The organism is Gemmata algarum (genome assembly GCF_034097035.1).
Lineage (GTDB): Bacteria > Planctomycetota > Planctomycetia > Gemmatales > Gemmataceae > Gemmata > Gemmata algarum.
This window is the reverse complement of record NZ_JAXBLV010000178.1, coordinates 1-115,343: the sequence shown is the minus strand read 5'-3', so window position 1 is coordinate 115,343 and position 115,343 is coordinate 1. Positions and strand designations below refer to the sequence as shown.

The 115,343-nt window shown below is 66.3% G+C and carries 95 protein-coding genes, 4 tRNA genes and 2 pseudogenes (1 of these 101 running past the window's edge); 39 read left to right on the top strand and 62 right to left on the bottom strand.

Annotated elements, in window-relative coordinates:
• Positions 1-942, bottom strand: partial view of an amidohydrolase family protein gene (locus R5W23_RS14940; protein WP_320686979.1) — the 5' portion only. The gene continues 3,144 nt to the left of window position 1, outside the view; the window shows 942 of its 4,086 coding nt (coding positions 1-942); the start codon lies at positions 940-942; its stop codon lies beyond the left edge, outside the window.
• A 203-nt stretch (positions 943-1,145) separates the two neighbouring features.
• Between R5W23_RS14940 and R5W23_RS14935 the strand changes: the two genes are divergently transcribed.
• Entirely contained in the window at positions 1,146-2,210 is a 1,065-nt protein-coding gene (locus tag R5W23_RS14935) for a basic secretory protein-like protein (protein WP_320686978.1), read from the top strand.
• Between the two features lie 1,129 nt (positions 2,211-3,339).
• On the opposite strand, the gene carB is transcribed toward R5W23_RS14935, so the two are convergent.
• A complete protein-coding gene (gene carB, locus R5W23_RS14930; protein WP_261184571.1) occupies positions 3,340-6,654 on the bottom strand; it encodes a carbamoyl-phosphate synthase large subunit in 3,315 nt (1,104 codons plus the stop codon).
• A 292-nt stretch (positions 6,655-6,946) separates the two neighbouring features.
• Here carB and R5W23_RS14925 point away from each other — a divergent pair, with 292 nt between their 5' ends.
• The 7 genes from R5W23_RS14925 to R5W23_RS14895 all read left to right on the top strand — a co-directional run bounded on the left by R5W23_RS14925 (position 6,947) and on the right by R5W23_RS14895 (position 14,370).
• Positions 6,947-7,792: a hypothetical protein gene (locus tag R5W23_RS14925; RefSeq protein WP_320686977.1), complete on the top strand. Its 846-nt coding sequence runs from the start codon at positions 6,947-6,949 to the stop codon at positions 7,790-7,792.
• 177 nt (positions 7,793-7,969) lie between these two features.
• Positions 7,970-8,302, top strand: coding sequence for a nucleotide pyrophosphohydrolase (locus R5W23_RS14920; RefSeq protein ID WP_261186680.1), 333 nt, complete (start codon positions 7,970-7,972; stop codon positions 8,300-8,302).
• A 925-nt stretch (positions 8,303-9,227) separates the two neighbouring features.
• Positions 9,228-10,598, top strand: coding sequence for a hypothetical protein (locus tag R5W23_RS14915; RefSeq protein ID WP_320686976.1), 1,371 nt, complete (start codon positions 9,228-9,230; stop codon positions 10,596-10,598).
• Positions 10,599-10,757: 159 nt separating this feature from the next.
• Positions 10,758-11,324: a ribosomal protein S18-alanine N-acetyltransferase gene (rimI, locus tag R5W23_RS14910; RefSeq protein ID WP_261186682.1), complete on the top strand. Its 567-nt coding sequence runs from the start codon at positions 10,758-10,760 to the stop codon at positions 11,322-11,324.
• Positions 11,325-11,412: 88 nt separating this feature from the next.
• Positions 11,413-12,918 carry a hypothetical protein gene (locus R5W23_RS14905; protein WP_320686975.1) on the top strand — a complete coding sequence of 502 codons (1,506 nt, stop codon included), beginning with the start codon at positions 11,413-11,415 and terminating at the stop codon, positions 12,916-12,918.
• A gap of 97 nt (positions 12,919-13,015) precedes the next feature.
• A complete protein-coding gene (gene cmk, locus R5W23_RS14900) occupies positions 13,016-13,702 on the top strand; it encodes a (d)CMP kinase (RefSeq protein WP_320686974.1) in 687 nt (228 codons plus the stop codon).
• Positions 13,702-14,370 (top strand): lysophospholipid acyltransferase family protein, encoded by a 669-nt coding sequence (locus R5W23_RS14895; protein ID WP_261186685.1) that lies wholly within the window; start codon positions 13,702-13,704, stop codon positions 14,368-14,370. The genes cmk and R5W23_RS14895 overlap by 1 nt, the downstream gene beginning before the upstream one ends.
• Before the next feature lie 22 nt (positions 14,371-14,392).
• Here R5W23_RS14895 and R5W23_RS14890 read toward each other — a convergent pair whose 3' ends face one another.
• Positions 14,393-16,318: a WD40 repeat domain-containing protein gene (locus R5W23_RS14890; RefSeq protein WP_320686973.1), complete on the bottom strand. Its 1,926-nt coding sequence runs from the start codon at positions 16,316-16,318 to the stop codon at positions 14,393-14,395.
• 690 nt (positions 16,319-17,008) lie between these two features.
• Positions 17,009-17,770, bottom strand: coding sequence for a sugar phosphate isomerase/epimerase family protein (locus R5W23_RS14885; RefSeq protein WP_320686972.1), 762 nt, complete (start codon positions 17,768-17,770; stop codon positions 17,009-17,011).
• Between the two features lie 238 nt (positions 17,771-18,008).
• Between R5W23_RS14885 and R5W23_RS14880 the strand changes: the two genes are divergently transcribed.
• Both R5W23_RS14880 and ispD read left to right on the top strand, forming a co-directional pair.
• Complete coding sequence (locus R5W23_RS14880) at positions 18,009-18,329, top strand: hypothetical protein (RefSeq protein WP_010050354.1); 321 nt, start codon at positions 18,009-18,011, stop codon at positions 18,327-18,329.
• Positions 18,330-18,698: 369 nt separating this feature from the next.
• Positions 18,699-19,448: a 2-C-methyl-D-erythritol 4-phosphate cytidylyltransferase gene (ispD, locus tag R5W23_RS14875; protein WP_320686971.1), complete on the top strand. Its 750-nt coding sequence runs from the start codon at positions 18,699-18,701 to the stop codon at positions 19,446-19,448.
• 20 nt (positions 19,449-19,468) lie between these two features.
• On the opposite strand, the gene R5W23_RS14870 is transcribed toward ispD, so the two are convergent.
• On the bottom strand, positions 19,469-20,170 hold the full coding sequence (locus tag R5W23_RS14870; RefSeq protein ID WP_320686970.1) for a DUF2293 domain-containing protein: 702 nt from the start codon (positions 20,168-20,170) through the stop codon (positions 19,469-19,471).
• Positions 20,171-20,853: 683 nt separating this feature from the next.
• On the opposite strand from R5W23_RS14870, the gene R5W23_RS14865 reads away from it, so the two are divergent.
• The 5 genes from R5W23_RS14865 to R5W23_RS14845 all read left to right on the top strand — a co-directional run bounded on the left by R5W23_RS14865 (position 20,854) and on the right by R5W23_RS14845 (position 24,288).
• Positions 20,854-22,023, top strand: coding sequence for a patatin-like phospholipase family protein (locus R5W23_RS14865; RefSeq protein WP_320686969.1), 1,170 nt, complete (start codon positions 20,854-20,856; stop codon positions 22,021-22,023).
• Between the two features lie 182 nt (positions 22,024-22,205).
• The gene (locus tag R5W23_RS14860) at positions 22,206-22,553 is read left to right on the top strand and encodes a hypothetical protein (protein ID WP_320686968.1); all 348 of its coding nucleotides are present in this window, start codon (positions 22,206-22,208) and stop codon (positions 22,551-22,553) included.
• A 22-nt stretch (positions 22,554-22,575) separates the two neighbouring features.
• Positions 22,576-23,487 (top strand): hypothetical protein, encoded by a 912-nt coding sequence (locus R5W23_RS14855; protein ID WP_320686967.1) that lies wholly within the window; start codon positions 22,576-22,578, stop codon positions 23,485-23,487.
• Positions 23,488-23,495: 8 nt separating this feature from the next.
• Entirely contained in the window at positions 23,496-23,795 is a 300-nt protein-coding gene (locus R5W23_RS14850) for a hypothetical protein (protein WP_320686966.1), read from the top strand.
• 46 nt (positions 23,796-23,841) lie between these two features.
• On the top strand, positions 23,842-24,288 hold the full coding sequence (locus R5W23_RS14845; protein WP_320686965.1) for a hypothetical protein: 447 nt from the start codon (positions 23,842-23,844) through the stop codon (positions 24,286-24,288).
• A gap of 77 nt (positions 24,289-24,365) precedes the next feature.
• On the opposite strand, the gene R5W23_RS14840 is transcribed toward R5W23_RS14845, so the two are convergent.
• The 6 genes from R5W23_RS14840 to R5W23_RS14815 form a co-directional block, all read right to left on the bottom strand.
• The gene (locus R5W23_RS14840) at positions 24,366-24,773 is read right to left on the bottom strand and encodes a (2Fe-2S) ferredoxin domain-containing protein (RefSeq protein ID WP_320686964.1); all 408 of its coding nucleotides are present in this window, start codon (positions 24,771-24,773) and stop codon (positions 24,366-24,368) included.
• Positions 24,774-24,796: 23 nt separating this feature from the next.
• Positions 24,797-27,802, bottom strand: coding sequence for a calcium-translocating P-type ATPase, PMCA-type (locus tag R5W23_RS14835; RefSeq protein ID WP_320686963.1), 3,006 nt, complete (start codon positions 27,800-27,802; stop codon positions 24,797-24,799).
• Positions 27,803-27,907: 105 nt separating this feature from the next.
• The gene (frr, locus tag R5W23_RS14830) at positions 27,908-28,468 is read right to left on the bottom strand and encodes a ribosome recycling factor (protein ID WP_261186697.1); all 561 of its coding nucleotides are present in this window, start codon (positions 28,466-28,468) and stop codon (positions 27,908-27,910) included.
• Positions 28,469-28,634: 166 nt separating this feature from the next.
• Positions 28,635-29,375 (bottom strand): UMP kinase, encoded by a 741-nt coding sequence (gene pyrH, locus R5W23_RS14825; protein WP_261186698.1) that lies wholly within the window; start codon positions 29,373-29,375, stop codon positions 28,635-28,637.
• Positions 29,376-29,459: 84 nt separating this feature from the next.
• On the bottom strand, positions 29,460-30,203 hold the full coding sequence (locus tag R5W23_RS14820; RefSeq protein ID WP_320686962.1) for an MJ0042-type zinc finger domain-containing protein: 744 nt from the start codon (positions 30,201-30,203) through the stop codon (positions 29,460-29,462).
• A gap of 141 nt (positions 30,204-30,344) precedes the next feature.
• Positions 30,345-32,060, bottom strand: coding sequence for an FAD-dependent oxidoreductase (locus R5W23_RS14815; RefSeq protein WP_320686961.1), 1,716 nt, complete (start codon positions 32,058-32,060; stop codon positions 30,345-30,347).
• Positions 32,061-32,217: 157 nt separating this feature from the next.
• On the opposite strand from R5W23_RS14815, the gene R5W23_RS14810 reads away from it, so the two are divergent.
• Positions 32,218-33,174 carry a hypothetical protein gene (locus tag R5W23_RS14810; protein ID WP_320686960.1) on the top strand — a complete coding sequence of 319 codons (957 nt, stop codon included), beginning with the start codon at positions 32,218-32,220 and terminating at the stop codon, positions 33,172-33,174.
• Positions 33,175-33,243: 69 nt separating this feature from the next.
• On the opposite strand, the gene R5W23_RS14805 is transcribed toward R5W23_RS14810, so the two are convergent.
• Both R5W23_RS14805 and R5W23_RS14800 read right to left on the bottom strand, forming a co-directional pair.
• Positions 33,244-33,819 (bottom strand): helix-turn-helix domain-containing protein, encoded by a 576-nt coding sequence (locus R5W23_RS14805; RefSeq protein WP_010049263.1) that lies wholly within the window; start codon positions 33,817-33,819, stop codon positions 33,244-33,246.
• 636 nt (positions 33,820-34,455) lie between these two features.
• On the bottom strand, positions 34,456-34,926 hold the full coding sequence (locus R5W23_RS14800) for a GNAT family N-acetyltransferase (protein ID WP_320686959.1): 471 nt from the start codon (positions 34,924-34,926) through the stop codon (positions 34,456-34,458).
• A gap of 81 nt (positions 34,927-35,007) precedes the next feature.
• Here R5W23_RS14800 and R5W23_RS14795 point away from each other — a divergent pair, with 81 nt between their 5' ends.
• Both R5W23_RS14795 and R5W23_RS14790 read left to right on the top strand, forming a co-directional pair.
• On the top strand, positions 35,008-35,505 hold the full coding sequence (locus tag R5W23_RS14795; RefSeq protein ID WP_320686958.1) for a hypothetical protein: 498 nt from the start codon (positions 35,008-35,010) through the stop codon (positions 35,503-35,505).
• A 49-nt stretch (positions 35,506-35,554) separates the two neighbouring features.
• A complete protein-coding gene (locus R5W23_RS14790) occupies positions 35,555-36,169 on the top strand; it encodes a hypothetical protein (RefSeq protein ID WP_320686957.1) in 615 nt (204 codons plus the stop codon).
• A gap of 20 nt (positions 36,170-36,189) precedes the next feature.
• Here the strand turns inward: R5W23_RS14790 and R5W23_RS14785 are convergent, their stop codons facing one another.
• The 4 genes from R5W23_RS14785 to R5W23_RS14770 form a co-directional block, all read right to left on the bottom strand.
• A complete protein-coding gene (locus R5W23_RS14785; RefSeq protein WP_320686956.1) occupies positions 36,190-36,795 on the bottom strand; it encodes a flavin reductase family protein in 606 nt (201 codons plus the stop codon).
• 187 nt (positions 36,796-36,982) lie between these two features.
• The gene (locus tag R5W23_RS14780; RefSeq protein WP_320686955.1) at positions 36,983-38,149 is read right to left on the bottom strand and encodes a homogentisate 1,2-dioxygenase; all 1,167 of its coding nucleotides are present in this window, start codon (positions 38,147-38,149) and stop codon (positions 36,983-36,985) included.
• A gap of 221 nt (positions 38,150-38,370) precedes the next feature.
• Entirely contained in the window at positions 38,371-38,586 is a 216-nt protein-coding gene (locus tag R5W23_RS14775; protein ID WP_320686954.1) for a hypothetical protein, read from the bottom strand.
• Positions 38,583-39,296: a fumarylacetoacetate hydrolase family protein gene (locus R5W23_RS14770; protein ID WP_320686953.1), complete on the bottom strand. Its 714-nt coding sequence runs from the start codon at positions 39,294-39,296 to the stop codon at positions 38,583-38,585. The genes R5W23_RS14775 and R5W23_RS14770 overlap by 4 nt, the downstream gene beginning before the upstream one ends.
• Before the next feature lie 306 nt (positions 39,297-39,602).
• Between R5W23_RS14770 and R5W23_RS14765 the strand changes: the two genes are divergently transcribed.
• Positions 39,603-40,535: a sulfurtransferase gene (locus R5W23_RS14765; protein WP_320686952.1), complete on the top strand. Its 933-nt coding sequence runs from the start codon at positions 39,603-39,605 to the stop codon at positions 40,533-40,535.
• A gap of 6 nt (positions 40,536-40,541) precedes the next feature.
• Positions 40,542-41,510, top strand: a complete 969-nt coding sequence (locus R5W23_RS14760; protein WP_320686951.1) for an inorganic phosphate transporter — start codon at positions 40,542-40,544, stop codon at positions 41,508-41,510.
• A gap of 312 nt (positions 41,511-41,822) precedes the next feature.
• On the opposite strand, the gene hppD is transcribed toward R5W23_RS14760, so the two are convergent.
• A complete protein-coding gene (gene hppD, locus R5W23_RS14755; RefSeq protein ID WP_320686950.1) occupies positions 41,823-42,923 on the bottom strand; it encodes a 4-hydroxyphenylpyruvate dioxygenase in 1,101 nt (366 codons plus the stop codon).
• Between the two features lie 71 nt (positions 42,924-42,994).
• On the bottom strand, positions 42,995-43,894 hold the full coding sequence (locus R5W23_RS14750; protein WP_320686949.1) for a hypothetical protein: 900 nt from the start codon (positions 43,892-43,894) through the stop codon (positions 42,995-42,997).
• A gap of 123 nt (positions 43,895-44,017) precedes the next feature.
• Between R5W23_RS14750 and R5W23_RS14745 the strand changes: the two genes are divergently transcribed.
• The 5 genes from R5W23_RS14745 to R5W23_RS14725 all read left to right on the top strand — a co-directional run bounded on the left by R5W23_RS14745 (position 44,018) and on the right by R5W23_RS14725 (position 49,855).
• On the top strand, positions 44,018-45,016 hold the full coding sequence (locus tag R5W23_RS14745; RefSeq protein ID WP_320686948.1) for an NADPH:quinone reductase: 999 nt from the start codon (positions 44,018-44,020) through the stop codon (positions 45,014-45,016).
• Positions 45,017-45,134: 118 nt separating this feature from the next.
• Entirely contained in the window at positions 45,135-46,256 is a 1,122-nt protein-coding gene (locus R5W23_RS14740; protein ID WP_320686947.1) for a hypothetical protein, read from the top strand.
• A gap of 283 nt (positions 46,257-46,539) precedes the next feature.
• On the top strand, positions 46,540-47,535 hold the full coding sequence (gmd, locus tag R5W23_RS14735; protein WP_261186716.1) for a GDP-mannose 4,6-dehydratase: 996 nt from the start codon (positions 46,540-46,542) through the stop codon (positions 47,533-47,535).
• A gap of 90 nt (positions 47,536-47,625) precedes the next feature.
• Positions 47,626-48,594 carry a GDP-mannose 4,6-dehydratase gene (locus R5W23_RS14730; RefSeq protein ID WP_320686946.1) on the top strand — a complete coding sequence of 323 codons (969 nt, stop codon included), beginning with the start codon at positions 47,626-47,628 and terminating at the stop codon, positions 48,592-48,594.
• 151 nt (positions 48,595-48,745) lie between these two features.
• The gene (locus tag R5W23_RS14725) at positions 48,746-49,855 is read left to right on the top strand and encodes an HD domain-containing protein (protein ID WP_320686945.1); all 1,110 of its coding nucleotides are present in this window, start codon (positions 48,746-48,748) and stop codon (positions 49,853-49,855) included.
• A 117-nt stretch (positions 49,856-49,972) separates the two neighbouring features.
• On the opposite strand, the gene R5W23_RS14720 is transcribed toward R5W23_RS14725, so the two are convergent.
• Complete coding sequence (locus R5W23_RS14720; RefSeq protein WP_320686944.1) at positions 49,973-51,259, bottom strand: PQQ-binding-like beta-propeller repeat protein; 1,287 nt, start codon at positions 51,257-51,259, stop codon at positions 49,973-49,975.
• 512 nt (positions 51,260-51,771) lie between these two features.
• Between R5W23_RS14720 and R5W23_RS14715 the strand changes: the two genes are divergently transcribed.
• Positions 51,772-52,209 carry an acyl-CoA thioesterase gene (locus R5W23_RS14715; RefSeq protein ID WP_320686943.1) on the top strand — a complete coding sequence of 146 codons (438 nt, stop codon included), beginning with the start codon at positions 51,772-51,774 and terminating at the stop codon, positions 52,207-52,209.
• A 57-nt stretch (positions 52,210-52,266) separates the two neighbouring features.
• On the opposite strand, the gene R5W23_RS14710 is transcribed toward R5W23_RS14715, so the two are convergent.
• Together R5W23_RS14710 and R5W23_RS14705 are read right to left on the bottom strand one after the other, a co-directional pair.
• A complete protein-coding gene (locus R5W23_RS14710) occupies positions 52,267-52,647 on the bottom strand; it encodes a hypothetical protein (RefSeq protein WP_320686942.1) in 381 nt (126 codons plus the stop codon).
• Between the two features lie 98 nt (positions 52,648-52,745).
• Entirely contained in the window at positions 52,746-53,444 is a 699-nt protein-coding gene (locus R5W23_RS14705; RefSeq protein ID WP_320686941.1) for a hypothetical protein, read from the bottom strand.
• 192 nt (positions 53,445-53,636) lie between these two features.
• Between R5W23_RS14705 and R5W23_RS14700 the strand changes: the two genes are divergently transcribed.
• Positions 53,637-53,711: transfer RNA gene (locus tag R5W23_RS14700), tRNA-Met, on the top strand.
• 348 nt (positions 53,712-54,059) lie between these two features.
• Here R5W23_RS14700 and R5W23_RS14695 read toward each other — a convergent pair.
• The 4 genes from R5W23_RS14695 to R5W23_RS14680 all read right to left on the bottom strand — a co-directional run bounded on the left by R5W23_RS14695 (position 54,060) and on the right by R5W23_RS14680 (position 62,438).
• Positions 54,060-54,917, bottom strand: coding sequence for a hypothetical protein (locus tag R5W23_RS14695; RefSeq protein ID WP_320686940.1), 858 nt, complete (start codon positions 54,915-54,917; stop codon positions 54,060-54,062).
• Positions 54,918-54,934: 17 nt separating this feature from the next.
• Positions 54,935-55,594 (bottom strand): hypothetical protein, encoded by a 660-nt coding sequence (locus tag R5W23_RS14690; protein WP_320686939.1) that lies wholly within the window; start codon positions 55,592-55,594, stop codon positions 54,935-54,937.
• A gap of 138 nt (positions 55,595-55,732) precedes the next feature.
• Positions 55,733-61,819: an Ig-like domain-containing protein gene (locus tag R5W23_RS14685; protein WP_320686938.1), complete on the bottom strand. Its 6,087-nt coding sequence runs from the start codon at positions 61,817-61,819 to the stop codon at positions 55,733-55,735.
• A 157-nt stretch (positions 61,820-61,976) separates the two neighbouring features.
• Positions 61,977-62,438: a hypothetical protein gene (locus tag R5W23_RS14680; RefSeq protein WP_320686937.1), complete on the bottom strand. Its 462-nt coding sequence runs from the start codon at positions 62,436-62,438 to the stop codon at positions 61,977-61,979.
• 522 nt (positions 62,439-62,960) lie between these two features.
• Here R5W23_RS14680 and R5W23_RS14675 point away from each other — a divergent pair.
• A complete protein-coding gene (locus tag R5W23_RS14675) occupies positions 62,961-64,226 on the top strand; it encodes a radical SAM/SPASM domain-containing protein (protein ID WP_261186727.1) in 1,266 nt (421 codons plus the stop codon).
• 64 nt (positions 64,227-64,290) lie between these two features.
• Here R5W23_RS14675 and R5W23_RS14670 read toward each other — a convergent pair whose 3' ends face one another.
• The 4 genes from R5W23_RS14670 to R5W23_RS14655 form a co-directional block, all read right to left on the bottom strand.
• Complete coding sequence (locus R5W23_RS14670) at positions 64,291-66,747, bottom strand: hybrid sensor histidine kinase/response regulator (RefSeq protein ID WP_320686936.1); 2,457 nt, start codon at positions 66,745-66,747, stop codon at positions 64,291-64,293.
• 82 nt (positions 66,748-66,829) lie between these two features.
• Positions 66,830-67,297, bottom strand: coding sequence for a response regulator (locus tag R5W23_RS14665; RefSeq protein ID WP_320686935.1), 468 nt, complete (start codon positions 67,295-67,297; stop codon positions 66,830-66,832).
• Positions 67,291-69,537, bottom strand: coding sequence for an ATP-binding protein (locus R5W23_RS14660; RefSeq protein ID WP_320686934.1), 2,247 nt, complete (start codon positions 69,535-69,537; stop codon positions 67,291-67,293). The genes R5W23_RS14665 and R5W23_RS14660 overlap by 7 nt, the downstream gene beginning before the upstream one ends.
• A complete protein-coding gene (locus tag R5W23_RS14655; protein ID WP_320686933.1) occupies positions 69,534-70,103 on the bottom strand; it encodes a biliverdin-producing heme oxygenase in 570 nt (189 codons plus the stop codon). The genes R5W23_RS14660 and R5W23_RS14655 overlap by 4 nt, the downstream gene beginning before the upstream one ends.
• Before the next feature lie 291 nt (positions 70,104-70,394).
• On the opposite strand from R5W23_RS14655, the gene R5W23_RS14650 reads away from it, so the two are divergent.
• From R5W23_RS14650 to R5W23_RS14640, 3 genes are read left to right on the top strand one after another with little or no spacing between them, the layout of a single operon-like run.
• Positions 70,395-73,988 carry a PAS domain-containing sensor histidine kinase gene (locus R5W23_RS14650; protein WP_320686932.1) on the top strand — a complete coding sequence of 1,198 codons (3,594 nt, stop codon included), beginning with the start codon at positions 70,395-70,397 and terminating at the stop codon, positions 73,986-73,988.
• Positions 73,981-74,430, top strand: coding sequence for a response regulator (locus R5W23_RS14645; RefSeq protein ID WP_261186733.1), 450 nt, complete (start codon positions 73,981-73,983; stop codon positions 74,428-74,430). Before R5W23_RS14650 ends, R5W23_RS14645 begins: the two co-directional genes overlap by 8 nt.
• Positions 74,427-76,406: an ATP-binding response regulator gene (locus tag R5W23_RS14640; RefSeq protein ID WP_320686931.1), complete on the top strand. Its 1,980-nt coding sequence runs from the start codon at positions 74,427-74,429 to the stop codon at positions 76,404-76,406. The genes R5W23_RS14645 and R5W23_RS14640 overlap by 4 nt, the downstream gene beginning before the upstream one ends.
• Before the next feature lie 73 nt (positions 76,407-76,479).
• Here R5W23_RS14640 and R5W23_RS14635 read toward each other — a convergent pair whose 3' ends face one another.
• On the bottom strand, positions 76,480-76,641 hold the full coding sequence (locus tag R5W23_RS14635; RefSeq protein ID WP_320686930.1) for a hypothetical protein: 162 nt from the start codon (positions 76,639-76,641) through the stop codon (positions 76,480-76,482).
• Positions 76,642-76,902: 261 nt separating this feature from the next.
• Here R5W23_RS14635 and R5W23_RS14630 point away from each other — a divergent pair, with 261 nt between their 5' ends.
• The 3 genes from R5W23_RS14630 to R5W23_RS14620 all read left to right on the top strand — a co-directional run bounded on the left by R5W23_RS14630 (position 76,903) and on the right by R5W23_RS14620 (position 82,152).
• A complete protein-coding gene (locus tag R5W23_RS14630) occupies positions 76,903-77,373 on the top strand; it encodes a YceK/YidQ family lipoprotein (protein WP_320686929.1) in 471 nt (156 codons plus the stop codon).
• A gap of 726 nt (positions 77,374-78,099) precedes the next feature.
• Entirely contained in the window at positions 78,100-79,257 is a 1,158-nt protein-coding gene (locus tag R5W23_RS14625; RefSeq protein ID WP_320686928.1) for an alpha-hydroxy acid oxidase, read from the top strand.
• Between the two features lie 684 nt (positions 79,258-79,941).
• The gene (locus R5W23_RS14620; protein ID WP_320686927.1) at positions 79,942-82,152 is read left to right on the top strand and encodes an FG-GAP-like repeat-containing protein; all 2,211 of its coding nucleotides are present in this window, start codon (positions 79,942-79,944) and stop codon (positions 82,150-82,152) included.
• Positions 82,153-82,506: 354 nt separating this feature from the next.
• On the opposite strand, the gene rpsU is transcribed toward R5W23_RS14620, so the two are convergent.
• The 5 genes from rpsU to R5W23_RS14600 form a co-directional block, all read right to left on the bottom strand.
• Positions 82,507-82,899: a 30S ribosomal protein S21 gene (gene rpsU / locus R5W23_RS32665; RefSeq protein WP_407936130.1), complete on the bottom strand. Its 393-nt coding sequence runs from the start codon at positions 82,897-82,899 to the stop codon at positions 82,507-82,509.
• Between the two features lie 64 nt (positions 82,900-82,963).
• The gene (locus tag R5W23_RS14615; protein ID WP_320686926.1) at positions 82,964-83,563 is read right to left on the bottom strand and encodes a hypothetical protein; all 600 of its coding nucleotides are present in this window, start codon (positions 83,561-83,563) and stop codon (positions 82,964-82,966) included.
• Between the two features lie 118 nt (positions 83,564-83,681).
• Positions 83,682-84,194 carry a hypothetical protein gene (locus R5W23_RS14610; RefSeq protein ID WP_320686925.1) on the bottom strand — a complete coding sequence of 171 codons (513 nt, stop codon included), beginning with the start codon at positions 84,192-84,194 and terminating at the stop codon, positions 83,682-83,684.
• 366 nt (positions 84,195-84,560) lie between these two features.
• Positions 84,561-84,632: transfer RNA gene (locus R5W23_RS14605), tRNA-Cys, on the bottom strand.
• 60 nt (positions 84,633-84,692) lie between these two features.
• The gene (locus R5W23_RS14600; protein WP_320686924.1) at positions 84,693-85,436 is read right to left on the bottom strand and encodes an RraA family protein; all 744 of its coding nucleotides are present in this window, start codon (positions 85,434-85,436) and stop codon (positions 84,693-84,695) included.
• Positions 85,437-85,595: 159 nt separating this feature from the next.
• On the opposite strand from R5W23_RS14600, the gene R5W23_RS14595 reads away from it, so the two are divergent.
• The gene (locus R5W23_RS14595) at positions 85,596-86,954 is read left to right on the top strand and encodes a DUF1501 domain-containing protein (RefSeq protein WP_320686923.1); all 1,359 of its coding nucleotides are present in this window, start codon (positions 85,596-85,598) and stop codon (positions 86,952-86,954) included.
• A gap of 86 nt (positions 86,955-87,040) precedes the next feature.
• Here R5W23_RS14595 and R5W23_RS14590 read toward each other — a convergent pair whose 3' ends face one another.
• Complete coding sequence (locus R5W23_RS14590) at positions 87,041-87,823, bottom strand: HEAT repeat domain-containing protein (protein WP_320686922.1); 783 nt, start codon at positions 87,821-87,823, stop codon at positions 87,041-87,043.
• A gap of 121 nt (positions 87,824-87,944) precedes the next feature.
• On the opposite strand from R5W23_RS14590, the gene R5W23_RS14585 reads away from it, so the two are divergent.
• Positions 87,945-92,096 (top strand): DUF1592 domain-containing protein, encoded by a 4,152-nt coding sequence (locus R5W23_RS14585; RefSeq protein WP_320686921.1) that lies wholly within the window; start codon positions 87,945-87,947, stop codon positions 92,094-92,096.
• A gap of 262 nt (positions 92,097-92,358) precedes the next feature.
• A complete protein-coding gene (locus tag R5W23_RS14580; protein WP_320686920.1) occupies positions 92,359-93,672 on the top strand; it encodes a DUF1552 domain-containing protein in 1,314 nt (437 codons plus the stop codon).
• Between the two features lie 107 nt (positions 93,673-93,779).
• On the opposite strand, the gene R5W23_RS14575 is transcribed toward R5W23_RS14580, so the two are convergent.
• Complete coding sequence (locus tag R5W23_RS14575) at positions 93,780-95,402, bottom strand: hypothetical protein (RefSeq protein ID WP_320686919.1); 1,623 nt, start codon at positions 95,400-95,402, stop codon at positions 93,780-93,782.
• Between the two features lie 191 nt (positions 95,403-95,593).
• On the opposite strand from R5W23_RS14575, the gene argH reads away from it, so the two are divergent.
• Positions 95,594-96,952: an argininosuccinate lyase gene (gene argH / locus R5W23_RS14570; protein ID WP_320686918.1), complete on the top strand. Its 1,359-nt coding sequence runs from the start codon at positions 95,594-95,596 to the stop codon at positions 96,950-96,952.
• Between the two features lie 968 nt (positions 96,953-97,920).
• Here the strand turns inward: argH and R5W23_RS14565 are convergent.
• From R5W23_RS14565 to R5W23_RS14465, 21 genes are all read right to left on the bottom strand, one after another.
• Positions 97,921-98,505 (bottom strand): hypothetical protein, encoded by a 585-nt coding sequence (locus R5W23_RS14565; protein ID WP_320686917.1) that lies wholly within the window; start codon positions 98,503-98,505, stop codon positions 97,921-97,923.
• Between the two features lie 69 nt (positions 98,506-98,574).
• Complete coding sequence (locus R5W23_RS14560) at positions 98,575-99,096, bottom strand: DUF4240 domain-containing protein (protein WP_320686916.1); 522 nt, start codon at positions 99,094-99,096, stop codon at positions 98,575-98,577.
• A 136-nt stretch (positions 99,097-99,232) separates the two neighbouring features.
• The gene (locus R5W23_RS14555; RefSeq protein WP_320686915.1) at positions 99,233-99,775 is read right to left on the bottom strand and encodes a hypothetical protein; all 543 of its coding nucleotides are present in this window, start codon (positions 99,773-99,775) and stop codon (positions 99,233-99,235) included.
• Between the two features lie 372 nt (positions 99,776-100,147).
• On the bottom strand, positions 100,148-100,627 hold the full coding sequence (locus R5W23_RS14550; RefSeq protein WP_320686914.1) for a hypothetical protein: 480 nt from the start codon (positions 100,625-100,627) through the stop codon (positions 100,148-100,150).
• A 70-nt stretch (positions 100,628-100,697) separates the two neighbouring features.
• Positions 100,698-101,354: an SLOG cluster 4 domain-containing protein gene (locus R5W23_RS14545; protein WP_320686913.1), complete on the bottom strand. Its 657-nt coding sequence runs from the start codon at positions 101,352-101,354 to the stop codon at positions 100,698-100,700.
• Positions 101,355-101,895: 541 nt separating this feature from the next.
• Positions 101,896-102,237 (bottom strand): hypothetical protein, encoded by a 342-nt coding sequence (locus R5W23_RS14540; protein WP_320686912.1) that lies wholly within the window; start codon positions 102,235-102,237, stop codon positions 101,896-101,898.
• Between the two features lie 89 nt (positions 102,238-102,326).
• Complete coding sequence (locus R5W23_RS14535; protein WP_320686911.1) at positions 102,327-102,782, bottom strand: hypothetical protein; 456 nt, start codon at positions 102,780-102,782, stop codon at positions 102,327-102,329.
• Positions 102,783-103,153: 371 nt separating this feature from the next.
• Positions 103,154-103,468 carry a hypothetical protein gene (locus R5W23_RS14530; RefSeq protein ID WP_320686910.1) on the bottom strand — a complete coding sequence of 105 codons (315 nt, stop codon included), beginning with the start codon at positions 103,466-103,468 and terminating at the stop codon, positions 103,154-103,156.
• 115 nt (positions 103,469-103,583) lie between these two features.
• Positions 103,584-104,015: a hypothetical protein gene (locus R5W23_RS14525; protein WP_320686909.1), complete on the bottom strand. Its 432-nt coding sequence runs from the start codon at positions 104,013-104,015 to the stop codon at positions 103,584-103,586.
• Between the two features lie 66 nt (positions 104,016-104,081).
• Positions 104,082-104,552, bottom strand: coding sequence for a hypothetical protein (locus R5W23_RS14520; protein WP_320686908.1), 471 nt, complete (start codon positions 104,550-104,552; stop codon positions 104,082-104,084).
• Positions 104,553-104,706: 154 nt separating this feature from the next.
• Positions 104,707-105,063: a hypothetical protein gene (locus tag R5W23_RS14515; protein WP_320686907.1), complete on the bottom strand. Its 357-nt coding sequence runs from the start codon at positions 105,061-105,063 to the stop codon at positions 104,707-104,709.
• 70 nt (positions 105,064-105,133) lie between these two features.
• Positions 105,134-105,586 (bottom strand): hypothetical protein, encoded by a 453-nt coding sequence (locus tag R5W23_RS14510; protein ID WP_320686906.1) that lies wholly within the window; start codon positions 105,584-105,586, stop codon positions 105,134-105,136.
• A gap of 74 nt (positions 105,587-105,660) precedes the next feature.
• Positions 105,661-106,140, bottom strand: coding sequence for a hypothetical protein (locus R5W23_RS14505; protein ID WP_320686905.1), 480 nt, complete (start codon positions 106,138-106,140; stop codon positions 105,661-105,663).
• Positions 106,141-106,255: 115 nt separating this feature from the next.
• Positions 106,256-106,705 (bottom strand): hypothetical protein, encoded by a 450-nt coding sequence (locus R5W23_RS14500; RefSeq protein ID WP_320686904.1) that lies wholly within the window; start codon positions 106,703-106,705, stop codon positions 106,256-106,258.
• Between the two features lie 868 nt (positions 106,706-107,573).
• Positions 107,574-107,646, bottom strand: a tRNA-Val gene (locus R5W23_RS14495).
• Between the two features lie 9 nt (positions 107,647-107,655).
• Positions 107,656-107,958 (bottom strand): carboxymuconolactone decarboxylase family protein, encoded by a 303-nt coding sequence (locus R5W23_RS14490; protein WP_010037769.1) that lies wholly within the window; start codon positions 107,956-107,958, stop codon positions 107,656-107,658.
• Between the two features lie 14 nt (positions 107,959-107,972).
• Positions 107,973-108,497 carry a Fe-S protein assembly co-chaperone HscB gene (gene hscB / locus R5W23_RS14485; protein ID WP_320686903.1) on the bottom strand — a complete coding sequence of 175 codons (525 nt, stop codon included), beginning with the start codon at positions 108,495-108,497 and terminating at the stop codon, positions 107,973-107,975.
• Between the two features lie 97 nt (positions 108,498-108,594).
• Positions 108,595-109,017, bottom strand: a complete 423-nt coding sequence (locus R5W23_RS14480; RefSeq protein ID WP_261190214.1) for a HesB/IscA family protein — start codon at positions 109,015-109,017, stop codon at positions 108,595-108,597.
• Positions 109,018-109,088: 71 nt separating this feature from the next.
• Positions 109,089-109,523, bottom strand: coding sequence for a Fe-S cluster assembly scaffold IscU (gene iscU / locus R5W23_RS14475; protein WP_010037760.1), 435 nt, complete (start codon positions 109,521-109,523; stop codon positions 109,089-109,091).
• 65 nt (positions 109,524-109,588) lie between these two features.
• The gene (locus R5W23_RS14470; protein ID WP_010037758.1) at positions 109,589-110,806 is read right to left on the bottom strand and encodes an IscS subfamily cysteine desulfurase; all 1,218 of its coding nucleotides are present in this window, start codon (positions 110,804-110,806) and stop codon (positions 109,589-109,591) included.
• Between the two features lie 26 nt (positions 110,807-110,832).
• Positions 110,833-111,342, bottom strand: coding sequence for an RrF2 family transcriptional regulator (locus R5W23_RS14465; RefSeq protein WP_261190216.1), 510 nt, complete (start codon positions 111,340-111,342; stop codon positions 110,833-110,835).
• Between the two features lie 163 nt (positions 111,343-111,505).
• Here R5W23_RS14465 and R5W23_RS14460 point away from each other — a divergent pair, with 163 nt between their 5' ends.
• Positions 111,506-112,351: a glycosyltransferase family 2 protein gene (locus R5W23_RS14460; RefSeq protein WP_320686902.1), complete on the top strand. Its 846-nt coding sequence runs from the start codon at positions 111,506-111,508 to the stop codon at positions 112,349-112,351.
• A gap of 439 nt (positions 112,352-112,790) precedes the next feature.
• On the opposite strand, the pseudogene R5W23_RS14455 reads toward R5W23_RS14460, so the two are convergent.
• The 3 genes and pseudogenes from R5W23_RS14455 to R5W23_RS14445 form a co-directional block, all read right to left on the bottom strand.
• Positions 112,791-113,480 (bottom strand): annotated as a pseudogene (locus R5W23_RS14455) (CCA tRNA nucleotidyltransferase); the annotation flags it as partial.
• Between the two features lie 178 nt (positions 113,481-113,658).
• Positions 113,659-113,796 (bottom strand) — tRNA-OTHER (locus R5W23_RS14450).
• Between the two features lie 232 nt (positions 113,797-114,028).
• A pseudogene (locus tag R5W23_RS14445) lies at positions 114,029-115,343 on the bottom strand (hypothetical protein); the annotation flags it as partial.

Here is a 115,343-nt window from a genome sequence, read left to right as displayed (position 1 = left end):
CGAGGCGAAGTCGAGCCGCAGGACGACCGGCACCTGCTCCTTCGCCAGCCGGTCGGCGACTTTCCACGCGCTGCGCCCGCCGACGATCAGCGGCTTCAGTTTGAACTCGGCTGCGAAGTCGAGCGCGCGGTTGATCTCGTCGGCCGAGTCCGCCTCGAAGGCGACCGGCAGTTGGCCGTCGAGAGCGGGCCACAGGGCTTCCAGGCACGGGTCCGCGGGCGGGCGCTTGCCGGTCTTCCCGCGACTTTCATAAGCGGCCCACTGGCGCTTGAGCCAGCCCGCGTCGAGCATCGTCTGCCGGGCGTGGGCCATCACCCCCATCAGCGACACCGGGTACTCGGCCCCGGCGACCCGTCCGAAGCGGGCGTGCAGTGCCACCGGACCCCGTAGTGTGGCGTCGCGCGGGACCGACCCGCTCAGGCTCACGAGTGCGCTGGTGCCCGAGAGGTACCCGCCGTCGGGCGCCACGAGCTGGGCGGTGAAGCCGACCTTCCGCCACGGCGCCGCCGACTCCTCGTCGAGCTTGAACGCCGTTTGAACCGCGAACTCGGGCGTCAGCCCCTTGCGGTGGTCCGGTTTGGTAGCGACGAGCGGGTCCGCGGCCAGGTCCTCCGGGGCCGGCGGGCCGCCCAGGGAGCGCCGCAGCCCGACATCGTAGCCGCGGGTGGTGGCGGCGTCGATGAACCCCGGGTAAACGGTGAGCCCTTTCCCCTCGATCACGAGCGCGTCCGGCGGGACGGCAACGCCCTCTCCGACCGCAGCGATCAGCCCGTCCCGTATCACGAGTGTGGCTTTGGGGAGCACGGTTCCGGCTTCCGTAACGACCTTTGCGTCACGGATTGCATACGCGGACGGGGCGAGGTCGCTTGGCTTCTGGGCCGCGACTGGTACGAAGGCGGCAGCGGCCAGCGCGCCGAGCAGCGCGAAACGTGCTGTGTTCATCAGTGCATCGCCACAGTAATGGGGCGGAGAGGTTGGGACAGTTGTATCCCGGCGCGGGAGCAGGGGGGAAACAAAATCAGGTGTTTCGGACTGGGGCCGCGGTTGAGAGTTTATGAGGAGCCAATGTGAACGCCGGCCCTCCGCTCTCCGATCCCGCGCCGCGGGAGTACAACACTCCGGCCGCTCCGAACCGAGGTCATTCAATGCGATTGCTGCCTGCGGTGCTTGTTGTTCTTTCGTGCAACCCGGCTATTGCGGCCGAACCCGCCCCCGGGCCGCGCCCGATCCGGCGGGCCGCGGTCGAGTCGTCCCTGCCCTCCGTCGCCGGCCGGATTCGTCAGTTCGCCTTCGACGGTGATGCAACGACCTACTTCGTGTCCGAACGCAACGCGAGCAAAACCGACCACTTCACCATCCGGTTCGATACGCCGGTGAAACTGAAATCCGTGGCCGTGCTGACCGGCCGGCCGAACGGCGACGACGCGCTGGCCGCCGGATCGCTCGAACTCTCCGCCGACGGCACCACGTTCGAGCCCGCCGCGACCTTCGACAAGGGGAAGGCGTCTGCGACTCCCAAAGCGGGGACCGTGCGAGCCATTCGGGTACGCCCGACCGAGGACCTGAAACACCCGCTCGTGGTGCGGGAGATCACGATCGATTCCGACCCGCGGGTGACCACGTTCCGGTACCCGGTCGAGTTCACGATTGACGTGGCGGACGCCCCCGAACTGCGGGAGTGGACCGAGAACGCGGTTCGGGTGTGCGAGCGAGAGTACCCGATGATTTGTGACCTGCTCGCGAGCGACGGGTTCCAACCGCCGACGCAGATCCGGCTCGCGATGAAGGCCAGTTATGACGGTGTGGCGATGGCCGGCGGGAACCGGATTACCGGGTCGGTGAAGTACTTCAAGTCGCACCCGAACGACATCGGCGCGATGGTCCACGAGACGGCCCACTGCGTTCAGAACTACCGGGGCCGTGGGCTGCCGGGGTGGCTGGTGGAGGGCATCGCCGATTACGTGCGGTTCTGGAAATTCGAGCCCGGCACGGCCGGCCGGGTGAACCCGCAACGGGCCGCGTTCGATGCGAGCTACCGCACCACCGCCGCGTTCCTGGCGTACGTCACGAGCCGGTACGACGCGCAACTCGTGACCAAGCTGAACGCCATGCTGCGCGCGGGGCGATACGACGCCGGGGTGTGGAAGACGCTCACCGGCAAGACGGTTGAAGAGCTGAACAAAGAGTGGCGCGAATCGCTCGCCCGCTGATCGGTTTCTCTGTTGGTGTTGGGCGTTGCCGTCCGCGCTGACGTGCCTTTTCGACCCTGAACGATGCGGATTGGTTTGAGACGAGCCGGACGCGCGGCGCACGCGCGTCCGGCTCATTCTCATATGCCTCACCATTTCAACGCGCCACCGAGAGACTTCTAACCGGTCGTCGCTCAAGCGACTCGGATATCCGCGATGCCCCACTGTGGCGCGGTCGGATGCGCCAATCATTTCCCATGTCCGGATGAAACCGTTCGTGCGGAGTTGGCGCGGCGGTCGGCCGCGCCCGCGGTTACCGCAGAGCAAGCCCGTCTGGGTGCAGTCGCATGACCGTTCCAGAGTGAGCGAACTTCCCACCGCTGCCATCAGCCGAGTTGTGGTCGATGGGGCCGGTTTCTGGCCGACGATGAGAAGTCCGTCAGCAACCCCAGCCACGTTCGGTGCCGCCGATGTTGAAACGGTCAGGTTCGAGAACCGTTTCGAGCGGATCGTCGGGCTGCTTCCTGTGGCTCCGATGTTCCTGCCTGCTCCCTTCTGGTGTTTGGGGAGCGATTGAGACATCGGGCAGAAGGTGGCAATGAACATCACCAAGCGAATCGGGAATGTGCGACTTTCCGCAGCCCGGCGCTGTAACGGACGTTACAGCGCCGGGCTGCGGAACCTGATTCGTGATTCAGTTGGTTGTGTCTTTGTCGCACAGGCATTCCTGTCTGTGCGACAAAGACACAAAGACGGACACCCGCAAATGGACTGCGAATGAGTGGGTCAGCGACTGGGCGCTCGCTACCGGTTAACTGGTCACGGACTGGTGGTTCGCTGGCTGGTTGCTACCCACGAATTTCGCCAAAAACTCGGAGTGCGGTTCCTGTGGGAAGTCGGGGTTGTTTTGAGAACGTCCAGCGCACTGCGCCGTAACAGATTGTTGGGATGATTCTTATGGCGAGATCGATCTGGAAGGGTGGTTTTGGTCACTGGAAAGAGATGAGGGCCGCGGTGCCCATTTAGTAGGGGCACCGCGGCGTCGAACTTCCAACGAAGGAAAAACGCGGTGGGGGAATACCCGGTGCGTCACCTATTCAGCCGACGGCGATTCAGCAGACGGGCGGGAAGCGACATCCCCGCCCGGATCTTACTGTGCTGGGAACCGGTCCTGAAGTGCGGTAACCGTCAGTTGCCGCTGCTTCAAGGCCCGACACGCTTCGACGGCCGTTTGGGCGGCCGAAATCGTGGTGATCGCGGTGACGCGGCTGGCCACCGCTTCGGCCCGGATGCGCGATTCGTCGGTGGAGCTGCCGCGGCCGGTCGGTGTGTTGATGATCAGTTGGACGTTGCCGTTTTTCATGTGGTCGAGCAGGTTCGGTCGCCCTTCGGCGATCTTCGGGACGTCCTCCACCGGCACCCCGCGCTCGCGCAGGAACGCCGCCGTGCCGCGTGTGGCGATCACCCGGAACCCCAGCTCCGCGAACCCCCGCGCGATCGGCACCGTGACCTCTTTGTCCCGGTTCGCGACGGAGATGAACACGGTACCGCCTTGGGGCAGCCGCGAACTGGCCGCGAGCTGGGCCTTCGCGAACGCCATAGGCATGGAGTCGTCGATGCCCATGACCTCGCCGGTGGACTTCATTTCCGGTCCCAGGATGATGTCCACGCCCGGGAACTTGTTGAACGGGAACACGCTCTCCTTGATCGAGTAGTGTGTCGGGATGACCTCCTCCTTCACCCCGAGCTCGTCGAGCGTCTTGCCCACCATCACGAGCGCCGCCAGTCGGGCCAGCGGTACGCCCGTGGCCTTCGACACGAACGGGATCGTGCGACTGGCCCGCGGGTTCGCTTCCAGGATGTAGACCTTCGGCGCCTCGGTCGCGGCCGCGCCCGCGCGGATGCCGGCGACCGCGAACTGGATGTTCATCAGCCCTTTAACATGGAGCGCCGCCGCGAGCTTCCGCGTCTGGTCCTTGATCTCGTTGATGACGGCCGCGGGCAGGCTGTACGGCGGGATCACGCACGCCGAGTCGCCGGAGTGGATGCCGGCCTCCTCGATGTGCTGCATCACGCCGCCGATCACCGTGCGCGTGCCGTCGGAGAGGCAGTCGACATCGACCTCGGTGGCGTTCTCCAGGAACTGGTCGATCAGCACCGGGCGGTCCCGCGACAGGTCGGGCTCGACCCGGCGGATGTACGACGTGAGCTCGTCCTCGTTGTAGACGATCTTCATGTCGCGCCCGCCGAGCACGAAGCTCGGGCGCACCAGGATCGGGAACCCGATTTTGCGTGCCACGCGCAGCGCCTGAGCCTCGTCGACCGCGGTGCCGTTGGCCGGCTGAAGCAGGCCCAGCTCGGTGACGAGCTTCGCGAACCGCTCGCGGTTCTCGGCGATGTCGATGCTGTCCACGCTGGTGCCGATGATCGGCACCCCCGCGCTCTGGAGCGGGGTCGCGAGGTTCAGCGGGGTCTGCCCGCCGAACTGCACGATCACGCCCTCGGGCCGCATCCGCTCATGGATGTTGATGACGTCCTCGGGCGTCAGCGGCTCGAAGAACAGGTGGTCGGAGGTGTCGTAGTCGGTGCTCACGGTCTCGGGGTTCGAGTTGACCATGATCACCTCGTACCCGCGGGCGCGGAGCGCGAACGCCGCCTGGCAGCAGCAGTAGTCGAACTCGATCCCCTGGCCGATGCGGTTCGGCCCGCCGCCGAGGATCATGACGCGGGGCTTTCCGGACGAGGGCCGCACCTCGTCCTCCGACTGGCTCGCGGAGCCGGGCGCGCTTTCGGTCCGCACCACCGGGGCTTCGTAGGTGCTGTAGTAGTACGGTGTGTACGCCTCGAATTCGGCGGCGCAGGTGTCCACGCTCTTGAACACGACCGTGACGCCCTGGGACGTGCGGAGCTTCCGCACCTCGGCCTCGGACACCCGCCAAAGGGTCGCCAGTTGCCGGTCGATGAACCCGTGCTGCTTGGCCTTGAGCATCAGCTCCGGGGTGACCGCGTCGAGGGACGGCACGGCGCGCAGCTCGGCCTCCACGTCCACCAGGTCTTGGATCGCGCGGAGGAACCACGGGTCGATTTTGCTCCGCTGGTGGATCTCTTCGACCCCCATGCCCGCGAGGAGCGCGTAGCGGACGTACCAGATGCGGTCCGCGTTCGGGCTGGACAGCTTGATGGTGATCTCTTCGCGCGACGGCGCGTCCGGGGTGCCCCAACGGTCCCGCTTGTCGCACCCCAGCCCGAAGCGCCCCACCTCGAGCCCGCGCAGCGCCTTCTGAAGGGATTCCTTGAAGGTGCGGCCGATCGCCATCGTCTCGCCCACGCTCTTCATCTGCGTGGTCAGCGTGGCGTTCGCTTCCGGGAACTTCTCGAACGCGAACCGGGGCACCTTCGTGACCACGTAATCGATGGTCGGCTCGAAGCAGGCCGGGGTCTCGCGGGTGATGTCGTTCCGCAACTCGTCCAGCGTGTACCCGACGGCGAGCTTGGCCGCGATCTTGGCGATCGGGAACCCGGTCGCCTTCGAGGCCAGCGCGCTGGAGCGGGAGACGCGGGGGTTCATCTCGATGACGATCATTCGCCCGTCGGCCGGGTTGATGGCGAACTGGATGTTGCTCCCGCCGGTCTCCACCCCGATCTCGCGGATGATGTCCTTCGCCTTGTCGCGCATCCGCTGGTACTCCTTGTCGGAGAGCGTCTGCGCGGGCGCGACCGTGATGCTGTCGCCGGTGTGGACCCCCATCGGGTCCAGGTTCTCGATGGAGCAGATGATGACGACGTTGTCGGCCTTGTCGCGCATCACCTCCAGCTCGTACTCCTTCCACCCGATGACCGACTCCTCGACCAGCACCTCCGTGGTGGGCGACAGGGCCAGGCCGTGGGTGATGATGTCGCGGTACTCGTCGCGGTTGTACGCGATGCCGCCGCCGCTGCCGCCCATCGTGAAGCTGGGGCGCAGCACGCACGGCAGCCCGATGTCGTCGAGCGCGCGCATCGCCTCTTCGAGCGTGTGGACGACGACCGACTTCGGCACCGCGACGCCGATCTTGAGTACGGCGTCCTTGAACCGCTGCCGGTCCTCGGCCTTATCGATCACGTCGGCGTTGGCGCCGATCATCTCGACGCCGTACTTCGCGAGGACGCCCTTCTTGAACAGGTCCATCGCGGTGTTGAGCGCGGTCTGGCCGCCGAGCGTGGGGAGCAGGGCGTCGGGCCGTTCGACCGCGATGATCTTCTCGACCACCTCCCAGGTGATCGGCTCGATGTACGTGCGGTCGGCGATCTCGGGGTCTGTCATGATGGTCGCCGGGTTGGAGTTCACCAGGACGACCGTGTAGCCCTCTTCGCGAAGTGCTTTGCAGGCCTGCGTGCCGGAGTAATCGAACTCGCACGCCTGGCCAATGATGATGGGTCCGGAACCGATGAGCAGGATTTTCTTGATGTCTGTGCGTTTCGGCATTGTGGTCGCGTGCGGAGGTTGTTCGGCGCAAACTCCGAATAGCTTATGACCGCGGCTCGGCGGGCCAAGGGCGCGTCGGCAAGAGTGTTTGCGCCGGACGGCGGTCCGGCCAAAATCGGGTCGGTAAGGAATGTGCTATAAGGTGAGAGCGACTGCGACGAAGTTAGTTTACCGCGCTGGCGCGCCGGCCGGACATCGGGCTGTTGTGCTGCCCCTCCCGGACCGCCGAAGAACAGGCGCTCCGCGCGGAGCACGGTGACGAACAACACATCTACCTCGGAGAACCGTTTCGATGCGATCGTTCGCTGTATCGGCCGCGCTGGTCGCGACCCTTTCGCTGTCGGCCGCTGCTGACGACGCGGTCGAGATCAAGCTCCCGGTGCTCAAAGCCGGGGACAAGTTCAAGGTGACCAAGACCGAGAAGACCAAGAGCACCGAGGCGTTCGAGGCGGGCGGGAAGACCAGTGGTAAGGACAAGGACGAGTCCCGGCTCATCGTTTACACCGAGGAGGTGGTGAGGGCCGGGACGGACGGTGAGAAACCGACGAAGGCGGTGCGCGTGTACGAGAAGTATGATGTCACCGCTACAAAGGACGGCGTCCCCCCGCTCAACACGCCCATCACCATCACCAAGAAGGGGAACAAGTTCGAGTTCACTGCCGACAAGCCACTCGGCGAGTTCGCGGCCGCTCTTGGGCGCGAGTTCAACAAGCCGAACGAGCCGTCGACAAAGGACTTCCTCCCCGGAAAGCCGATCAAGCCGGGGGAGTCGTGGAAGATTGATCCCTCTAAGTTCGTCCGGAGTCTCGCAGAAGAGAAACTGAACGTGGACGCCGAGAAATCGGTGATGACCGGGAAACTCCTCAAGACCTATACGAAGGACGGCAAGCTGTTCGGTGTGCTCGAACTGACAGCCGCGTTCCCGCTAAAAGACCTGGGCAAGGAGGCCGTGACGCTGAAGAGCAGCGTGATCAAAATGGCGGTCAACACGGACGTGTGCATCGACGGCACCGACGGTGCGGAGAGCACCAGGTCGGTGCTCGGGTTCGATGTGGTGGCCGAGGCCACGGGCGTCAAGATAACGATCAAGTCCGACGGGGTACTGACCAGCACCAAGGAACGGCTCCCCCGGAAATGACTCCGGGCGGACCGCGGCGTGGCCGCCGGGCGGCACGCGTCCGGATAACTTGCCCAGTTCTGCTTTGCATTTCTGTTGACACCTCTGCCCGCCCCGTTATATCCGCGGGCCGAAGCGGCGACTCATCCGGCGGGGGACACGGCCGGGTGGCCGCACCAGCACACACGAGCCGGTTCAATGCCCGACGCGACCACGCCTGTGGCAGCGCTGAAGGACGCCATTCGCGCGTTCGCGGCGGCCCGCAGGTGGGAACCGTACCACACGCCCAAGAACCTCGCGATGGCGCTGGCCAGTGAGGTCGGGGAGCTGTGCGACATCCTGCGGTGGCTCACGCCCGAGGAGTCGGTGGCGGTGGCTCGCGACCCGGTCCGGCGCGAGTCGTTCGCGGACGAACTGGCCGACATCGCGAACATCGTGTTTCTGCTGAGCGCACACACCGGGATCGACCTGTCCGATGCGGTGGCGGCGAAGATGATCAAGAACGCGGTTAAGTACCCGGCACCGGAGTGACCAGGTGTCAGATACTTCTCCGCCAGCGGCGGCCGATCGGGGGAGATCGGTTCGTCGGCCATGAGACTTGTCCAGCCTGTTCGAGGGGGAGTGGGCCGTGCGTAAACGACCGATTGTCCTCGCGGCCGCTGTCGCGGTCGCGGGGCTCGCCATACTGGGAACGGTGGTCGCGCAGCAGCCCACTGCCACCTACCCGCAGCCGAAGGTGGTGCCCGCCAGCGGCACGCTCCCGGCGCCAACCGTCCGTCCTTACGGTGATTGGACACCGACCACTCCGCAACCTGTCTCTCCGGCTGCGGGGTTGGGTCTTGGTAAACCCACCACTACCAGTAACGCGGCGCGGCCAACGGGCGGCTCGCCCACTGGTTCGTCCGGACAGGTGCCTTCATCCGGGTATCCGGCGAATGCCGCCAATCGCCCGCGGCCGGGTATCGCCGGAGCAGATCCGGTTCGTCCGGCCGGTGGATTTGATGTGCCGGCACCGAGCATGGAGTTCCCAGGTACCGCTCCGCTGGCCGGCACGCCAACCCGGCCGCTTCCGCCGCCGAGCTTGAGCCTCGAGCCAGGCGAAAGTAAGTTCACGACCCCGTCCACTCCTCCAGGCAGCGGCGCGCCTGCGCCGTACGTACCGGTCCCGCCCGCCCCGGCTGGGACGCCGGTGCCCACCGGGGGCGGCTTGCCGCCGGCGGCACCGTCGTTCCCGTCCACCGCACCGAGCACGCCGCCGGCGACTTCCGCGCCGCCGGCGACCAATCCGAAGCCTCTGCCGCCGCTGCCGGTCGGTACCGGGGTAATCGTTCCGACCACTCCGTCGCTTCCGGGCGCAGCGACCGGTCCGGCCGCTGCCCCGACAGTTCCTGCGGTCGCGCTGCCGGCCCGGGTCGCTCAGAGCGTGAGTGTTGAGGCGGTGTGTCCGGATTCGGTCGTGTTCAACACCGAGGCCGAGTATGTGATCGTCGTGCGGAACGCGGGCAACGTGGCCGTTCAGCACGTGCGCGTCGAAGACGAACTCCCGGCCGGGTGCCGGTACGTGAGCAGTAACCCGCCCGCCGAACTGAACGGCGACCGACTCGTGTGGGCACTCGGCGCCCTTGAAGCCAACTCCGACAAACGCCTCGCGGTTCGGGTGAGGCCCACGGAAGAGGGCGAACTTCGCAGCCGTGCGACGGTAACCTTCTCGGCTACGGTGGACGCGAAAACCAAAGTTACCCGCCCCCGGGTCGCGGTCGCGGTGACGTGCCCCGAGGTGGCCCGTGCCGGTGAAGAGCCCGTGTTCAAGATCAAAGTCACCAACAGCGGCACCGGTCCCGCGCAGCAGATGGTGCTCCAGGCGCTGCTGAGCGACGGGCTCGACTTCCGCAACCAGGGTGCGCGGCTCGAAACGAAGCTCGCGAACCTGCCCGCGGGCGAGACGCGCACGGTCGAACTCCCTTTGAATGCGCTTAAAGCGGGTTTGCAGTCGTGCCAGGTGACGGTGACCGCGGACGGCAGCCCGGAGGCGACCGCGAAGGCGTCGGTGAACGTGGTCGAACCGATGCTCCAGGTGGCGCAGGCCGGGCCGGTTAAGTGCCTCGTCCGTGCCGAGCCGAGCTACGAGATCACGCTCTCCAACCCAGGCACCGCGACCACCGATCCGGTTACAGTTCACGCCGTTCTGCCGGACGGGTTCGATTTCCTGCAAGCGTCGGAAGGCGGCGCGTTTAACCCGGCCACGCGGGCGGTCACCTGGAAACTCCAACCGCTGGCTGCTGGCGGTACGAAACTGGTGGGCCTCAAACTGCGGGCGGGGGCCGCGGGCGACGTGATGCTCCGCACGGTCGCGATCGCCGCGCCAGAAGCCCAGCCCAACGGGATCGCTCCGGTTGGTGGCATCCCGGCTCGCGCGGGCCGCGGGCTGGAGGCGAAGGCCGAAACCGCCATTAAGGCCGAAGGCGTCGCCGCTTTGCGGTTCGAGGTGGCGGGCCTCGAGAACCCCGTTGAGGTGGGCAAGGAGGCGGTGTACGAGATCCGCGTCGTAAACCAGGGGACCGGCGCGTGTACCAACGTGCAGGTTATGGCGGCGCTCGCCGACGGGACGACGTACAGTGGGTCCAACGGCCCGACCGCGGGCAAGGCGACGGGGCAAACGCTGGTGTTCGAGCCGATCCCGAGCTTGGCCGTTAAGGGCGAGACGGTGTACCGGGTGCGGGTGCGCGGGAACGCCGCCGGCGAGCAGCGGTTCCGCGTTCAGCTCACCTGCGATCAGGTGCGCAACGCCGTCGTCAAGGAAGAATGCACGCGGTTCTACAAGGAATAGATGCCCGCGCCGTGCGGGTAGACGATGAAACGTGCAGCGTCCGAAAGAGCGCGCTCTGGGCGGAGCAACGGGCTTCTTTCGGCAGATCTCCTCGGTTCGGATTTTCGTCCCACGGCCGTGCGGGGGCACGGTCGTGGGGCTGGGGGAAGGGAGTCCGCAATGAGCATCAGTCGCGCGCTGCGTAAGGACCGGGATAGGGCCGAGTCGGACGAGAACGCGATCCACATCCGGTGGATGATCCGGCGGGACATGCCGGACGTGATGGGGGTGGAACTTGCCAGCTTCGAGTACGCCTGGACCGAAGACGACTTCCTGCGGTGCCTGCGCCAGCGGAACTGTATCGGGATGGTCGCCGAGCGGGGCGATACCGTCACCGGGTTCATGATCTACGAGTTGCACCGCACGCGGCTGCAATTGCTGAACTTCGCTGTCGCGCCGGCGGCCCGGCGCGCCGGCGTGGGCAAGTTGCTGATCGGGAAGCTGATTTACAAGTTGTGCAGCCACCGGCGGCAGAAGCTGACGCTCGCGGTGCGGGAGCGCAACATCGCGGCCCAGATGTTCTTCCGGGCGCACCGGTTCAAAGCGGCGAAGGTGCTGCGCAACTACTACGAGGACAGCGGCGAGGACGCGTACCAGATGGAGTACCGGCCGGAGCCCGAGGAGTGGGCCGAGTTCGGCGGCGAACCGGTGAACCGGGTCGCGATGTACGAAGACAACCAGGGCTAAGGGGACCGCGCGGTCCGGCCGGACGCGCCGCACCGGCCGTACCCGTACAGGGGCACGAACCGCAACGGCACATGGAGGGGGCGCAGCGATGACGACGGAACGCAAGATGTGGTGGCGGAAGGTGGCGCTGGCCTCGGTCGGCGGGACCGTTGCGGTGGGCGGGCTGTTCGGCATCGTCCGTGCAACCTCGCCCGAGCAGACGCAGGTCGCTCCTGCGGTGCCGGTCGCCACAGACACCACCTGGAACCGCGCGGCGGCCCCGAGCCCGGTGCCTCCGTCCGTATCACGGGTGGAACACGCTCCGGTGGCGCCCGGCTCCGTGGTGCCGGCGGGCGCGGCGATATCGGGGCCGCTGCCCGCATTGCCGAGCGTTCCGGTGCCTGCCGCACCTCCGGTACTGCCGCCCGTTCCCTCTGTGCCGTCCGCCATCGAGCCGATTGGTTCCGGCCCTCGCGCGCCCGACGCCGGGCTGCTGAATGCCGACAAAATTCCGTTGCCGCCGGTGCCTTCGATCGAACCGCCAAGCGTGCCCAGCCCCCCGAAGGGGCCGGACCCGAAGCCGGCTGCGCCGCTCGCACCTGCTGAACTGCCTGCGCTACCGGTGCCGTCCGGACCGGTAGAAACGCCCAAGGTGCCTACCAACCCGCCCACCCCAGCGCTGCCGTCGGCCGTTTCGCCATTTCCCGCCGTTGCCCCACCTGCGGGGAACGCCCCCCTTCCTTTACCTACACCGTCACCAGACCCAGCCAAGGCGGTAGTACCGGTTAAACCGGATTCTGACTTGAACCGGTCGAACCCGCAGAATACGCTCAATCCATCGTCCCCGGTTGACCCGCCGGCACCGACCGCGCCGCCGACTGGTCCGGGCGGTCGTGACGTGCCGGCGACAACCGTGGACCGGCCCAAGCCGCCCGAGCCGATGTTCGGGACGACCGAGAAGTTCGTGTTCCCGGCACCGGGTGCGACGGAACCGGGCGCTTCGACACCACGAGACGCAACCATGTTAAACCTCAAGCACGCGGCCGCCGCTGCGATCCTCGGCGGCGCGATCCTGGGCGCCGAACCGGTTCGCGCTGCGCCGGCGCCTCTGGTTCCTGCTGCCCAGGTGCCGTCTGGTGACGACAAAGTCAGCGTCGAACAGCTCAAAACGGATCTCAAGGCCGCCAGCGACAGAATTAAGAAGCTCGAAGAGCAAGTCGAGAAGCTGGAAGCCTTGGTGCTGGGCAAAAAGGACCGTGACGGGAAACGGCTGACAAACAGTCTGGACCGGGGTGCCGTTGCGGATGTCGTGGACCTCAAGGACAAGATCGACCGGCTGGAGAAAGAGCTGAGTACGCTGAAGACGCAAACCGCGCTCAAACCGGCCGTCGTGACGCCCGCGGTGACGCCGAAGGGCATCGTTCGGGTGGTGAACGAGTACCCGGTCGAGATCACGATGCTCATTAACGACCGCACGCACCGGGTCGCGCCGAGCACAAAGGTCGATGTCGAGGTGCCCGCCGGTGATTTCAGCTACCAGCTGCTCCAGTCCGGTGCCGCGGTGACGCGGAGTGTCATCAAGGACAAGGAAACCGTGACACTTCGGATCAAATAACCTACCCGCCAACGCGGACAGCGGAACTCGGCGCGCGGGACCGAAGAGCCACGTACTCTTCGGTCCCGCGCGCCGAGTTCTGTGTTGCGAATTACCTATGATTGTGACCATCGACGGCCCCTCAGGTGTGGGGAAGAGTACGGCCACCCGAGAGCTCGCTGCCCGCTTCGGATTCGAGTACCTCAACACCGGCTCGATGTACCGAGCGGTCGCGCTGGCGATGCACCGGCTCGGCGTGCCCACGAGCGACGAGCGAGCGGTGGGCGCTGCGCTCGCCGGGGTGCGGGTAGAAGTGCCCCTCGGGAGAGTGCTGCTGAACGGGGCGGATGTCTCCGGACTTATCCGCACCCCCGAAGTGAGCCGCGGTGCGAGTGAGGTCGCGGTCCACCGCGCGGTGCGTCTGCTGCTGGTCGCGAGCCAGCGCGCCGCAGCGGTCGGCCGCGACATCGTGTGCGACGGGCGCGACCAGGGGTCGTTCGTGTTTCCGCTTGCAGAGTGTAAGTTCTTTCTTGTTGCCGACGCTCGCGTCCGGGCCGAGCGCCGGGCCGCAGAACTCGCCCGCGACGGCGCGACGGTGAGCGTCGAGGACATCCACCGGGACCAGGAGACGCGCGACCACCGGGACACGCAGCGCGACCTGGGGCCGATGCGCCCGGCCCCGGACGCGGTCGTGGTCGATACAACAACGCTCACAACGGCCGAAGTGGTCGAGCGGTTGGAAAACATTGTTCTTGCGGTCCGGTCGTGTAAACGGCGGCGATCGCCCGAAAGGCTACCCTCCTGATGGCAGACCGCCCGAACTTCGTCGGCCGGCTGTGGTACGACACGGTTTTCTGGTCCTCGTTCACGGCCTTCACGTTCGGTTTCAGCATCCGGCGTCGAGGGTGGAAGAACATGCCGCGCACGGGGCCGGTTCTCGTGCTGGCGAACCACCAGTCGATGTTCGACCCGGTGCTCGTGGGGCTGTCGTCGCGCCGGTACTTGTCCTATCTGGCGCGACACACGCTGTTCGAGCAGCGCGGGCTGGCGCCCGTGATCCGCAGCCTGAACGCGATCCCGATCGACCGGAGCGCGGGTAAGGACGGTATTCAGGCGGTGCTGAACGCCCTCGGCCAGGGGCAGGCGGTGTTGATGTTCCCGGAGGGCGAGCGGACTCACGACGGGAACGTGCATCCGCTCAAACCGGGGGTGTCGTTGCTGATCAAACGGGCCGGTTGCCCCATCGTCCCGGTCGGAATCGCGGGAGCGTTCGACGCGTGGTCGCGGTTCATGACCGTGCCCCGACCGGCCCCTCTCTTTCTGCCGCCCGCCCCGGGTACGCTCGCGATCTCGGTGGGCGAACCGATTAACCCGGCGCGCTACGAAGGCATGAAGCGCGAGGCGATGCTGGATGACCTGCATAAGGCGCTGGCCGCGCAGCACGCGGAGGCCGAACGGGTTAGACGCAAGTGACCGCGCGCTCCGGTAGTCGGGCTCAGCGTTTGGGGAGCACGTTTTGTGTCGCCCCGCGGTTGGTCCCACCCTTGCTCAGGTGCCACACCGTCACGGCTTCTTCAGCCCCTGCCGATGCAATATGATTGCCATCAGGGAAGACGCATAGCCGGGAGATGTCACCGTACCCCGTCGAGAACCGGCGCGCCAGGCGGCGACTTGCCACGTCCCACACTTCGACGCCGCCGGCCGTGCCGCTCGTTCCGATAATCAACAGCCGGCTATCCGTGCTGAACGCGACGTGCTGTGCGAGCCCTTCTTCGCTGTGCCGGTCCGTTTTGAACACCTCGGACCCATCCGCCACGCTGAAGACCGGCACTTGTGCGAGTGAAGCGGCCGTCACGAGCTTTCCGTCCGGGCTGAACGCGATTGTCGCGCGGAGCCCCCGGCCGACGCGGGCTTTCCACACTTCGTCAGCCGGGTTGCCCTTTCCGTTCACGGGCCAGAGCCGCAAGAACCCGTCGCGGCCGAACTGCGCGAGTTTGGTTCCGTCGGGGCTGAACGCCAGTGCCAGAACGGAGTTGGTCACGACCGGCAACCGGGTTCGTTCATCGCCCGTCAGGTCGGCCAGGACGACCGCGCCGGACGAATCGGCCCAAGCGATGCGGCGGCCGTTTGGGGCAACGGCGACAGCTCGCGCATTCGCACTCTTGTCGAAGGCACGTGTGGGCTTTGCCGCGAGCGGTTTTATGGGATCGAATTCGGAGTACGCGACAACGCTCTCCGCGGTCGCGACCAAGAGTGTACTGCCGCCCACCGCCGCTGCGACGGCCGGGCCGGGAAGGACGCCGCACGCCTTCGTCTCCTGGTGGCCGACGCGCCAGAGGAAAGCGGCGTCGTTGGACAGCAGGAACAGCGCCTGACCGTCCGTTGTGCCGATCATGAGCGCCGGGGCCGGGAAGCGGTCGTTCTCGGCGTGGAGCTGTTTCCCGGATGGCAGATCCCAGAGCCGCACCCGCAACCCGCCGTTTCCGGTCGCGACCAGTTTTGAGCCATCGGGTGAAATTGCAACCGACCCTGCGGCGCCACGAATTTTCCCCGCGAACGCCTTCTTCGCTAAATCGTAGATGCCGGCATCGGTGCCGTTGCTCACCGCCAGCCGGTCGTTCGTGAGCCACGCGAGCGGTACGTTCATCTCGGGCACTTCGGTCACCAGCGTGGCTCTGTCGGTGTAGATGCGTACCGTGTCGATGCCGTCGGCGGCTCGCGATCCGACCGCGAGCCGCTTCCCGTCCGGGCTGTAGGACACCCCCCGTACCCGATCTTTCCCAGCAAGGTGAAGCGTTCGCTTTCCGCCGGTGACCAGGTGCGCGGCAACGGTTCCGTCGTGGTTACCGATCGCGATCGCTTTTCCGTCGGGTCTGAACGCGAACACGTCGGTGCCTGTCAGTTCAAGTTTCGGGAGTTCCTGCTCGACTTCGGTGACGACGAGGTTGCCGCTCCCGTCGTTGGTCGCCAGCAGTTTACCGTGAGCACTGAAGGCGAAGCGGCTTGTGCCCGAACACGCGACCGTGCCGCTTTCGCGAAGCGTCGCGGGGTCCAAAAGCCGGATCAGGTGTTCTACCGTATAGTGGACTGCGAGCTGCTTGCCGGAATTCGTGTACTGCAATGCCGACACGCCGTAGCCCGTCTTCTGCGTCATCCGCACCATATCGCCGGTCGCGGTGGACCACACGCGGACCGTTCCGTCTTCACCGCCGGTGACGAACGTCGTGCCGTCAGGCGCGAACGCAACGCAGATCGGCCGTTCGGCGTGCCGGAGGCGCGTTTGGCCGAGGCGCGCGACTGCGCCTTCCGGCAGGCCGGCGCTGGAAGCCGGTTTCGGGGGCGGGGCGGTCGGCGGCTCGCCGATGGCATACGGTGCGATCGCAGACGTTAATAAGACGAACGGGCAGAAGCGGGCGAGCATCATAAGCCCTCGACAAGGCGCCCACGGCGCGGAGCAATGTTGCAGATGAGACGACTTGTTCGCGTCGGCCCTACCGGAAATTCTCCACTATTCGGACGCCGTGGTTAGCCGCCGCACGGCCGGAGCCGGACCGAGAAATGTCCTCGATCGTGTGCTGGTGAACCGCAGTTGGAAGACCGGCACATCCGGTACTGCCGCACCCATTTTTGCTGCAAGGAACTTCTCGAAGTCCGGAGGCGGCGCTTTGGGAACGGACAGGTGCGGTTCTCAGCCGAGCCGCGGCACTCGTTCACGCGAATTGTTGCGTTGTTAAAGCGTTAAACGGAAACGGTTTGCGGCGTCTCAGCCGTGAAGGTGCTAGCGGTCTTGAGCATCGCGAACCCGGGCACGATACATGCGATTCGTTGGTAGCAACACCCCAGCGGTTCGGTAGCGAATTGCCAGTCAGGTGGTAGCACACGTCCAGTCTGAGCCCCATTCGTGACTGCTGTGCGTGGGACCTGTGGTTCGTGTCGCGCGAAACGTTGATGCGTATCGCTGACGCTCGGCGACGTTCTATTTTGCGCAACGTTCTCGTGCGTGGGTGGGCCAATCGTCGAGAAGTTCGCCCAGCACACCGATAACGCCGGAACGTGGCGTCCCGGGTCGCGCACCCAGCGCGGCCCGGGACGCCACGTTCTTGCAACTGCCTCACACCAACGATTCGAGTAGGTACTTGAGCTTCCGTACCTCGGGGACGATCGGGAACGGGCTGTCCGGCATGTCGCGGACATCCACCGTTAGGGCGCGGTCGTAGCGGCAGCGGTCGAGTTGCGTGAGCAGCTTCCCGAACTCCATCTCCCCCTGGCCGATCCGCACCTGGAACTGGTCGATGCCGGTGCCCGTGTCACGCAGCCGCACGTGCCGGACGAACTTCAGCAGGCACTCGTAATCGGAACTCGCGTGCGGACCGGAGTGGTAGTGGCTCGGGTCCAGCGTCAGGGCGAGGCCGGGCACCCGGCGGCACAGTTCTGCCGCCCCCAGCGGGTCGGCGGTCACGGTTTGGGCGTGGGTCTCCACCGACAGGATGACGCCTTCCGCTTCGGCGATCCGGACCCAGTCTTGCAGCCGCGCCACTTCGATGTCGAGGTCGCTCCCCAGCGGCGCCGCCGGGACCGTTAGGAGCGGAACCGTGCAGACGCGTGCAAGGCGGCAGATGGCCTGAAACTCTTTGCGCGCCCCGGCCGTGTCGGTGGTGCTGGTGACGAGGTGGATCGACGCGAGGGGGAGGTTCGTGGCCTTCAGGCGCTGAACGCACCGCCCCAGGTCCGCAAGCACCTCCGCCGGCGTGAGGTGCGGGCCGCCGTCGTGGATCGCCAGGTCGGCTTTCGTGAACCGCATCTCGCGGACGGTGCGGAGGGCATCCTCCAGCGACACCTTGCTGAAGCTGAGCGTCGAGCAGGCAACGTACACGGTGTCTCCTCCCAGCGCGCACGCGGCCGCCGAACCGGCCTCCGGGCGCGCTCCCCCAATCCTTCCGACCGCGCGGCACCGACCCCCGTCGGCACTCACGCGGCTCCCCACCGGGACGGATCGAATAGCAACCGGTCCCGGCGCATGCAAGAAAAAATTAGAAGCGAATTCGGCTTGTTCCCCAGGCCGGCGGCGGCTACCAACCGCGCAGCTTGCGCACTCTCCGAAAGGACCGTTGATGACCCCGTTGCCGCTCGCCGAGTGGACCGTCGCACTTGACCGCATGGACGCCGCGCTGGCGGCCGCGACCCAGGCCATTGAGCGGCGCGACGAGCGGCTCGAACGGGCCGTGGCGCCGTCCGCCGGGGAAGGGGAGTTGCCCGCCCTCGACCGGATCGACGCCCGCCTGGCGGACTGGGAGCCGCGGCTCCGGGCGGCCGAGGAGTTGGTGGCGTCGGTCGAGCGCGAACTGGCCGATCGCGCGACGGCGGCCGGGGCGTGGCGTGCGCTGTTCGCGGACTGGGAGCAACTGCTAAAACGAGGGAGCGTCGCGCCCTGATACATGAACCCGTCTGCGGTGTCGCTTTCTGACGCGCCTCGACCGCTTGGAAGCGGTGACACGTATACCGCCCCCGGGCGGTCGCGGCGCGTCAAGAAATGCGACACGACCACCGGTCACGTGTACGAGAACGGGGGGCGTGTTGAGGCCCGCACGCTTCGGAAGGCCGTTTTTGACAGGATCGACAGGATGAACCGGATGAAGACTGATCAATTTTAAATCCTGTTCATCCTGTCGGTCCTGTCAAAAACAGCCTTCGCATTCCTATCGCGCGTTCGTATCCCGCTCCCGAGCGGTAGCGGCCCGCTAAGAAAGCGGCAATATTACCGGGTACGCGTATGATGTCGGGCGCGTCGGGAGGGAGCAAACGTGTCGCAGTTCGCGGTCATTATTCCGGCGGCGGGTCAGTCGTCGCGGTTCGGCGGGGCCGAGAAGAAGCCGTTCGTCACCCTGGACGGGCGCCCCGTGTGGCTGCGCTCCGCGGAGACGTTCTGGAGCCGCGACGATGTGAGCAAGGTGTACATCGTCGTTGCCCCCGCGGACCGCGACGATTTCCGTGCCCGGTTCGGTCACCACCTCGCGTTTACGAATGCGGAACTGGTCGAAGGCGGTTCGGAGCGTTTCGAGTCGGTCGCGAACGCGCTGGCTCGGGTTCCCGAGAGTGTCCCTCTCGTGGCGGTCCACGACGCGGTTCGCCCGCTCGTCACGCCCGCGCTCATCAACGCCGTGGTGCAGTCCGCGGCCGAGCACGGGGCCGCGATGCTGGCGGTCCCGGTTGCCGACACGCTGAAGCAGGTGGAACCCACAACGAACCGCATCACCGGCACGGTCCCGCGAGCGGGTGTGTGGCAAGCCCAAACCCCGCAGGTGTTCCGGCGGGACTGGCTCGCGGAAGCCTATGCGGCCCGGGGGCGGTTGACCGTTCCCATTACCGATGACGCACAGTTGATTGAAGCGCTGGGGCACGCGGTGGTGGTGGTGCCCGGTTCGCCGCTGAACTTCAAGATCACCACACGGGACGACTTGGAACTCGCGGACGCCGTACTGAAGGCCCGCGCCGCGCGCCGCCGAGAGGACCAGCCGGCGGCGCGCCCGTTCGACGATGAGGGGCAGTGGTAACGTGATGCCCCTTCGGGGCGTCATGCCGCGCCGGCGTCCGGCCGGGGGGCGAGCGCTTTCTGAAGCGGACAGTTCTCGGGCGCGGATTCGCCGCGCCGGTAACGAGTGAGCAACTCCTGCGACCGCCGCGCGAGCATCCGTCGAACTTCCCGGCGCTTGCCCTTCACGCGCGGGATCACCATCGAGTCGTAACCGGTCGTCTGGTGCCGCATCCAGGCGATCACGGCCGCCTCGGCTCGCTGCTCTACGGGAATCCGTTTCGTCCGCGCGACGGTGCCGCTGCCCACCGGTGTGGCGTGCGTGGTGACGGCGAGCGCGAGCCGCTGTGCCAGGTCGGCGTAGGTCGCATGGAACTCAAGGAAGTCGCGTACCGCGGTGGCGAACTCGTCGACGTAAGCCGTTTGCGTCCGCTCGCGCCGGTCGGCGTCGGCCTGGCGCCGCTTGGCGTGCGCCTCGGTTGCGCGTTCCGCTTCCAGGTCGCCGCGGATTTGTTCAACGGTTGCGGCGGGCGCCCACGTGCCGCGCGAGAAGGTTTTGCGCCCGCGCTTCTCGGCAACGGACCAGCTCTCCCCCGCCGCACGTATGCGGCGGGTCAAGGCGGCATCACCGGGCGGAACCAGCACCCAGCCCGCGGGTACCGTGCGGACGGTGCCGTCTGAGGCGCGAACAGTATCGGGCTTCGGTCCCGGGGTGAACGTTAACGCAGTGTTGTCCGTAGGCATGGCCCTCCTATCGGCAGATGGCGGGGCGTCCTTCAACTCCGCTGCGGTGGACGCGCAGGGCCGCAACCTCATCGTAACGAACGGGCAAAGAGTGCCGATTGTTGCCGCCGAGAAAAAATGCAAAGAGGACTTCGCGCGACATTCGGAGGGTGTATTATGCTGTTGGCTCGACGGGTCGCGTGTCCGTGACGCGACAAACTGAAGGCCGAAGGCGTCGCTTGGTCGCGGCGCCTGAGGTGTGGCTTTGTTGAAAGGAGGTGGTCCCGTGCCTAGTGACCATAGTTCGAAGGGCCGGCTGTCTTAACGGCCGCTACGGGTGGACGTAAGCCGGCCGCCCGACCGAACCCCCGAGCGTATCTACTCGGGGGTTCACTTTTTATGCTGCTCGCGCGACTCGGTTGTTTGTGCGAGTTGTGTCGCATTCTCGATTCTGAACGCAATACGTCATTTCGTCACATCTACTGACTCATCACTTTTAACTCGACCGCTCTGACCTAATCATGCCCTGGTAACAAGGTTCAACTTGTCCGCGCGGAGACCGCAGACAAATATCATCCCATTTGCCTGTTGGTAACGTAACGATCAATATTAGCGGATTTCGAGACGCTGGCACGAAACAAGCTGCCAGCGAGTTTTGGGTGTGGCTCACTCCTTCAGGCTTCGTACCGCGGAGCAGAATCTCAATGCCAAAACGGTACCTCATCCTCGCGTGCGACGGCGGGGGCATGCGGGGCTATCTGACCGCCCGGCTGATTCAAGAACTCGATACCGCCCTTGGCGGCGCGCTGCTGCGCTGCGTTGACCTCTTCGCCGGTACCTCGACCGGTGGGTTACTCGCGCTCGGGCTTGCCGCCCGAAAGCCTGAGCACGGAGCGGCGGCGATCAAGGAACTCGTTCGTCTTTACAAGGTTCAGGGGGCCAGCGCCTTCAAATCAGTACGGCCCGAAGAACTGGTGGGCCGGTTGAAACTCGAACTGGGGGTGGCGGGGTTCACGGTGAAAGTGGACCTCGCGGGCGTTCTGGAACAAGGGCTCGACGCCCTTCAGAGCCAGCTCGATGTGAGCCCCAAGGGGCTTAACCGGGAACAACTCGGTGCGTTTCTCGGGGCGCGTTACTCGAACGACGACCCCGGCGCCGGGCTGCAAAAGCTTGTGAAAGCGTTCGTCGGCACGGATACGCGGCTGTCGCTGTTGCCGCGTAACGTGCTGGTCACGACGTTGCGGTTGGACGGCCCCGACGGCTGGCAACCGCTGACGCTGCACAACCTACCCGTCCCGAAAGGCGCTGCCGGTCCGACGCCGGTTGTGGACTCGCACCTGCTCGACGCGGCGATGGCCACGACCGCCGCGCCCACCTACTTCGCCCCGTGGAAGCACACCGAACTCGGGTACTGTGTTGACGGCGGGGTGTTCGCGAACAACCCGGCGGCGCTGGCCCTCTCGGCGGCGCTCGCGGCCCGACACGATTTGCAATCGATCTCGGTGCTGTCGGTCGGAACGGGTGGGGTGCTGAACCGATACCCGATCGACAAACTAAAGGTTCCACCGCCCAACATGGGCATCCTGGCGTGGATGTGGCCGGCGGCCGTGAAGTCGTTCGACACGCCCGAAATGCCGCTCCTCAACGCGATGCTGGACGGCACCGCCGCCGCAGACGAACTGGTTTGCCGCGGGATGCTGGGCAACCGGTACCGCCGGATTCAACCACGGCTGCCGGAGGTCATCGCGATGGATGAGGCCGACGCCCCGGACCGGCTGGAAAAGGTGATCACCGCGTTCACCACCGATCCGCGTGCCCGAGACGAGTGGAAAAAGACGGTGGAATGGGTCCGTGAGCAAATCGAAGAGGCGTAACTGATCCGCCGCCAACCAACCGCTCGTTCGCAAGTCGCGAGTTGCCCTCTCCATTTTCTGCTTGATCATCCAGTCTGATTAACCGGCGAAATGTTAGCTCGCCTACCCGCGGGGAAGACCGTCACCACCCGACTGACGGTTGGCGTGACGGTCGGGGGCTGCACCGCGCTGTCGAGGCGCGCATGAACGGGCGGGCGGCGCTTTTCAGAACGGCGGCGAGAATTGCTTTCAGTTTCGGCACGGTCGAGGCCCTGGGGGCAACGAGCAGAACTGCGGGTGGTGATAAGTTTCTGGGCATATCTACTCGCACGCCGCTGGTGTCGCGGGATCGAGCCTTGCTGATGCGTAGTGCCGGCCGCTTGCTTGTAACACCGCCGTGGGTTTCGGGTGGCATCGCAGCTCGGCACGTCTCGGTGCAGACGAGCGGCTCGGGCACGGAAGTCGAAACGACCGTGCCGTGGGAATTTTTTGAGATTTCCACAGCAATTGCGGACGACGAGCGTACCACCTTCAACCAAGCCACTCGGTAGTTGTTTTCCGAAGGAGACAGCAATGGAGCGCAGGCAGTTCATCAAGCAGGGACTTGCGGGCGGTGCGCTCGCGCTCGGGGCTGGTGGAACGTTGTTCGCGCGCCGTAGCTACGGACGTGATACGCTGTCGAAGGAAATGGTGGACGACGCGATGCCAGCGTTCCAGACCGGGGCGAACAAGGGGCTGAACGCTCTACCCGGCCGTGCCCGCGAGCAAATCTACACGTACTTCCACGGCGTCTGCCTGAACTGCCAAGGGTTCGTCGCACACATCACGTCGAAGGCGTTCGGCGAGCGAATCAGCCGGTGCGGGTCCAAGGCCGAAAAGGAACTCTGTTTCAACGAAGCGTTTGTCACCTACACGGACGCCTCGGCGGACGCAATCCTCCGACAAATCGACATCATCGCAACCGACATCGGCGGCGAACTCGACCACGAGTGGAACACGTACTGTGCGGACCTTTCCGTGAAGTGGAAGACGCGGATCGGCGGTCGCGGCACGGGGTTCTCGGCGGACGAACTGACACAGCGGATGAGCGGTCTCGTGCGGACCGGCTTGGAAGACGCGCTGCAACAGACCTCAGCCAACCACCAGAATACAGCGCTTGGTAACACGATCGGCGCGATTGGCAAGTCGGCGGTCAAGCTGCTGCCGCTGGTCAAACTCGGTAAGGTCGGGGTGGCGATCGCCATTCCGGCGTTTTTCATCCTCGCGGCCAAGCACTGCTGGGACTACTCAATGGCCCGGCTCGACGACCGGCGCGGCGAGTACCAGACGGCGATCACCGACCGCATCTCGAACATGGCCGCCCGCATCGGAACCGAGTTCGAAAAAGATGTCCGTCAGCGCATTACAGACTTGCACACTTGGCAGGAATCATCCATCCGCGAAACGGCCGAGCGGGTGGCACAAGAGAAGATCGGCCTACTTTGAGGTCTCACATGTTCTGGATGATGCGACACCGGACCGCTTTCCTGCTCCTCGTGCTTCTGACCGCGGGGTGCGGCAAGACCGATAGTGCCCCGCAGAAAGTCACTGATACCCGCTCTCCTGCCCAGTACTTCAAGGACGAGCAGGCTGCTACGGTAACCCCGCACGGCCGCATCCGCACGGACACCGTTACCGAACGGAACGGTCGTATTGAGTACTCCTCTGACAACGGCATGAAGTGGAGCGTCGGTTACTCGAAACGGGCAGACGGTACTTACCGGTACGACGCTCCTGAACGGCTTGACAAGTAGCTTCATGACCACCTGCCACCCCGGCCCCGACCCGACGAGGACGACAATGCCGAGTCCAACCACTGCCCGGCCGGCCCAACTCTGTCGGGTCGCCGTGTCCGCACTACTCGTGTCCGCAGTTGTCTCTTCCGGCTGCCAGCCGGCATTCAAAGTCGAGCCGGTCACCATCCGTCTGGAACGGGCGGACCAACTCATTGGGGCCGCGCACCGGCATACAATCTGGATCAACGGCCAGAACGTTGGCATGATCCGCAACGGGGCCACCAACACGTTCTACTTCGTCCCCAAGATCGACGAGAAGAATGCCATCTATATCGAAGCCTACGACCCGTTCGTGAAGAACCCAGTGAGCAACACGGTCATGTTCAACATCGGATCTGGTGGGGAGATGACTGGCACGATGAAATGGGACAAGAACGGGACCGGCCTCGACCTCACGCTTGAGGTGTCAATCGTCAATGAGGGCAAGTACCCTCCTGTCAAAAAGAAGTAGGTCTCATTCGCGATAATCATAAACCGGCTGAGCCCTCGCACCCCTCGCCTCGCTCAGCACGGCCCGCTGTCACGGCTTTAGCCTTGAGCCGGTTCGGGCGTCGGCGGGTTGGGCAGCGGGTTGCGGGCGAAGACCCACTCTTCGATCGGCTTGCCGTCGATGAGGTGCTCCTGAACGAACCGCGGGATGCGGTCGGCGGTCATGTTCCCGTACCACGTTCCCTCGGGGTACACGACAAGGAGCGGCCCGCCGGCGCACACACGCAGGCAACTCACTTTCGTGCGGTAGCACGCGGTCGGACCGGTGGCCAGCGACAGGTTTCGGGTTTTCAGTTCGTCCTTGAGAGCGTCCCACGCCGCCTGCGCGCCGTCCTTGCCGACGGCGCCGCAACAGGCATCGCCCACGCACAACATCACGTGCCGGTGGAACGCGCCGATCAGCAGGTTCTCGGCGATTTTGGCGAGCTTCTCGTTCGATTCCGGCATCGGAAACTCCTCGGAGAGCGGCGCTACGCGCTGGGCCGGTGCCACCGCCGCACGCGCCGCGCGAGTTCTGCGAACAGCAGTACGCTCGACGTGCCGGCCGCCACCGCGAGCCAGTCCAGTACGCCGAGTGGCGCGACGTTGAACACCTTCCCGCCGAACGTCACGATCAGCACCTGCCCCACCACCGTCAGCGCGGCGATGAGCAGGAACTGGCGGTTCGCGAACAGGCCCCGCAGCCCCGATTCGCCCGGGTCGAGCGAGCGACAGTTGATCTGGTTCCACACCTGGAAGAACACGTACACGCTGAAGAACAGTGTGACCTGTCGGAGCGTCAGGCCGGGGAACTCGGAGGCCGCGCCGTCCCCGGCGAACCACCCCCCGTACTGCATCCCCACGAGCATCACGAGCATCACGACCACGAAGAAGCCGGCGGTCGCGAAGATGGTCCCGAGCATCTGCCGCGTCACGATGCTCTCGTCGCGCCGCTTCGGCGGTCGCTGCATCAGGTTCGCACGGGGCGGCTCGCTGCACAGCGCGATGGCCGCGAACGTGTCCATGATGACGTTGATCCACAGCAGTTGCAGCACCGTGAACGGCGGCTTCAGCCCGATCACCGGTCCTAGCAGCGCGATCAGCAGCGCCGACACGTTGATGGTGAGCTGGAACTGGATGAACCGCTGGATGTTCTCGTACAGCGCGCGGCCCCACTGCACCCCGCTCACGATGGTGCTGAAGGCGTCGTCCAGCAGGACGATCTTGCTGGCCTCCTTCGCCACCTCGGTGCCCGAAATCCCCATCGCCAGCCCCACGTCGGCGCGCTTCAGGGCCGGCGCGTCGTTGGTGCCGTCGCCGGTCATCGCGACGACGTGCTTCTGGGCCTGGAGCAGCCGCACCAACCGGTACTTGTCGCCCGGCAGCGCGCGGGCCAGGATGCGCAGCCGGGGCAGCCGCGCCGACAGCTCCTCGTCGGTGAGCTTGTCGAACTCGGCGTGACTCATCGCGATGGCGTCGGGGGCGTCCAGAAGCCCGATCTCGCGGCCGATGGCGCGGGCGGTTTCGAGCGTGTCCCCGGTGATCATCTTCACCTCGATACCGGCGCCCCGGCACTGCCTTACGGCCTCCTTCACGTCGTCGCGGAGCGGGTCGCGGATGCCGGCCCAGCCGTCGAACACGAGGCCCGTTTCAAGCGCCTCGAGGCGGGTGTGGAACGTGTCCGCGTGGGCCGGATCGTCGCCGGGCAGTTCGGCGTGCGCGAACGCGAGGGTGCGCATCGCGTCGGCCGCGGCGGCGAAGATCTGCACCTCGAACTCCGCCCGCGCCTGGGGCGTCATGGGGTGGACCGTGCCGTCCGGGGCGAGGTACGAGGTGCAGCGCGCCAGGACAGCCTCTGGGGCGCCCTTCACGAGCACCGTCGGCCGTCCGCCGACGCTCGCGACGGTCGTCATCCGCTTGCGCTCGGACGAGAAGTGAACCTGGTGCAGCACCGGCAGTTCGTCGCGCAGCCGGACGTGATCGAACGGCCCGGACCCGGCCCATGCCCCACGCCGAAGCCAGTGGAGCAGCGCCCCCTCGGTTGTGTTACCGACGGTGACCAGCTCCCCGTTCTTTTGCTCGAGGTTCGCGGTCGAGTTGACCGCTGCGTTGACGATCAGCCAGTACAGGGGTGTGTTCTCGGCCGGGCGGGTGCCGGGGGCGGGAGCCGCGACGCCGTCGAACGCGCCTTCAAAGGTGCGCCCGCCGATGCCGAGACGCGACACCGACATCTTGTTCTGCGTGAGGGTGCCGGTCTTGTCGGAGCAGATGACGGTGGCGGAGCCGATCGTCTCGCACGCCACGAGCTGCCGCACGAGCGAGTTGGCCTGGCTCATCTTCCGCCACGCGATCGCCAGCGACACGGTGACGCTCATGGGCAGCCCTTCGGGCACCGCGACCACGATCACGATCACCATGTACACGAAGTAGGAGAGCAGCGCTTGCACGCTCGCGAGCAGCACCTGGGCGCGGTCCTCTCCCGGTGCCGGGAGCCGAACCTCACCGACCACCAGCCCGCGGACCAGCAGCGCGATGAAGATGGCGACGGCGGCGGCGTACCCGATCTTGCTAATCAGACCGGCGAGCGCTTCGAGCTTTTCTTGGAGCGGGGTCGAGGCTTTCGAGATGGTGAGCTTCTCGGCCACCCGGTCCTGCGGTCCGGCGGGCTCCGGCTCCCCGGACAGGCGCCGGGCGATCTGGCCGAGCATCGTGTCGTCGCCGACGTTGGTGACGACCATGCGGCCGGCCCCGTCCACGACCTGCGTGCCGCGGAACACGCACCCGGGCTGGTCGGGGCCGTCGGCGGTGTCGTCGGGCGGCCCGGCCGCCTTGCGCACCGGCTCGCTCTCACCGGTCATCAGCGCTTGATCGACGAGCAACTCGTTGGCCCGGACGATCCGCCCGTCGGCCGGGATCTCGTCGCCCATTTCGAGGATCACGAGGTCGCCGACCACCGCGTCCTCAAGGGCGATGGTGTGGACCCCGCCGCCCCGCGTCACCTTCACCCGGATCGCGTCGCGGGTGGCGTTGAGCTTCTCGAACTCCTGGTCGCTGCGGTACTCGCTGAAGAACGCCACGCCCGTGGCGAGCAGCACCGCGACCATCACGGCGGCGCCTTCGTAGGACGGGTCGTCCAGCGCGACGCTCACCCCCACCAGCCCGCCGGCGAGTGCGAACGCGAGCGCCGGCGCCCACGCGCCGAGCCGGCCCACGAGCGCCCCGAGGAGCACCACGAGCACGGTGGCCAGCGCCACCACCCCGGCGACCGTGGACGCCTCGAACAGGTCCACGACGATCTTCAGCAGCGATGCGCCGAGCAGGATGCGGATGATGGGGTCGTCGAACTTGTCGAGGAACTTCTTCCAGACGGGCTCGCGGGGCAGGGGGGTGAGCCGGTTCGGTCCGAACCGGGCGCGGCTGTCAGTGATCTGTTCGTCGGTGAGGCCCGCCTCGCCGGCCCGCGGGAACAGCTCGGACACGGCGCGAAGAGAACGCATTCGGCAGCTCGGTTCATACGTGGTAGCGAGCGGCGGCCACGAGAACTGGTCACCGGGGTAGGGGGAACGGCGCTCGCGGCCGTTCGCCCCGGACCCGCCGCTGTTTTATTGTTCCAGCACTTCCTTTTCCTTTTTGTTTGCGAGGTCGTCGATCTTGCCCTCGTAAACCTTCAGCAGGTCCTGCACCTTGGCCTTCCCCTTGTCGCGCTCGTCCTCGGTCATCGTTTTGGCTTTTTCGGCGTCCTCGAAGTGCTTGTTGCCGTCGCGGCGGATGTTGCGGCACGACACCTTCGCGGACTCGGCCGACTTCTTCACCGCGGCCACGATCTTTTTGCGCTGGTCGCCGCTCATCGCCGGCATCGTGAGCCGGATCACCTTGCCGTCGTTGTTGGGCGCCAGCCCGAGGTCGCTGGACCGGATCGCCTTCTCAATCTCCTTCAGGCTCTCGGCCGCGTAGGGCTTGATGACGATGGTGGAGGCGTCCGGGCACGTGACCGACGCCACGTCGCGGATCGGGGACATGGTGCCGTAGTTGTCCACCCGGAGGGAGTCGAGCATCTGCGGGGACGCGCGGCCGGTCCGCATACCCTTCAGGTCGTTGCGGAACACGTCCAGCGCCTTCTCCATCCGGTCTTCCGTGTCCTTCAGAATTTGCGGTCCGCTCATGGGGCACCCGTGGTCAGTGCGGTGGTGGTTGGTGCCCGGGCGGGCACATGGGGGTTATTGTCGCAGGTCGCGAGTCTGTCGGGAAGACGGGCGGAAGGGCTCACCGCAAAGAGGGTCCCCGCCAGCGGGAACCCTCTTTGCGGTGAGCCCTTCGGCGAGGTCGATGTCACCCGGTCACGACGGTGCCGATCGGTTGGCCGCTGACGGCCTTCTCGATGGCCCCTTCCTGCCGGTAGTTGAACACGAGAATGGGCAGCTTCGCGAGGCGGCACATCTCGAAGGCGCCGATGTCCATCACCCCGAGTTGCTTCTGGATCACCTGATCGAACGTGAGCCGCTCGAACTTCTCGGCGTACTGGTTCTTCACCGGGTCCGCGTTGTACACGCCGTCCACCTTGGTGGCCTTCAGCAGCACGTCGGCCTGGAGCTCCGTGCCGCGGAGGGCGGCGGCGGTGTCGGTGGTGACGAACGGGTTGCCGGTGCCGCCGGCGAGGATCACGATCCGGTTCTTCTCCAGGTGCCGCAGGGCGCGGCGGCGGACGTACGGCTCGGCGACCGTTTCCATGCGCACGGCCGACTGGAGCCGGGTTTCCACGCCCATCGCTTCGAGCGTGTCCTGCAGCGCGAGGCCGTTCATGACGGTCGCGAGCATCCCCATGTAGTCGGCGGTCGCGGGCCGGATCTGCTCGTCGCCGGCGGAGAACTGGGCGCCGCGGAGCAGGTTCCCGCCCCCGATCACCACCGCCAGTTGAATGCCTCGGGCGGCCACGCGGGCGAGCTGAGCCGCGATGAGCTTGGTTTCGTCGAGGTTGATGCCGAGCTTGCCGCCGCCGAAGCCGAGGGCCTCGCCGCTGAGCTTGAGGAGGACGCGCTTGTACTTCAGAGCCGTCGGGTCGGAATCGGGCATTGGTTTCGCGGGTGGCTGTGCGCACCAGCGCGGAATGCGCCGGCGCTCGCCAGTCTAAGTTACGAACGGCGGTGCGGGCCGACACTACCCGAGGTTGACGGCCGCGCCGAAACCCGCGCCGGCCCCGATCGCCAGCCGGAACAGCCCGAGCACCATCGCGGTCAGGATCACGCCGGCCACGATCCGCATGAGCAGGGCGTCCTGGGTGCGGAGGAACCCGAGGCACCCGAACGCGAGCAGCACGAACCCGAACATCGTGCCGTAGCCCTCGAACACCTTCGTGCGCCGGTTCCCGATTTCGGTGGCGCGCTTGTCCTCGTCCGCGATCTTCTTCTTCCAGAAGTACCGGTCCTCGATCTTCTTCTTCTTGTCCTCGTACTCCTTGCGCTTGTCCCCCTCCAGTTCGGCGGGGTCGCGCTTGTCGGGCGCGACCGCGTTGAGCAGCTCGCGCAGCTCGATCTGCTCCGCCAGCGCCACCTTCTTCGTGTACTCCGCGGCGCGCTCGTCGGACGGCACCGAGAGCAGCCGGAGGGAGGTGAAAAAGAGCACGACGATGATGCCCGCTCCGAACAGGACGCCCGGGACGCCACCGACCGCGGCGAGGAGCGCCAGCGGGTCGAGCACGGGCGGCTTGCGGCGGCGCGCCGCCGGCGCGTCGTCGAGGTCGGCACCGGAGGGGTCGGTGTCGCGGGGCGGGCTGTCGTCGATGGTCAGCCCGGCCTCGGTGACGGTGAGCCGGGTGCCACACTTCTTACACTTCAGCCGCCGGCCGATGTCCTTATCGGCCACGTTGTAGAGGACGCCACAGCTCGGGCAGGTGTTGTTCATCGGCGCTCCTACGGGCGGGCGCGTCCGGCGCCGCGCGGGACAGTAACGGTGCGCGGATTCTAAGCGGCGCCGGATGGGGTCGCAAGCACGCGGGCACGCCGACAGCTTCGGACGACGCGGCGGATAACCCCCGCGGCGGGATCAGCGGGGCGTCTTCGCGATGTTGTCGGGCCACGCCAGATCGCTGCCGGCTTTGGTCAGTTGCGCCTGGAAATCGGTGAGCAGCTCCGCGCTCTTGCGGACCTGACGCGGCACCCGCTTCTTGGCGGTGCAGAACGCCACCAACTCCCCCACCGCCTCGCCGACGCTCCACTCCACCGGGTGCAGCCGGTAGCAGCCGTTCGTGATGTGCGTGGTGCCGATGTTCTTGCACGCCGGCAGCAGGTTCTCCGCCCGCTCCGGGATCAGCGCGCCGAGGGGGATCTGGAAGGGCAGGGAGCTGACATCGATGTAGTTGTCGCCGCCGGTGGACGGGTGCAGGTCGATGCGGTAGCTGCCGGTCCCGACGCTGTCCGTGAACGGCTCCGCGGCGAACTCGCCGGGCTTCTTCCCGAGGAGCTTCGCCCGCGCCTCGACGCCGACGTGCCGCTCGGTGACGGTGAACAGCGCCTTGATGCGCCGGCTCTCGCGGACGTAAGGCGCCATCGCCAGCCCGTCGCCGTCGTCGGTGCCGCACACGTCGCCGCGGAGCCGGAGCCCCTTCCAGCCTGCCTTCTTGCCGCCGGGGTGCGGGGCCTCGGTCTGCATCCAGTACAGCAGGCACCGGCTCAGCTCGCGGGCGGCGGCGCGGTGCCCCGCCGGGTCCGCGGTGTCGTACAGGTTGCCGAGCCAGTAATCGTTCTGGGGCCAGTTCACCAGGCACACGTCGCGGACGCCGGCGCCGTCCTCGAAGTTGTCCCGCGCGACGATCCGCCGGTAGGTCCACAGGTTCAGCCCCTTCGCGACCGGGCCGGTCGGGTCGAAGCCGACGGCGCGGGGCTTCAGCGTGACCGGGTCCGACATCTCCCACGAGAGCAGGTTGCCGGGCCACGCGGGTTGCATTTTCGGCGCGTAGTCGCGCCACCACTTGTAGCTGTCGGGCCGGTCGATGGTGTGGTCCTGGTCGGGCTCGTAGTCCAGCGCGAAGCACACGGTCGCGGCTTGGTGGTTGCCGGGGGCGGCGCGGTCCGGGGCGTGCGGCTCCCGGGTGTCGGCGCTCGATTCGGTCCCGGTGACGTGTTCGACCTTCGCGAGCGGGAGCAGCTCGCCGGTCTCGGTCGCGTCCACGAAGTACGGCGCGGTGAGCGCGATCCGCGTACCGAAGTTCTGGGCCACGCCGAGGACCGCGGTGACGGTGTCGCCGTCCGTCTCGACCCGTACCGGTACGAACGGCTGGATCAGCTTGACCCGGCCGGCGGTGATGTGGGGGGCCAACATCTCCAGGAGCACCGCCAGCGCGACCCGCGGCTCGTGGCACAGCTTCGAGACGCTCCCGTTGCCGGGGTTGAGTCGGGGGTTCTTCGCGGCGTCTTCCGAGAGGGGATAGTTGCGCCGGTAGAAGTCGCGGACCTTGGTGCGGAACTGGCGATAGGTTTTGGTGCTGCCGCGGTCCTCGATCCACGGGTGCTCGTCCGGCGGGACCGCCTGCGAGGTGAGCTGCCCGCCGATCCAGCCGGTCTCCTCGGTGAGCAGCACCTGCAGCCCGTTGCGGGCGGCGGCGAGCGCGCACGCGACCCCGCCCACGCCGGCCCCGACGACCACTAAATCGGCCTTCAGCTCTCGCACGGGCGGTTGCGCGGCGCCCGTGCGGGCGTGGGCGGAGAGCAGGTGGGCGAACGGGGTGAAGGCCGAGAGCGAGAGGAATCCGCGGCGGTTCATTTCGTCGGCTCCGGGGAACGGGGTACCCCAAGGTATCGGCTGGTCGGGCGTCGCGAAAGCACCCCACGGCCCGCGCGAATGCCATTGCTGCCCGGAATGTGCAGGGGTACCCTACACCCGGGATCGACTTCTGTTCACGCCCGTCGCGGACTCGCTCATGAAACTCTCCTTCAGCCCGCTGCAACTGTTCAGCCCGGTGCAGCTCATCTTCTGCATGATCCTGTTCTTCCTCCCGTGGATCGAACTCTCGTGTACGCTCCCGCCGGATGTGACCAAGAACGCGCCGCCCGGCGAACTGGAAAAGATGAAGAAGGAGACGGGGATCGATCCGTCCAGGCCCATCGGCATGTACACCCAGAGCGGGTTCCAGATCGCCACCGGTGACGTGTCCGTGTCACCGGATTTTGAGAAGGGTGTTGAGCGGATCCGAGGGGGCGCGGCTGGCGCCGGTCCCAAGTTCGGCCCGGACCCTTCCAAGAAGACCGACGGTCAGACCGCGCCGCTGCTGTTCTTGTTTCCGGTCGCGCTTCTCGCCGGGATCGTGATCGGGTTCGTCCCGTGGCCCCACCTCGTCCGGCGGCTGGTCCTGGTCGTGTGCTGCCTGGGGGCGATTGGCGTCATCGGCACGCAGGCGGCCATCGGGTTCCCGCTCGAAAAGGAGATCGCGAAGCAGAAAGAGAAGATGAAGGGCGTCGGCGCATTCGGGGCCGCGCCCGGCGCGAAGGCCGCCCCGGGCGCGGCCGGCGAGCCGGAGGTGTTTCGGGTGCGGTGGCAGATCCCCCTGTACCTAACGCTCCTACTGCTGCTCGGCGCCGCCGGCACCGCGTTCCTCGACGCCGGCTTGACCGCGAAGAAGAAGCCGAAGCGCCGGTACCGCGAAGATGAGGAGTACGAAGACGAGGAAGAGGATGAGGAGGACGAAGAACGGCCGCGGAAGCGGCGGCCGAAGGCAGTAGACGAAGACGAGGACGAGCGCCCTGCCAGCAAGCCGAAATTCGAGGTGGTGGACGAAGACGAGGACGAGCCGCCGCGTAAGAAGCCGAAGCCCCGGCGGCGGGGCGAGGACGAGGATGACGACCGGCCCCGCCGGTCGCGCCGGCGCGACGACGATTAACCGCGCGAGCCCCGGGGGCAGGCATCCGAACCGGCTCCCGGGGCTCACGCGGTTAATCGTCGTCGCGTCTCAGTCCTCGCGCTTGGCGTCGGCGATGCTCTTGATCTTCTCGCCGAGCAGGGCCACGTCGAACGGCTTCTTGAACACGTCGTTGAAGCCGTACTGGTGGAGCTGTTCGGGCGCGGCCTCGTCCTCGCTCGCTAGGCCGACGATCAGCGTCGTGGCGAACGCCTCGTCCTTGCGCAGGTTGGAGACGATCTGGATCGATTCGGCCCGGCCGAGGCCAAGATCGATGATGATCGTGTCGGGGTGGAAGCTGCTCGCCAGGATGCCCGCCTGGAACCCGCTGTCGGCCAGCTCGAACTTGTAGTCGTCGTTCTCGGGCAGCAGCTCTTTGATCCGGTCGTTGAACAGCCGCTCGGTGCCGATGAGCAGCACCTTGTGCCATTCCTCTTCTTCGAGCTCGCCCAGCGGCATGCCGTGTTCCTTGAGGAACCGGATGAGCTGCTCGCGGGGGATGCGCCGGTCCTGGCTGCCGGGGATGCGGTACCCCTTCAGGCGGCCCGAATCGAACCACTTGGACACGGTGCGCGGGGCAACCTTACAGATCTTCGCGACCTGTCCGGTGGTGAACACCTTTTTCATGGCGAGACACTCCGTTTGAACTCGCTAACCCCGCGCCCGTTTCGCCTTTTCGGCCGTCCTGGCGGGCTTGACGGGTCCGCAGCCTTCCGGTGCGGACCCGCAGGGTCGCGGGGCGTGCCGCACACGACCGGGGCGTCGTGGCGGCGGGTGTATGAACGTCCGGCGGGCCGAGTCCGGATTACTTAGCACTGCGCGCGCCGCTCGCACCATTCCTGCGCCGCCGGCGGGTTACGCGGGCGGCGCGGGCCGGGCAAAAGTGCCCGGTGGCGCGGGTGACGGTTGCGACGCTAACTCCATCGGCTACACCAAGCACCCGTCTTCGCAAAACCCGCGAAATTGGGAGGTTGGTAAGCGCCGTGGGTTCCGGCGGGGGTATAGCCCACTGGATCGGGCGAACGGTCCAAGGCCGACCACCGGCCTCCGGGCGCTCGCACTGTCAGTCACAGTGATCGTTCGGGCTGGATGTGTAACTTGGGTGAGAACTCTTCGCCGAGACGTGCCTTCCGTGGCAGAGGGACCGGTAGGTCCGGTTGCTCCGGTTCTACCGACCCGCGACACAGTATAGGCCGACGGGCAAGGGGCGGATGACGCGGGTCTACGCGCGGGAGCGGACGCGCGGTTTGTGCGGTTCAGCGCTCACATTCGTTTTGTAAAAACTGCCATTCCGTCGCCGTCGGCGTAGAGGTGCGGTACGGTCGCCACGTGCGCGTAACCGCACTTGAGGTAGAACCGGCGCGTCGGCTCGTACTTCGCGGTCGAGGACGTTTCGATCACGAGCAACCGTCCGCCCGCGGCGCGGACTTCGTGCTCTGCGAACGCGAGCAACTCTTTCCCGATGCCCCGGGCCTGACGATCGGCCGCGACCGCGATCCACCACACGTACCACGTGCGGTCGGTCATCTCCTCCGGCGCGAAGTACACGTAGCCGATCGGTCGGCCCGCTTCTTCGCACAAGACGGCCCGGTGCCCGTAGTCGTCGCGGTTGGTGGCGAAGTAGTCCGCGAGGACGCCGTGGAGCGTCTCAATCTCGCCGGGGTGAAAGAACCCCGTCCCCGCGGACAGGTCCGCGAGCGCGTGCGCGTCGGCCGGTGTGATGGGTCGGATCATGAGCGGAAGTGTAAACCCGCTCCGCAAGAAGGTAAACTGGAGTCGCGACCCCTATATCACATTCTCGAAACCGAGACGCCCATGCGAAAACTCGTGCGGAATCTGCTACTCGTCGTTGGGGGCTGCGCGCTCGTCTTGTTACTGGTTGAAACATCCCGACTGATGTGGGTCGGCAGCACCGAACTGACCGTGGAGTTCGTCATCACCGATGCCGACACCGGGCAACCGCTCGCCGGTGCAGAAATCGCGATCACTTCTTATGGCGGCTTTTACGAAGGCGGCTATCGGCTTCGGGAGAAAGGAGTGCGTGAGGAAGAGTTCACCCTGAAAACGGACGCGAATGGCGCCGCCGAGTACGTGTGCAACGGTTCAATGTGCTCGGGTCAAAAGAGCCCGCTGGGCTCGGTCAACACGTTCGCTGTTCACATGCCGTACTGGCACATTACGGTGAAGGCACCTGGATACGCGGTGCCTGAGCCTGTTCAGCTCGACTCGCAAAACGGGCGAAGCGCCGAACGGACGGGACCGAGACGATCGAAGGTTGTCGTTCCGCTCGCGTTGCACCGTGCCGCACCGTAGGGCGAACCTCTGCCGACCGGCGTGCGTCCGGAGTGCGGAGGATGACGTCATGTGCCGGTTCCGCCGCAAGACCGCCCCTGGTGTTCGTAACGGTCGCGTGCTGCGCACGAACAACTGGGAGCAGTCGCCGAGCCCCTACACGCACACACCGGCACGGCTGGTGATCGACCGTCGGCGCCCGGGTACCGGCTACCGGCACCTGCTAATCAAGCGGGACATCGAGCGGTTCGTCGCCCTCATTCCGAACTGGCACAAATTGGCGGTCGGGCTGGATGTGATTTGCCTCGATCACGGCCGCGGCGATTGCGACGGGTGGTACAACCGCGGCGTCCTCGGCGTGTGCGCCTGGTCCGAGCGGATGCGGTACGAACTCCGACGCGACTGGTATCGCGGGCACCGGGCTTTTCTCGAACGCATTGGCGCCCGGATGGAGGTAGACGAGACCGGTGACGCCCCGGTAATACACTGGACCGACGACACCGCTCGCGCGTACCAACTCTGCCACGTGTTTTTGCACGAACTCGGGCACCATGCGGACCGCATGCACACCCGCACGAAGCGAGACAGCGGCCCGCGCGGCGAGCCGTTTGCCGAAGGGTACGCATTCGATCTGGAGGCGGCCGTTTTGGAACGGTACTTTGCCGAGTTCGGGCTGCCGGAGTAAGGCCGGTGTACCGCCAGCCGTTACGGGCGCTCCAACTCGAATAGGTCCGACGTGTGGCACCAGAACGCCCCACCGAGCCGGGCGACCGTGCGCAACTTCCGCGGGTCGACCGCTCCCTTCGCGTCCAGCACGTCGTCGGCAATGTGAAAGAGCACCACCTCGCCGATGACGAGGTTCGCGGCGATCGGCCCGGTTCCGCACGGGACGATTTGCCGGACCACACACTCCAACGCCACCGGCGCTTCCGCGAGCCGGGGCACCTTTACCTTCACGCCCGGGACCGTACTCAAACTCGTCAGGCTGATCTCGCTTTCGTCCGGCGGCACCTCCTTGGACGAGAGGTTCACCTTGTCCGCGAGCAGCGCCGTTGCGGTGTGTACCACGAACTCACCGAGCTTTTCCAAGTTCAGAAGGGTGTCCTTCTTGGTCCCGTCGCGCCGAAGGGTCGGGGAGAAGACGACGGTCGGCGGGTTGGCACCGAAGGCGTTAAAGAAGCTGAACGGGGCCAAGTTCACCACGCCCGCGGGTGAGAGTGTGGTCACCCATGCGATGGGCCTTGGCGTCACCACCCCCGTCAGGTACTGGTAGACGTTCGGGACAGGTGCGGTCGAAGGGTCGAGCTGCATAGCGCTTCCGAATAGGTGCGAAGGCGGAGTGCCCGCAAAAAAGCACAAACAGCACAAAACATGAACGAGATAGTAGCGGCAGTCGTGCTGCCGTTACCTCGCAATGCTGTCCTCAGACTGGTTCTTATCTGTTTTTAACTTTTGTGCTTTTTGTGCTTCTTTGTGGCTATTCTGCTTCTTCTTAATATCAGTCCAGCCACGAGTACGGGTACTTCGGGTCGTCCAGTTCCATCGCCTGTTTCGTCACAGACAGGGGGCGGAACGTGTCCACCATGACGGCCAGTTCGTCGGTCCACTTCACATCGCGGCTGGCGACGATCGTACCGGGGTGCGGCCCGTGCGGGATGCCGTGCGGGTGCAGCGTGAACGACGCCTCTTCCACACCGCGCCGCGAGCCGAATTTGCCGCGCACGTAGTACAGCACCTCGTCGCTCTCGACGTTGCTGTGCGCGTACGGAACCTTGATCGCCTCGGGATGGGTGTCGAGCATCCGCGGTGCGAACGTGCAGACCACGAATCCCGACGTTTCGAACGTCAGGTGGATCGGCGGCGGCTGGTGGATCGTCCCGGTGATCGGCTCGAAGTCGTCGGCGTTAAAGGTGAACGGGTACACAAGCCCGTCCCAGCCGACGACATCGAAGGGGTGGCTCGCGAGCACGTATCGCGACAGCCGGGGGCCGTCCTTGATGATGACCGGGGTGTCTCGCTCTTCGTCGATGACGAGCAGGTCGGTGGGGCCGTGCAGGTCGCGCTCGCAGTAGGGCGCGCCGAGCCGCAGTTGGCCGTCGTGGTTCAGGTACTTGGGCGGGATGTTGATTGTGCCCGCGGACTCGATCACCAGTAGGTCGGGCGGCACGCCGGGCTCGAATTCGATTTTGTAAGTGGTGCAGCGCGGGATCAGGACGTAGTCGAACGGTCGGAAGGGCAGCACCCCGAAGTGGGTAAGCAGCCGGCCGGACCCGTTGTGGATGAAGAGCAGTTCGTCCGCGAGCGCGTTGCGGAACAGCTCGGCCTGCGGCTGCGTCGGGCGGCACCGCCAGAGCGTGACATCGGCGTTGGCTAGCATCGGGACGCGGCCCGCAATGGGATCACCACCGGCGGGCAGCATGGCGCTTTTCAAATGGTGGTGCCGCAACACGTCTTGCGGGGCGACCTCGACCGGCTGAATGCCTGCCGATTCAACGTGCTTCACACGCGTCGGCGGGCGTAGGTGGTACGCGAACGAGTGCGCCCGCGAGAACCCCTGCGTGGTGATGACCTCTTCGTAGAACAGGCCCTCGCCCTTGAAGCCGGGGTCGGTCCGGTGCCGCGTGTGACGCTTCTTCGGAACGCTGCCACGGGAGAGGTATTGCATGACTTCGGATCCCAGTCGTCAGGGCGCAGGTCGAACGGTCGCGGACGTTACGACCCGTGGCTTTCGGGCGCCCGACCGAGCGAAGACGCGTGGCCGAGCACCGTTGGGCCGTTCTTGAGGAGCGAACACGTTGGCACCCAGCCGAGGCGGACGCGCCGCGCGAGCAGTTCGTCGGCACTCGGTTTGTGACCCCAGACGGCGACCGCCGCCAGTTCACCGAATCAGGACACCCCGAAGTTCAGCCAGCGCGAATCGGGGAGCGGGAGCAGCAGGTCGTAGCTGTACTCGTCCTGTTGAACCAAGTCGATCCTGGCGAAGTCGATCCCCGCACCCGGTGCCCACTTCAGGATCGCTTCGAGGTTGCGGAGCGGGGCGACCCGCGCCGCGAGCAGGATGTCCGTTACCGTGAGTTCCGCGAGCTGCTCAGCGTAGGTCAAGATGGACGCTCCGCAACAGTGTTTCGCAGCGAGCCCAGGCGCTCGACGCGCAGTTCCACAACGTCGCCCGGCCGGAGCCACCCGCCGACGGCCTCGGGGGTCAGCTCCAGAATACACCCGGTCCCCACGGTGCCGCTACCGATCACGTCGCCGGGGCGCAGCTCGGCGTCGCGGCTCGCGTGGGCCAGGAGCTGCGGCCACGTCCAGTACATGCTACCCGCGTTGCCGCTCGAATACAGCTTGCCGTTCACGCTCGCGGTCATTGTGAGGTGCAACCGGCCGTCACGGTAGGCCTCGCGAAGGTCGTCGAACGGGACGAGCCGCGGGCCGAGCGAGGTGGCAAAATCCTTACTTTTGGACGGCCCGAGCCCGACCGCCATTTCCGCCCGCTGAAGGTCGCGCGCGGACCAGTCGTTCATGATCGTGAACCCGGCGACGCAGTCGAGCGCCGAGTCGTCCGCGGGGAGGTCGCGCGCGGCGGTCCCGATCACGCACGCCAGTTCCAGTTCGTAGTCGAGGGCGGAACTGCCCTGCGGAGCCCGAACGGGGTCACCATCTCCGATGACCGCAGCGGGGTTCGAGAAGTAGAAGACGGGCACCTCGTACCACTGCGGCACCATACCCAGCCCGCGGTGCCCGCGGCACGTTCTGACGTGCTGCTCGAACGCGTAAAAGTCTCGCAGCGACGCGACCGGGAACGGGGCCGGCATGGTAACGACTCGGTGGCGGCGGCCGGGCGGGCTCGCACAGGCACTGGAAATGTCCATGTGATTATGGCGTCCGGCGCGCCCGGGGCAAAGGCGAATCGCGCAAGCATACCGGCCGTTCGGGTTTCACGTCCCCTTGCAGAAGGTGCTGCACGCCGAACTGGCGGCAGACCGTCCGATCGCATCGTGGGAGGCGTGCGTCCGGTTGCCGCTCGAGTTCTGAGCCCGGGAACATGAGGCTGGTCACCTCCGCCCGCTCCGATACCTTGTCACCAGGGCTGGTGTCACGACGGTGGAGGCCGCGCGCTCATGCAACTGCTCAGGTCCGTATCGCTCTCCCGGCTGCTTGCCGCGGCCGCTGTTTTGGTCGCCCCCGGGGCGGCCCGCGCCGACATCGGGATCATCTCGCCGGCCGAGGCGAAGAAGCTGATCGAGAACCCCGACGCGGCCAAGCGGCCGGTCGTGCTGGACACCCGGGGCGGGTACAAGGACTACTTCCGCGGGCACCTGCCGACCGCCCATCACCTGAACTTCGACACGCTCCGGGGCACCGACAACGGGGTCCCGGTGCAGTACCTACCGGACGATCTGACCCGGGCGCTGCTGATCCGCGCCGGGGTGGACAAGGGCCGGCTGCATCTGATCTACGCGACCGGCGACAAGTTGCCGAACGACGAGATCCTGAGCGCCAGCATGGTGGCCTACGTGCTGGAGAAGTTCGGGGTCGAGGACATCCGCATCGTGGACGGCGGGCTCCCCGAGTGGGCCAAGCAAAAGCTGCCGGTGACGCAGGAGTACTTCGGCAACCCCAAGGGCACGCTGCCCGATAAGGGGCGCCCGGAAATCGCGCTGACCGTGGACGACGTCCTGAAACGGAAGCCGGCGGCGGTACTGGTGGACGCCCGGCCGCACAACGAGTACGTGGGCGACGACGACATCTGGGTGCGGAAGGGGCACATTCCCGGCGCCATCAGCTTCCACTGGGCGCGGCTGATGGAGCCGGACAACACGCACAAGTTCCTGCCGTTCGAGAAGGTGAAGGCGGAACTGGAAGCCGCGGGGCTGACGGCGGATAAAGAGATCCTGGTGTACTGCGGCACGTCCCGCGAGGGGAGCCTGCTGCGGTTCTATCTGAAGCACGTCGCCAAGTACCCGAACGTGCGGCTGTACGAGGGCTCGTGGAAAGAGTACGCCCACCTCAAGCAGCACCCGGCCGAGACGAAAGAGAACAAGCCCAAGTAGGCCGCCATGCTCCTCGCGCTTCTGTTCCTCGCGGCCTGTTTCGTGGCGTTTACAAACGGGGCCAACGCCAACTTCAAGGGCGTGGCCTCGCTGTACGGGAGCGGCACGGCTACGCTTCGCACGGCGGCGCTGTGGGGCACCGCGACCACGTTCGCGGGTTCGCTCGCCGCGCTGCTCCTCTCCGAGAACATGCTGCTCGCGTTCCGCGGGCGCGGGGTCGTTCCGGACGACTTGGTCGCCTCGCGACACTTCGTCTGCGCCGTCGCGCTGGGCACGGCGCTCACCAGCTTCCTGGCCACGCGGTTCGGGTTTCCGGTCTCGACCACCCACGCACTGGTCGGCGCCCTCGTGGGCGCGGGACTGGCCGGCGGTGGGGACGTTCGGATCGGTGCGCTGGGAACGCAGTTCCTGTACCCGCTGTTCTTCAGCCCGGTGGTTGCGGCCCTGGCCGGGGCCGCGGCCTACCTGCTTCTGCGGGCCGCGCGACTCATACCGGACCGCCGGTCGCGTTCGCTCGATGTGTTGCACTTTTTGAGTACCGGCGCGGCGAGTTTCGCGCGCGGGCTGAACGATACGCCGAAGATAGCCGCGCTGATGGTCGCCGTGCCGGCGATCGGTCCCCGGGAAGGAATCGTGATCGTTGCGTTTGTGGTCGCGGCGGGTGGGCTGCTGGACATCACCCGCGTGGCCGAAACGCTCGGCAAGAAGGTCACGGACATGAACCCCGGTCAAGGGTTCGCGGCCAGTCTTGTAACCGCGGGCCTCGTGACCACCGCCAGCCTGCACAGCTTGCCCGTAAGCACCACGCACGTGAGCGTCGGGTCGCTGTGCGGAATGGGTGCGGCGACCGGACGAGTACACTGGCGTAAGGCAGGTGAGATCCTGCTCGCGTGGGTCAGCACCGTCCCCTGCGGGGCCGCCCTGGCAGCCCTTGCCTACGCGCTTTTGACGAGTTTGTTGGCAGCATCCGGGTGAGCGACGTTGGCAATTGAGACTGCCGCTTGTCGCCGAAGCGTTTCAGCCTGAGCTGCAACCGACAGAAGGGGCACACTCCGCAACCGATTGCTTTTGGGAACCCGCGGCGGAATGAAGCTCGCATGGGGTGCCACGACCGGCCCGAGGCGAGCGCGTGTATTACTAACGCGCGATGGAGAGGTTAAGAAGATTTTGACAGGATTGACAGGATAAACAGGATCTCGAGTCGATCTGCTTGATCGCATTCATCCTGTCAATCCTGTCAAAACTTGTCTTCGTAACTACGGGATTAGCTCATTATGCCATCAAATTTTAGAGCGTTCCGCGGAGTTCTTGCTCGCGCTCGATGGCCTCGAACAGCGCTTTGAAATTCCCCTTACCGAAGCTCTTGGACCCGCGCCGCTGGATCACCTCGAAGAACAGCGTCGGGCGGTCGGCCACCGGCTTGGTGAAGATCTGGAGCATGTACCCTTCGTCGTCGCGGTCCACGAGGATGCCCAGCTCCGCCAGTTCTTGAATGTCTTCCTTGATGTCCCCAACCCGGTCGGCCAGCGCGTCGTAATACGCCTGGGGCACGCGCAGGAACGACACGTCGTTGGCCCGCATCGCCCGGACGGTTTTGACGATGTCGCCGGTGATCAGCGCGATGTGCTGGACCCCCGGACCCCCGTAATACTGGAGGTACTCGTCGATCTGGCTGCGGCGCTTGGCCTGGGCCGGCTCGTTGATGGGGAACTTGATCCGCCCGGTGCCGTTCTGCACCACTTTCGACATGAGTGCGGAGTACTCGGTGCTGATGTCCTTGTCGTCGAACGACACGAGCTGGTTGAACCCGAGCACGTTCCGGTAGAAGCTCACCCACTCGTCCATCTTGCCTTCTTCGACGTTCGCCACCAAATGGTCGATCGCCGCGAACCCCACGGGCCGGGCCGTGCTCGGGTGGTACCGGTCGGGCGCCATCGGCTTGAAGCCGGGGGCGAACGCGCCCTTGTAGCGGTCGCGGTTGATGAACGTGTGCGTCGTGTCGCCGTAGGCCAGGATGCTCGCGGTCTCGAACACCCCGTGCTCGTCCTCGAGCGCTTCGGGCGGTCGTACTCCTTTGGCGCCGCGGCGGACCGCTTCCTCGTAGGCGTCGCGCACGTTCGGCACGTCCAGCGCGATGTCCATCACGCCGTCGCCGTGGGTCACGAGCCGCCGGCTCTCCGGGTGCTGCTCGGACAGCGGCGAGGTGAGTACGAAGGTGATCTCGCCCTGCTTGAGGACGTATCCCGCCTCGTGCTTCACCTTGGTTTCGAGGCCGGCGTAGGCGACCACGTCGAAGCCGAACGCGTTCCGGTAGAAGAACGCGCTTTGTCGCGCGTTGCCGACGAAGAACCGGACGTGATCGATCTTCCGGAGCGGAATGTCTGCCATTGGAGGTGTGGTGGTTAGTTAGGGCTGGTCCCATCGCCTCGTGAGATGGGGTACCGAATACAAAACAGCGATCAGAGAACAGGTATACCGAACCGCCGGACCAGTGCTTCCAGCTCGCGCCGGAGGAACGGCAGCGACGGTGCGACGAAAAAGTCCTTCTGCATCTGTGACGGGTCGTAGTCCGTGGCGATGACCGTGTCCGTTACGAACGGGCGCCGGGTGGCGCTCGTCGAGAACAGCGAGTGTGGGATCTCACCGGTGCTCGACAAGATGCCGGCCCCGAACACCTTCACCTCGCCCGCCTCCTCGATCAGCCCGAACTCGATGCTGAACCAACTGAACCGCTTCAGCGCCAGCACTTGGTCGCCGTGCGGGGTGGCCGCGGCGGCCTTCCCGATCAGCGTCAGCAGCTCCGCATAATCCCGGTTCATGAGGGGCGGCACGTGCCCCAGGCAGTCGTGGATCATGTCCGGCTCCGGCGTGAATTCGGGGTGCGAGCCGTGCCGGATGAACTGCGTGACCGGGAACCCGCGGTCGGCAATGTACTGGTAGAACGTGCGGTACGGCAGCGCGCCTTCCGCGGGAACGAGGCGCATCTGCGTTTCGCGCGCGAGTCGGTCGCTGACGGTTTTCAGTTGGGGGATCTCGGTTTCTGTGATCGCGAGTTCGTCTTTCGCACGGAGATACAGGGCGCACGCGAACTTGTCGTGCAGCTCGTGCAGTTTCGGTGCGACCTCGCGCCAGACGCGCGTTTCTTCGGCGGTGTACTCGATCAGCGGCGGGCCGAGTCGCTCAAGCCGGTGCCTTCGCGTGAGGTCAAAAAGGAGCCGTCGGCGTGCGACGTAGTCGGCGTCGTGCTCGCCGGGGTGGTTGGGCTCAAGTTCCAGCACCGCCACGTCCGGCGGCTCCACCATCTGGTGGCCGTCGATTGCCCGACCGTATTCGACGAGCGTCTCGGGTGATGTGTTCATCGCGCTCGGCTCCTCGGGAGAAAGGACGGAGGAGAACAGCTATTCTATCGGGCCGCTCCGTAAATAGGGTGAAGCTTTGGCGGGGATCGCACCGTCCCGCACACGCACGAGAGGGCACGCACAATGAAAGCCGCTTATTTCGATACCACCGGCGCGCCGGACGTGATCCGCTTCGGTGACGTGCCGACACCCGACCCCCGGGCGGGTGAGGTTCGGGTCAAAGTGCTGGCCGCGGGCATCAACCCGATCGACACGTACGTTCGGAGCGGTGCGGCACCCATGCCGCTTCCCAAGCCGGCGATCACAGGTACCGATTTCGCCGGTGTTGTCGACGCGGTCGGCGCTGGCGCGCAACTCGAGGTCGGGGATCGGGTGTGGGGAAGCAACCAGGGGCTGCTGGGCCGGCAGGGGACGTGCGCCGAGTTCGTGTGCGTCGAGGAGAAATGGGTGTACCCCACGCCAGCGAGCGTGACGGATGAGCGGGCTGCGGCTGCCGCGCTGGTGGGCATTACCGCACACCTTGGGCTGTTTCATCGCGCCAAACTGACGCACGGTGAGACCGTTTTCGTGAACGGCGGTACCGGGGGCGTTGGCTCGATGGTCGTGCAAATGGCAAAGGCGGTTGGCGCGAAGGTGATTTGCACCGTCGGGAGCGAGGAAAAGGCCGCGCTGGTGCGCGAACTCGGTGCCGATTTGGCAATCAACTACAAGACGGACGACATCAGTGCTCGGGTCAAGGAGTTCACCGGCGGAACAGGAGTGCAGGTGTGGTACGAAACGCTTCCGCCTGCGGACCTCGACAGAACGGTCGAACTGGTCGCCCCGCGCGGACGCATCGTCGTGATGGCGGGGCGTGCCGCACGCCCGGTGCTCCCGAACGGGCCGTTTTACGTGAAAGGCTTATCCCTGATGGGTTTTGCGATGTTCAACATGACCGCCGAAGAACAGCGCGTCGGGGCCGATGATATGAACCGGTGGTTCGTTGCCGGAAAGCTGGTGTCGCTCATCGGCGCGCGTTTCCCGCTGACGCAAACCGCACAGGCGCACCAGTTGCAGGAGGACAACACGATCCGGAAAGTGGGTACATTGACCGGGAAAATCGTTATCACGCCAACGGAATGACTTTCAGCGTCGTCGAAACAACAGGCGAACAGCGTACCTGAAATCGTGTAAGACCGGATTGACCGTTACGAATACCCGTTAGCTGCGACCGGCGCCGCTCATCTTCAAGGGGATCATCATGAAACGGGTCACTGCGCTTTTTGTTCTGGCCGGTACGGGGTTCGTGCTCAGCCCCACGACCGCGTCCGCTCAGTTCGGGTTCGGTTACGGGTACCAACGTTACGGAGGGCCGGTGGTCACGCCGACCTTTAACCCGTTTTTCGCGGCGCCGCAGTACCGGTACCAGCAAACGTATGGCTTGAGCATTCCGACGACATACGGGAACCTCACGTTCGGCTCGCGGTATTACTCTTACGGGTACTTTAACCCGGCCTGGTCCCTGTCCCCGCTTGGGGGAACGTTCTATTCGCAGAGCGGGTCGTACATGTCGGGGAGCGTCCGGCCCAGCTTCGCGCAAGAGATGCAGCGCGACATCCAGCGAGCGCAGCGCGCGGCCGGCTTGCCCGGGGCGAACGAGGCCGACCGCGGTTCGTCGTCCGGCACGGCGGTCGTGCCGGCGCCGATCGCGGAGCGCGTTCCGAACCTGCCGGAAGGTTTTGAGAAAGAGTTAAGCCCGGTTGAGCGGACAAAGGTCTTGTCGGGCGAGGCACTTAACGCGCTGCTCGTGGCCATCGCCAAGGCCGAGTTACGCAACGTCGAGCGGCCGTCGGCGTTCGTGTCTCCGCTCCAACTCGAAGAAGTTCGGTTCGGCGGCTCGGACGCGGCTGATGCCCTCAACTTGGTTCTGCGTCCGCTCGATTTCCCGGCCGCGTTCGACGACGCGACGCTCAAGGACATTCGGCTCGCTGTAGCCCGCGACTTTGCTCCCTTGGCGACTGCACTTCAGGCCGGGAAGCCGCCGGAGGTGGCAAAGCGGACACAATTCGAAGCGACCCTTGCGAAGATGGAAACGGCGGTGGCCCCCGTTATCCGAGACCTTCCGTTTGCGGACTCGACCGCGGCCCGACGGTTCATGAACCAGCTTGCGGGAGCGGCAAAAGCCATGAAGGACGGTGTGGGTAACGGTTTAGTGGACCCGAAGTGGGCCAGTGAGGGGACGACGGTTGCGAACTTCGCGAAGCACATGACCCGCTATCAGTTACAGTTTGCGGCTGCTCCAGCCGGGAGCGAGGAAACGTATCTGAACCTGCACCGCAATCTCGCGACCTACCTTTTCTTGCTCACCGAGCCGAAGAAGTGAAGTAATTGTGAAGGTGGTACGGGTGTGGTCCCGGCGGGTGCAAATTGCACCCGCCGCATCGCCTTTTGTGCGGGTTCGGGTATCATCAAGTTCATCTCACTCTTGCTCCTGAGGCCCGCGCGCGGAGCCTGAATCGGTAGTAGTTGCTCATGTGCGGCCGCAAGCCAGTGCCGTTTCCCACTTGTGAGTAACCGACGAGCCGCTATACAAAAACACCGTTGGCTCCGCCCGCTGCCGGCCAAGGCGCGGTGTGCGGGGCCTGAATTCGTACACAGGCGGACGCATGAAGCGGGCACTCATCACCGGCATCACCGGTCAGGACGGCAGCTACCTCGCGGAGCTATTACTCGAGAAAGGCTATGAGGTTCACGGCGTGGTGCGGCGCTCCAGCACCGAACCGTTCGAGCGCATCGAACACCTCGCGGGCAAGGTGCATCTCCACCAAGCTGACCTGCTGGACCAACTGTCGCTCATCGACGTTCTGAAAGTGACGAACCCGCATGAGGTGTACAACCTCGCGGCGATGAGCTTCGTGCCGACCAGTTGGAAGCAGCCGGTACTCACCGGCGAGTACACCGCAACCGGTGTGACCCGGATGCTCGAGGCGATCAAACTGGTGGGCCGGGATACGATCCGGTTCTACCAAGCGTCCAGCAGCGAGATGTTCGGGAAGGTTCAAGCCGTTCCGCAAACCGAAACGACGCCGTTTTACCCGCGCAGCCCTTACGGCGTGGCCAAGTTATACGGCCACTGGATCACGATCAACTATCGCGAATCGTACAACATGTACTGCTGTTCCGGGATCCTCTTCAACCACGAGAGCGAACGGCGTGGCAAAGAGTTCGTGACCCGTAAAGTGACCGACGGCGTGGCCCGGATCAAACTCGGGCTGGCGACCGAACTCCGCCTGGGCAACCTGGACGCCAAGCGCGACTGGGGGTTCGCCGGCGACTACGTTCGCGCCATGTGGCTGATGCTCCAGCAGGATCAGCCCGACGACTTCGTCATCGCGACGAACAAGACGCACACCGTGCAGCGCCTGGTTGAGGTCGCGTTCGAAGCGGTCGGGCTGGACTGGAAGAAGTACGTTACCATCGACCAGTCGCTGGTGCGCCCGGCCGAGGTGGATCTGCTCATCGGCGACCCCGAGAAGGCGGAGAAAAAGCTGGGCTGGAAGCCCGAGGTGACGTTCGAGCAACTGGTCGAGCGGATGGTAAAAGCCGATCTCGCCCGGTTGCAGGGGAAGCCGCTGCCGGACTTCAAAGCCCGTGGCATCTGACCAGCGCGGGTGCGCGTGTGAGCGTGAGGAAGAAATCTCAGTCCGCTTCCTGCCCCCGCCCACACGCGCACACGCACGCACACTGACCTTATGCGAATTCTCATCACCGGCATCACCGGGTTCGTCGGCGGGCATCTGGTGGAACACCTGATGTCGTTGGGCGGGCACGAACTGTTCGGGGTGAGTCGCCGCGCAGAGTGGCCCGGAGGTCTGTCACACCTCGCGCCGCACGTGCGGCTGTTCGCGGCCGATTTGTGTGACGCCGGGGTGACGGAGCAGGTGGTGCGGGAGTGCTGCCCCGACTGGGTGTGTCACCTCGCCGGATACGCTAACACCGGCGGATCGTTCCGCGACCCCGAGCGGGCGTGGCGCGAGAACCTCACCGCCACCCGCTGCCTCTATGACGCCGTGACGGGTTCTGGTCTCAAGCCGCGCATCCTGTTCGTATCCACCGGCCTGATCTACGGTGAGCCCGACGAACCGGACGGCGTGTGCGCCGAATCCACCACGCTCAAACCGGCCAGCCCCTACGCCGCCAGTAAGGCCGCCGCCGACCTCATCAGCTACCAGTATACCCGCAGCGCTGGTCTCGATATTGTGCGGGTTCGGCTGTTCAACCAGATCGGGCCGCGGCAGAGTGCCGACTTCGCGGTGTCCAATTTCGCTCGCCAAATTGCCGCCGCCGAGGTTGGTAAGCAGGCCCCGGAGGTCAGCGTCGGCGACCTGTCGGCGCGGCGCGACGTGGCCGACGTGCGAGATATTGTAGCCGCCTTCCCGCTCCTTCTGGAGAAGGGGCGGTGCGGCGAGGCGTACAACGCCGCGCGGGGCGAGTCGTTTCTGATCCAGAGCCTGTTGGACAAGTTGGTGGCCATGTCGCGGGTGCCGATCCAGGTGCATCAGAAGATCGAGCCGGGGCGCAAAGCCGACACCGCTGTGGCCCGCGCAGACGCGTCCAAGCTGCGCGCCGCGACTGGCTGGGCGCCACAGGTAACACTCGACCAGTCGCTCGCGGGCGTACTTAACTACTGGCGGTCCCTCTCCGGCACGCAAACGTCATAAGGCCGATCCTTTTCAGCACTCGCGTAACGTCATGCTGCACTCCTCTCCCGCGCTTCCCGACTTTCGATCTCAGGTTTTTCGGCTATAATCGTTCACGAGCCTCGCGACGGCACCGGACAGGCTCGTTAAAAAATACCGTCGCTGACACGCCATGTCAGACGCCAAGTTGCGTCAAGCGATCGCGTTCGAAGCCGCAAGGCTCATGTACGAACGTGTCGAATCCGAGTACTTCACCGCAAAACGCAAGGCCGCAAAACGGCTCTGCCGCGGCACCGTCAAGCCCAGCGACCTCCCGAGCAATGCCGAGGTTCGCGATCAGGTCCAGGCGTTCGCTCGGGTTCACGAGGGCGAGGCCCGGACCGCAAACCTGTGTGAGATGCGGCTACACGCTCTGCGGCTGATGCGGGTTCTATCGCGCTTCCGCCCCCGGCTGATCGGCAGCGTGATGACCGGACACACCCGCAAGGGGTCAGACATCGACCTGCACCTCTTCAGCGACCACATCGAACCGATCACCGCGGCTTTGGAGGAGGAGGCGCTCCCGTACGAGGTCGAGCGCAAGCAGGTGACGAAGCACGGCGAGAGTCGGGTGTTCACGCACGTCCACGTGTTCGACACGTTCAACTTCGAGCTGACGGTGTACGAAGAGGATAAGGCCCACTACGTCTTCAAATCGAGCATCACCGGTAAGGCGATCGAGCGGGCCAGCACCCGCGAGTTGGAAGAGCTGATCGCACGCGAGCACCCGGAAGTCATGATCGAGGAGGCCCTCGCCGAGCAACAGGAGGCCGTCGATCCGTATCAAATGTTCCGGTTGCTGTTGCTGCCTTTGGAGCGGGTGAAACAGAGCGCGAAGCACCACCCCGAGGGGGACGTGTTGTTTCACCTGCTCCAGGTGTTTGAACTGGCGCGCGACGAACGCGCCTGGGACGAAGAGTTCTTGCTCGCGGCCCTGTTGCACGATGTCGGGAAGGGTATCGACCCGCACGACCATGTGGCTGCGGGGCTTCAGGCCCTTGACGGGCTCATCACGCCGCGCACCGCGTTCTTGATCGAGAACCACATGCTGGCGCTTGAGTACAAAGCCGGTACCTTGGGGCACCGCCAGCGCAAGCGGCTGGAGGGCTCCGAGGATTTCGAGGACCTGATGCTCCTTCGGGACCTCGACACCCGGGGCCGCGTGCCCGGGGCGCGGGTGGGCACGGTGGATGAGGCGCTCGACTTCATCAAGGAGCTCGAGCGCCAAAACAAGTGGAAGTGACGCCGGGCCAGGGCGCCCCGAACCGAGCGTTCGGGGCGCCCGAGCACATCCGGACTTGCGGCGCAGTTCTGGGTGAACTCAAGCCACGTTTTCACGTGAGTGCCCGTCGGCGGGTGCTCACTTCGCGCCGGCCTTCACGTCGTAGCAGTACATGACCGTCTGGTCGCGAACGTACAGCTTTCCACCGACGATCACCGGGTGGGGCCAGCTTTGTGCGTGCGACCGTTGATCGGCCGGCGGCAACTTGAACGACGACACGACTTTCAGGCCGGTCGGGTCCGGCTCGATGAGGACCATCACGCCGTTCTCGTACCGGAAGTACAGCCGCCCGTCGGCATAGAGGACCGCGGCCGACCGCTGCCCGCCGGCCGGGTTCCGTTCCGGTCCCCACTTGATCTCACCGGTTTTGAGTTCGACGCACACCGGGTTGCCGTCGTTCTGATTATGCCCGAAGTAGATGTAATCGCCGACGAGAACCATGCCGCCGTGGTGGTTGTTCAGCTCCGGTTTCTTGTACGCCTTCAGTTCCTTCGCCTCGAACCCGGTCGCCGTTGGGGTGATCTGAAGCAGGGCCGATCCGCCGTTGTAGCTGCACGAGACCCACACGAGGTCGTCCTTCACGATCGGAACGGGGATCTGGGCCACCCCGCCGGCCGCCGGCTTGTTCTTGTACTGCCAAAGCACTTTGCCGGTTTTGGTGTCAACGCCCACGACCCCGCTTTGGTCGCCCAGGAGGACGACGTACATCGGCGTCTTGTTGAATGTGGCCTTGATCGGTGACGAGTACCCGCCCCCGCCGCCGGCCCGGAGTTCGGTTTTCCACACCGTCTCGCCGGTGGCGAGTTTCAGTGCCGCCACCGCCGCTTTCGAGCCGCACGGAGCGCAGATGACCGTATCGCCGTCCACCAGAACCGAATCGTTGTACCCCCACGTCGGCACCGACCCGCCGAAGTCGGCGACGTAGTCCTTCTTCCAGATCTCTTTGCCGGTTCCCGCTTCCAGGCACACCAATGTGCCACCAAGGCTCACGGCCAGGAGCTTCCCCTGGTGGTAAGTGGGGGTGCTGCCGGGTCCGTTGGTTTGCCGGGCCACTTGCTTGGCGTCCGCGAACGCGGTGAACCAGAGCTCCGTCCCGTCGCTCTCTTTGAGCGCCCAGACGCCTTCCTTGCCGTCCCGCGTTCCGGTGCCAAAGATCTTTCCGTCGGCGAACGAAGGGGTACCGAATCCGAGACCCAGGTTCTTGGCCGTCCAGAGCTGTTTCGGCCCGTCTTTCGGCCACTGCTTCAACAAACCGGTTTCTGGGGACAGGCCATCGCGGTTCGGGCCGCGGAACGCGGGCCAATCGGCACCGGCCGCGACGGTGGTCGAAAGCAGGGCGCAAAGGGTTGCGAGGCGCAGGGGCATGTGACCGGGTCTCCGAGTAATAGGAATCGGGCGGCACCAGCCGCTTTTCAGGTCGGGCGAGGGTTCATCTCGATCGGGGGGCCGGGCGTTCGCACTTCGGCCGCCGCGTTACAGGTTTGCCGCGCGATCCGCAGCAGTCGCTTTGTCTGTGCGTTGCCGCACGGCCGAAGCCGCTACGGGTACAGAGTACGCACATACAGGAGATTCATTAAAATCGGGTGAGCGGCTGCGTACAGCTTATTATAAACTCTCAGCCCGATTGATCGGTAATTCGATCGTCCCGAACTTTTGCCTGATGGTCAGTGCGGCAGGGGGGGGCAACCAACGCCGGCCGGTTGGGATCAGTACACCGAACGACAACGACCGGTGTATATTCGGGGCGAGGGTGAGCGACGCGCGGCGTCTCCGGTACGGGGCAGCTTCGCAGACGGGCCGAATTCAATCCCTGTGTCGGAGCGGAACGGCTCGCAGCCACGTCGCCCCGGTGCCGACACACCAACTCCGGACTGCCGATGAGCCACTCCGCCCTGGTCGCGTTTCCGGTGGTGATCGAGTTCGATGTCGGCTGGAGCGACATGGACTCCTACGACCACGTCAGCAACCTCGTGTACTTCCGCTATTTTCAGGACGCACGGATCGAGTACCTCGCCCGAGTGGGCTGGCTCGAATCGAAGCGGACTTCGGGCTTGGGGCCGATCGTCAAGAGCACGGCGGCGTCTTACCGTAAGCCGGTGAAGTACCCTGACCGCGTGTGGGTCGGAGCGCGGGTGATCGAGGCCCTCACCGACCGTGTCACGTTCGAGCACAAACTTGTGAGCCGCGCGTGGGGGCAAGTCGCTTGTGAGGGGACCGCCGTTTTGGTGAGCTACGACTACCGCAACGAGTGCAAAGCGCCGCTGCCCGATGGCGTCCGCCGCGCGATGGTCGCACTCGAAGGTCAAACGGAATGAGCCCCGTGCGCGCCGATGGGGCACTCACGGGGCCTGACGTTACGAGTCGGCCCGGCGCTAGCGGTTCTGTTCGAGCATGAAGAAGTCACGCGGGCTGCGCACGAACGGGTGGTTCGGGAACACCAGCGTACCTTGGGCCGGGCCGTATGCGCCGGGAGGGAACCCGTTCGGGTTGTAAGCCGGCCCGGATTGGCCGTAGCCCATTTGCGCGTGCGACGAGCCGCCGATGCGGAACAGGCGCTTGAGCCGCGGGTGCATCCCGTAGGGATCCGGGGAGACCCCGTTGGACGGACCGCCCATGCCGAGCACCGTGTTGGGGCCGCCCAACTGCGGGGCCGGCGCCGCGCCCTGCGCGGCGCTCGTTCGCCCGCCCCAGTCCGCGCTGGCCGCCCCTGCGGCCAGTCCCAACGTCATCGCAGCCAGTAAGAAGCGCTTCATGCGCAGGTCTCCCACGGTTCCGGCCCGCACCCGGACCGGTCAATGTGGTTCTTATCGGCACGCGCGCGGACGCAGGGCGAGTATTCTTGCAGAATCGTTCAGCGGGTGAGTGTGAAATAGTAGATCAGCAGGGCAAACGAGCAGGCCACCACCGCGCCCGTCGCGACCGCGGCGGAATGGAACCAGCGGGCCACTTGGTTCTCGTCTGCCGAGTGGGTGCTGAGGGCCGCGCGGAGCAGCCGCGCGATGTCCTCGAACAGCCGGTCGTCGTTTGACACCCAGCGGAGTGTGACGGTGCGCCCGCCCTCGAACGTGTCGAGTTCGAACACCGGCCCCTCAGAGACCCACAGGTTTCCGGTTCGCTCCAGGGGCCGCCCGATCTGTGCGAACACTTCGCCCAGGAGTGCCTCGAATGCGTCGGGCTCGATGTTGTAGACGACCAGCGAGCGACGCCGGCCCAGAAGCGTAAGGCCGATTCCCCCTAGCACCGCGACCAAGTAAAACGAGACCAGAACCGACCAAGTGACCCACTCTTTAATCCACACCGCACGGAACGCCTCGAAGTTGCCACGCATCCAGAAGCGGAAGTTGGACTGGAGCAGCGTGAGTACGACCCCGGCTCCGAAGAAGACGAACCCTGAGAGGCCCAGGGCGAGCGCAGTGAAGTCCCACGTTCCGGGTACCGCGATGGGGTGCTCACGCCGCGTGATTTGAGCGAGCCACAGAAGATAAAATGTCAGCGGGATCAGGCACACGACACCCGCTAGACAGATCACGAGGATGAGCGGAACGGTCAAGGGACGTGTTCCTGATTTGGAGGGTCGCCTTTGCGGTGCGCGACGAAAGTATGCGTCTCATCATAGGTTGCAGCGCCCGCCGGGTCAATTTTCGATCCCGGTCACACAGCCCGAATGAAGATATTCCGAACTAGTCGACAAGTTACCCTTTCCGATCGGCCACAGCCAGCATAGGATATCTTCACAAGACGACGCGGCGTGGAGCAGCCCGGTCAGCTCGCCAGGCTCATAACCTGGAGGTCGTTGGTTCAAATCCAACCGCCGCAACTTTCGGCAGCCCTGGGAATTTGATTCCCAGGGCTGCAGTTTTTTACTCGTTTGAGTCTTGCGGGTACCAATGAGGGCAGCGGACGCTTTCATCACTTCGCGAGACGGCATTACAAGTTCAACCACTTCAATCGCAATCGTCTGGCTACCGTGGACTGTTCTTCGAGTAACGATGGGTCAGTGAACGAGAAAACCCTCCCATCTGCCCAGTGTGGACTCAAATGCGCGGTCGCGTGCTCGTGACGCTGCCATCCGGGGTAAAGGCAAGATCAGAAAAGTTGTCTTGCCTTCAACCTGCTTGTTTACCGGCTGGCGTAGCGAATATGTCTTCCCCGGCGCTGAATTGCTTCACGGCGCGCGCGGCACGAACGTGTTGTCGAGATTCGGCCGGCGATCGGCATCACGCTGGAGGCGTTCCTGCTCACGGATCGCCTGATCCTCGGGGTTCGACTTGAGGAGTTGCGCGCCGGGTATGAACTCGATCGCGGTCGTGACCGCGTCCGCAACGAATTTCCCACCGTCGTGAACACGGTCTGCAACCGCCCCGAGGGTCGACTTGGTGGTGTCCTTGAATCGCTGGAGGCCTGATGGGATGCCGGTGCGCGTTACGAAGTCCCGTGTTTCCGTCCGTGCCGTGCTGATCCGGGTTCGGGTGTTTTCGTGGACGTTGGTTGCCTGGGAGTACCGTACTCGGGGATTCCCGCACACTCCGAACACCAGCGACACCGACTGCGGCCCGTAGTCGTAGCGGATCGTGTCGTTGGTGTACGTGACCCGCGGGGCGCCTGGCGGCAGGGTGATCGGCACATACACCCGCTCCAGCGTTTTAGGGTGATTGACGGAAACGATCAGCGGGCCGCCGGGGATCATCGGCCCCTGGAACGAACGGTCCCCGGTGTAGTAAAACTTGTGAACCAGGATCGCCGGCGGCACCTCGACCTGCTGTTGCACCGCGGACGCCGGCAGCACCGGCGCGCACTCGACCGAGGGTGATGTCGCGAGCGGCGCGACGCGAGCAACCGGCTTTCCGGTGGGATCGACATTCGGGTCGAGGATCTCGATCTCTTGTGTCGGCGGAACCGGGGCCGCTGCCGGACGTAGCGCGTCGCCGACCCGGCGCGGGGTTGCGTCGGTGGAGGTCGTACACCCGGCCGCCGCTCCAAGTAGAGCTGCGGCCAGAAGGAACATCCGTGTGGGCGCCACCATGACCGATTCCTCGCGTCTTACTTGTATGTGAACTCGACTTCGATCCGGTCGATCAGCGGGAAGTACTTCTCGACCGCCGCGGAGTACCCGCTGAACAGCTTGCTCGCGGGCTCTCCGCGCTGCACCACGAATTCCATCGGCGGGAACTCGACCACCGCGGGCGCCCCGGGGACCAAGTTCGGGCGCCCCGGGGCGATCGGTGCTCCCGCGTACCCACGCACCTTCACCACGAACGTGTTCCGCTTCAGTTGCGTCGTCTGAAGGCCGGTATCGAGCCGTTCGCCCGGCCGCAGCGGGGACCGTGGGTCGTCCCCCGGTAACGGGTTCTGGTCCGCCCGGAAGCTGATCTGGAACTCACCGGTTTCGTGGAACGCCACCGCGGCTCGCGACAGGAAACAATGGTCCGCTTGTAGCCGCGGCTGGCTCAACTGGTACATCTGTGTCCCCTTGCGCAGGGGCTGCCCCGGCAGCGGAGCCGGGGTCAGGATCACCTTTTCAAGGCTCAGTGCCGTGACCGTCGGTGCCGGGCGCGTGTCGCTGGGCCGGTAGTCGTAGCCCGGCACGCCGGGCAGGGGTTTGGGCTTCGCTGTGTGCTTGGGCCACTCCGCCCGAGCGGCCGGTCCGCCCGCAGCCAAGCAGACCGCCGCGCACACCCACTTCCAGGTTCGCTGGGCCATTGCCGTGTCTCCGTTACCGGGATTCCGTCCCTGTCCGGCAACTTCGACACGACGACGCCTGTGCCACCGCTCAATCGCTCGCTTGGCCCGATGAACGACGCACCGCGGGCGTCAGCGGCGCGCTATTCGTTAGTGCCGTTACCGGTTGCCGAGTGGCGAACTCGGCAGCAGCCCTGCCGGCTGGGGCATTGAGGGTGTCGGGATCGAGGGCCGCGGTACCGGCGGCGGGTTCGTCGTCACAGTCGTCTGCCCGCCCGTCGTCGGCAGCTCCGCCGGCCGCAGCGGAGGCGGTGTGGTAGACAGCGCGGGGTTGTACGGCACCTGGCGTCCCACCCCGACCGATCCCATCCCGGGGAGCCGCATCGTGTTGGGGCTGCCGACAGTGGTATTCGGTACGGTTGGCGTGGCGGTCCACCGTGCCCCAGGTACCGGGGTTGGGGCCGGCAGCGGTAAGGCGGGATTGGCTCTCGGGAACGCGTTCTCGGGCACGAAGTTCGGCGGGAGCGGGCCGTAGCCTGGGGACACGTCGAGGGCCGGCTGCCCCGGGCCGCCGAAGTTGAACGGCTTGGACATCCCTTCGGGAGAGGTACGAGGGGCGAACCGCGAGTCCGGAAACGTGCCGTTTACGTCGTACCCCTCGCGCAGGGTGCCGTCATACAGCCGCAAACCCAACCCGGTGTACCCGTTGGGGTGGACGAACGGGAGCGACATCGGCGGGCGGTACAGGTCGTACCGGCGCTCCCCGTAGGGGGTTCGCAGCGCGTCATCGACGCGGGTCGCACCGATGTCGTAGATCCGCTGTTCCACGTCGAGCCGCCGGTACCGGGCGGCGAACTCGGCCATCCGGTCTGCAAGCGGGTCCAGGTCCGCAACCGCCGGGGCGTACCGCAACCCCATCAGGTCGAACAGGGTTGGGAAGATGGTGGCCTGCGAGTAAATCAGGTTCTGCTGGAGCGAGGCGGCCGCACTCGGCAGCGGGCGGAACAGCGCCCCCACCCCAGGAATATCCTGCAGCAACTGCACGCCCTTCGCGGTGCGCGCCGCTTTGATCGCCACCATGTACTTGCTCACCTCGCGCAGCTCGTAGTTGCCGAGTTGCACATCGGTGCTGACGAAGTGGCGCTTCACCCGGCCCAAGTGCTTCTCGTCCGCCCGCACCGGCTCGCGCACGTCGGTCGTGTACATGTAATCGAACCCAAACACCACCGCCTGCCCGTCCGGGCTGAGCACGGGCCGGATCTCGTACCCGGTGCCGGTCTCGAACTTGTAGATCGCCGGGTCCGGGATCAGCCCGTCGAGCGCGGCACCGAACTCGCGCCGTCCCGGACCCGCCTGGGCCAGGATCTTCTCGTCCGCAGAGGTCGGCAACCCGGGCAGTACGTTGCGCACTGCCGACAGCCCGCCCCCAGCGCCCTGCATCATCGACACCGGGTTGCCGCTGTAGATCTTGGCTAGCGCCAGGAACGACGGGTCGTTCATCAGTGCGCCGTACTCGTCGAACATCGCCTTGGCCGTTTTGAATCCCTCGGTGATGAGGATGTCGCGCTTGGGCAGGTCGAACTCGAACGTCGCGGCCGGCGAAACCTTCCCTAGCGCCCGGTTGTTGGTCAGCACGCTGGTGGTTTCGATCTGTGAGAGCGTCACGTCCCAGGAGCGGCTGGCGGTGCGGGCGCGCTGGAAGGACGGCAGGTAGTACTGCGTGTTGAAATCGTCGTCGAGTGCGGTGGCGATGCTCTTGAGGTAGTTGTCCACGTTGGACGTGTGTGCCCGGGTGCCCTCTAGTATCTCGACGAACTTGTCCTCCATCTCGTCGACGAGCATGTCGAGCAGTTTCTTCTCATCGAGCGGCCGCCGCGCGTTCTGGGCGTTCTTGCGCGAGGCTTGGTAGCGGAACTCGGCGGCACCGAAGGTCTGGAACGCAGCGTCCGATCCAGAGAACGCCCGTCGAGCGTTTGTAAGCCGGTCCTCTTTGATGCGCCCAAGGATATCGGCTTTAAACGCCTCATAATTCGCGCGTTGGACCAGGGGATCAATTTTGCCGTTGCGAATCTCCTCAATTAGCTGACCTGCTTGATTTCGGGCTTCCGACAGTTTTTCAAGGATGGAGGCTGTCAGTTCTTTGTGTAACTTCCCAAGCCGCTTTAGTTGTCCAATTTCGATGGTAGGAGTGCTGGTTGTAATCTGTTCGAGGAGCTTAATGTATTCGGCGTGATCCTTCGCGCGCTCCCCAGTAAATACTAATTGCCGCATCTGATCGTATAGGTTTTTCCATCGCCTGAGTACAGGATCCCACTGCGCCGAAACCAGTTTCAGCCGAGTGCCATCGAGTTGTGCAGTGCGCAACACGCCAGCATAACGAATAACAGTTACTCCGACGATATCATTCGGGTTAGTGATATTTAGCTGTTTTCCGATGTTGATATCGAGTATGGGTAGTTTGAGATCATTTGCCGAGCCGGCTATCGCTGCGAGAAACTGGCGGCTTTGGATCACCTCGGCAGCCTTCTTTTCCAGTTGGGGAAGCTCGACATCGAGGTCGCCAAAGGCTTCAATTTCTGTCTGAAATATGTCAAATTCTGCTAGTACATTAACGAGTGATTCTGATACGAGTTGTGCCGCGTTTTGGCGCTCTTTTTCAACTCCCTTCAACTCTTCCTTCGCCGCGTCCTCCAGATCTTTTGCCTTTTTCAACTCCTCAAGGTATTTTGTTCCGACCCGCTCTTCCAGCAACGCCCGCTCCATGACGCGCTGACGGAGCTGCATCTCGGTGACCATCCGGGCCTTGAAGATCTGGGCCAGCTTCACGAACTCGCGTTGGAGCGGGTTAAGCGTATCGTTGCCGGTCAGTTGGGCGCTGAAGAACCCGACGAGCGACTGGAACTGCGAGTTGTTCGCCAGGAGGTACTGCTTCTTGTCCTTGCACGCGTCACAGTGCTTGGGCTGCGAGATACCGGCCACGTAGTACTTCCACTCGGCCTCCGGCAGGTCCCGCTGAACGGTCGCCAGGAACTCGGTGATGATCTCCGTGCGCACGTCGTTCTTCGCGAGCGCGAGCAGGAACAGCGCGGACGACAGGCTGGTGCTGTCCATCGAGTTCAGCGATAGCAGCTTGTTGCCCGTCTTGAGGAATTCCGAGTCGAGCTGGATCAGCTCGTCGATGAAGTCCTTGCCGAAGAACGAGTACAGGTACCGCTGGTCGCGGTCCCATTGGGTGCATCCCGGGGCCAGGGTCGCCTGCACCTCTGCCGCCTTGCGGGACGCTACCGACGTGACCGCGTTCCGCAGCATCTGGCCCGACTGCGCGGTCAGGAACCGCGAGTGATCCAGGTACCGCTGGATGTTCGCGACCACCTTCTCCATACGGTCGGCACGCTCGCCGTTCACCTGGAGCGTGTGGACCGCGACCCGCACCTGTCCGACCGGGGCGTCGATCTGGTTGACCATCGTGCGGATCACGTTCAGCCCCTTGATCGGCCCGCGGAGCTGAATCAGCCCCTCGCCGATGACCGACACCGATACCTGCATGACCGCGTCCACCGAGTTCGGGTTACCAGGTGCGTAGGTGTCCGGGTCCTCGCGGGCCGCGGCCGTCTCGGTGCGGAACTGGTTCTCGCGGAGCCGGCGCTCTTGTAGCTCCTTGACCTGCCAGGCTTCGACGGCCTTGGCCTCGGACTCGCGCTTGCCCGCGAGGGCCGACTGGGCCGCCGTGAGCCGGTCCGCGTTGGCTCGCTCGACGAGGTCGCCGGTGGTGGACACGCTTTGCAACTTGCCGATCTCGACCTCGAGCGCCTTCACTCGGGCGCGGGCCGTATCGGCTCCCGAGTCTGCCCTGGTCTGGTTCTCGACGAGTAGGCGATCGAAGGTACGCTTTTCGGTCGCGACCCGGGTTTGGATCTCCCGCTTGCGGATCTCGAGTTGCAGTTTGTCCGGATCGGCCAAGTTCGGCGCCTTGAGCGCCGTGTCCACCCGGAACAGGTCGCGGTCCAGCGCCTCGAGCAGTTGTCGCTGCTCTTCGAGGGCGGTGTCGTTGTTGGTTCGGCCCGGGGTGAGAAGCTCCGCGCGGGCGAGGTCGCGCTTGGCTTGCTCCAGTTCCTGTTGGCGCTGGAGCAGGTCGATGCGAGCGGTGGCGCTTTGGTTGCGAGCGGTAGCGATGCCGTTCTGCAGGTTGTTCACCTCGGCCTCAGCGGCGCGGGCCTCTTGGGCCGCGCGGACGGCTTCCGCTTCGAGCGCCTTGCGGTCGTCCTCGGCTTTGTCGGCGTTGTCGCGGACCGCGTCCGCGGTACGCCGCCGGATGTCCACGGTGGCCGCGTTGTACGACTTCACGGTGCGGTTGATGAGTTGGGCCACGCGGTGCGCGTCACGATAGTAGTAGAGCCGCATGACTCGGGTCTCGACCCGGTCCGACGGGTTGAACCCGTCCGGGGAGACACGGAATTTGACGTAATCAGGGAACTCGACCGGCTTCCCGGTCTTGTGCGTGATCCCGACCGTGCGCGAGGACTGCCCGGCGCCCGGCGCACCGCCCGCGGCGCCCCCCTGTGTCGAGAGGATCGTTTCGTACAGCTTCTTCTCGTCCAGAACCGGCGCCTGGGCGAGATCGTTACCGTACACGTCCTTCGGCGGCTTCGCCTTGACGATCGACAGGGTGTACGTCCCGGACACCACGTCCGTGACGTTCAGCGTGACCGTGTCACCCTGCGCGTCGAGTTGCGCCGAGCGGATTCGGACGGTCTGCGCTCCCTTGTTCTCGTTGTGAATGAGGTCGAACGCTTCCGCCTTGATCGTGTCCGGGTCCATCTTGTGGTTGAACCGCACGGTGATCTTGTCCGTCGCGCCCGGGGTCTGTCCGAACCCAGGGGCCGCTCGGGCCTCATCAACGACGGGCGGTTGCGTTTCGACCAGCACCTTGACCTGTGCGACCGGGCCGATGGCGAGGCCGCGGACCGCCGCCACCCCGATGACGTGGTGACCGGGCGTGAGGTTCTTGATATCGAAAGTCGTCTGCTGGCCCGTGGTGAAGGAACCCGTGCCCGGGAAGCCGGTGGTCCCGATGAGCTTCATATCGCCGCCGACGTAATGAACGAACGCCTCGACGTCTTCCGTGGCCTCGGCTTTGAGTACGAACGAGGTCGCGTTGGTGAAGTAGGCCGGGAGGTTCGGGGCCGCGATCGGGACCGCGGCCGCCCGCCCCGGGATCGTCGTGTTCGCGGTGGCGGGCGGGGCGGGGAGCGTGAGCGGGAACACGAGCCGCGGCGCGGCGAGGGCCGCGGTCAGGTCACGGAACACGACGTTCACGGTCTGCTCGGCGTAGAACCGGCCGTTTGCGTCCACCGCCCGGACCACCACTTTGGCGGTCGAACCGTCCAACCGGCGCTCGGGTTTGAACCCGGCCTCCCAGTTCTGGCCGGACAACTTGGCCCCGAATTCCGGGACCAATTCGACGGCGGTGCCGGTCGCGGGCGCGGGCTGCAAGAAGAACGCGAGCCGGGCGGCTTCGTCCTTGCTGCCGGAGAGCTTCAGATACGGCACCACCCCGTCCCGGGCGTAGAGCGGAACGGCGCCCGAAAGGTCCGCCGTCGAGCGGTAAGTGGAGTTCGTGGCCTTGAGAGGTGTCAACCCTTGCGCGCCGCCACCCGCGCCCGCCGCGCGCAGCGCGATTGCCGCCGGAGGGGAATCGCCGCCCATCGGTGCCGCATTCCGGGCGATCAGTTCGAGCGCCAGGGCGCCCGTGGTCTTATCCGCCAAAGCGCTCAAATCGACCGTCGCGACAGTCGAACCGTTCGCGCGCTTTGTCATGGTAACTGCCGTGTCCTTGTCTTGTGCCTTCGTGAGCGGTGTCGTTTTAGTCCGGAAATGGAGTTCATCGGCGTTGAAATCGGAATCCAGTACGAGGTCAACTTTCTTGTTGAAGACTCGGTACTCGGTCTTCAGCGCCGCGACCGGGAATCGCACCTCACCGTCTTCCACGACCGCGATGCCGAAACTTGGCGGGGCTGCGAGTACCGCACCGATCGGGCGCATCCTGGGGTCCTGCATCGCCGCGTCGGCCGGGCGCGGTCGCGTCACCTCCGTTGGTAGGAGCCGCGGGTCCGCGCCGGGCGGGGCGTGCGTGACCTGCGCCGGCGGGGCCACCGGTTCCACGTGGAATCGGTAGTTGGTGCTGACGTACATGACGGCAGCACCAAGTACAAGACAAAGGACGATCGTACCCGCGTTGCGATCCATGCGTTCCGCCTCCGTGGACACGCGCGGCGTAAGGCGCCGGGCGAGCGTGTACGGCATAACCCCGACAGGAGTTATCGGCGGGTATAAGGTGCGACTTTACCGGTTGTGCAGCCCTCTTGGATTAATCCGCGTCTGATGAATTGCATGGCGCTCGCTGTTACCGGTTCGGGTCATCGATGGCGACGGGTGTGCCGAAGCGGGCGGTACCGGTGCGCGACACGGTCCAGGTGCAGTCGATTGGGCCTTGTGGGTGGCAACTGGCCACGTTGGTACGGTCATCGCTAGTGCCGCGTTTCGGGTCCAAGAAGAGACTCGAGTAGCCGCGATGGGCGATGTGGAACGTGCGCGGGGTCGGATCGCCCGGTTCCGCATCGCGCGGCGGTTGCATCCGGATTGGCGGGAGCGTGATCGTGTACTTCCGTGCTTCTGGATCGAGAACCTGAACCGTTGCTGGATGGTTGGGTTCGCGCACGGGATTCTCGATGGTTTTGTACTTCGCTTCCACAAATACCAGTTGCAGCCGGAAGGTCACGGGCATGGCGGGGACGCTCGCAGTGAACGTGAGGTCGTACTTCCCCGTGATAGGATCGATTTCGAGCCGCATCCCTTCGTAGATCACTAACCCGTCACCAGGGACCGGCTGGCCGACCGTGTCGAACCGTGGGTAAGGGACAAAAGCGGCTGTATGAAACTCTTTCACCCAGGAGCGGTTCTTAACAGTATCCGGAGCTTCCGGTTCGCACCCGCACACTCGAACCGCGCACACCCGCGGTTGCCGATGAAACGGTTGCAATTCCGGGCCAGCACACAGGCCCGATGCCGGAAACATACGGTCCCACGTTGGCGCTGCTGGTGCGGCTGGTGGGAGGGGTGTGTGATCTGAAGCGGCGGCTGGTGTCATGCCCAAAACGAGCAAAAGAGGAAACATGGGCGGCCCTCCGTGACTGGGAATTCTGCTGAAGTGTTCCCGCGCCCCGGGGCATGTGCGTGACGGATTCAGGATCGCACGCCGATTTTAGTCCTACTGCGGTAGTGCCATCCGCACAACCCCGCGTGCCGAGCCGGGCGGATGGGAAATCGGGTGCGCGGCGGGGTGCCGAAACGATAAACTCAGACTGTGCCCCACCACCGGAGAACCCTCGTGACCCTGCGCGCCACGCTCGGACTCGCCAAACGCGTCCTGCTGGAAACCGACAAGCGGCTCCTGTGGAAGCTGGCGTACAACATGGGGTTCAAAGGCGCCCTGTCTGTTCACCGGCACAAGCTGCGGCTCAAGCGGGGGCAGGTGTTCCCGCCGTTCCTGTACGTCAGCATCATCAACACTTGCAACCTGCGGTGCCAGGGGTGCTGGGTCGATGTCAGCATGAAGCAGGAGACGATCAAACCTGCGGCGTTCCACCAGCTCGTCCGCGAAGCGAAGCAGATGGGGAACGTGTTCTTCGGCATCGTCGGCGGCGAGCCGTTCATGCACCCCAACCTGCTCGACATGCTCGCGGAGCACCCCGACTGCTACTTCCAGATCTTCACCAACGGGCACTTCATCACGCCCGAGCGGGCCAAGCAGATGCGGCGGCTCGGAAACGTCACCCCCCTCATCTCGGTGGAAGGCACCGAGATCGTGTCCGACGAGCGCCGGGGCCGGGGCGGGGTGCTCAACCGGACCATGCAGGGGCTCCACAACGCCCTCGACGCCGGCGTCTTTACGGGGGTGTGTACCAGCCTCGCGCGCACGAACATCGATGACCTCTTGCGCGAGGAGTGGATCGATCGGTTGGTGGAGATGGGAGTGCTTTACACGTGGTTCCACGTGTACCGCCCGATGGGACCGAACCCGAACCCGGACCTGTGCCTCACGCCGGAGCAGGCACTTCGGGCGCGGCGGTTCGTGGTCGAGATGCGGGCCAAAAAGCCGATCGTGATTATCGACGCGTACCACGACGGCGAGGGAAAAGCGCTGTGCCCTGCGGCGACCGGCATCAGCCACCACATCAACCCGTGGGGCGACATCGAGCCGTGCCCGATCGTGCAGTTCTCGACCGAATCGATCCACCGCACGACCGACACACGGCCGCTCAAGCAGAAGTTCCTTCAATCCGCTTTTCTTGCTGACTTTCGCGCGCTCGCGGCCGAGACGACACGCGGGTGCATCGTTCTTGAACGTCCGGACCTGCTGAAACGGCTCGTCGAGGCGCACGGTGCGAAAGACTCAACCGCACGACGAACCGCGCTGAAGGAACTGGGCGCGATGCGGGTGCGCACGTCGCAATACAACCCCGCTGCAGAAGTGCCCGAGAAGAACGTCTTCTACCGGTTGGCAAAGAGGCTGTTTTTTAACGATTTTGGGGCGTATGCCGGGCACGACGCGCGCCACGCCCAGGAGTCCGCCCCGGCACTGCTCCGGCAGTAGTCGCCTCATCGCGTCCAGCAGGCGCCGTTCGGCCAAGCGATTCTGTCGCTTCGGCGGAGGCCCGTCAGGTTCCCATCGCCCCGCTCAAGACGCGTTCGAGATCGGTGAGCTGGACCGGTTTTACGAGGTGAGCGTTGCAGCCCGCTTGCCGGGTCCGCTCCCGATCCGATTCCTGCCCCCAGCCCGTGAGGGCGATAATAACCACAGGGGCGGCCCACGGGCGGGTGCGGATCTGCGCGGTCGCCTCGAGCCCGTTGAGCCGCGGCATCCCGACATCCATCAGTATGACATCGGGTCGGAGCTGTTCGGCGAGTTCGATCGCTTCCAGCCCATCGTGCCCGACATGCACCTCGTTGCCGAGCAGCTCCAGAAGCATGGCCAGCGATTCGGCCGCGTCGCGGTTATCGTCTACCACCAGAACTCGGCGGGGACGGGCCTTCGCGGGGGCCGGAACTCCCAGGGGCTGAGCGTCCCCTGTGGGCGCGCCGGGCAGCGGCAAGGTGACCGTAAACGCGCTCCCTTGATCCGGGCCGTCGCTCGCGACCGTCACATTTCCACCGTGCATTTCGACGAGGCCCTTCACAAGCGCGAGGCCGATACCCAGGCCGCCGGACGCGCGCTCGACGACGCGGTCGGCCTGCGAGAACATATCGAATATGCGGGGAAGGTAGTCCGGGGGGATGCCCAGCCCGTTGTCGCGTACGGTCACCACCAACGCGCCGCCGCGGACCTCCGCGCGGAGCCCGATGCGGCCCCCGGGCGGTGTGTACTTGGCGCTGTTGGTGAGCAAGTTCGAGAACACCTGCGCCAGCCGGGTCAGGTCCGCGTCAAGGAAGACGGGGGCCGGCGGGAGCTCGATCGCGAACTCGTGCCCGGCCTCCTCGATGAGCGGGCGCGCGGTCTCCGCGGCGCTCTCCAGCACCTCGGCCAGTGAGACGCGACTGCGGCGCAGGTCCAGTTTGTTGCGACTGATGCGGGACACGTCGAGCAGGTCGTCGATGAGGCGGACGGTGTGGGTGAGCTGCCGCTCCATCATCTCGCGTGCCCGCTTGGCGGCGTCCCCGCGGCCCTCCGTAAGCCGGAGCACCTGGAGCCCGTTCCGGAGCGGGGCGAGCGGGTTCCGCAGCTCGTGGGCGAGCAGGGCCAGGAACTCGTCCTTGCGCCGGTCCTGCTCTTTGAGCCGCTCGGCCCGTTCGGTCGCCTGGGCCGCCAGCCGCGCGCGCTCCTTCGCCATCGCGGCGTAGTGGCACACGGTCCGCAGCACGTCAACGTCCCCGTCACTGAACCGGTCGCGCGTGTTCGTGCCGAACGACAGCGTGCCGAGGAGGCGGTCGCCGGCGATCAGCGGGTGGCACGCGTAGGCGCGCACGCCGAACCCTTTGACCAGTTGCGCGCGCGGGTCTTCCGACGACTGGATGTCGCTTGCGATCACCGCCTTGCGGGTGGACGCGACCAGGCCGCACAGCGCCTGCCCGCTGTCGAGCCGACGGATCGCGTCCGCCGTCCCGCTCGGCACCCCGCCGCAGGCGACCAGCTCCAGCCTCGAGCCGTCGGCCGCCGGGGCGTAGTTGAAGTAGTGCGACAGCGCGAGCGCGGGCGCGAGCGCGGCGAACAGGTCGGCCATCATCTGGACCGGATCGCTGTCGGCGGCGAGCAGCGCCTCGGCCGCGTCGGCGAGGAGCGAGAGCCGAACGTTCTGGTGCCGGAGGCTCTCCTCGCCGGCCCGGAGCTGCTCCTCCAACTGCTTGCGGTCGTGGATGTCGGCGTTGATGCCGACCATGCGCACCGCCTCGCCGCCGGGGGCGAAGAGGAGCTTCGCCTTGCCCGCCAGCCAGCGGCGGGAGCCGTCCGGGCGCACCGCCCGGAACTCGTACTCCACGTCCTCCGCGCGCTCGGCCACGCACCGGCGGATCTGGGCGCCGACCCGGGCCGCGTCGTCCGGCTCGACGCGCGCCTCCCAGCTCGCGTACGTGCCCTCGAACGACCCGCGCGGGACGCCGTACAGGTCCTCGAGCTCCGGGGACCACACCACCCGCCCCTCGGGAATGAGCCAGTCGAACACCCCGGACCGGCCCGCGGACAGCGCCAGCGCCAGCCGCTCGTTCGCCTCGCGCACGGCGCGCTCGGCCCGGCGCCCCTCGGCCCGGGCGCGGGCCTCCTCGATCGCACGCTCGATGGCCGGCCCCAGCCGCTCCGGTCGGTTTTTGAGCACGTAATCGGTTGCGCCGAGCTTCAGCGTCTCGACGGCGCGCTCCTCGCCGAGCGCGCCGGACACGAACACGAAGGGCACGTCCGGGCGGCGCACCCGCGCCAGCGCGAGCGCTTCCAGCCCGTCGAGGTCCGGGAGCTGGTGGTCGGACAGGATCAGATCGAAGGCGCGATCGGCCTCGAGCCGCGCGAGGAAGTCGGCGCGGCCGACCGCGCGCACCAGTTCGAACTCGGGGTTGGTGCGGGCGAGCCGCTGGGCGATCAGGTCGGCGTCAAGGTCGCTGTCTTCGAGGTGCAGAATCGTCGCGGTCATAAGCTCCCCGGAACGGCGTCCGTGCGCGACAGGGCGGTCGGGTTTCGGTGCAGAGCCCCGTCGTTGTGGGCCGGGGGCGGCGTTACCCGCCCGCCGGCGCCGCGCGGCCGGGCTTCAGGCTCCCCGGGGGCGGTTCGTTGAGCACCGCCCAGAAGATCCCCAGTTCCTCGATCGCGTGCATGAACTCTTTGAACGCGACCGGCTTCACCACGTACGCGTTCACGCCGAGTTTGTAACTGCGGAGCAGGTCCTGCTCCTCGCGGGACGTGGTCAGCATCACCACCGGGACGCCCTGAAGGGCCGGGTCCTTCTTGATCTCTTCGAGCACCTGGAGCCCGTCCACTTTCGGCAGCTTCAGGTCGAGCAGCACCACCGCGGGGTTGCCCTTCGGTCGGCCCGCGTACGCGCCGCGCAGCAAAAGGTAGTCGAGGCACTCCGCGCCGTCCCGGACCGCGATCACCTCGTTGGCGAGGTTGCTCCGGGCCAGGGCGAGGAGGGTCAGCTCCAGGTCCTTGGGGTTGTCCTCGACGAGCAAGATCGGTTTCAGCACGTCCCCCTCTCCTCGTCGTTGGAAGGTGCGGGCAGGGTAAAGTAGAACGTCGCCCCGCGATCCACCGCGCCTTCGGCCCAGGCCCGCCCGCCGTGCCGCTCGACGACCCGGCGCACGTTCGCCAGGCCGATGCCGGTCCCCTCGAAGTCTTCCCACCGGTGCAGCCGCTGGAACACGCCGAACAGCTTGTCCCGGTACCGCATGTCGAACCCGACCCCGTTGTCCCGGACGTGGAACGTGTGCGCGCCGGCGTCCGTGTGGCACCCGATCTCGATGACGGCCTCGTTCCGGGGCTTGGTGTATTTTACCGCGTTGGAGAGCAGGTTTTGAACCGCCAGTCGGAGCATTATCAGGTCGCCCTCGACGGCGGGCAAGGGGCCGACCTCCCACCGCACTTGGCGCCCGGGCGCGCCCGCCATCACCTCGGCCCGGACCTCGCGCACCAGGGCGTTGAGGTCGACCCTCGTGCGGTCGAGTGCGGCCCGGCCCATGCGCGAGTACGCCAGCAAGTTGTCCACCAGCTTCCCGGCGTAGATGCTCGACTCGATGATGGTGTCGCAGTACTTCAGCTCGCCGGCCGCCAGCTTGTCGCGGGCGGCTTCCTTGAGCAACTCGGCGTACCCGACGATGTGCCGCAGCGGGGCGCGCAGGTCGTGGCTCACCGAGTACGAGAACGCCTCCAGCTCGCGGTTGCTGCGCTGCAACTCGACGTTCAGGGCGGCCATCTCTTCCGCCTTCCGCAGTACGATACCCAGGACCGCGTTGCGGAGTTCGCCGGCGCCCTCGACCTCGCTCGGGAGCCACGGCGCGGCCGTTTCGCGCACCGTCTGGGACCAGGTCTCGAACGACTTCCGCGGGTGCAACCGGCCCGTCACCGGTTCGACCGCCTTCCGCGGGTCCCCGCCCCACCGGACGGTTTCGATCACCTCCGGCCGGAACCACAGCACGGCGGTGGGGTGCAGCTTCGACACCGACACCGCGAGCAGCCCGCTCGCATCGGCGGCGTACTCCCGGGCCGGCGGGAACGCGGACGACAGCGCGTCGGTGTGGTACACCTCCCTTTTCTGCTCGCGGAACAGCCAGGCGGCGAGGTGCCGCACCTGCTCTTCCCCCGGGGTGCGGCCGACCAGCCCGGTGCGCCCGTCGGAGACGACCGCGGCCCCGGCGGCGCGAACGAAACCGAGCAGGTCGCCGGGGTGGGCCAGCAGCCCGCTGACGTAGTCGTCCGCGCGGGCCATGTGCGCCAACAGCCGCGTCAGGACCGACTGGATCTCCACGCGCCGCTCGTAGTCGGCCGCGTGCTCACGGGCGGCCACTTGCAGGGCCAGCACCTGGGCCAGTATGTCGCAGGTGGTGCGTGATTCGAACGGTACGACCTTGGGCGCGTGGTGGTGGCACGAGATCAGGCCCCACAGCTCCCCGTCCTTCAGCACCGACACGGACATGGACGCGGCGGTGCCCATGTTCCGCATGTACTCGACGTGAACCGGCGACACGCTCCGGAGCGCGGCGTGTGACAGGTCGACCGGCTCCCCCGTCACCGGGTTGAGCGCCGGGACCAATTCCGCAGGCACGTACGCCACATCGGGAATCAGCCGCAACCGGTTCCGTCGGTACAGCTCGCGCGCTTGCTTCGGGATATCGGACGCCGGGAACCGGTGGCCCCGGTACGACGGCAGCCGCCCGTTGCCGTCCTCGCCCACCACGACACCGGTGCCGTCGGGCTCGAAACGGTACACGAGTGCGCGGTCGAATCCGGTTAGCGCCCGCACCTCGGTCGCGGCGCGTTGCGCGAGGTCGGCAACGGTCGTGGCCGCCTGCACCTTGGCGATAAACGCCGCGACCACCGAATGGAGCCCGCCCGGCGGACCGGTTCCGTCCGCCCCGGGCTCGAACTCGAGTACGACGGCGCCGCCGGTCCGGTGGCCGATCGCGTTCAGTACCGGCCCGCTCCCGATGCGCACGGCCCGCAGCAGAACCGGCTCGCCGCTCGCCGGGAGCCGCGCACCGAGTTCGCGGAGCGCCTCGAACTGCTCCGGTCCCAAGACGGAGCTAAGTTCCGAGCCCAGGAGTTCGGGCATTGAGAGCCCGAACAAGGACGGTGCGTTGGCGCTCGCTTGTAGGACATTGAGAAATGTAGCCGAAACGACCAGCAGGGCGCCGTGCGGCTGGATGCTTCCGGGCGCGTGAATTGCCTCCTGCTCACATGAGCTCAAGTCCGGTTCGGGGTGCCTGCTCACGTCGCGGCCCCCGTGGCGAGCCAGCGGTCGAACCGATCGAACGTGTCGCCCGCCGCGACCACAACCTCGGTTTCGGCTTCGGGCGTGGTCGCGAACTGAACCAGCGCGGCGCGGAACGCGGTCCACATCGGACCGACGCGGGCGCCGTAGCTGTTGAAGAACCGGCACCCGCGGTCCGGGGTGAAGCCGAGGGCTTCGCGCACCATCCGGCACACCACACGACCGCCGAGCGTGGCCCCTTCGAGCACGTACATGCGCCCGAGCGCCGCCCCGAGTGAGCGGACCTGAGGCGCCGCCGCGAGTGGAACGTTTGTGGTCGAACGGCCCAACGCTTCGAGGTCGCTGGCGAGGTACGCGGTCTTGCCGCGCTCCACGAACGCGAGCCCGACCGACTCGTACCCGCTGACCGCGGCGAGGGCTTCTTCCAGCGGCCGATAGAACCCGTAAAACTGCCCCAGTAGATCGGTGTACGCCTCGGGGCCGCGGAGCCGAGCCCCCAAATCAACGCGCCGCTCGAGGCGGGCGTGCTGTTCCGCAGTCGTTTCCTTGAGGCGGTCGAGAATCATGCGCTCCTCTCGGCGCGACAACGAGCTTTCAACGGTGAAACGAATCGTCCGACCGTGAAACGGCTACGTGGTGGCTCAATGTACTGACTGAAAGTCCCAGTGCGAAGCAAGCATATCCCGTGCCGTGACGGTTGGGCCGCTCTGCTGATCGACCCATTCGTTTCTTGCTTTTAACTCGTTTCTTGAGTGATTCTGAGAGCCGGAGCCGCGGTTGGGAGTGACTTGGCGGATCTGTTGTGACGCTTCGGAAGTGATTTTGAAACGATCGAACAATTTATACTGGGGGCAGCCGTGCCCGTTGCCGTACTGCTGTTGTGCGCGATGCCACTTGTCGGCGAGCCCCCGCGGCCCGCGCTCGTCACGGCGCGGTCGGTTCGGGCGCTCGATCCCGTCGACGCCGCGCGCGGCCATCCGGTCGATTTGACGGGCGTCATTACGGTGTCGAGTACGTCGCCGCCCGAACTGTTCGTGCAGGACGACACGTCGGGCGTTTACGTCGAGATCGGGCAACTGCGCGAGGGGCTGGAGCCCGGCACACGGGTCCGGGTGCGCGGGCGGTCACGCGGCGGCTGGTTCTCTCCGCTTGTCGTGGCCGAATCCGTGGAGCGTCTCGGTCCGGGGCGCCTCCCGGACCCGTTGCCGTTCGACTTCTCGCAGCCGTCGGCCCGGTGGCTCGAATCCCAGTTCGTGCAAAGTTACTGCCTGGTTCGCGGCGTCATGGCCGGCGGTGGCGGCTTGGAAGTCGATGGCACCGCGGGGCCGGGTACCTTGGCGTTCCGCACACCGCCCGCGGCACCCGATCTGCGGGCGCTTGTTGGAACCATCGTCCGGGTGCGCGGGGTGTGCATCCCGGAGTACGGTCCGGGCGGGCGGGTGACCGGAGGGGTTCGCGTCCTGGTTCACCGGCTCGGGGACATTCAGGTCGCCCAATCGCTCGAAAACGTTCGGTCCATGCCGGTACGCACGGTTGCGTACTTGAGACGGTTCCTGCCGGGAGTTTCGCCGATCCCCCTCGTGCGAATGTCCGGCGTGGTGACTGCCCGGATCGGGCCGGGCGCATTTCTGGTACAAGACGTGACCGGCGGGTTCACCGTCTACACCCGACCGGGCACGGTTCCGATCGCGGCCGGAGCCATTGTGGACGTGCGCGGGTTCCTCACCTGGAGCGGGAGCCGCCTGACGGTACACCAGGCGGAGGTGACGCCCAATGGCGACGGGCCGCTGCCGGACTCGGTTGATCTCACCCCGGCGAGCGACCGGGCGACCCTGGAAGGCGCCCGCGCGCGGTTTCAGGGGCGGGTCACGGAGAGCGGATCCGGGCGACTGACCTTGGCCCGCGACGGCCTAACTGTTCTGGTACGACTACCCGACGACGACGGCCGCGTTGTGTCGGTGGGCAGTCTGGTGTCGGCCACCGGAGCGCTCGACAGCCGGGACGCAACCGGGGCGGTCTTGTTCCCGGTCGGCGCGGGTGATGTAACGGTGGACGCCCCGCCACCGGCGCGCCCGCTCACCCGTGCGCAAGTGGTTGCCGCACTGGGGCTGGCGCTGGGCGCGGTGGCCGCTTGCGCGGCGTGGGCCTGGAGCCTGCACCGGGCCGTGCGGTTCCGGACCCGCGAGCTAAGCGAGTCCGAGCGCAAGTTCGCTGCCGCGTTTCACGCGAACCCGGACGCAGTGGTCCTCACCCGCGCCGGGGACGGCACGCTTCTGGAGGTCAACGAGGGGTTTTGCCGGCTGTACGGGTTATCCCGTGAGCAGGTGCTCGGGCGGTCCACCGTTGAGCTCACCTGGCGCGACTCCCATGAACGGGCACTCATGATCGAGACGGTCCGCGCCACCGGCGCGTTGCGCGATTACCCGGGGGTAATCCGAGACGCGGCCGGGCAAAGACACGAGGTGAGCATTTTCTGCACCCGGATCGAGATTGGTGGCGGCGAGTGCCTGCTCGGAACCATCCGCGACGTGACCGAGCGGAACCGCGCCGAACGAGAGGCGCGTAACGAGCGGCTGTTTGTGGACACCATGATCGAGAGCATGCCGGGCGTGTTGTACTTCTACGACGCCAACGGGAAGTTCCTGCGCTGGAACCGACGGTTCGAGACCGTTACCGGCTACTCGGCGGCCGAGATCGCGGTCATGCACCCGCTCGACTTCTTCGCCCCGGCGGACCACCCGCTGCTGAGCCGGCGGATCGGAGACGTGTTTGCGACCGGCGAGGCTCACGTCGAGGCACCGCTCCTGGCAAAGGACGGCACGGCGCGGCAGTACTACTTCACCGGCCGCCGGGTCATGTTTGAGGGCGCCCCGTGTCTGGTCGGCATCGGCATCGACGTGACCGCGCGGCACGAGGCCGAGCGCCAGCGGGCGGACAGCGAGCGCCGGTACCGCGAACTGGTCGAGCTGGCGAACAGCATCATCCTGCGGTGGACCCCGGACGGGCGTGTCGCGTTCCTGAATGAGTTCGGCCAGCGGTTCTTCGGGTTCGCGGCCGAAGAGATCGTCGGCCGCCACGTGATGGACACGATCGTGCCGCAGACCGAGATCACCGGGCGGGACCTGAAGGGGCTGATCGAGCGGGTGTGCGCGGACCCGGGGGCGTTCGAACAGAGCGTGAACGAGAACGTCCGCCGCGACGGCACGCGGGCGTGGGTGGCGTGGACGAACCGGGTCGTGCTTGGGGCCGGCGGCGAGGTGGTCGAGATCCTCAGCGTGGGGTCCGACGTGACCGGGGCGCGGCGCATGGAGCACGCGCTGGTTGCGTCCGAGAAGAAGTTCTCGGCGGTGTTCCGGCTCTCCCCGGTTTCCCTCGCTCTAACCCGCCTCGACGGGCCGATCGTTGACGTGAACAAGTCGTTCGAGCGGATTTATAAGCTGTCCGCCGAGCGGGTCCGCGGGCGCCCCCCGACCGACTTCGCCGAGCTGTACGACGCGCCGGCGGACCGGGCAATGTACGCCGAGCGCCTGCGCCGCGACGGGCGGCTCTCGGGCATCGAGGTCCGGCGGGCGCTGGCCGACGGGTCGGCCGTGGATCTGGTCGTCGCCGCGGAGCTGATCGAACTGGACGGGGTCGCGCACGCGCTGGTCGCGTCGACCGACGTGACCCCCCTCAAGCGGGCCGAGAAGGCGCTGCGGGAGGCGAACGCCGCGCTCGAGCGGCGGGTCGGGGAGCGCACCAACGAGCTGGTCGCGGCGAACGCCGAGCTGGAGGCGTTCTGCTACTCGGTGTCGCACGACCTGCGCGCGCCGCTCCGGGCCGTTGACGGGTTCAGTCAAGCGCTGCTGGAGGATTACGGGCCGCGGCTCGACGCGGAGGCTCACGGGTTCCTGAAGCGCATCCGCGGCGCCGCGGCCCGCATGGGTGAACTGATCGACGACCTGCTCACGCTGTCCCGGGTCACCCGGGCGGACCTGCGGCGCGAGCGGGTGGACCTGTCGGACCTGGCCGGCGAGGTGGTCCGCGCGCTACGGCAGACCGATCCGGGCCGCGCGGTGGAGGTGGTGATCGCCCCGGAGCTGTTCGCCGAGGGGGACCGGAGCCTGCTCCGGGTGGTGCTCGAGAACCTGCTCGGGAACGCGTGGAAATACACCTCGAAGGTGGCGGCCCCGCGCGTCGAGTTGGGGCGAGAGGAGCGTACCGAGGGGCCGACGTTTTTCGTCCGCGACAACGGCGCCGGGTTCGACCCGGCGTACGCACACAAGCTGTTCCAGCCGTTCCAGCGGTTGCACCGGGAGGCCGAGTTCCCGGGGCACGGGGTGGGGCTGGCGACGGTGCTGCGGGTGGTGCGGCGGCACGGCGGGGCGGTCGGCGCCGAGGGTTCGGTTGGCAACGGCGCCCGGTTCTGGTTTACAATGCCTGAACACCACCCGGGACCGCACCATGAGTGACGCTGGCATCCTCCTTGTGGAGGACAACGAAGACGATATCGCGCTGACGCTGCGGGCGTTCCGCAAGTCGAACATCGCCAACCCCGTCGTGGTCGCCCGCGACGGGGTCGAGGCGCTGGACTACCTGTTCGGGACCGGCGCGCACGCCGGCCGGGACGCGACCGCGGTGCCGGCGGTGATCCTCCTGGACCTGAAGCTCCCCCGTGTGGACGGGCTGGAGGTGCTGCGGCGGCTCCGCGGGGACCCGCGTACCCGGCTCGTCCGTACAATCATCCTGACCTCATCAAAGGAGGAGGTCGATGTGTCCCAGAGCTACGAGCTGGGCGCGTGCAGCTACATCCGCAAGCCGGTGGACTTTGACAAGTTCGTCCAGGCGGTGAGCACGCTCGGCGTGTACTGGTTGCTGCTCAACGAAACCCCACCCCGGTCCGTCGCCCCATGAAGAGCCCGTTACGCGTCCTGCTCGTCGAGGACAACCCGGACGACGAAGTGCTCGTGGCGCGCGAGCTCCGGCGGGGCGGACTGAGCGTTGCCACCGAGCGCGTGGAGACCCGGAGCGCCTACGCCGCCGCGCTGGGCCGCGGCGGGTGGGATGTCATCATCGCCGACTACGCGCTGCCCGCGTTCAGCGGTCTGGAGGCACTGGAACTGCTCCAGGCGCGCGGCGACGGGGTGCCGTTTTTGCTGGTGTCGGGCACCGTCGGTGAACAGATCGCGGTCGAGTCGCTCCACGCCGGGGCCGACGATTACCTGTTGAAACAAAACCTGATCCGGCTGGTGCCGGCCGTCACGCGGGCGATCCGCGAGGCGACCGAGCGGCGGCGCCGCCGGGCCGCCGAGCGGGCGCTGGAGGAGAACCGCGCGCGGCTTTCGCTCATCCACGACAGCGTGTCCGATCTGCTGCTCCTGCTGGTTCCGGGGGCGCAAGGGGAGTGGCGGTACGCGAGCGCCAACCGGGCGTTGGTGCGGACGCTGGCCGGGTGCGGGGTCGAAGTCGCGCCGGATCAACTGGTCGGGCGCGAGGCCGGGGACGTCGAAGCGAACCTGTTTCGGTTCGACGCGGCCACGGCGGAGTGGTTCGCGGGCCTCCGCGCCCGGGCGCTCGCGGCCGGCGCACCGGTCGCGGCCGAACGCGAGATCCGGCTCCCCGGCGGGGCGTTCGTGGGCGAGTTCACGTTCATCCCGACCGGCGGGGGGGGCGCAGGCGCGCACTTGCTGATCGACGGGCGCGACGTGACGGCCCAGCGGCGGGCCGAAGAGCGCGACGCCCGCGCCCGCGACCAGATGATCCGGTCGCAGCGGTTGGAGGCGCTGGGGACACTCGCGGGCGGGATCGCGCACGACTTCAACAACCTCCTGGCCGGCATCTTCGGCTTCGCCGAACTGGCCCAGACGGCGGACGACGTGGGGGCCGCGCGGGAGCACTGCGCGCAACTCGTGCGGGTGGCGGCGCGCGCCCGCGAACTGGTCGGCCAGGTGCTGGCCTTCGCCCGCCCGCAACCCGACGGCCGCGAGCCGGTCTCGCTGTCGGCCGTGGTGCGTGAGCTGCTGCCGCTGATGCGGGCGTCGTTCTCCAAGGGGATCGCGATCGAGGTGCGGTTGGCCGAGGCCGGGGCAATGGTGTCCGCCGACGGCGGGCAGCTCCATCAGGCGGTTCTGAACCTCTGTACGAACGCCGCCCAGGCGATGCCCCGCGGCGGGCGGCTGTCGGTTGGGGTCGAGGTGGTCCATCTGGCGGACCCGGTGTCCGCCGACTTGTGCCCGCTGTCCCCTGGCCCGCACGCGAAGTTGACCGTGTCCGACACCGGAACCGGCATGACGCAGGACACGCTGCGCCGCGCGTTCGAGCCGTTCTTCACGACCAAACCGGTGGGGCAGGGGACCGGGCTCGGGCTGTCGGTCGTGCACGGGATCGTGCGCGCCCACCACGGAGCAATCCGGGTCAACACGGAATCGGGAGCAGGTACCACATTTGAGGTGTACCTTCCGGTGGTGCCGTCCGGAGCCACGCCGCCGGAACCGGTGGCGGCGGCGCCGGGTCGCGGCGAGCGGGTGCTCGTGGTGGACGACGACCCCGCGCTTGCGGACATGACCGCGCAGATGCTCGTCCACCTCGGATACGCCTCGAGCACGTTTACGGACCCCGTCGAGGCCGGCGCGGCGTTCGCGGCCGACCCGGCCGCGTTCGCCGCGGTGCTCACCGACGATCGGATGCCCGGTCGGTCCGGGGTCGAGTTGGCACGCGGGCTCGTGGAGTACCGCCCGGATCTTCCGGTGGTGCTGACCGTCGCGGCACCGGACCGGGACGCGCTCGCAACGTTCCGGCGAGCGGTGCGGGCGGGGAGTGTGTTACCGAAGCCGTTCACCCGGGACCAACTCGCCGAGGCGCTGGACCGTGCCGTCCGCCGTGAACGCTGACGCCGATGCCGCGAAGCGTGTCCAGCTACGGCCCACGGCCCGGTGCCGGGTCCGCTGGTGGTGGCCTTCTTCGTCAGTGTGGCAGGGGGGGGAGCGTGGCGCTGCCCACGGTGGCAACGTTAACGGTGGCGTTCGGGTTAATTAAATCGCGCAGGCCGGTGGTCTCGCGTGGGAGCCGCTCGTTGTTCGTGCCGCCGGCGCCGAGCAGCGTATTGACGGTGAAGAGCGCGGGCACCTTGCAGGCTTCCAAACACTCAAGACAAAGCTGCGGTGCGGGCGTGAGCGCGCCACGCGGGTGGCCGCTCAGCGAAGGAACTTCGGGAGCCACAGGGAGAACTCATTCTGAGTGACGGTTGCGCTCCGGGGCTCGAAGTGGCATCTGAAGTCCCTGGTTCGTCGCCGAATCAGAACGCGAAATGGCCTTGATTTTTTTCTTGCACCCATCCGCCCCGTTGCTATGGTTGCACCTCGCGCTGATCTAAAGGGGGGCGGGGAAATGGCTTTTCGCGGATTCTGCATCATGTTGCTACTCTCGAGCTCGCTTGTCACGGGGTGCGGGACGATAGCGAACACGGTGATATCGCGGTCGGAAGAGCTGAAGGACCCTTTCGGCGGCGTGCATCGGGATCTGCACTGCATTCGGAAGGCGGCGAATGGCGAAGGGGGCTTGAAGGCGCATGATTCGCCGGAGCCCTATCCCAAGCTGGCTGTCATGCTGCTCTGTACTGTGGACCTGCCGTTCAGCCTCGTCGGCGATGTCGTGATGTGGCCCTATACGGTGGCATACAATTACGTCAATCAGCCGGTCCCGACCGTGCCTGTGGCAACTGCCGCCACGCCCGTTACGCTCTCCGCCCCACCGGTGTCGTCGGCGCCCTCTGCTCCGCCTGCAACGCTGCCGGCACTCGTGCCGGTTCCGTCTGCGGGGGTGGCGCCGGGCACGAACAAGCTGAGTAAGGGACCTTGATTTGGGTCCGTCGATTGGTTCGTGTCAGAGTTGTCACCGCGGAACGCAACTCCCAACTCGAACAGCCGTTTCCGCCGCTGTTCCACTCGACGGCTGTGGCGTTCGCGCTGCCGGGTAGCGTATCGGTCTGTGCCATCGGTGCGCGGTCGCGTTCCCTGTGTTCCTGATGCAAGGCACGCAAGGCCTCGGGCCACGCGTGCAATCACACAGGTCTTTCGCTCGGGCCGTTCGTGTCCACCGCCTCGGGCACACGCACCATGTCTGTGTCGATGGCCTGTAATGGGCCGGCTCGGGTGCCGCGTGGGGCCGGCCTGCCCTCCCAACCCCACGCGGCGCCGATGGATGCAACCCCCGGTCTGCGCCCGTCGATCGAGCTCCGAGACCGGCACCCCCGGCAAATCCTGCCCTAATCAAGACTTGGCTTTCGATGCCACAACCCATTCGGCCTCGAACGGTATTCTCGGGGCCGGTTGCGGCTCGTTCGAGGGTTAGGTCACACCCGCTCGCCGCGCAGAGGGCGGGCCGGTGAACTCTACTGACGCCGACCTCAACGGAATGCTCGCGGTACCCGCCCGATACCTGGACCGCGGGCTGGAACCGGGCCGCCGACGCCGAAGAGTTCTATTTCATCCAGACTACGTCCGCCGCGCAGTGCCGATGGCGGAGCGGCTCCCGAACCGCAAATGACCGGTCACCGAAACCAACAACTTCTGAACAATGGGGCACATGAACCTCAGTTACAACACGAGCTACCCGGGGATCGACGACCTGCGCGAGGGCGCGCGGCGGCGGACACCGCGGTTCGCGTTCGAGTACCTCGACGGCGGGTGCAACGAGGACGTGAACCTGCTGAAGAACACGGACGACCTCCGCCAGGTCGAGCTGAAGCCCTTTTACCTGACCCCGCACCAGCCCCCGGTCCTGAAGACCGAACTGTTCGGCCACGAGTACGACGCCCCGTTCGGGATCGCCCCCATCGGCCTCCAAGGGCTGATCTGGCCGGGCGCCCCGGAGATCCTGGCGCGGGCCGCGGCCGAGCACAACGTCCCGTTCATCCTCAGCACCGTTAGCACCGCGAGTATTGAAAAAATCGGGGAGATCACCGGCGGAAAATTCTGGTACCAGCTCTACCACCCGGCGGACAACGCGATCCGCGACGACATCCTGAACCGGGCCGAGGCCGCCGGGTGCAAGACGTTGGTCCTGCTGTGCGACGTGCCGACGTTCGGCTACCGCCCGCGGGACATCCGCAACGGGCTGGCCATGCCCCCGCGCATGACGCTTCGCAACGTTCTTCAAATCTGCGGGAAGCCGAACTGGGCGGTGCGGACGCTGCTGAACGGCACGCCGCATTTCGCCACGATGAAGAAGTACATGCCCAAGGGGCTGAATATGAAGCAGCTCGGGGCGTACATGAACGCGACGTTCTCGGGGCGTTTAAACGAGGAGAAGATCGCGCCGATCCGCGACCGCTGGAAGGGCCACGTCGTGCTCAAAGGGGTGGCGAGCGAGGAGGACACCGAGCGCGCGATCCGGCTCGGCCTCGACGGGATCATTGTGTCCAACCACGGCGGGCGGCAGGTGGACGCGGGCGAGTCGACGGTCCGGTCGCTCTTGTCGGTCGCGGCGAAGTACCGGGGCAAGATCCGGCTGATGGTCGACAGCGGTCTAAGAACCGGGCCGGACATCGCCCGCGCGCTGGCGTGCGACGCCGAATTCACGTTCCTGGGGCGCACGTTCATGTACGCGGTCGCCGCCCTCGGCCGGGAGGGCGGTCAGCACGCGATCGCCATGCTCAAGGTGCAACTGAAACAGGTGATGGACCAACTGTGCTGCCACCGGGTCTCGGACCTGAGCAAGCACCTGTTGCGGAAGCCCGGATAGATTCCGTTGGCGTCTTGTGGGGATTGTGGGTAGCAACCCGTACCCGCTCCAAGAGGCCAGCCGGTGCGCGGTCCGGGTCGGGCCGCGCACCGGCTGGCCATTTGTCGCTTTGATGTTGGATTATTTCAGCCTTAACGCAACGCTGCCTACCGGCGCCCTCGCGCCGGAACTGACCCAGAACCGCAAGAATGCCCCTCAACCGCTGCCGGAAGCACGTGTTGCGTCGCTTCGCAAGTTTGTCGTGGCGAACCAGCGAAACGTGCCCTTGGGCTGAGGCGGCCGAGTTCGGAGGCTTTCACGTTTCCCGGATGGGCACCTCTTGAATGCCGTTTGCGCCGGTGCGGATGGGAAACAGGTCCTGGGCTCGGTACTCGGACCTTCGGCTTGGCCTGTGCGTGTCGCTTCAATCCGCGGCAGATTGCCTCGCTACCGATCACAGTTGGGTGGAAGCCAAGACGCCTGTCATCCGAGAAGATGTTTAGGTCAAGCGCGCGTAACGCCAAATCGAATTTTAAAACAATTGTTTTTATTGGTGCATATTTAATTTATCTTGATGGATACTGTTTGTGCTGTCGTAGCGCACTCTTGTCGGGGAAATGCCTCGGTTTGTAGACTTCTCTCACATCCTCTAGCTGCCGCCAAATGTGTAGTCGCCCTATTCCTCCCTTTCTATCGAGCGTCTAGATGGCCACCAGCCCGTTCCGCGCCGTGTTCCGAGCCGAAGAGTTAGAATCGCGTTTCACCCCTGTGCTGGCGAACACAAGTTTGGCCCCGTTGGTCGCCGCCGGGACCGGTTACGACGGCGTCGTGCTGATCACCACCACGTTCGGCGCGAACACCTTCACCGGCACCGGTTTCCTGCTGCCTGACGGTCGCCACGTCCTGACCGCGGCGCACAACTTCACCAACCCGGGCACAGGGACGGTCGGGATTACCGCCGCCGCGCGCGTCTCGTTCGACATGCCGACCGCCGGACGGATTGACATCGACGTGCCGGTGAACGGCGTCACCGTTCACCCCGGTTACACCGGCGGCAACGAGAACGATTTGGCGGTGGTGACCCTGCCGGTGCTCGCGCCGTCGGGACCGACCGGAACGCTCGGCGCCGAACGTTACGCGATTTACCGCGGTTCGGACGAGGTCGGGCAGGTGGTCACAATCGTCGGATACGGCACGATCGGAACCGGCACCACCGGTCAGCAGACGAACGAGGACCTGACCAAGCGGATGACCCGGAACCGCTACGAAACGTTGGGCGACCGGATCAACTACGGTGGCACGCAGGCGCTGATCTACGACTTCGACAACGGCACCGCCGCCAACGACGCGCTCGGGCGCATCCTCGGTATCAACGATCTTGGGCTTCCGGACGAAGGCACCGCCGGCCAAGGCGACTCGGGTGGGCCGGTGTTCGTGACCGTCAACGGGCAACTGTTCGTCGCCGGGACAACGACGAGCGGTCCCGGGGTCGGGAACCCGGACAACCCGGCCCGGTTGAACCCGGCCGTCGAGGCCGGGTTCGGGACGCTGTCGCATGACACGCGACTGTCGTTCCATCAGGCCTGGATCGATACCAATTCGGCATCCCCAGCGGCCCAAGTGCTGGACTTGCGATTCCAGGTCGCAGGACGGGACGCGGTGGCCGACCAGATCCTGGTGCGTGTCGTCGGGGCCAACCTCGAACTGCTGGTCAACAACCAAGTTTATCAGACCGTTCCGGTGGCCGGCGTCACGTCGCTGACGCTTGTCGGTGCCGGGACCGGCACGCCGTTCGAGACCACCGCGACGATCGACGTGTCGGTCCCGACCGGACTCGCCGTGACGTACCAGCGCATCCTCACTGCCACCGACAACCGGAGCGGCGGCGGCACGTCGAGCCCCCCGGCCGGCGCCGGCGCCTTGCCGGGGGCACTTCCTGGGGGGAGTGCGGGGGTGCCGCGGACCAGTTTGCCAGTCAACTTGGAGTCGTTCCCGAACGCCCTCAGCCCGACGGACTTGGTCGCGGTGGGCGCGGGAGCGGGAGCAGACCCCCGAGTCGTGGTGCTCAACGCAACCACCGGAGCGGTCTCGCGGGACATCGTCGCGTTCGGTCCGACGTTCCGCGGCGGGGTGCAGACCGCGGTCGGGGACCTGAACGGAGATTTCGTTGACGACATCGTCGTCGCCGCCGGGGTCGGTGGCAACGGGCACATCAAGGTGTTCGACGGGGTGACCGGGGCCGAGATTCGGAGCTTCTTGGCGTTCCCCGGGTTCAACGGGGCGGTCGCGGTGGCGTCTGGAGACGTGAACGGAGACGGGGTCGACGACATCGTGGCGGCTGCCGGTTCGGGCGCCGCCCCGCACGTGAAAGTATTCGACGGGGCCACCGGTGCGCTGCTTCGGAGTTTCTTCGCGTTTGGGACCGGGTTCTTGGGCGGCGTGAGCGTAGCGGCCGGGGATGTGAACAACGACGGATTCGCGGATGTTATCACCGGTGCCGGGGCCGGGGGGAACGGTCACGTCAAGGTGTTCGACGGGGCGACCGGGGCCGAAATCCGCTCGTTCCTCGCTTACAGCGGGTACACAGGGGGCGTGTTCGTGGCCGCCGGGGACGTGGACGGCGACGGCCAACTCGACGTCGTGACCGGGAGCGCGGTCGGCGGGCACATCAAGGCGTTCAGTGGCGGGGCTCGTACCGAGCGGCTCAGCTTCCTTGCCGGGTCTGGGGCGGGTGGAACCCGGGTCGCGGTCTCCGACGCCGACGGCGACGGGCTGTCCGACATCGTTACCGGCACCGGGATCGGGGAGAGCCCCACCGTTCAGGTGTTCGAAGGCGAAAACGGGGGGCTCATCAAGAAACTCTCGGCGTTCTCGGCCGGGTTCTTGGGCGGTGTTTACGTCGGTGGGCGCGGGTGAGCCGCGACGGGAATCTGTGTACGAGCCGGACGTAACAGCCGGGAGCGTTGGGGGGGGGGCGAACAACAGCACCGCCCCATCCGCCCCCGGCTGTGTTTTTCCGCAATTTCGGCCCGATCAGAAAATTGCGGAAAGTGCAGTTCGAGGGATTCAACGAACAACCCCCTGGCTTGCCAGGGGGTTGAGGACCACTGCAGCCGGAAGCAGGCAGGGCACTCGGTTACAAATAGTCCCGGACGTGAAAAAGCCCCGGAGTGCCGGGGCCTTTCGCATTTCAGGTGAGACCAGCCGGACTACTTTGAGCCTGCGCGCGGGTGTCAGCCGGCGGTTTCAGGTGCCGCGCCGGGTTCGGAGTCATCGCGGCGGGTACTTCGCAACCACGGGTATGTTTCCGAAGTGTTCCTTTCGGCGTTTCGTCTTGCGCCGGATGACGCACAACACACGCCGGCGGGCGCATTCCCCGGCGTACGTCTCGAACTGATCCCGGATCTCATCCCGTCGCCGCCGCTCACTTGGCTTGAGGTAGAACGTGAGCTGGTTCTTGTGCCACTTGGGCTTCTTCACGTTCGTTCCCGGCGGACCGGCACGCTGAACCAGACGACGGAATCGCTTGAGTGCGTCTGCTATCGACTCACCATCACGAACTATTACATTTACGCTCACGTCTGTGCGTCTTGACGGCTGACGCCATGCCGGTTGAAAGAGCCTCCGGTGGCCGAACTTACAGCTCACCTGCACCGCCCTCATCGGATGAGCGATGCGTCCCGAATCAGCCGGCGGTTTCAGGTGCCGCACCGGCTTCGGCGTGCCTTCACTCCGCGACCTCGACGCGGGCAAGCCGGCCCGCCTCGAACCACGCCGCCAAGTACGGGGACGCGAACTCGGCGTACCCGGACTCCGCCACCCGCGGTCGGAAGCCCAGCCGGGCCAACTCGGCGGCCAACTCGCCCTCGTCCCACTCCGCCAGCGGGCGGCCGAGCAGCACCGCGTCGGCCCGCCGCACCTCAGCCCCGCACAGCCTCGACCGGGGCAGCGGCTCTGCCCCGCAGCGGTCGAAGACGAGCCGCACCCCGTCGTAGACGAGCGAGTCGTTCAGGTTGCCATCGCCCCAGGCGTTCCAGTCCAGCGGCGGGCCGAGGGCTGCCTTGGCCGCTCCCGGCCGCGCCCCGAACCGCAGCGGCCCGACCCCGATGCCCGGCTCGACGATCACTCCCGCCAGGTCCAGCCGCGGCACGCCTTCTCCGGCGGGTGCTCGCCCGTCGGGGTGGCCGCCCCACGGTCGGAACGCCACCCGCCCGGCAATCGCCTCCAGCCACCGGGCGATAGGCGGTGCCAACAGGCAGGGCAGGACCAGTAGCACGAAGTTGGTGAGGACAACAAGTACGACCATCAGTATGTCGCTGGCCGTCACGCCGAGCCCTCTTTTGCCGAATATACAGATCACCTGCACCGCCATGATACAGTGAGCATCACAACGGTGGCCGATGGCGGTGTCAGGTGCAGCGCCGGGTTCGGCTCGCTGCCCCCGCTCAGAAGGTGACGTACACCCCGAGCTGGGCGGCCGTACACGCGGCCAGCAGTTCTTGGAACGACCGCACCTCCTCGGCCGTAACCCCGGCGAGCGCCGTGAGCGACGCGCGGACCATCTCGGGCGACTGGAAGTACGCCCCAAGCCGACCCGGATCGAGGAGCCGGTCGCCGGCTCCGAACGGGGCGCCGAGTAGCGGCCGCAATTGATCGTCTGTCAGTACCTCGCTCAACCCGAGCCACGCCGGCCCAATCCCGTGCTCCTCCCGAACACGGTAGTAGCGCGTAAGGGCGAAGTCAGCCAACTCCTGTACGTCGCCGCCCTCCAGAAGCCCCCGCCAGTCGGCCGGGAGCGGGTCGCCATTGTACGGGTCGGTGAGCCGCTCCCGCTCTTGGTCGATGAACTCGGCAAGTTCGGCACCGTCGTCGGCGTCCAGCGCGGCCAGCAGGATCGGGGCGAGGTCGTCGTCAAAAGCGTTCCAGTCGAATGCGAACGCTTTGTGCGACATCGACACGCGGCGCCCTCTGGTTTGCCGAACCAGTGTTTGGTGTGCGAGGCTTCGCCCAAGAACACGGGGCCAATTCGCCCCGCGCAACACACGCCCGGGACTGAACTCGGTGCTTCATCGGGACAACTCGAACGCGAGTAGACCAGCGCGCAGCTGTGGCGCCAAGAGGCAACCTGACACCGCAGCTACCTCGACCGCCAGCACTCCAGGCCTGAGGAGATGCGAGCGGCCCGGGGCACCATCACGGGGATTTCTAGGGACTCAAGGGAACACATGGGCACTAAACGGGCGCAATGCAAAACGGGCTGATAAAACGACGCAACCCCCTGGTTTTCCAGGGGGTTGCAAGGATTCACAGGGTTTCTATCTCAGAGGCCTCGCCCGGATTTGAACCGGGGAATGACGGTTTTGCAAACCGTTGCCTTACCACTTGGCTACGAGGCCGACGACAACTCACTCAGCAAATGTTATCGGTCGCCGTGTGAAGCGTCAATTGCACCTTTTTCATCGGACCGCAGCGGCACGGGACTTGAGGCGATTTCCGAGTTCATTCATCCGCCGTTTGCACTCGTCACGGGCTGTTACAAAACCCGACGCGGTCGCATTTCCCTGGCGAAGATAGTTTAGCACAACGGCTTCCGCGTCCATGAAGCCCGCACACCCCTCGGCGGTGAGAGCGGCCAACTCGGGTGGAATTGTGGTGATCCCGTTCCGGTCGCCGTGCAGTAAGTCCCCGGGGGCGATCCACACGCCGCCGACCCGCACCGGCACTTCCAGTTCCACGATCTGCGTGTACCCGTGCGACGGCATCGTGCCCGCCGTGAAGCACGGGAACTTCAGCGGCTCGACCTGATCGAGGTCACGCCCGCAGCCGCTCGTCACGAGTCCCACGCACCCGAACGCCTGATAGGTGGTACACATGATCTCGCCGAACGTGGCCGCGACGGGCGGGTCGTCGAGGTCCTGGAACACGACGACTTTCGGTCCGCTCAGGGCCGCGATCCGCTCGACCTGTGCGCCTAACCCCATGTACGTGTCGCCGCCCCGCGGCGGGGCGCCCGCACGGAACGTCGCTGTGGTCGCGAAGCCCACCATCGGCGGCAGCGACGGGTAACACGCCTTGATCCGGGCGTCTGTGTAGCCCACGATCCGTGACCGACATTCGAACAGCTCTAACACGTTGCACACGGTCGGCGTGTCGTACTTCCGCAAGGCTTCGAGAACGGATTCCGGGACTTCGGCCGGCATGATGAACGTTCCTTCTGCGGCGACGCGGTGACAGTTCCCGGTGTTTTATATTGCGACCACACGGTTCCCGGATTATCCTTCGGGAAAGAACCGGAGCGCCACGCGCTCTTCCCACCTGCTTGTGTCCCACCCCTTACCCCACTCCCAGGGGCTGTCGCCATGTTGTCTATTCCCTTCGGGCGCACGCGCTTCTGCGACGGCGTCTCCCGCCGCAACTTCCTGAAAGTCGGTGCTCTTTCGTTCGGCGCGATGAACCTGACCCTCGCGGACGTTTTCCGCGCCGAGGCCGCCGCAAAGCAGCACGATCCGTTCGCCCGCACGCGGCATAAGGCCGTCATCAACATTTTCCTGGGCGGCGGGCCGCCTCACCAGGACATGTGGGACATCAAGACCGAGGCCCCGGCCGAGATCCGCGGCGAGTTCAAGCCGATCGGGACCAACGTGACCGGCATCCAGATCGGCGAAACGTTCCCCCGGATCGCGAAGATGGCGGACAAGTTCGCGTTCATCCGCTCCGTCGTCGGGGCCCGCGGCGGCCACGACGCTTACCAGTGCACCACCGGGTGGCCGCAACAGTCGCTGGCGGCGATGGGCGGGCGCCCGAGTCTGGGGAGCATGGTGACGAAGCTGCAAGGGAACGTTGACCCCAGCGTGCCGCCGTTCATCGGGCTGGCCGAAAGGACCCAGCACGTGCCCTGGAGCGACGCGGGCCAGACCGGGTTCCTGGGGAGCACGTTCGGGCCGTTCAAGCCGAGCGGCCCGGACATGGTGAACATGACGGTCAACGCCGCCAACCGGGACAACCTTCCGGACCGTAAGAAGCTCCTCGGCTGCTTCGACGACATGAAACGTGCCGCGGACTACGCCGGCGCCCTGAAGGGCGCGGACGCCGCGACCGAGCGCGCGTTCGACGTGCTCACGTCGAGCAAACTCGTGGAGGCGCTCGACCTGTCGAAGGAGAGCCCGAAGGTCCGCGCGCGGTACGGCGACGGCAAACCCTACAAGTACCAGTACGACGGCGCGCCGACCGCCAACGAGCACCTGCTCCTGGCGCGGCGCCTGGTCGAAGCCGGGGCGCGGGTGGTCACACTCAGCTACGGTCGGTGGGATAGCCACGGTCAGAACTTCGACCTCGTCCGCGACCACGGCGGGAAGCTCGACCAGTGCCTCTCGGCGCTGGTCGAAGATCTCGACGCGCGGGGGATGCTGGACGACGTGACGGTCGTCGCGTGGGGCGAGTTCGGCCGCACCCCGGCCGTCAACAAAGACGCGGGCCGCGACCACTGGCCGCAGGTGAGCTGCGCGATCCTCGCCGGGGGCGGAATGAGAACCGGTCAGGTGATCGGCAGCACGGACCGCACCGGTGGCACCGCGAAGGACCGCCCCGTCGGGTTCGGCGACATCTTCGCGACCCTCTACCACAACCTCGGGCTCAACTCCGAGACGACGACCGTCTTGGACCCGACGGGCCGCCCGCAGCACCTCGCCGAAGGCAAGGCGCTACCCGAACTCGTGTGACCTGCCCGCGATCCTCCGCGACTGGTGCCGCCGGGGCACCGGCCGCGGGCGCCCGCCGGGTTTGAAACGACCGGCGCGGCGCCCGGTCAGCCGTTCCGTTTCTTCTTGTTCTTCTTTTTCTCGGCTTTCTTCTTGCGCTGCCGCTCGTTGAACCGCTGCTTCGCGTTCATCCCGCTGCGCGACGTGTGCCGAGCCGAGAGCCGCCGGGGGCGGGACGGTTCGGGGCCGAGGCCGAGTTCGTATTTCACGAGCGCGGCGTCCCCGGCAATGGTCTCATCGACGTTGTTTGTTGCGAACGCTCTCTCGATGGCGGGCCACGCCTCGGTCGCGCTGAGGTCCAGCAGGTCTGCGATGACGAACCCGTTAAATGCAGCACTGTTCTCGGCCGCGGCGTCCAGTAGCGTCATCAGGCAACCGACGACCTCCGTGCGCGCCTCCGGGTACCGCTTCGCCACCTCGGTGAGCGCGCTCGAAAGGGAGCACAATGCGTCCTCCTGGCGCCCGTGCTGGCTCAGCCGCGCGACGAGCTGGGGGACCGCCGCCGGGCCGATTTGCCCCAGAACGAACGGGACTTCAGCGGCCACCCAGTCGTCCCAGTCGTCGCCCCCTTGCGCGTCGATCAGGTCGAGTAGGGGCTCAACCGCTTCTGCCGCCCGCAACTGGCCGAGTGCGCGCCACGCATGCACCTGGGCGTACACCTCGGGAGCGTCCCCGCCGCTCGCGAGTAACTCACGGTCCTTCAGCAACCGGAGGAGCTGCGGGACGTGGGACGTGTCGAAGCCGAGGGCCGGATAGTCGCTCGCGGTCTGCAACGTCCCCGGGTCGCCCAACTTCAGCAGGCCGCTGACGGGTGGGGTGTAGTCGTTCACAGTGTTCTCGCTGGTTATGAGACGAACCCGCATTGCGTCCGTCGCCGGCATGCCGGCCGGGCCGCGCCGGTGATCGCATCCAGTATCCTACGCGCCGATACCGACCGCACGGGAGTGAGTGATGGCAGCACACGTGTTCCGCACCCGCTTGGCTGGTGCTCTCGGGGCGGCGCTAGTGACGGCACTCGTGTCGGCCTTCGCACGCGAGTCCCAACCGGCCGGAACCGCTGGGGCGCCGGCGGAACCGAAGTTAGCCGATTACACCGCGATTCGTTCGCTGATCGCGAAACATTGTTTGAACTGTCACTCCGCGAAGGACAAGAAAGGGAGCCTCGACCTCGAGCGCTTCGCGACCGTCGACGACATCCGCAAGGACGCGAAGGTGTGGCAAGGGGTCATCGAGCAGGTCGAGGCGGGCGAGATGCCGCCGAAGGAGAAACCGCAACTCACCGACGCCGAGAAGAAGCAACTGCTCGGGTGGGTGCGCGGGTTCCTTGACGCGGAGGCGAAGGCCCGCACCGGCGACCCCGGGTACGTCCCGCTCCGGCGGCTGAGCAACGCGGAGTACAACTACACCGCCCGCGACCTGACCGGCGTGGACCTCCAACCCGCCCGCGAGTTCCCGGCAGATGGCGCCGCGGGCGAGGGGTTCACCAACGCCGCGGAGGCGCTCACCGACGTCTCGCCGGCGCTGCTCACCAAGTACCTGAACGCGTCGAAGGACATCGCCGAGCACCTCGTGCTGCTGCCCGACGGGTTCCGGTTCTCCCCCGCCAAGACCCGCCGCGACTGGACCGACGAGGGGACCGCCGAACTGCGCAAGATCTACGCGGACCTGGCGCCTGCCGACGGCAAACTGCCGGTGCAGCCCTATCTGCTCGCAACGGTTCGAAATCGCGACGCGCTCGGCGCGGGGAAATTCGAGGAGGTCGGCGCCAAAGAGAAGTTGAACGCGAAGTACCTGCGCGTTCTCTGGTCGGCGCTCACCGACAAAGCGTCCTCTCAGCCGCTCGACGCGATCCGGACGCGGTGGCGTGTGGCAACCGAAGCGGAAGTGCCCGCTCTCGCCGCTGAGGTAGCGGCGTGGCAGTCTGCTCTCTGGCGCACGGTGAAAGTCGGGAACTACATCCAGGCGAGTTGGGGCGCGCCGGACGGGAGCAGCTATACGGAGAGTTCGACCCGTCAAGTGCCGGTCGATCCGCCGGCCCTCTCGACAGTGCCGCTCCGTGTCGCCGTGAAACCGGCCCCGGGTCAATCGGAGGTCACACTCCACCTGACCTCAACCGAGGACGGCCCCGGTGGGCCGGTCGCGTGGTCGCGACCGCGGTTCGAGGCACCCGGGAAGCAACCGCTCCTCCTCCGCGACTACGCCACCTTCGGTGCCGCGTTCGAAATCGATTACCCCTCCGTGTTCGCGGCCAGCGCGAAGTACCTGGCTGCGGCGGCCGAACTGGCCCGCGACACGAAGGTGTCGCCCGACGACCTCGCCAAACGCGAGGCCCTCGATCCCGCGTTCCTCAAGCAGTGGGTGCAGGTGCTGCAACTACCGTCACCCCGAACGGGCGAAGCAACGCGGCCGGCGCTCGCGCTCACGCCACTCGACGACAAGACCGGCCCCACACCGGAACGCCCCGCCATCAGCGGTTGGAAGAAGAGGGGCGCCGACCTACCGATCGTGATCGCGAATGCGGCGGATAAGGCCGAGCAGATTCCGGGGCGCGTCTCGGCGCGGACGGTCGCCGTTCACCCGACCCCGCAGGAGTTCGTGGCGGTTGCGTGGAACAGTCCGATCAGCGGGAACGTGACGATTCGCGCCCGCGTCGCTCACGCGCACCCGGCGTGCGGGAACGGCGTGAGCTGGTGGCTCGACCACAACCGCGGCGCGGGGGCCACGCGACTGGGTGAAGGGAACGTTGACCTCGGTCAGGAGGCCAAACCTCCCGCGTTGACCGCAAAAGTCGAGCAGGGCGATGTTGTGGTTCTTGCGGTCGATCCCCGGAACGCCGAACACACCTGCGACATGACGGAGGTGTGGCTCACGATCACGGAGTCGGAGAAACCGCATCGCGTGTGGGATCTGGCTGCGGACGTAGCCGCGAGCGTTCAGTCGGGCAACCCGCACACCGACAAGCACGGCAACGCCGGCACCTGGAGCTTCGTGCGCGGACCCGCAAAGAAGGCCGGCGCCACCGCGCCGATCATCCCGGCCGACTCGGTACTCGGGCGCTGGAAAGCGATCGTAACAACGCCCTCGCGTAAGACCGACGCCGACGCGCTCGCGCGAGAAGCGGCAAAGCTGCTCAGCGGCCCGCGACCGACCGAGGAGAAGAGTCCGGATCGCGTACTCTACGACCGGCTCGTGAGCCCCGACGGCGCCCTGTTCGTTGGCGTGGATGTGGCGGAACTGGCACGGCCGCGCCGGAAGGGAACCGCGTTCGGGCTACCACTGGCACGCTTCACCGACGACCGGATCGTCGCGAAAGCCGGTGAGGCGATCGAGATCCGGCTACCGGCCGCGCTGCTGGTCGGCCGCGAGTTCGTCGTTGACGCGAAGCTCGAAACCGGTGCCGCCGAACGGCTCGTCCGGGTCCACGCCGGGGCCGCACGTCCGGGGCCGCACGCGCGGCGGGAAGGCCCACTGCTCGGCTCACCGAACGGGCCGGCGTACAAGAAACTCGTTGACGGCCACGCCGCGTTTCGCGAGGTGTTCCCGCTGTACCTGTGCTTCCCGCAGGTGGTGCCGACGGACGAGGTCGTCACGCTGAAGATGTTCCACCGCGAGGACGAACCGCTCGCCCGGCTGTTCCTCACGGACGATCAGACGCGCCGCCTCGATCGGATGTGGGCGGCGCAGCGGTTCGTGAGCCGCCAGCCGGTCGCGGAGCACGATTACCTGCCCCAGTTCATGGGGTACACCACCCAGGACACGCCAAAGGCGCTCCAGCAGTTCTTCATCGACCGCAAGCCGCTGTTCAAGCGACACGCCGACGAGTTCTTGGCGGAAGAGGCGGCCGCCGCCCCGAAGCAACTGGATGCGCTTTTGGAGTTCGCAGCGCGTGCGTACCGGCGGCCACTCGAAGAGAAGGAGAAAGCCGAGCTGCTAGCGCTGTATCGGACGATCCGCGACAAGGGGGCGGGCCACGAAGAGGCGCTCCGCGGGGTAGTGTCGCGGGTGCTGGTTGCGCCCGCGTTCCTGTTCCGCATCGAGCAGGCGCCGAAGGGCAAAGAGCCGGCCGCCGTCAGCGACTGGGAACTCGCCACCCGGCTCAGCTACTTCCTGTGGGCGTCTCAGCCCGATGCCGAACTTCGTCGCCTCGCGGCCCAAAGCCGGTTGCGCGATCCCAAGGTACTGGCGAACCAAGTGCGACGAATGCTTGAGGACGCCCGCACCCGCGCATTGGCGATCGAGTTCGGCACGCAGTGGCTCCACGTCCGCGGGTTCGACGAACATAACGAAAAGAACGAGAAGCTGTTCCCAACCTTCACGCCCGAGTTGCGGGCGGCGATGTACGAAGAGTCGATTCTGTTCTTCCTCGACCTCTTCCAGAATCACCGCACGGTCGCGTCGGTACTCGATGCGGATCACACCTATTTGAACGAACCGCTGGCGAAGCACTACGGCGTCCCCGGCGTGACGGGTCCGCAGTGGCGCAAGGTGGACGGCGTACGGAAGTACGGCCGGGGCGGCGTGCTGGGGCTCGCCAGCGTACAGACGAGGGAATCCGGGGCGTCGCGCACCAGCCCGGTGCTGCGCGGTAACTGGGTGGTCGAGACCCTGCTGGGTGAAAAGCTCCCGCGCCCGCCCGCCAACGTCCCGCAACTGCCGGAGGTCGAAGGTGCGAACAAGCTGTCGGTGCGGCAACTCGTTGAGGCGCATGCGAAGGCGCCCGAGTGCGCGGTGTGCCACGTCCGGATCGACCCGTTCGGGTTCGCGTTCGAGGGGTACGACCCCATCGGCCGGCTGCGCGACAAGGACCTCGGCGGGTTACCGATCGACACCCGGGCGAAGCTAAAGGACGGCACCGAGTTCGAAGGCATCGACGGGTTACGGAGCTACCTGCTCGCGAAGAAAAAAGATGTGGTCGTGCGACTGTTTTGCAAGCGGCTACTCGGGTACGCTTTAGGCCGCTCCGTGACGCTGTCCGATACGGCACTGATCGACGAGATGGTTCTTGCGCTGACCAAGAACGACGGCCGGGTGACGGCGGCCGTACAGGTGATCGTTCAGAGCCCGCAGTTCCGGATGGTGCGCGGCAGCGAGTTCGGAGAATGAGCCACGGATCCGATTGAAGGGTAACGGTACTCTGTAGCCGGCCTCACAGAGGCCGGTGCGACACCACCCGTGTACCACCGGCCTCACAGAGGCCGGCTACAGAGTACCGCGGAGATACGAATCCTTCGGATTCGGTACGAGCACGGGTCGCGTTACCGCTGTACCGAGTTACTCGGGCCGATCTTCATGCGCCACGGCAATGCCGAACTCTAACCCCACCGCGAATAGCCCCTCCCAAACGCCCGGACGAGGAACCGATTCAATGACCACCCCCGAAAAGACGCACCCCCTCTCACGCCGCACCTTCCTGCGCGGCGTCGGGGTGTCGATGGCGCTACCGTGGCTGGAGTCGGTACCGGTCTGGGGCGACGACAAGCCGAGGAACTCGGCGTCCGAGGCGCCGGTGCGGTTCGCCGCACTGTTCTCTGGCAACGGGTTCCACTCGAAGGAGTGGTGGGCCAGGGGCGAAGGCAAGGGGATGGAACTGGGGAAGGTGCTCGACCCGCTCAAGCCCCACCGCGAAAAGCTGCTCTTCCTCCGCGGGCTCTACAACCAGGAAGCCCTAATTGGCGGCATTCACAGTTGCCAGACGGGCAACCTGTTGACGGGCGCGCACCTCGCGCCCGACGGCGAGATCCGGTCCGGGATCAGTTGCGACCAGGTGATTGCCGAGAAGACTAAGGGCGCGACGAAGGTGCCGAGCCTGGTGCTGGGCACCGAGCCGTCGATCGCGGCGATCCACAAGAACTACTCGATGATTTACAGCTCCCACATTTCGTGGAGCTCGGCCACCACGCCGACCCCGCTGGAGCTGTACCCGGCGCTGGCGTTCGATCGGCTGTTTCGGGACGAGGTCGGCAAGGCCGACAAGAGCGTGCTCGACGCCGTGCGCGAGGACGCGACCAGCTACAAGAACAAGGTGAGCACCGCGGACCGCCGGCGGCTGGACGAGTACCTGTCGTCCGTGCGCGAGGTGGAGCAGCGGATCGAGCAAGCGGGTAAAGGCGGGCGGCTCCAGGGCTGGCGCCCCACGCTCGACAAGCCGGACATGAAGCGCCCGCCCGACGGCATCCCCCAAGACATCGACCAGCACATGCGGCTCATGTGCGACATCCTGGTGCTGGCGTTCCGGACCGACACCACCCGCGTCTGCACCCTGAAACTGAACAACGACCACTCGTCGCTGCGGTTCCCGCACCTGAAGGTGGATTACATGATCCACCACCTCCTGTCGCACACCGACGGCGCCGACTGGCTCAAGGTCAACCAGTTCTTCACCGAACAGGTCGCCTACATCGCCGGGAAGCTCGACGCGGTTCAGGAGGGCGAGCGGACGCTCCTCGATAACAGCATGATCCTGTTCTGCTCGAGCATGATGACGGGCAACCACAACAACGACCAGTTGCCGGTGGTAATGGTCGGCCGCGGGGGCGGGCGCATCAAGACGGGCCGCGTCCTCGACTACCTCGGGAAGCCGAACCGGAAGATGTGCAGCTTGTACCTCGCGCTGATGGAGAAAGCGGGCGTGCGACTGAACGAGTTCGGCGACTCAAAGGCTCCACTCGCAGAAATCTGAATTCGTCGCACGCAGGGACTTTGGCCGCCCGCTCTCTTGGGCCGCACCGTGCCAGGGGGGAGCGCGCGTTCCCCCCCTGGCACGGTGCGCAGGGCGAACGAGAAGCGTCATTTCCCTTTCAGCGCGTCGAGCCCCGCGCCGAAGCGGACTGCCTTGCCCTTGAGCTTAAACTTCACCTTCAGTTGCTCGCCGCCCTCAATGCCGAAGGTCACTGTGTCTTTACCAGCAGGGCTGCCGCCGAACGCGTCCTTGAGCAGCGCCTTGAGTTCGTCGGGCTTGGCGTCCGGCTGTGCGAGCGGGGCCAGCTTCGCCACCGCCGCGTCCACCGACGCCACCGCGACCGGTACCGGTTGCGCCTTCAGGCCCTTCTTGATCAGCTCGCCCTCCGGTTCGATGCTGATCGCGAGTGCGGTGTCCGAGGTGGCCAGCCAGAACACCTTGGTGCCGAAGATCTTCTCGAAATTGTCGTCCGCCTGCTGGAGCTCGATCCGGTGGAGGTTGAACGCGCCGATCTTCTCGACATCGAGCTTGATCTCGACGAACGCGCCGATGAGGTCGCCGTAGTCCCCCACGAACTTCTTGACGAACTTCTCGAACTCCTTGCCGTCCTTCGCGGCCAGCGCCGTGATGAGCTGCACGTGGCCCTTCGCGTTCGGGCCGACCAGCGACGCCGCCACGTCCAGTTCGCCGGACTTGATCGTCGGGCTGACGGCCGCGATCAGCGACTTCAGCACCGCCTGCTGGTCGTCCGGCGCCTTCTTGAGCGCCTCGGCGAACAGCTCGTCGACGGCCGCGGAGAACTCCTTCTTGATGCCGTCGGTCATGGCGAGTTTCAGGTTGCCCTTCGCGGCCGGGTTGGCGGTCGCGACGATGCCCGCCGGCAGGCTCGTCTTGCTGCCCATCGCGGAGAAGTTCCGGGCGGTCGTCGTCCCGCTCTTCGCGCTGAAGGTCACCTCCGCGTTCAGGTCGTCGGACTTCGGATCGGCGAACAGCTTGATGCTGAGATCTTTGCCGTCGTCCAGCGTGCCCTTGGTACCCGCCAGGATGGCGTCGAACACGAGCCCCTTGAGCTTCTTTTCCGCCGGGCTCTCGTTCTCCTCGTTCTTCTTGCGCTCCTGGTTCACGCCCAGCTCGAACTGGCCGAACGCGAAGGCCCGCAGGTCGGCGGGGATGCGATCGACGTGAACGACCAGCGACGCGACCGCCCCGTCGTCGTTCGCGAAGTAGGCGGCCGGCTTGACTAGCGCCTTGGCGTCGAGGTCCTTCACCTTCTGCGACACGTACACGTAGCCGTTGGCGAACCGCAGGTGCGCCTCGCCCGCCAGCGGCACGGGCACCTTCTTGGTGCCCTCGTCGCCCTTCTCCACGGTCACGCCCAGGTGCTTCTCGAGGGCTTTGAGGAACTGCTCCTCATCGGCGACCGGGACCATGACGACGAACGGGCTGTTGGCCACCTCTTTTTCGAGCAGCGCGTACGCCCCGAACGGCTGTTTCGGGTCGATGCCCTCGATACCCTTCTTGTCGGCGCTGAGCGCCTTGAGGAACTCGCGCACCTGAGCGGCGGCGTCCTCTTTGCCCGCCAGGGCCGCGACGTACTCGAACTTGTCCACCAGATCGTTGACGGAGCGGAGTCGCACCTCGATCGTCGGCTCAAGGGGCTTGGGCTGCGCGTTCGCAAGGCCGGTGGAGACGAGGGCCACGGCGAGCGCGGCGAGCCAGCGGAATCGCATGTTCGTGAACTCCGAAGGGACTGGGCGTCACTCACTGTACTCGGCGGGGCATAGGAAAGTGTCAGGCCGGCGAAGAAATCCTAAAACCACACCCTGGAGGCGGGACAAGGCTTTGCGCAGTCCCGCCGTGTCACGCGAGCGGTGGGGCTGCGCAAAGCCTTGTCCCACCCGACGAGCGGCAAGCAACGAACATGAGTCAGAAGACGTGGGGCGGGCGGTTCAGCGGCGGTACCGACTCGCGCGTGGAAGCGTTCACGGAGTCGATCAGCTTCGACAAGCGGCTGTACCGGCACGACATCCAGGGGAGCCAGGCGCACGCCCGGATGCTCGCCGAGGTGGGCATGCTCACGGCGCAAGAGGCCGAGCAGATCGTGCGCGCCCTCGACGACATCGGGGCCGACATCGACGCCGGCAAGATGGAGTACAAGATCTCCCTTGAGGACATCCACACCCACATCGAGCGCGCGCTGATCGCGAAGCTCGGCGACACCGGCCGCAAGCTGCACACGGGCCGCAGCCGCAACGACCAGGTGGTGACGGACCTCAAGCTCTGGACCCGCGACGCGATCGACGAACTGGATTCCCTGCTCACCGAGCTCCAGCGCTCGTTCGTGGAGTCGGCGGAGCGCGAGCGGGGCGTGATCCTGCCCGGGTACACGCACCTTCAGCGCGCGCAGCCGGTGCTCGCGGCGCACTACTTCCTGGCCTACGCCGAGAAGTTCCAGCGCGACCGCGAGCGGCTCGCCGACTGCCGCAAGCGTGTGAACGTGCTGCCGCTCGGCGCCGCGGCGCTCGCGGGCACCTCGCTGCCCATCGACCGCGAGTCGGTGCGGGCCAAGCTCGCGTTCGATTCGGTCGCGCGGAACAGCCTCGACGTGTCCAGCGACCGGGACTTCGCGCTGGAGTTCGTGTTCTGCCTGTCGCTCGTCGCCGCGCACCTGAGCGGCTGGGCAGAAGAGTGGGTGATCTGGAGCACCACCGAGTTCAACTTCCTCGAACTGCCCGACGCGTTCTGCACGGGGTCGAGCATCATGCCCCACAAGAAGAACCCGGACGTGCTGGAATTGACCCGTGGCAAAACCGGCCGCGTGATCGGCGCGCTGCAACAGCTCTTCCTGCTCGTGAAGGGCTTACCGTTGGCGTACAACCGCGACCTTCAGGAAGACAAGACCGCGCTCTTTGACGCCTTCGACACCGTTCAGGGGTGCGTGGCGGTGGCCGCCCCGCTCGTGAGCCAGACGAAGCTGCGGCGCGAGGTGATCGCCGCCCGCATCGAAGACGGGTTCCTCGACGCCACGACGTTGATGGAAGCGCTCATCGCCCGCGGCGTGCCGATGCGCTCGGCCCACGAGGTGGTCGGCAACCTGGTCCGGGAGTGCGAGCAGCGCAAGTGCCGCCTCGCCGATCTCCCGGCCGAACTGTTCCCCGCGCCCGAGGTCAAGGCCGCGCTGGGCGTGGCGAACAGCCTGGCGGCGTTCCGCAGCTACGGCTCGACCGCGCCCGCGGAAGTCGAACGGCAGTTGGGCGAGTGGAAAGAACGGCTGAAGTGAATGCGCCGCCCACGATGGGAACCCCTGATCCGCACGGCGCCGCGAACCACGGGCCGCCGCGGCGAGCCCAGCACGACGGAACGCCTGAACGACGCCCGCGACGCGCACACGTTCGCGGGCGCCGCGAGCCGAGAGCGGCTCGCGCGCGTTCCCCCTGGCTGTTGACGTGACCCCACCCGAACCGCACGAATTTGACGGCGTTTGCCGCGAGCGTGCGATCGGATATGTTGGTACGCGGGAGGCTGTCTGAAGTTCGCCATCGTTTGATGGAGCACGTTCCCCGACCGGTTCCCCGGCAGCGACCTGAAACAGCCGTTCCCGTCGGAGGAAAGCTGACTCGGTATGACATTGAGGTGGTGCGGGGGAACGGGGCAGAGGCGCACGTGTCCTACACGCCCGCCGGTAACGAAATCAAGGGCTCGGCAAGTCTCAAGCTCGAAGGTCGCAAGTCGTAACCTTCCAGCGCGCCGGTTCACGAGGCGTTAGGAACTACGACCTGCAAGAGCACACGCGGTGCGTCAAGTTCGGAGCGTTCTTCTAAAAACCTCGTCGCAAGTCATAAAGTTTCAAAGCCTGTCAGGAACGTGGCTTGCGGTTTTCGACGCTTCACACGGCGACCAGTGACACGAAGCCCCAAGGAATTGGAGCTGTGTGGGTCCGGCGGAAGCGACCATTCATTCGGGAGGTTGCGACCGAAGGTCATCGGGGAGTGGTCGTTCGGTCGCGGCTTCCAGCGCGCGAAGGTCCTTCTTGGATGCCCCTGGGTTGAGTTCTCGAAGTCGCTGTGGATCGTTGGTTCGGCACCAGCGTTCGATTCGCTTCCATGCACTCCGTACTTGCGTAACTGACATTCTGCCCTCGGAAGTGCCCTGCTGCCGAAAGAAACAGCTCGCCTGTACCACTGATGAGCGGCGCAACACAAACCCGCGGCGGTGTCAGGCGCCGCGCCAGGGTTCGGCGGAGCCGTGCTACTCGATTACGAACCAAGGGTTCCCGAACGATGCGTTCCCGTCGAGCGTGACCTCGAACGAAGCTACCGGCTCGACGCCCCGCGCCGACAAATCCGGTTCCGGGATGGCCGCGATCCGCTCCCCGCTCAGGTCCAGGCGACAGCTCGGCAGGAACACCGACACCCGCCGGCCGTCGGATCCGACCCCGATTAGGGTATCGTTGCCAGCGTGGGCCTGCCGGGGGGCGAGGAAGTACCGGACGCTGCTGCCCGGTGAGATGAGCCACCCGACGGCCCGGCGGGAGCCGCGGGTCATCCGCGGGTCGTCCAGCCATCCGATCAGGTTTGTGAGAGCATACGGCGGGGCCGGCGGGTCGAACGTCACCCCGAACCGGTCTGCGTCGAGTCGGTGGATGGTGACCCGATGCCGGTCGGGTTGGACCGGCTTGGCGACCCCTGCGTGCGCGACCACGGCGCTCTGGATGTCGGCCGGGGTGCTGCCCTCGACCAGCACCCAACACGGGTTCTCGGGCCGCATCGTAGCCCCTTCGGGTTGTGCCGTTTCGCCACCGCGACGGCCGAAGAGCCGGTCGAACAGCCCCATCTGCACCTCTCCTCGCAGAACATGAAGTTCAACTGCACCGCCACCATCGGACGAGTGCTACGCCCCGAATCAGCCGGCGGCGTCCGGTGCTGCGTCAGGTTTGGAGTCCGGTGGCCATCCGGCCGGGTTGGAGCACGTCTCGCGGGAGATGCCCGACGGCGTCATTTCTCCGAACTTGTCGTGGTACAGGTGCCATGACAGGTAGCACATCTGCTCGCACTCGGCGTCGGTGATGGCCCGGTCCGGGTTGGCCCGCACCGCCTCGTAGTACGCCCGGCCCATGCCGACGATGAACCCACGGCAGTACAGGAACCCATCGTCCGACCCGTCGGTCCGCTCCTGAATGTCGGCCCGGTCGATGTCGTACAGCTTACGCTCGAGGATGCGGTCGAACTCCAGCAACTCGTCCGCGGACAGGGCGTCGAGTCGCTCAAGCAGGGCCGGAACGACTTCCTCCTCCAGCACCTCTTGTAGCGCATAGGCTCGCCCCTCGGACAGCTTCCCCTCGGACAACCGCTGGCGGGGCTTGGCCTTGCCGCCGGCCACACCCCACGCGGCCTCGATCATCGCCCAGAAGCCGTTCTCGTCCATGACGCCTCCGCCCTCGGTGGCCTTCTGTTGCCGAACGACAAACCCACCGGCCCGGCCGTGACGCGAGGTGAGCAACAGAAAACAAGCTACACGGCCAGGTCCGGTGTAGCGCTGGGTTCGACGTGACTTTACTGCGCTAGTAGCCGATGACCGTAAGACCGTAGGGAATGGCCACGCGATTGTGGCCGTACAGGGCATCGGCGACAGCAACAGCCTTTTCGTAGTATCGACTCGATTTGGGCTTACCCCGACTCTTGTACTTGTAGGTGAGCGGGATTGCCAAGCACAGATGATCCACGTCCACCATCAGCATCGCTTGGAACAGGTCACGAAATATCGCATTGCCGAGGATGCCTCGCCCGGCCTCCACTTCCAACCCGCACCGCCACTCTGGGTGATATCCGTCAATCTCGTATCGCAGGGTCGGCTTCCCGCCTTCGCCGAAGAACACCGGACGGGCTAGCTTGGCCGCCGCCGCCTTGCTCGCCTCGACTTGGAACCCAAGAGCTTGAAGGCTTGCGCTCAGAGCTTGAAGTACGTCGTCGCTTTCGAGACCTTTGTCCAGAGCGACGGTCGAAATTTGCTCCTCGTGGTTATGGAACGCAGAGACGACTTGCGGGACGAACGCCGGTGGCGGCTTCGTGCGGGGGAACGAGATGAACCGCACTTGTGAAGCCATCCGCGCTCTCCGCCGCCGAACGAACAATAGCTCACCGGCACCGCCATGACACAGCGAGCCGTGCGTTCCAAATCATATAGCGGTGTCCGGTGCCGTGCCGGTTCGGCCGGCTCGCTACTTGGTGTACCTCTCACACCGTGGGCACCACAGATGCCCGCCCCCACCAGCCCGTTCGTGAACCGCCGCCGCACCACCACAAGCCCCACCCCGCCGGCGCCGGCCCGGTGGGGGCGGCTCAACACGATACGGGTGGCGGGCCTTGCCCAACTGGCTGTGATCGGGCCGCTTTCGCTCGCTCACCCGATTCCCTCTGTTTGCCGAATAGTAACTCTCACCGGCACCGCCACCACCGGGTGAGTGGTGCGTCCCAAATTAGACGGCGTCAGGTGCTGCGCTGGGTTCGGCGTCTCCGGCGGTGACCTCGCGGACGCGGCCATAGAACACCCGGGGCACTTCGTATGGCAGGTCCAGCCCATCCGGCCACGGCGGGGCAGACAGATCCAGGGTCCGGTTGAACTCGTATGGGTTAGGCACGACATCCTCGACCCCGGCCACTCGGCCCTCGGCGAGTGTGTACCCCAACTCCTTGACCCGGTTCTCGTCGGTGAGGGCGAACCCGGCGGCCAACCGCCCGCGGGTCGGGGCCGCGTAGGTCAGCCGCAGCCGCCCGACCGCCGGCACCTCCCACGCGCACGGGGCCACGATGTAGATGGTCTGCCCGTACCCGTACACAAGCTCGCCGGTCCCGTCCGGGTTGAGCCACAGGGACCGGAGACTGGAATAGCTGCCCGGCGTCGCTCGCCACGTGCCGGCCGACGCGAGCACCTCACGGTCTTCGGCGGCCGTCGCCATCAGTGCGCCTCCGCAGCCGAACAAGAAGCCCATCTGCACCGCCACCACCGGATGAGCGGCGCGTCCCAAATCAGCCGGCGGTGTCAGGCACAGCGCCAAGTTTCGCACTCCCGACTACCGCCTGCCGCACGAGCCGCCCGACCGCGGCAACGACCCGCCCGTGGGGAATGCCCTCGTCAGCCATCAGGTCCCAGTCGACCTTCGAGAGCCCCGGCGGGCAGGTCGTCCGAATGTGCAAGTCGGCGGCGTGGCCCCCCGTGCGGCCGAGAGGGAGGACCGGCACCCGCCGGCCAGCGGCCACGGTCGCTTCATGTGCGGTCCCCGGTCCGCCCTCAACGACCAAGTACACATGCCCGACCCGACCCAGAAGCTCCCGACGGTCGCGGTAATCGGCGCCCGCGCCCAGAGTGACCCCGCTGTCACACGGCCCCGCGCCTCGGGGCAGGAGGTGGAACAAGTTCTCGGGCCGGCCTACCTCCCGTCGCGCCGCCGCGAACGCACGGCCGAACGTCCGCCCCACCCCGTCCATGCCCCCGGTGATCACGACCAGTGCCGCGAACTCGGCCAGTTCGGTGGCGATCGCTTCGCAGAGCGGGTGGCTATCGTGTCCCCAGAACGATGTGCTTCCGATCACCACCAACCGCGGGCCGAGGGCAATGGCGGCTTCCACTTGCTCTGCCTGAACGTCGTAATGGGCACCCATTTGGATCAGTACCTCGCCGAACATCAAGCCCATCGGCACGGGCGGGATTGCAACCAGCTTACCCCGAATCGCGGTGTGCGATGGGAAACAAGTTAAGTGGGCGGGGCCGGCGCCGCACCAGGTTCAGCGCCCGGGACGCTCGGGCGGTACAGCTTGCCGTCCTGCCAGTCGTAGACCGAGAAACCGAGTTTTAGTGACCGCTTCGATGACGGAGGGTAAGACCGTTGCGATATGATCGCGGAGCAACCCGAAGTTAGCGGTCCGCGTGCAACTACGCCAACTCCGCGGCCACTCCCCCGGACACAGCCGCAGCCGCTCGTATGCTCGGGCGGCAGGTGGCCGAAGCACGGACACCGAGCCGTCAGACGATCGATCAACGTCTCGAACGCGCTTGGGGCGAGTTCGGGCTCGTCCGTCAGCCGTCTCACAAAATCCCAAACGTCCACCCCCTCTGGCACGGTCGCGTTGTCGATGGCAAACGTGTAGCTCATGCGAGCCAAAACCTTCTGTTGCCGAACTTACAGCTTACTGCACCGCCATCACCGGATGAGCGGCGTGTCCCAGATCAGCCGGCGGTGTCAGACGCCGCGCCGGGTTCGGCGGGGCCGCCCGCAACCGCGGTGCGACAGGCGATGTAGCGCAGGAGAGCCACGAGGGAACGGGCGCCAAAGTAGCCGCACAGGAGCAGCAGCGCCGACAACGGCCAACTCGCGATTCCTGGGTCGAACGACAAGTAGAGCCTGTCGAGCGCGGCACCCCACCATCGGGCACCGCCACTCGGAGACACGCCCGTCATACTCGAGAAGGCGAAGAGCACGTTGAGGCACCATCCGCTCGCCAGGGCCACCAGCGCGGTGAGCAGCAGACGCACGACCAGCACGCCCGCGCCAACATGCGTTGCCACCATTGCGCCCTCGGTTGCCGAACTCACAGCTCACCGGCCCGGCCGCGACACCCGCGGCCGACCACAGGAACCGGGTAGCGCCGGGAAACAGATCACGTGGCCGGGTGCGGTGCCGCGTCGGGTTCGGCCTGCTTGGACGCTGCAGACAGCTCCGCCCATGACGCTCGCTCGGACTCGTCGCCTTCGGGCGCCTCACCCGCGCAGGCCAGCAGTTCGGCGCCCGCCGCCCCCCGCTCGTTGGCGTCGAGGAGGAGCCGCGCGAGCGACAACCGAATGCTCAGGGTCGGCAGCCCGTGTGCCTCGGCGACGGCTACGGCCCGCCGATACAGAGCCACCCGCTCTGGGCCGTCATCGGCGAAGTCGGCTTGGGTTTCGAGCAGCACCGGATGGTCGCCATGCCGGGCGCGCAAACCGCCCAGCACGTCCATCAGCCCGATGAGGCAGGAGTCATGCAACGTCGGGTCGTCGGCCAAGCTCGCATTGAGCACGGGCAGGGCCGCGGCTTTCACAGCGTCCCACTCGGCTTCGGTGAATGGGAACGGTTCCACGCCGCTCGCGCCTCGGGGTGCCGAACAATGATCTCACCTGCACTGCTCTCATCGGATGAGCGGTGCGTCCCGAATCAGCTGGCGGTGTCCGGTGCCGCGCCGCGTTCAGCGTCCTCGCTGCGGCGCCCAGGCCGACTCGCGCTCGCCGAGGTTCTGGAGCAACTCGGCGAACGACCTGCCCACCCGATGACAGTGCCACTTGCAGTAGCCGTCCGGGCCGAACGAAAAGAATACCGCGTCCGGCCCGTCCAGTCGGAGCCGTACCCGGGACCGTTCGCCCCCGTTCTGCGCCAGGTGGTGTGAGCTTCGCGTCCCAGGACAGCAGAGACGGCGGCAAACGGCCGCAGTGACGGGTTCGGCCCGCGTCGGCTTCACGGCTGACCGGCCACCCGCACGACCGCAGCTGCGATGGCGACCACGCCAACCACAGCTTGTGCGCCTCCGACCCGTCGCCCGTGCCGGGCACGGGCGGCTCGCTCCGCGTCCGCCAGCCCAGGAGCGCGGGCGGACGGGAGGAGGAGGACGGCGAGGAACCCGAGCAGCCCGCTCGGCACCAGCCATGCCCACCCGCCGAACCCCTTCACCCGCGCGACCAGCGGAGGAGCAGCCAGGAATAAGAACGCCGCGAGCGCGATCAGGAGTGCGTGGCCCCACGGCGCTGGGAGGAGCCAGAAACCACTGCCCATCAGTGCGCCTCCGCCGCCGAACTTACAGACCACCTGCACCGCCAGGAACGAGTAAGCGGTGCGTCACAAATCAGACGACGGTGTCAGGTGCAGTACCGGGTTCGGCATGCCTTTGCTACCCCAGCGCCGGCTGCACCGCCGCCCACACCCGCCGCATCGGGACAGGCACCCGGAACTGCTCCTCCGGCTCGTCGTGCCCGAACACCGACCAGTACGCGATACTGCTGGCGTGCAGCCGCGGCCGCGCGCGGAGCAGCGCGGCGACCGCCTGCCACTGCGCCAACTCCTCCACCTCCGCCGGCGGACCGTATCTCGGCACCATGTCATCGACGCACTGGATCAGCATCTCCGCCAGCGAGACGCGCTCATCGTCGGACAACGGCTCGTCGCGGTATACCGCCAGCCAACCGTCGAAGCGAGCCGGGTCGGCGACCTCCCACTCCCAATCCTGCGAGAACGGGTCGATGGTCAGGCCGAGTCGGGCCGCCAGAGCGTCTCGCCCGGCGCAGGTCGGGTAGCGCCGCAGGTGGTCCGGCAGCTCGTCCACCGCCGAAGCCCTCCGGTTGCCTAACTTACCTCTCACCTGCGCCGCCATCATCGGATGAGCGGCGCGTCACAAAGCAGCCGGCGGTGTCAGGTGCGGCACCGTGTTCGGCCGGTCTACGGTCACGGGGGGCCACACGGCTGGCGCCGGGTTCGAGTTCGACGAGCGTGACCACGCCAGCATGAAGGCACCGGCGACGAGAACGGCCAACCCGTCAAGGACGAGCACCGGTCCAAGAGCCACGCGTGCGAACTCCCATTCGACCACCGCCCACGTCATGGCGACGACCGCGACGACCACCGAGACTGATGCCGGAAGCGCCCTCACACGCCGGCCGAGCCATCGCTCCCCGGCCGTCACCACCGCGGCGAACGGAATTCCGACGGCGGCACCGGCGGCCGCCCACAAGATCAGCCCGAGCTCGACCGCACCCCACCCACGGAAGTAGAAGTCCGGCTGCCCATGACGGACCCACACGGCCGCGGCAACCACCGTCCGGGCGATCCCGACCGCGGCGCCGAGCCCTGGGTCGAGCAGCATGCATCGAGCCAACTCGTACACCGGACGGTTCGCGGTTCGTATCCGCGCCTCGTGTTGCCGAACGATGAACTCACCTGCGCCGCCATCATACTGTCAGCGGTGCCATCCAAAGTACATGGCGGTGCCAGGGGCCGCGCCGGGTTCGGCGTCTGCGCTAGCGGGCGAGAACCGCGACGGTGAGCCGCCCGTCAACTGTCTCCAAAGGGACGGCGAGTTGTTCGGCACCCTGTTGCGAGACGAACTGATGGCTCGCCTCTCCCATTCGGTTGCGCCACCGCGCGCCGCCACCTTGCCCCTTGGCTGTCTGGTGCGGCAACCCGCCCCGCCGATACGGACCGGCCAGGTCCGGTGACTGCACCACCCGCCACCCACCCGCGACTTCGAACCCGATGGCATCATCGAGCGTGAGGAGCGGTGGAGGCTCGGGCTGGCGACCCGCGACGGCCAAACCGGCCACCAGCACCACGGTCAGGATCAAGAACGCCACCCCGATTCGTCCGCGCTTCCTCACTCGATCCCCTCCGGGGCCGAACGAACAGCTCACCTGCACCGCCATCATACCGTCAGCGATGCGTCACTAATCAGCCGGCGGTGTCAGGTGCCGCGCCGGGTTCGGCCGGCCCGGGCTCCGCTGCAACCGGCTCCCACTCCCCGGCCCCCTTGAGGTACATACCGGTGAACCCCGCCGCGAGCCACAGGTCTTTGAGCCGCCCCACCAGTTCCGCGTCCTCGCTGATGAAGTGGATGTCCGACTCGTGGCAGAACAGGAACTCGGTCCTCCCGATGCCGTCCTTGACGTGCAGGTTGTCCTTGCCGATGCGGTAGTAGTCCAGCCGCTCGCCCTCGGACATGAACGGCAGTAACCCGCCCAGAGACATCGGCACGTTTTGGTACAACTGCTCGTCCGGGCAGTCGCACCCGAAACCGTAAGCGACCAGCACTTCGGCCGCGCCGAGTGAGCGAATGAACTCGACCACCCGCTCCGCAGCGCGGATATAGTCGGTCCGCGATAGGACCCCGGTTGCCAGCTCCATCCGCAATCGCACCTCCGCCGCCGGACTGATAGCCTACCTGCACCGCCATCACCGGATGAGCGGTGCGTCACAAACTAGCGGGCGGTGTCAGGTGCAGCGCCGGGTTCGGCCGGCTCGCTGGCCCCCACGAACGGCCGCCACGGGCCACCCCGTAGGCTTCGCCAGCTACGAGACTCGCGGTCCGCCTCGTGCGCGTCTGGGTACAGCGTGGCCCACCGCTCCCGGATGTCGGCGACGCTCGCTGGGTCATCCGCGTAGCAGTGGATGTCCGCCTCCTCGCACAGCAGGAACGCTAGCCCGCCACTGTCCGCCTTGAGGAACAGGTCGCTGGCGGCCAGCCGGTAGGCCCCGCGCTCGTCTTGCTCGTCCACAAAGCTGGCAAGGAGGGCGGGGGCGACCAGCACCGGCTCCAGCGGATCGATCTGGTCGTAGTCGCAACCTGCTCCGAACGTTACCAAGACGGCCGGCACACCGACCGCGACGAGGAAGTCGGCGATGGCAGTGACCTCCGCCTCGAACTCGTCCAGAGACAACCGGCCGGTCACCAACTCCACGCTTGTCCCTCTGGTTTGCCGAACAAATAGCTCACCTGCACCGCCATCATACAGTCAGCAACGCGTCCCGAATCACCCGGCGGTGTCAGGTGCAGCGCCGGGTTCGGCCGGGCGCTCAGAATTCCCATCCCCAGTCCCGCAACTGTTTGAGCACCGCTCGGCGACCGAACACTCGCGGCCCGATGTAATACGACTGGTTCTCGCAGATCAAATCGAACGTGTGCCACCAGCGATACTTGACACGCTTCACCGCCGACCGTGGCACGACGATGACCGGACGCCGGTCGGCCTTCTTGATCGGCCAGTCCGGATGTCCGGTCACTTCCGACGGCAGCTCGGACAGGGTCGTAATCTGGTCGTAAACGGTCTTGTCCGACAGGGCGCTCGAAGCGGCGGCGAGCAGGCCGCCAAGCAACCCACCGGATGCGACCGCCGCCCCGGCCGGTGAGAAATACACGACCAGATAAAATGCATCTCGGGAGCCGATCACCCGCCCCCCGTGGTCGTCTCGCAACTGCCCCTTCTTGGCCCGGAAACTCCTCCCGAGGACGACATACTCCGGCATGACGGCTCCGCGCAGGGAACGATTGAATGGAAGGCGCACTCGCAATGGATCAAAAAGCCACGAACGGAACCACGATACCAGCGATCGCGACAACGCCCCCGATCGCGACGGTCGCATACGCTGTGCCCTTGGACGCTTGCCGCTTTTTTCCGGGGGGAGGTTCCTTCAGTCCCTTTACACCCTCAATCACCAAGGCAACACCAGTCAAACAGATCCCTGCCATCGCAACCCATGCCATCCGAGTGCCCTTCTGGTTGCCGAACCCGTGTTTGGTGTACGAGACTTCGCCCAAGCCCAATATCACGCGACCATTTCGCCCCTCGTGCTTGGGGCTCAATTCGGTGCCCCTATACGACGGCTCGAATGCGATTAGACCAGTCCGCAACTGATGCGCCAAGCTCCGAACTGGCTCGGTTGCTCAACGCCTGCGCCGGCGTCTCGCCAAATTAGGAGCGCTGCGATTGCTTCGCGAAGCTCTGCGCCAACTGGGATGAACTCCCGGGGCTTCGCCGACGCCTTGGAGGCGAGTGGAATAACCGTTCATTCGGATTTGAGCCAAAGTGTTCAAAGTCGAACACCTGCCCCCTCCCCAAGGCCCGAAGCAACCGCTCCGCCAGTTTCTACGGCTCCTTCCTCACCCGCATCTTCCTCGTTGGCGGTGCCTCCCAAGGCAACCAAGTGGGACGGAAGGCCGTATTCTGCTCGGGAGAACGGGATTCGCCAAAGGTGATAGAGCCGCCTACTCAGTAGCGAGCGCGGTTGTTACGCTTTTTGGTGGGGTAAATTGGGATGCGGATATGGCACGAGACACGATAGCCGTCTATCGTGAGGTGGGCGCGAGGGCCGGAGTCGATCGGACTTCCGTCAGTGGGCGTTGAGGGACTCGAACCCCCGACTTCCTCCTTGTAAGGGAGGCACTCTAACCGCTGAGTTAAACGCCCTGGTCTCTGTCAACTTATGGCGTGGGTGCCGTGTGTCACCGCCCCGCCCGCCCGCAATGCCGCCGCGACGAGGGTCGCCTCCGTCAGTTCGGCATCCGTCGCACCCGCGGCTTTCGCCTTCTTAACGTGTGCGTCGATGCAATACGGACATTGTGTCGTTACGGCCACTGCGACGGCGATGAGTTCCTTCACTTTGAGCGACAGCGCGCCGTCCTTGAACACCGCCGCGTTGAGCGCATCGAACGCCGCCATCCCCTCCGGCGCGAGCTCCCGCATCGTCTTCAGCTTTTTCATCTGCGCGGGATCGTACACGGGCCGCTCCTTTACTACTCGGCATTGAGATCGCGGATGAGACCACGGATATAGCGTGCCGCGTTCAATAGACCACGAATCCGGGCCAAAAGGTTCACCCGTTCGGGTGAACCTGCCGCAACCGGTTCCAAACGACCGAACGCCGCCGCAACATCATCAAGTATACCGGCGAGGCGGCTGCCGAACGCCTGTTCGAGTTGCTCGGTCTTGGTCGGTGAACCTCTCGCGGCCTCCAGTTCCTCACGGGCATCGAGCATCTCAGCCAGGAAGGCCGGCGGCATTTGCTTCTGCTCGGCCGCACTCGGCCCGCCCATCAGGCCGAGCAAATACTCAGCCCGCAGGAACGGGTCGCGGAGGTTATTGTAAGCCTCGTTGAGTGCGGCCGACAGATCCAGGCTCGCATTCAGGTCGGCGGACGAGCCGGCGAGGTGGTAGTCCGGGTGAACGGCGCGCGACCGCGCGAAATACGCTCGTTCCAGATCCGCGGCATCAACGGCGAACCGCCTCGGAAGGCCGAGGCGGTGAAAGTAGTCGGTCATGGTGTCCAGAGGCCGGCCCGATGCCGCGTGCGTGCGGTGCGGCGAACGGCCCGCTGGCCGCCCGCCGGGAACCAACACAAACGCAGCATCTGCCAGCTTACATGGTGTACGAGCTGCCACAGCCGCAGGTGCTCTTGGCCTGCGGGTTGTTGATCGTGAACCCGCGCTTGTTCAGGTCGTCGTGGAAATCGACCGTGGCGCCGGACAGGTACAGCATGGAGCGCTTGTCCACGACCACCTCGACGCCGTGGAAGTCGAACTTGTGGTCCGTCTTCTCGTCGTACTTGGCGTCGAGGTCGAGCTTGTTCTGGAACCCGCTGCACCCGCCGCCCTGAACCCGGACGCGGAGGTACAGCTTGCCGTCTGGTTCCATCTCCTTGCTCTCGATCATGCTGGCGATGTGCCGCTTCACCTCGGTGGCGGCCTTCTCGGTCACGATGATCGGGGGCGGGCCGGCCGGGGCGTTGCCCGCGAGGCCGAGTTGTTGCGTTTCGGGAGCCGTGGCGGTGGCGGTGGACATTGCGGGTCACCTTTCGTTTAAGGGTGCGAGTCGTTCGGCTGAATGCAGTATACGCTCACCGGCGGGTCACGTTACACCCCGGCCGGCTCGGGCTGCTCCGCGTGTTCGGTCGCGGCAACGTCGGCGTCTTGTTTCTCTTGGTAGTTTTTCAGCGCGGCCTTGATCGCGTCTTCCGCGAGCACCGAGCAGTGAACCTTGACCGGCGGGAGCGCCAGCTCTTCGACGATCTCGGTGTTCTTGATCGCCAGCGCCTGATCGACCGTCTTGCCCTTGAGCCACTCGGTCGCGAGGCTGCTCGACGCGATCGCCGAGCCGCACCCGAAGGTCTTGAACTTCGCGTCCTCGATCACCCCGGTGGCCGGGTTCACCTTGATCTGGAGCCGCATCACGTCGCCGCACTCAGGGGCGCCGACGAGCCCGGTGCCGACCGTCGGGTCCTTCATGTCGAAGCTGCCGACGTTGCGCGGGTTGTTGTAATGCTCGAGAACCTTTTCGCTGTACGGCATGTCGCACTCCTATAAGTTCGATGCGGCGCCCGGCCGCGAAGATTCAGGTCGGCGGATCGGATCGCTCAGTGCCCGGCCCACTCGATCGACTTGAGGTCGATCCCGGCCTGCACCATCTCGTACAGTGGGGACATTTCGCGGAGCCGCGTGACCTCGCGCGTGACCAGCTCGACGACGAAATCCACCTCGGCCTCGGTGTTGAACCGGCCGATGCCGAACCGGATGCTGGAGTGCGCCAGTTCGTCGCCCACGCCCAGCGCCCGCAGCACGTAACTCGGTTCCAGGCTCGCGCTCGTGCAGGCCGACCCGCTCGACACCGCCACGTCCTTGATACCCATCATCAGGCCCTCGCCTTCCACGTAGGCGAAGCTGATGTTGGCGTTGCCCGGGAGCCGCTCGGTCGGGTGCCCGTTCAGGTAGCTCTCGGGCAGCTTCGACATGATGCCGTTCCGCAGCCGCTCGCGGAGGGCGAACGTGCGCGCGACCTCTTCGCCCATCTCGTTCTTGGCGATGTCGCACGCGGTCCCCAGCCCCACGATCAGCGGCACCGGCAGCGTCCCGGACCGCATCCCGCGCTCGTGCCCGCCGCCGTCGATTTGCGGCTCCAACCGCACCCGCGGGTCCTTCTTGCGGACGTACAGCGCCCCGATGCCCTTCGGGCCGTAGATCTTGTGGGCGGTGAGGCTCAGCAGGTCGATGCCCATCGCCTCCACGTCGAGCGGCACCTTGCCCACGGCCTGGACGGCGTCGGTGTGGAACAGCACGCCCTTTTCTTTACACAACCGCCCGATGTCCTTGATCGGTAACAGGCTGCCGATCTCGTTGTTGGCGGCCATGATCGAGACCAGCACGGTCTTCTCGGTCAGCGCCTCCCGCACCTGCTCGGCGTGGACCTGGCCGTACTTGTCCACGGGCAGGTAGGTGACCTGGAACCCGTCGCGCTCGAGGCGTTTGCAGGTGTCGAGCACGGCCTTATGCTCGGTCGCCTGGGTGACGATGTGGTTGCCCTTTTTCTTGTACATCGCGGCAACGCCCTTGATCGCAAGGTTGTTGCTCTCGGTCGCGCCGCTCGTGAAGATGATCTCCTTCGCGCTGGCGCCGATGATCGCGGCGATCTGCCCGCGGGCCGTCTCCACGGCCTCCTCGGCGTGCCAGCCGAACGGGTGGTTGCGGCTGGCCGCGTTGCCGTACTTCTCGGTGAAGTAGGGGAGCATCGCGTCCACCACCCGCGGGTCGGTGCGGGTGGTGGCGTTGTTGTCCATGTAAACCGGCATCTTCGACATAGCGGTTCCGCGTTGAGGGTGTTCTGTCAGGTGCCGACCGCCTGCGCCGGGAACGGTTCGACCGGGGACGTCGGCGAGCAACTGCCCGCCAAGAGCGGGAGCGCGTGGAGGGCGGGGGGGGGGCTCTGTGGGTCGAAGAGTTCCGCAAGCGTCACGTCACGGAGCACGCCCATGAGCCGCTGGTACACCCCGGCCATCGGCCCTTTTACGGTACACGTTGACGAGTGCGAGCACGGTTCGGCCCCGTCCGCGTGGACGGTGTTGCATACCGTGAGCCGGAACCCGTCTTCCACGGTTTCGAGCAGCTCCGCGAGGCTCACGCCGGCGGCGTCGCGGGAGAGGGCGTATCCGCCCTTCACGCCGCGGTGGCTCGCAACGAACCCGTTCTGGCACAGTTCCTTCAAGATGTTCGCCACGAACGACCGGCTCAGCCCGAACTGCTCGGCGATCGCGCGAGCGGTCCCACCGCTCTTGTTCTGGTACAGGTACGAGAGAATCAGGAGGGCATAGTCCGCCTTGCGGCTCAGCAGCGTCACGGCTCGCCCTCGAAGTGGTCAGGTCGTGAATCAGCACTTCACCTGATCTATTTCTAACCTGGTTACCGTATTTGGCAAGTGCTATTTCGGTGGCGGGTGCCCTTTACGTCGCTTCGCCGTCTCGCTATTCCCCGTCCGCCGTGCTGTTTTCCAGGGGGCCGCGATGGGCACGTTCACGCGCACCGGGTTGAGTCTGGTGATCCCGGCGTTCAACGAGGCCGCTGTCATCCGCCGTGCGATTGCCGAGGCCGAAGCCGCACTCGGGCTCTCGTTCGAGCGGTTCGAGATCCTGGTGGTGGACGACGGCAGTTCCGACGCGACCGCCACAGAGGCGAGCGGGGCGATGGAAGCCGCCCCGCACGCGCGGCTGTTGCGGCACCCGACGAACCGCGGGTACGGGGCCGCCCTGCGCACGGGGTTCGAGGCGGCGCGGTACGAACTGGTCGCGTTCACAGACGCGGACTGTCAGTTCGATCTCACTGATCTGGCCCAACTGGCGGAACGCGCGGAGGCCGTGCCGGTGGTGGTGGGTTTCCGGGCGGACCGGAAGGACCCGTGGCGCCGCCGGTTCCTGTCGTGGGGCTACAACGTGCTGGCCCGCGCGCTGCTCGGCACGCGCGTCCGCGACGTGGATTGCGCGCTCAAGGTGTTCCGGCGCGACACCCTGGCGGGGCTGATGCCGGAGTCGCGTGGGTTCTTCGTGAACACGGAGATGCTCACCCGGGCGCGGCAGTTGGGGCTGGAGGTGGCGGAATTGCCGGTCACGCACCGGCCGCGGGCCGGCGGCGAGAGCAAGGTGTCGCTTCGTGAGGTGCCGCGGACCGCGCGAACGCTGCTCAACTTCTGGTGGCACGAAGTGGTGCGCGGCGACCGCCGAACTACGCCGGCGGTGCTTCAGGCGCGGCTCCCGGTTCCGCGAGCAACTGGGTTACCAGGGCGTGACCCTGCTCCTTCGTCGCCGCCCGCCCTTCGAGCTGGGCTTCCCGAACGGCATCGAGCAGGCGTTTGAACGCCGGACCGGGCTTCAGCCCGCGGGCGATCAGGTCCGCGCCGGTCAGCACGGGCGGCGGGTTCAGTTCCTCGGGCGGCGTGTCGCGCAGAACACGCTCGCAGAACTCGACCGGGGCCAAGCTCCCGCCGGTCGCGGTGGCCAGCGCCCGGTGGAGCGCGAGCAAGTCGTCGATGCCCGGGTGAACCAGCAGCGGTTTGAGCTTACTCGGGCGCATGACCTCAGCATCGGTCAGCACGCTCTGGTTCGCTACCAGCCAGCAGAGCCGGTCGCTCTCAACGTTCGAGAGCTTCAGCCGCTCGGCGATGCGTTCCGTGCCCGCTTTGCCGACCGCGTGGAGTGTGGCCGCGAACGCGAGAGGGAAGGGGAGCCGTCCGCCCGCTTCGCTCAGCGCCGCGAGTGCCGCGCTGGCGCGGTCCGCTGAAGGCGTCAGTTCCGGCACAATCGGGTCGATGAGCCCCAGCTCGCGCAGCAGCGCGAGCCCGCGTGTGCGGTTCGGGTGGGCGAACAGCTTCCGCAACTCCTCGGCCACTCGCTCGGCCGAAACCACGCTCACCTGCGGCGCCATTTGTTGCGCGGCGGCGCGGGTGGTGGGGTCGATGGCGAGCCCGAACCGCGTCGCCATGCGGGCCGCGCGCAGGATGCGGAGCTTGTCCTCGGTGAACCGTGCGAAGGGGTCGCCGATCGCGCGCAGCACCTTCGCGTCCAGGTCCGCCCGGCCGCCCACGAAGTCGAGCAGCTCGTTCCGAACCGGGTCGAAGAACATTCCGTTGACGGTGAAGTCGCGCCGCTGCGCGTCCTCTTCGGGCGTGGAGAAGGTGACGGTGTCCGGGCGGCGCCCGTCGGTGTACGCGCCGTCCGACCGGAAGCTCGCCACCTCGATGGTGTGCCAGGAGCCGTCGGACCTCTTCGGCCCGATGACCTGCACCACCCCGAAGTGCGCGCCGATCTCGTTCCGCCGGCGGAACAGCAGGCGCAACTGCTCCGGTCGCGCCGACGTGGCCACGTCGTAGTCTTCGGGCACGAGCCCGAGGAACTCGTCGCGCACGCACCCGCCGGCCCAGAGCGCGGTGAACCCGGCGGACTGAAGGGTGCGGACCACACTGAGGGCAAACTCGCGGTCGGTCATGGGTGCGGAAATAAAAGCGCCCCGGTCGAGCTTTCGCCGGCTCGCCGGGGCTGGGTCCCACTCGCTCGCGCGTGTAGGTGTGCCGTCTCAGGGAGTGCTCACAGTATCCGGTCGCCGGCTTTGAGTTTGTTGACCAACTGCCTTACCGTTAGGCAACCCCCGCGTGGGTCGGGCGAAGCGCGGGGGAATGGATTCGAACCACTATAGGTTGGTTGGAGCCGGTCGTTCGATTGGGCACCTCGGCACGGGTTTGAGCTTGGCGTGACAACCTGAACCTGGGGGCAGCCGTATCGCCTCTGCCGTTGGGCTACCCCGCCAGAAACAAGACAAGAGGAGACAGCGGAAAGGCAAAAACCTCTTCGGTCGCCGTTCGCCTTTCTACTGGCCCCTTTTGACTTCCCAAAGGGAGTGGCGGGGGTGGGACTCGAACCCACACTTTTCTTGGCCGCGGTTGAGCCGGAACCTGATCCTCAGCCTGCACGCCTGTGCGTTATTCATGATGCCGCACGGGGCCGAGAGGTTCAACCCCCGCGCCGGATTTCGGGATTTCAGTCGGGAGTGCGGATGTCGGCCGCCTGGAAGTCCACCCCGATCACCGCCGTAACCGGGACCTCTTTCCCCTTGTACTCGATCAGCCCGCGACGCAACTGCACCCGCCACTGCAACGGCCCTTTTTCGGCCTCGGCGGTGCGGACCAAGTCCGCGCCGGCGGCCGTGAACACCACGTACTCGCGGCTCTCGCCCGGCCGCAGCGGGGTCGCGTCGTTGCCCTGTTGCACCTCGATCTTCTTTTTCACCGCCTTCGGCAACGGCCACTCGATTTCACCGCCGTAGAACGCCCGCTTGCTCGTGACGAGACGGGTGATCGGCTGGTCGTTCGGGGCCTCGCGCCGGGTGAACGCCGGGTCCATCGGTAGGATCGGCAGATCCGGCGACGTGTTCTTGATGTCGAGCGTCATGACCAGCGCCGGGCCGGGGTACATCGTGCGCTCGGCCTCGCGGTCGTCGGCCCCCGCGAGTCGGATCGCGAGCTTGCGCTTCTCGACCTTCGTCGGCTGCACTTCGAGCTGCCCGATGGTGATCGTGCTACCGAGCCCGGCGCGCAACTCGGGCGGCAGCGGGCCGTCCACCGGGAACGTCGCCCGGGTGACCTTCTTCCGGCTTACGGGATCGAACTCGCCGAAGGTGTCCGGGATCGTGGAAAGCGGGTGCCCGGCGGGCGTCCCGGAGCGGAAAAACAGCCCGTACACGGCGGCCACGGTGGCGACGAATGCGTAGCCCGCCAGCACCACCAGCAGTACGGTCTTCGCGCCTGCGGCACCACCGCCGGCGCGACCGGACGCGGCCCGTGTCGGCCGCTCTTCGGGCTCCTCGTCTCGTTCTTTGCGCCTCGTCGTTCGAGGTGGCTCGTCTTCGCCGGTTGCGGGTAGCTCCTCGACGGCGGGTGCGGGCGCGGGTGCGGGTGTCTTCGCGGCCGACTGGATGGCGCTGAGCAACGCGAACGGGTTGTCCAGCGCGGGCGCGGGGGGCGGCGCGGCCGTCGATTTCGGCGGTGACGGAGGCGCGGCTGGCTCGGGCGGCGGTTCGGGTTGGGGTGCGGCGGGGGGGGCGAACGCCGTCGGCTTCGCGACCGGCTGCGGGAGCGGTGCCTTCACGGGCGCCGGCAGGTTCGGGAGCGGGAGGGAACTGCTGAAGGGGTTCGCGGGAGCCGACCCGCTCGCGGCCGGAGGCGGCCCCGCGTCGATCGTGCGCGCGGGCGCCGGGGCGGGCGGGGCCGGATCGCGCGCCAGGGTCCGAAGGCGCGAGGCGGTGCTGGACCCGAACACTTCGTCTTCGGACTCGTGGGGGTCGCTCAGGATGCTG

Coding starts and splice junctions, on each gene's coding strand:
- R5W23_RS14540 (WP_320686912.1), bottom strand. CDS start 102,237: ATGGTGGCAACGCATGTTGGCGCGGGCGTGCTGGTCGTGCGTCTGCTG.
- R5W23_RS14765 (WP_320686952.1), top strand. CDS start 39,603: ATGCAACTGCTCAGGTCCGTATCGCTCTCCCGGCTGCTTGCCGCGGCC.
- R5W23_RS14850 (WP_320686966.1), top strand. CDS start 23,496: ATGTTCTGGATGATGCGACACCGGACCGCTTTCCTGCTCCTCGTGCTT.
- R5W23_RS14580 (WP_320686920.1), top strand. CDS start 92,359: ATGACCACCCCCGAAAAGACGCACCCCCTCTCACGCCGCACCTTCCTG.
- R5W23_RS14470 (WP_010037758.1), bottom strand. CDS start 110,806: ATGTCGAAGATGCCGGTTTACATGGACAACAACGCCACCACCCGCACC.
- R5W23_RS14770 (WP_320686953.1), bottom strand. CDS start 39,296: ATGCCGGCCCCGTTCCCGGTCGCGTCGCTGCGAGACTTTTACGCGTTC.
- R5W23_RS14750 (WP_320686949.1), bottom strand. CDS start 43,894: ATGAACACATCACCCGAGACGCTCGTCGAATACGGTCGGGCAATCGAC.
- R5W23_RS14880 (WP_010050354.1), top strand. CDS start 18,009: ATGACCCCGTTGCCGCTCGCCGAGTGGACCGTCGCACTTGACCGCATG.
- rimI (WP_261186682.1), top strand. CDS start 10,758: ATGAGCATCAGTCGCGCGCTGCGTAAGGACCGGGATAGGGCCGAGTCG.
- R5W23_RS14670 (WP_320686936.1), bottom strand. CDS start 66,747: ATGACCGCGACGATTCTGCACCTCGAAGACAGCGACCTTGACGCCGAC.
- R5W23_RS14820 (WP_320686962.1), bottom strand. CDS start 30,203: ATGAACAACACCTGCCCGAGCTGTGGCGTCCTCTACAACGTGGCCGAT.
- R5W23_RS14710 (WP_320686942.1), bottom strand. CDS start 52,647: ATGAAGCGCTTCTTACTGGCTGCGATGACGTTGGGACTGGCCGCAGGG.
- R5W23_RS14640 (WP_320686931.1), top strand. CDS start 74,427: ATGAAGAGCCCGTTACGCGTCCTGCTCGTCGAGGACAACCCGGACGAC.
- carB (WP_261184571.1), bottom strand. CDS start 6,654: ATGCCGAAACGCACAGACATCAAGAAAATCCTGCTCATCGGTTCCGGA.
- R5W23_RS14845 (WP_320686965.1), top strand. CDS start 23,842: ATGCCGAGTCCAACCACTGCCCGGCCGGCCCAACTCTGTCGGGTCGCC.
- R5W23_RS14645 (WP_261186733.1), top strand. CDS start 73,981: ATGAGTGACGCTGGCATCCTCCTTGTGGAGGACAACGAAGACGATATC.
- R5W23_RS14595 (WP_320686923.1), top strand. CDS start 85,596: ATGTTGTCTATTCCCTTCGGGCGCACGCGCTTCTGCGACGGCGTCTCC.
- R5W23_RS14600 (WP_320686924.1), bottom strand. CDS start 85,436: ATGCCGGCCGAAGTCCCGGAATCCGTTCTCGAAGCCTTGCGGAAGTAC.
- R5W23_RS14720 (WP_320686944.1), bottom strand. CDS start 51,259: ATGCCCCTGCGCCTCGCAACCCTTTGCGCCCTGCTTTCGACCACCGTC.
- R5W23_RS14685 (WP_320686938.1), bottom strand. CDS start 61,819: ATGGATCGCAACGCGGGTACGATCGTCCTTTGTCTTGTACTTGGTGCT.
- R5W23_RS14625 (WP_320686928.1), top strand. CDS start 78,100: ATGAACCTCAGTTACAACACGAGCTACCCGGGGATCGACGACCTGCGC.
- R5W23_RS14925 (WP_320686977.1), top strand. CDS start 6,947: ATGCGATCGTTCGCTGTATCGGCCGCGCTGGTCGCGACCCTTTCGCTG.
- R5W23_RS14560 (WP_320686916.1), bottom strand. CDS start 99,096: ATGGACGAGAACGGCTTCTGGGCGATGATCGAGGCCGCGTGGGGTGTG.
- rpsU (WP_407936130.1), bottom strand. CDS start 82,899: ATGAGGGCGGTGCAGGTGAGCTGTAAGTTCGGCCACCGGAGGCTCTTT.
- R5W23_RS14780 (WP_320686955.1), bottom strand. CDS start 38,149: ATGCAATACCTCTCCCGTGGCAGCGTTCCGAAGAAGCGTCACACGCGG.
- R5W23_RS14585 (WP_320686921.1), top strand. CDS start 87,945: ATGGCAGCACACGTGTTCCGCACCCGCTTGGCTGGTGCTCTCGGGGCG.
- R5W23_RS14840 (WP_320686964.1), bottom strand. CDS start 24,773: ATGCCGGAATCGAACGAGAAGCTCGCCAAAATCGCCGAGAACCTGCTG.
- R5W23_RS14630 (WP_320686929.1), top strand. CDS start 76,903: ATGGCTTTTCGCGGATTCTGCATCATGTTGCTACTCTCGAGCTCGCTT.
- R5W23_RS14740 (WP_320686947.1), top strand. CDS start 45,135: ATGAAACGGGTCACTGCGCTTTTTGTTCTGGCCGGTACGGGGTTCGTG.
- R5W23_RS14655 (WP_320686933.1), bottom strand. CDS start 70,103: ATGATTCTCGACCGCCTCAAGGAAACGACTGCGGAACAGCACGCCCGC.
- R5W23_RS14895 (WP_261186685.1), top strand. CDS start 13,702: ATGGCAGACCGCCCGAACTTCGTCGGCCGGCTGTGGTACGACACGGTT.
- R5W23_RS14460 (WP_320686902.1), top strand. CDS start 111,506: ATGGGCACGTTCACGCGCACCGGGTTGAGTCTGGTGATCCCGGCGTTC.
- hscB (WP_320686903.1), bottom strand. CDS start 108,497: ATGACCGACTACTTTCACCGCCTCGGCCTTCCGAGGCGGTTCGCCGTT.
- R5W23_RS14545 (WP_320686913.1), bottom strand. CDS start 101,354: ATGTTCGGCGAGGTACTGATCCAAATGGGTGCCCATTACGACGTTCAG.
- R5W23_RS14865 (WP_320686969.1), top strand. CDS start 20,854: ATGCCAAAACGGTACCTCATCCTCGCGTGCGACGGCGGGGGCATGCGG.
- R5W23_RS14510 (WP_320686906.1), bottom strand. CDS start 105,586: ATGGAGCTGGCAACCGGGGTCCTATCGCGGACCGACTATATCCGCGCT.
- R5W23_RS14870 (WP_320686970.1), bottom strand. CDS start 20,170: ATGCCTACGGACAACACTGCGTTAACGTTCACCCCGGGACCGAAGCCC.
- R5W23_RS14695 (WP_320686940.1), bottom strand. CDS start 54,917: ATGGTGGCGCCCACACGGATGTTCCTTCTGGCCGCAGCTCTACTTGGA.
- R5W23_RS14935 (WP_320686978.1), top strand. CDS start 1,146: ATGCGATTGCTGCCTGCGGTGCTTGTTGTTCTTTCGTGCAACCCGGCT.
- R5W23_RS14725 (WP_320686945.1), top strand. CDS start 48,746: ATGTCAGACGCCAAGTTGCGTCAAGCGATCGCGTTCGAAGCCGCAAGG.
- R5W23_RS14785 (WP_320686956.1), bottom strand. CDS start 36,795: ATGCAGCTCGACCCTTCGACCGCACCTGTCCCGAACGTCTACCAGTAC.
- R5W23_RS14805 (WP_010049263.1), bottom strand. CDS start 33,819: ATGAAAAAGGTGTTCACCACCGGACAGGTCGCGAAGATCTGTAAGGTT.
- frr (WP_261186697.1), bottom strand. CDS start 28,468: ATGAGCGGACCGCAAATTCTGAAGGACACGGAAGACCGGATGGAGAAG.
- R5W23_RS14810 (WP_320686960.1), top strand. CDS start 32,218: ATGAAACTCTCCTTCAGCCCGCTGCAACTGTTCAGCCCGGTGCAGCTC.
- R5W23_RS14715 (WP_320686943.1), top strand. CDS start 51,772: ATGAGCCACTCCGCCCTGGTCGCGTTTCCGGTGGTGATCGAGTTCGAT.
- gmd (WP_261186716.1), top strand. CDS start 46,540: ATGAAGCGGGCACTCATCACCGGCATCACCGGTCAGGACGGCAGCTAC.
- R5W23_RS14520 (WP_320686908.1), bottom strand. CDS start 104,552: ATGCTGCTCGACCCAGGGCTCGGCGCCGCGGTCGGGATCGCCCGGACG.
- R5W23_RS14890 (WP_320686973.1), bottom strand. CDS start 16,318: ATGCTCGCCCGCTTCTGCCCGTTCGTCTTATTAACGTCTGCGATCGCA.
- R5W23_RS14860 (WP_320686968.1), top strand. CDS start 22,206: ATGAACGGGCGGGCGGCGCTTTTCAGAACGGCGGCGAGAATTGCTTTC.
- R5W23_RS14760 (WP_320686951.1), top strand. CDS start 40,542: ATGCTCCTCGCGCTTCTGTTCCTCGCGGCCTGTTTCGTGGCGTTTACA.
- R5W23_RS14730 (WP_320686946.1), top strand. CDS start 47,626: ATGCGAATTCTCATCACCGGCATCACCGGGTTCGTCGGCGGGCATCTG.
- R5W23_RS14790 (WP_320686957.1), top strand. CDS start 35,555: ATGTGCCGGTTCCGCCGCAAGACCGCCCCTGGTGTTCGTAACGGTCGC.
- argH (WP_320686918.1), top strand. CDS start 95,594: ATGAGTCAGAAGACGTGGGGCGGGCGGTTCAGCGGCGGTACCGACTCG.
- R5W23_RS14815 (WP_320686961.1), bottom strand. CDS start 32,060: ATGAACCGCCGCGGATTCCTCTCGCTCTCGGCCTTCACCCCGTTCGCC.
- R5W23_RS14855 (WP_320686967.1), top strand. CDS start 22,576: ATGGAGCGCAGGCAGTTCATCAAGCAGGGACTTGCGGGCGGTGCGCTC.
- iscU (WP_010037760.1), bottom strand. CDS start 109,523: ATGCCGTACAGCGAAAAGGTTCTCGAGCATTACAACAACCCGCGCAAC.
- R5W23_RS14690 (WP_320686939.1), bottom strand. CDS start 55,594: ATGGCCCAGCGAACCTGGAAGTGGGTGTGCGCGGCGGTCTGCTTGGCT.
- R5W23_RS14795 (WP_320686958.1), top strand. CDS start 35,008: ATGCGAAAACTCGTGCGGAATCTGCTACTCGTCGTTGGGGGCTGCGCG.
- pyrH (WP_261186698.1), bottom strand. CDS start 29,375: ATGCCCGATTCCGACCCGACGGCTCTGAAGTACAAGCGCGTCCTCCTC.
- hppD (WP_320686950.1), bottom strand. CDS start 42,923: ATGGCAGACATTCCGCTCCGGAAGATCGATCACGTCCGGTTCTTCGTC.
- R5W23_RS14565 (WP_320686917.1), bottom strand. CDS start 98,505: ATGGGGCTGTTCGACCGGCTCTTCGGCCGTCGCGGTGGCGAAACGGCA.
- R5W23_RS14555 (WP_320686915.1), bottom strand. CDS start 99,775: ATGGCTTCACAAGTGCGGTTCATCTCGTTCCCCCGCACGAAGCCGCCA.
- cmk (WP_320686974.1), top strand. CDS start 13,016: ATGATTGTGACCATCGACGGCCCCTCAGGTGTGGGGAAGAGTACGGCC.
- R5W23_RS14480 (WP_261190214.1), bottom strand. CDS start 109,017: ATGTCCACCGCCACCGCCACGGCTCCCGAAACGCAACAACTCGGCCTC.
- R5W23_RS14550 (WP_320686914.1), bottom strand. CDS start 100,627: ATGGCGACGGCCGCCGAAGACCGTGAGGTGCTCGCGTCGGCCGGCACG.
- R5W23_RS14905 (WP_320686975.1), top strand. CDS start 11,413: ATGACGACGGAACGCAAGATGTGGTGGCGGAAGGTGGCGCTGGCCTCG.
- R5W23_RS14920 (WP_261186680.1), top strand. CDS start 7,970: ATGCCCGACGCGACCACGCCTGTGGCAGCGCTGAAGGACGCCATTCGC.
- R5W23_RS14530 (WP_320686910.1), bottom strand. CDS start 103,468: ATGGGCAGTGGTTTCTGGCTCCTCCCAGCGCCGTGGGGCCACGCACTC.
- R5W23_RS14620 (WP_320686927.1), top strand. CDS start 79,942: ATGGCCACCAGCCCGTTCCGCGCCGTGTTCCGAGCCGAAGAGTTAGAA.
- R5W23_RS14835 (WP_320686963.1), bottom strand. CDS start 27,802: ATGCGTTCTCTTCGCGCCGTGTCCGAGCTGTTCCCGCGGGCCGGCGAG.
- R5W23_RS14500 (WP_320686904.1), bottom strand. CDS start 106,705: ATGCCGGAGTATGTCGTCCTCGGGAGGAGTTTCCGGGCCAAGAAGGGG.
- R5W23_RS14800 (WP_320686959.1), bottom strand. CDS start 34,926: ATGATCCGACCCATCACACCGGCCGACGCGCACGCGCTCGCGGACCTG.
- R5W23_RS14745 (WP_320686948.1), top strand. CDS start 44,018: ATGAAAGCCGCTTATTTCGATACCACCGGCGCGCCGGACGTGATCCGC.
- R5W23_RS14575 (WP_320686919.1), bottom strand. CDS start 95,402: ATGCGATTCCGCTGGCTCGCCGCGCTCGCCGTGGCCCTCGTCTCCACC.